Here is a 106,754-nt window from a genome sequence, read left to right on the forward strand (position 1 = left end):
GGCCCCGCTCCCTACAGGAAACAATGGCCTTAACCTGCTGAATTCGCAGTTTCGAACTCGTCCAGCTTGGCTATTGTGCCGGCAATGTTCTCGGTGAAGATGACGCCTACCCCACCCTCGGGCGTGTGCGCCAGGAGGTGGTCGATGGCGTCGGGCTCTTTTTCGATATAGGTAATTTTCAAGTCCGGCTTGTCGAGGCGCAGGCCGCGCTCCATGATTTCGCGCAGGAACTCGGCCGATTTGCCGCGCAGGTCGCGGTCCTGGCGCAGAATCACTTCGTCGAAGATGCGGCCGGCGATGCGGGCGAAGCCCAAGGTATCCTCGTCGCGGCGGTCGCCGAGGCCCGACACAATGCCGATTTTGTGGGTGGCCGTGGTGGCCTCCATGAACTCGGCGAATTTGGTGATGCCCGCCGTGTTATGGGCGTAATCCACAATTACCTCAAATTTCGGAAATTTGTAGATGTTCATCCGGCCCGGCGTTTTGGTAGCTGACGGCACGAAAGTGCGCAAAGCGGTTTTGATGTCGTCTTTATCAAAACCCGCCAGATAGCCGGCCAATGCCGCTGCCAAGCAGTTCTCAATATTGAAGCCGGCGCGGCCCTCAAACGTCACCGGAAACTCGGCGGCGCGGTCGATGCGCAGCTTGTAGCTGTTGCGGTAGATGGTCACATAGCCTTCCTCGTACACCGCCGCCACGCCGCCCGCTTCTACGTGTTCCTGAATGCGGGGGCTGTTTTCGTTCATGCTGAACAGCGCCACGCGGCAGTCAACGGTGCGGGCCATGGCGTACACCAGGTCGTCGTCGGCATTGAGCACGGCCCAGCCGTTTTTGCGCACAGTGCGGGGCAGTACGCCCTTCACGGCGGCCATTTCCTCCACGGTATAAATGTCACGCAGGCCTAAGTGGTCGGCCGCCACGTTGGTCACCACCGCAATGTCGCAATTGTGAAAGCCCAAGCCCGAGCGCAGCATGCCGCCGCGCGCAGTTTCCAACACGGCGTAGTTCACCGTCGGGTCCTTCAGCACAAACTCGGCGCTTTGGCCGCCGGTGCAGTCTCCTTTTTGCAGCTGCACACCTTGAATGTAGATGCCGTCCGTGGTAGTGAAGCCTACTTTGTAGCCCTTGCTAGCCACCAAATGGGCGATGAGGCGCGTCGTAGTGGTTTTGCCATTGGTACCGGTCACGGCAATAATCGGAATACGGGCCGTGCTGCCGGGCGGGAAAAGCATGTCGACTACGGGCGCAGCTACGTTGCGCGGCAAGCCATCGGCGGGCGAGATGTGCATGCGGAAACCGGGTGCGGCATTCACTTCAATCACGGCACCCCGGCTCTCGTTGAGGGGCACGGCAATATCGGTGGCCATCAGGTCGATGCCGCAGATATCCAGGCCCACAATGCCGGCCACGCGTTCGGCCAGCAGCACGTTATAGGGGTGCATCTGGTCGGTTACGTCGGTAGCGGTGCCACCGGTGCTGATGTTGGCGGTGCTTTTCAGGTAGATTTCCTCGCCGGCCGGCAGCACCGACTTCAGAGTCAGCTTCCGGGCTTTCAGAATGTCCAGCGTATGCTTGTCGGCCTTAATGCTGGTGAGCACCTTTTCGTGACCAATGCCCCGGCGTGGGTCCTTGTTCACCTCATCAATGAGCTGCTGAATGGTGCTCTTGCCGTCGCCTGTTACGGCGGCCGGGGTGCGTTTGGCAGCGGCAATGAGCTTGCCGTTTACCACCAGCAAGCGAAAATCGAAGCCTTCGATAAACTGCTCCACAATCACGGCCCGCGAGTAGACCTGTGCGGCCACCAAGCCTTCGGCGGCGTCCTTCCAGTTCATGATGCGGATGGTAGCGCCCTTGCCGTGGTTGCCGTCCAGCGGCTTGGTCACGATGGGGAAACCCAGCTCGTCAATCGCATCGCGCAGCCCTGCTTCCGAATACACGGTGGTGCCGCGCGGCACGGGCACGCCCGCATCGTTGAGCATGGCCTTGGTGCGGTTCTTATTGCCAGCCACTTCCACGCCCGCGTGCGAAGTCAGACTGGTGGTAGTGGCCCAGATGCGGCGCTGGTTCACGCCATAACCCAGCTGAATGATGTTGCTATTCTTGAGCTGGATATAAGGGATGTTACGCGAAGCCGCCTCAGCCACGATGCTGTAGGTGCTGGGCCCAAAGAATTCATCCTCCCGAATTTCATGTAGTTCGTCGATGATGGGCTTCAGGTCCACCTTTTCCTTCTTGCACAGGGCTTCCACAACTTCAACCGCTGCTTCGACGGCACGCCGGCCGGCGCGCTCCTCCTGGTAAGCAAATACCACGTACTCCACTCCTTCCTCGTGCGCCGGGTAGCTCTTGCCCCAGTACACCGACATCGCCGCCTGGCGCTGCAATTCCAGTGCTACGTGCTGAATGACGTAGCCCAGCGGCTCGCCGTCATTCAGCGCTTCCAGCGTTAGGGGCTGGTGCTTGGCGGCCTGCTTGCCGCTCATCCCCCCTGGCTGCACCTGGCCGATGTTCGGAAATAGCTTTATCAGCCGGGCCGGAAAGCCCGAAATCGCATTCGACCACTGGCCGGCATTTTCCTGCAAGTCAACTTTAGCAACAATGAGCTTGTGGTGCTTAACCGACCAATAGCTCGGCCCGCGCATGGTGCGGAGGTCAATAATTTTCATAAGGTGTTCAAGGTGGTTAGGGCGACAGGTTCGTAGCTAAGTACGGGCATGGCCCATCTTAGCTACGAAATGTAGGCACAATGCCGCCGAAAACCCGCAAATCAACTCGTCAGGCCTTAAAAAAACCATGAACGCTTCTAGCTAGGGGCTCCCTCGGCTGCAATGCAGGTTTCATCCCAGACATGCCAGCTTTTTAGCGCACTTCCATCTTGTCGAAACTGGCAATGCCATGGGCAATGGTCCCCTCACCTAGTTCTTTTGCGCCTTGGTCCCACGGATGAACCTTATCTGCACAGCGCACAGTATCATCTGGATAGCTCTCGGCATACATGGCGGGGGAATAGACTTCGTCCGCAACTTTCACCCCACTCAACGTATGAGCGCGGGCGTGCAATTCCTTATTCAGCCACAGGCGTGCTTCGTTGAATTGATAAACAATTGTTCCATCGGCATGGCGAGTGAATCCCCATTTATCTTTTCGGTTCATCACTGGAATTATCAGCACTTCGGCTACATGGGCTGTATCGCGAGCCCAATGGGCAACGCGCAGAATATTGGCTAGTACCTGCCGTGGCTCCGTCTGCGGCAAGTCATTTGTTCCGTAAGCTATTCCCAAAATCACCCGCTGCCCAGCCGGAATCGTCCGTAAAGAATCCAACAACTGTTTCTGACGCCTTTGCATGAACTGGATTGCGCTTTCGGCGGCCCAACCCAGCCGCATGTAGGTAGTGGGCGTAGCTAAAGCACGTACGGCAAAGTCGCCGGGAGAATTTCCACCATTATTCCGTGACCCGAACGTGATGGAATCCCCTATCTGAATATAAACGACGTTGCTTTTGGGCACCTTTTTATAATGATGGCAGCCAGCCAGCACAAGTATTGCAACTAAAAAAGCACAGTGCTTTACTTTCATGGCACATCTGTTCAACTCCTAACCAACTAGCTCAAAATGACAATCCCCTTGTAAGAAATCTTACAAGGGGATTGTCATTTTGAGAGGTGACGAGCGGATTCGAACCGCTGTAGGAGGTTTTGCAGACCTCTACCTAGCCACTCGGTCACGTCACCATTTGTGGTCTTTTGGGAGCGCAAAGGTAGGCAGCCCGTTTGGCGTAGGCAAGGTTTGGAACATAAAAAAAGCCCCGGCGTTACGGCCGGGGCTCTTTCTCAATCAAAGTCAAGCACTAAGCTTTGGCTTCGCCGTCCTTTTTGTCGGCGTCGTCGCCGGCAACCAGGCCTTTGGCTTTATCCACTAGGTCGCCGGCTACTTCCGAAGCCTTAGCGAAAGCTTCCGAGTGCGTCACAGCGTCTACAGCGTCGGCAGCAGCGTGCTTCACGGTATCAACAGCAGCAGCAGCGGCACCGCTGATGCTGGCTAGAATACCACCCTCTTCAGCAGCAGGAGCGGCTTCGGCTTTGGGAGCCTTAGCAGCGGCGGCGAGCTTCTGCTCACCCGCTTTGCGCTCGTTGCCCATCATCTGGTCGCGCAGGGCGCTCAACGCATCGAGGTCGCCGAGGGTCGACTTCTCTTCGGTCTTCTTCAGGTCGCTGATTTTACCTTCACCCTGAGGTTCACCGCCTTTGGCGTTGGTTTTCTTCTTGAACTTGGCGTTGCGGCTGTCGTCTTCAGCAGCGGCTTCCTTGTTGTAAACAGCCGTGTGCGAGAGCACAATGCGGCGGTCATCCTTCGAGAACTCCGTTACGCGGAAGTCGAGCGACTCACCGTTTTCGGCAGTCGTGCCGTCTTCCTTCACCAAAGACTTGGGGTAAGCAAAGCCCTCGATGCCATAAGGCAATTCGAGTACCGCGCCACGCTCCGACTTCTCAGTGATGGTAGCCTTGTGAACCGAACCGGGGGTGAACACCGTCTGGAAGGTATCCCAGGGGTTTTCTTCCAGCTGCTTGTGGCCCAGGGCCAGGCGACGGGCACCCAGGTCCAGCTCCAGAACAACTACGTCCAGCTTGTCGCCCACCTTCACCATTTCGGAGGGGTGTTTGATTTTCTTGGTCCAGCTCAGGTCTGACACGTGCACGAGCCCGTCTACACCCTCTTCCAGTTCTACAAACAGGCCGAAGTTGGTCAGGTTACGCACGGTGCCGCTATGCTTGGTGCCTACGGCGTAGGTACCAGCGAAGTCGCCACGGGTCCAAGGGTCTTCGGTCAGCTGCTTGATGCCGAGGCTCATCTTGCGGTCTTCGCGGTCGAGCGTCAGAATCTGCGCTTCTACCGTGTCGCCCTGCTTGATGAAGTCCTGCGGGTTGCGCAGGTGCTGGCTCCAGCTCATTTCCGAAACGTGGATGAGGCCTTCTACGCCCGGTACCACTTCCATGAATGCGCCGTAGTCGGCCACGTTCACGATGCGGCCCGACACTTTCGAACCCGGCTGCAGGTCGGCCGGCAGCGAATCCCACGGGTGGGGAGTCAGCTGCTTCAAGCCCAGTGAAATACGCTTCTTGGCTTCGTCGAAGTCCAGAACCACGATGTTCAGCTTCTGGTCCAGGGTCAGCACTTCGCTCGGGTGAGCGATACGGCCCCACGAGATGTCCGTGATGTGCAGCAGACCGTCGACACCGCCGAGGTCGATGAACACGCCGAAGTTGGTCATGTTCTTGATGTTGCCTTCCAGAATCTGACCTTTTTCGAGGTTGTTCAGGATGGCCTCACGCTGCTTCTCGAGGTCTTTCTCGATTAGTACTTTGTGCGAAACCACGACGTTGTCGAAAGCAGAGTTGATTTTCACAACTTTCACTTCCATGCGACGGCCAACATAAATGTCGAAGTCGCGGATGGGCTTCACGTCGATTTGCGAGCCGGGCAGGAAGGCTTCCACGCCGTCGAGCTCCATGATGAGGCCGCCTTTGGTGCGACGCTTCACCACACCTTCGAGGATGGTATCCAACTCGAGGGCATCGTAAATAGCCTTCCAGGCTTGCTTGATTTTAGCCTTCTTGCGGCTCAGGATGAGCTGGCCGTTGATATCTTCCTGGTCTTCGATGAATACCTCCACCTCGTCACCGATTTTCAGGTCGGGCAGGTCGCGGAATTCAGTAATCGACACGAGGCCGTCCGATTTGAAGCCGATGTTCAGGATTACGTCGCGGTCGGTGATGCCTACCACGGTGCCCTTCACAACTTCTTCTTCCTGTACGGTCGTCAGCGTGTCGCCGTACATTTTCTCCATCTCGGCACGCTGGTCCGAAGAGTAATTTCCACCAAAACCGGTGGCTCCGACGTTATCCCAGTCGAAATCGTCAACTAATTCTGCCATAATAGCTTGCGGGCTTCTGTTTTTAAACGCGGCGGCCGAAGCCCGGGCTTCCGCGCAGTTTGTTTGATGCACTTGCTGGTAATTAAGCAAGGCCCGCCACCCTGGCGGGGCCGCAAAGGTACGGGTTATCAAGCTCTTTTGCTAGTTGCATCCTAGACTAAAGCAGGAATTTCCTACCCTCGCCGGCATAGTAATTACATGCGAACCTGTTCCGTAGTCAGAGGATTATGTGAGACGGATGCGAAACATTTAGCAATGGGCTAGTAGAATCTAAACCTTATTCCGCTCCTTATACGTCAACATAAGCCCTAGCTCTTTGGAGAGGACAGAAATCAGCGAACCGCTACGCTGCTTGCGGGCAACGGCAAGTCCTCACGCAACAATGGCCGCAACTCCGCCAAGGGCACGAATAAGGTGACTGCTCCATAGTGCTCAGCAGCTACGGCGTTGGGCTCATACCCAAAAAGCACTCCACCTGGGGTGAGGCAGATGTTGGTGGAAACGGGCATTTTTCCAGCCATTAACCCACCTTCGAGCGGTTCGGTAGCGGAGAGGCCCAGCTCCTTGCGCAGATGCTGTTCGAGCACCGGAACCAGTTGGGCGCGGGTGCCCGGCAGGAAGACGTCGTCGAAGGATAAGACGCGCCCTGAGCGGAGGTCGTAGCTGCGGAATCGGGTAGTTAAGTGGCCCCGGTTACCTCCTTGATACTCATACAGGGGAAACGCCAAGCTAAGCAGCGGCGGCTGGTGCACCATAACGTTGGCGGTGCTTCGCTGCTGGTACGTGAGGGCGTAGCGAGGCATTTCCTCTTCCGAACTACCGGGCGCAGGCCGCAGGTCTGCCGCGTCGGCGCGATAGGTGCGGATATAGGCCTGCCGCTGGCTGCGCCACAGGGCTTCTAAAGAGGCCGGTGCGGGCATGCTGGCGCTGGTGTCGCCGCGTTCTGACCGCAGGATGTTGGCGGCCAACAGCTGGTTGGCTGGCGTGTTTGCGGCGGGGCCGGTAGGCACAAGTCCCTGCAGGTTCAATTCGGCGTAGGGAGAGTTCGGCTCGCTGGGGAAAGCCAGTATTTTCTCCACGTGCAGGACTACGGAAAACCCGAGTCCATCAGGAGCGGAACTCACCCGCTGGAGCTGCAGGGGCTGGCCAGCCCGGGTGCCAGTCCAACTGCCATTGGCTTCGCGGTGCAAGTGCCAGGTATAGTCTTTTTCAGGTTGGTCCGGTGAAGTGGGGCCGCTATCGCCCAGTAGCAGGCTATCCGGCGAAGGATTGGAACGTTCTCTCAACTCGTGAACCTGCCCGTCGGAGCCGTAGTAATAGGCCGCTAATCCTTCGGCTTCAAACTCCTCGGCTACGGGTACGCGCGTCAGGTGCAGGGTGAAGCTGTCGGCAGCTGCGGCGAAACGGCCGCGGTAGGTTTCGTAGGAAGTGGCAGGGGTGGTGGCCCCTGGCAATGCCACCGGCTTGCTGGCAGCAGCCTTGGTGACAGCGGTGTCGGGTTGTTTGGTCTTGGATTGGCAGCCGGCCAAGGCCAATAACAGGACGGCTGATAGGCGAGCAGAGGAACTCAAGGACATGAAGGCGCAGAAAGTAAATACAGGCGCTGCAAGGTACTGCCTGCTGGTGAGGCTGTGCCAGAAATCTGGACGGTATTTCCATCCCTCGGGCCGCATCGGCTCGTAACCACTTCATCCATCTTACACTTCAATTTCACAAATGGCTATTTTAAAAGCAGGAACCGATACGGCCGGGCATCCGGTCAATATTTTCTACGAAGACTGGGGCCAGGGTGCGCCAGTAGTGCTCATCCACGGCTGGCCGCTCGACCATACCATGTGGGAGCATCAGGCAGTAGCGTTGGCCCAGGCCGGGTACCGCGTTATTGCCTACGACCGCCGCGGTTTTGGCCGCTCTTCGCGTCCCTGGGGCGGCTACGACTACGATACGCTGGCGTCCGACCTCAACGCTCTGCTTACTGAGCTTAACCTGACCGGTGTGACGCTGGTGGGCTTTTCGATGGGCGGCGGCGAGATTGCCCGCTACATTGGCAACTACGGCCAAGACCGGCTGGCTCGCGTGGCCTTCGTGAGCGCCGTGACGCCCTATATGCTCCAGACCAGCGACAACCCCGACGGAGTGCCGCAAAAGGTGTTCGACCAGATGCACGACGGCATCAAAAAGGACCGGTTTGCTTTCCTCGAGGGCTTCGCAAAGGATTTCTACGGCCAGAGCCTCATCAGCCACCCAGTGAGCCAAGCCGTGCTGAACTGGAATCAGACCGTGACCACTCTGGCCGCACCTAACGCTACGGACGAGTGCGTCACCTCATTCTCAGGCACCGATTTCCGCGATGACTTGAAAAAAGTAACCGTGCCGACTTTGGTTATTCACGGCGACAAGGACCAGACGGTGCCTTATGAGGTGAGCGGCGCACGTACGGCCAAAATGGTAGCAGGGGCTGAACTCAAGGTGTACGAAGGTGCTCCCCACGGCCTGTTCTTTACCGATAAGGACCAGTTGACGAAAGACCTACTGGCTTTTGCAGGGAGTAAGTAAAGCATCACCAACAGATTTAAATAAAAAGCCCCAACGCAGCTACGTTGGGGCTTTTTATTTAAATCTGTTGGTGATGCTTAAGCAGCACGGCCCATTTGGCGCAGGAACAGAACGTGCGAAACCACTGCCGAGCGGGTACGGGCGTAGTTATTGTAGGTCACATCGAACTCAGCACACACTTGCTGCACAATTTTGCTGATGGCCGGGTAGTGTACGTGCGAGATTTTTGGAAACAAGTGGTGCTCAATTTGGAAGTTAAGACCACCAACCAGCCAGCTTACTACCTTATTATCGGTGGCAAAATTGGCCGTAGTGCGTACCTGATGAATAGCCCATTCATCTTCCAGCTTATGTGTGGTAGGGCAAGGCACAGGAAAAGCCGCGTCTTCAACCGTGTGGGCCAACTGAAACACCATGCTCAGCACGAGGCCGGCGACAGCCGTGCTCAGCATGAAGCCAGCAAACCACGGCAGGAAGCCCACCATGTAAATAGGCAGGGCCACATAGAGCACCAGATTCAGCGCTTTGAATCCCCAAAAGCTAACGTGCTCGCCGGTATTCATGGGCTTGAGGCCGATGGCACCGATTTGGCGGGAGAAGTATTTCTGGTAGTCCATGGCGAAAATCCAGGACGTGTAGAGCATGCAGTAGAGGGCCCAGAAGTAGAAATGCTGGTAGCGGTGCAGCGGGTGCTTGGGCTGGTCGGGCGTCATGCGCATCCAAGGCTGGATGTTGATGTCGTCGTCATGGCCCTCGATGTTGGTGTAGGTGTGGTGGATGAGGTTGTGCTTGGAGTTCCACATGTAGGGGCTGCCACCGAGCACACCCAGCGTATAAGCGGCCAGCTTGTTCACCCAGGCAAAGCGCGAGAAGCTACCGTGCGCCCCGTCGTGCATTACATTAAAGCCGATGGCCGCAATAACACAGCCCAGCAGGGCGCATTCGAGCAGAGCCCAGCCCCAGGCCGGCGTGAAAAACACCAGATGTACGTAGAGCACCGCCATCATGCTTACCAGCAGCACGCCCTTGAAAATAAGGCTTGCATCACCCGTCATCCGCTGGCCGGATTCCTCAAAGTATTGATTTATCCGGGTTTTGAGCTCGGTGTGAAACGAGCGGGTTGCAGCGAACTTAGGGAGGGCCATGGGCAAGACTTAATTGAGATGAAGGACAAATGTACTCTTTCCCAACCCCGTACCGCTGAACTTAATTCAGATACGCGTGCCAGTTTTGGTCAATAGTACCAGCCGAGAGCTTGAGGAAGCCCGCCAGCGTAGGCTTTTTGGGTTGCTGCCGGATGGTCAAACCCGCCTCATTGGGCGTGTGGTGGCCTTTAGCGTGGTTGCAGCGGGCGCAGGCCGTGAGCAGATTGGTCCACGAAGATTCTCCGCCGCGGGAGCGGGGCACAACGTGGTCCAAGGTTAAGTTTTTGGTCGAGCCGCAGTATTGACACTCGAAATGGTCGCGCTTGAAAATGTTATGCCGACTTAAAGCAATGCCTTTGTATGGCACGCGCACGTAGCGCTGCAAGCGAATGATGCTCGGCTTGGGGTAGACCTGCGAGATGGTTCGCAGCGTGCCATCAGACTTCGCTACCATCTCCGCTTTGTCGAGAAACAAAAGCACAAACGCCTTTTGCACGCTGCACAGGGTAATGGCGGTATAGTCGCCATTCAGCACTAACACTTTTTGGTCCATATACGCTTGTGGGGTCGGATAACCCGCCGAAAGCTAGCGGTTTCCGACCAGATAAACAAGCGTATGGGAGTTAAGTTCAGCGGAGAATCAGGGTGGCCCCGATTCGGACAGCCTCACCCTCAACCCTTCTCCTCAGGGAGAGAAAATCTAACGATTTCCATTCGCGCACAACAGGCATCGGACCTCTCCCCTACTCCGGCAGCAGGCGCTTGATAAGGCGGAGCTTGTGCGAATAGCGCTGCCGGTCGCGGTTGAAAATCCCGTTGTGGTCAAGCGGGTCGAGGCGGACTTCGCCGTGGGCGTGCAGGATTTGGCTTTCCTCCATCACCATGCCGACGTGCACGATGCGTCCTTCAGAATTATCGAAAAAGGCCAGGTCGCCGGGCTTGGTCTGGGTCACGAAGTCGACCGTGCGGCCGTGGTCAATCTGCTGGCGGGCATCGCGGGGGAGTTGGATGCCGACCAAGCCATAGAGCTGCTGACACAGGCCGGAGCAATCGAGGCCGAAGATGCTTTTGCCTCCCCATACATAAGGTGCCTTCAGGTACATGAGGGCAGTTTTACGCAGCAATGCGGCCTGGCGGGCGGTATCGGGGGCGGCGGCGGGGTTGGTGGCGGTGCCGTTGTAGAAGTAGTTACGGGCCCCGATACGGACGTTCATCCCATCGAAAAACGGCAGGCGACACCCAAGCGTAAGCGGAATTTTGGTGGTAGCGTCGCTCACGGCCTGTACGACGTCAAGGGCACGGGGATGGTCGTGAGCGCACCAATCGGTGTAGTACTCGGTGGAAACCGGGGTGTGCTGCTTGATGTCAATCCAGCCCACGTAGTTGTCGGCAGCAAGCTGCACCTGGAGCCAGCTTTCTTGGGTAACCAGAATCTGGTAGCACTCGCCAAACAGCAGTTGGGTAACGAGTTCGGCCCGGTCGTTGGGCTCGGCGCGGACGGGGACGGCGCTCAGGGCGCAGATGCCGGGATTCAAGATAATGTAAAAATGTGGGTGATGTGGAAACGCTGAGAATTAGATTAACTCATGCTTCCAACTGACTACAAAGATGCTAGTGTTGCTTTGAATGCGACTTTCTCCTAGTCACATTTTCACATCTACCGACACCTGTTACATCCTTTCCATGTCGCGCTTCTGGGCTTTTTCCTTGAGGTCGTTGCGCTTATCGTAGAGTTTTTTGCCCTGGGCAAGGGCGATTTCGATTTTAGCAAAGCCGCGGTCGGTTACAAATAGGCGCAGGGGGATGATGGTAAGGCCTTGGTCCACGCTCTTGCCGGCCAACTGCTTGAGCTCGCGCTTGTTGAGCAAGAGCTTACGGGTGCGCATGGCGTCGTGGTTGTTGTAAGTACCTAAGGAATAGGGGGCGATGCGAATGGAGTGAATCCAGAGGTCGCCACGCTGGTCGAAAGTGCAGTAGCCATCCGTGAGGTTTACGTTGCCTTCGCGGATGCTTTTTATTTCGGTGCCCTGTAGCATCACACCCGCGTCGTACTTAGCCAGGAAGGAATATTCGTGGCTGGCACGGCGGTTTTTGATGTTGATGATGACAGGTTTATCGTCTTTGGCCATTGGGCTAATTGTCAGGTGTTCGTTGCCAGTTGCCAAGCGACGGCGGCAGATGGGGCGGCAAAGGTAGACTTGTTCGAGCGCGGAGCGCTACAGAACATAACGCTCCTTACGTCAGCTTCAGGCGTGGGTTGGGGCTGGTGAGTTGGTCGGCGAACTCGCCGGCTTCGTACTGAAAGTGGGCCGTCATGGCCACCATAGCGGCGTTGTCGGTGCAAAAGGCAAAGTCAGGAATGAATACCTGCCAGCCTTGCACCACAGCTTCGGATTCCAGGGCAGTGCGCAGGCCAGAGTTGGCGGCCACGCCGCCAGCCAGCGCTACTTGAGTAAGGCCTGTATCGGCGGCGGCGCGGCGGAGCTGGCGGAGCAACGTGGCCACGATGGTGTGCTGGATACTAGCGCAGAGGTCGGCCAGGTTTTCAGCGATGAAATCTGAATTAGCAGCTACCTCCTTTTTCAGGAAGTACATCACCGAAGTTTTCAGGCCACTGAAGGAGAAATCATAGCCCGGCATGGTGCCTACCGGGAACGAAAAGCGCTGTGGGTTGCCCTGGCGAGCTAGCTTGTCGAGGTGAGGGCCGCCGGGGTATGGCAGGCCGAGCAGCTTGGCGGTTTTGTCGAAGGCCTCACCAGCGGCATCGTCGATGGTTTGGCCAATGACATCCATTTCCAACGCCGACTTCACCACCACCAGCTGCGTATGACCGCCGCTCACGGTGAGGCAGAGGAAAGGAAATTCCGGCTTAGGGTCGCGCAGGAAGTGGGCCAGGATGTGAGCGCGCATGTGGTTCACGGCCAGCAGTGGCTTATCCAGCGCCAGCGCCAGCGTCTTGGCAAACATGCCGCCTACCAATAAGGAACCAAGCAGGCCCGGTCCCTGCGTGACGGCTACCGCGTCGAGGTCGGCCTTGGTGATGCCAGCCTCTTTGAGGGCGGCCGTGACAACGGGCAGCAAGTGCTGCTGGTGGGCGCGGGAGGCCAGTTCGGGCACCACACCGCCATACTGCTCGTGTACTTTTTGGGTGGCGACGACGTTGCTCAGGAGTTGGCCGCCAGCCAGGACGGCTGCGCCGGTGTCATCACAGGAGGATTCGAGCGCGAGAATGATGGGATGAGCAGGCAAGGTGATAATGCGGAAAAAGTGGACAGGGCGGGCAGGCAGCAACTCAACTTTGGGCGGTATGAATTGTCGATAAATTCACGGGCTAAGTCGATTTTATGCCGGCGCCGCGCTGGTGCGGGGACACGAAATGCAAAGTTCGTGTTACGGGCTCAATTTGGCCCTAACGGGGCTAAACGGTGCTTCGTAAACAGCCGTTCCCTTGGCCTGATAATTGGTCGGGGCGGTCAAGGCTTGCCATTCACCACCAAAAAACCGCAACTTTGCGGATTAAACCGCGTTTTTCGCATTCAACTGTTCTGCTCCGGTGCGTCGTTTCTTCGCCATTCTGCTGAAAATACTGCTGGGCCTCGGGCTACTGATAGTATTGGCCGTGGGGGCAGCCTTGGTGGCACTGCGCATTCCGAGCGTGCAAACGCGGCTGGCTCATGAGGCGGCGGACGTACTCACAAACAAGTTCGGGCAGCAGGTCACGATTGGAGGAATTGACATTCGGCCGTTTTCCAGCGTGCTGCTCGAAGGGGTGAGCGTGAAGGACCGACGCGGCGGCGAATTGCTCAGCATTGGGCGGGCTGACGCAGATATTTCGCTGTTTTCGGTGTTCGACCCACGACACCTGCACATTGCTACCCTCACGCTGAATGAGCCGCGATTCGTGTTGAAAAATCTGGCTGGCCAACCTGATTCGACTACGTTCAGCCAGCTGATGGCGACGGTAAAACGCTTGATTGGCCCTTCAACGGACACGACCAAGTCAGCACCGTTTGACTTCAAAGTAGGCTCCGTAGCCCTGCGCAACGGCCATTTCGCCATTGAGAAGGCCGACGTGCCCCACTCCCCCACCTACGGCAAAAGCATCGACTACGACCACCTATTGGTGGACAGTATCTATGCCGACATTTCCAACATCCGCCTCGGCGACACGCTGGGACTGCGCATCAGCCATCTGCATGCCGTGGAAACCCCCTCGCAGTCGCAGCTCCGCGAAATCACGGCGGACATGACCTACGGGCCACATTTCTGGGAGTTCAAGAACCTGAGCTTGCGCGTGGGCCGCAGTCAAATCAAAGACTACGTGCGCTTTGAATTCCGGGTATTCACCAACTTCACCGATTATAATGACTCGATGAAGACCATTGCGCGGCTACACGGCTCGCAGGTTTTCACGGATGACATTGCCAAGTTTGCCCCGCAGCTGAGCGAGATGCACGAGTCTGTAGCCCTGTCGGGGGATGCATCGGGCTACGTGCGTGATTTTAAAGTGAATAACCTTGATGTGCGCTATGGCAAGGGTACGCACATTGTGGCCAAACGCGCCCACGCCGACGGCCTGCCTAATTACAAGGAAAGCCTGATTGACCTGCGCCTGCTCCCTTCGGTGGTGATGACCAGCGACTTGAAGAAGTGGCTGCCGGCTTCCGCTAATAAGTTTGTGCAGAAGCTGGGCACGGTAAAATTGCAGGGCCAGGTGCTGGGCTTTTACGATGACTTTGTGGCCAATGCGTCGTTCGATACGGCGCTGGGGTTTGTGGCAACGGACGTTAACCTCAAAACCAAAACAGACCTAACGCATGCTACCTATGAGGGGACGGTGCGCTCCAACGCCTTCCAGTTGGGGAAATTTCTGGGAGACGAAAGCATTATCCGCGACGTTACGCTAAATGGGCGCGTGGAAGGGACCGGCTTCCTGCCGGCCTCTGCTTTGGGCAAGGCCAAGCTCACGGTGCCCGCCATCTGGCTGAATGGCTACCGCTACCGCAACATTGCGCTGGATGGCAGCTTCCGGCCGCAACACTTCAGCGGGCATGCCAGCGTGAACGACCCGGCCGTGCGCCTGGTAGCCGATGGCAATATTGACCTGGAGCGCAAGCATGAGAACGTAGACGTCAAGACTAAAATTGACTATGCCAACCTGCGCACGCTGGGCCTGCTGAGCCAGCCACTGGTGGTATCTACCACGGCCAATGTCCATTTTAAAGGCGTACAACTCGACTCACTTATTGGCTACGCCTACCTGCGGCACTCGCACTTCAGCATGGGCACCCGCACGCTGAGCCTCGATACGCTTGATGTAGTGAGCACCCGCAACCGCCTGAACCAACGCAAAATAACGCTGCGTTCGGAAGCCGTGGATGGCCGCGTGGCCGGCACTTTCAACACTTCTGACGTGGTGCGCGATGTACAAACCCTCATCACCGAATACCGCCTCAACTTTGAGAGTAACCCTGCGGCCACAGCCGACTACTACCGCCGCAAGCAGCAACGCGTGCTGCCAGTGTATCAGGTCGATTTGCAGCTCAATCTGAAAAAGCCAACCCCGCTGCTGGCGCTATTCGTGCCCGACTTGCAGGTGGCCAATGGCAGCCGCATCGACGGTTCGTTCCGCAATGGCGAAACGTCGATATTCCAGCTCGGTGGGCACCTTGACAGCCTGAGTTATGGCCCGGTGCACACCATAAACAACGATTTTGACTTCCTGACGTCGAAGCTGCCCTACCAGTCCGATATTCTGGCGCAGGCCAGCGTGACGAGTGCGCGGCAGTTATTGCCGGGGCTGGGCCGCACCGAAAACTTCTTCGTGGAAGGCGTGTGGGACCAGCAGCACATCAACTTCTCGACCGCACTGGCCCAGACGGGCACCACTAACCGGGCCCGCATCAACGGCTCGCTGGGCTTTCTGGCACGAGCCGTGGAGCTGGTATTCCGGCAGTCGGACGTACATCTGCTGGAAAAGGACTGGACTATTGCAGCCGATAACTCGGTGCGGATTTCAGATTACGGCCGCGAGTTTGACATTAAGAACCTGACGTTTAGCAACGGGGTGCAGTTTGTGGGTGCGCAAGGCTTTATCTCGCCCGATGCCAGCAAGCCACCCTTGGAACTCCAGCTCAAGGACTTCGAACTGGCTACACTTAACCCACTTACCGGCCAGCGTCTGGGCGGGCGCGTTAATGCTCAGGGAACCGTGAGTGGCATCTACGGCCCGCTAGCCATCAACAGCACACTCGGCGTGGATTCGCTGACGTATGACGGCACACTGATTGGTCAGGTGGCTGGCCACGGCGACTGGGACAACGCTGCCAGCAAGCTGCGCGTGAACCTGGACGTGGCCCGCAATAATCAATTGGTGCTGAATGTACTTGGCGACATTTCCCCCAGAGACGCTACTAACCAGTTGAACCTAACAGGCAAGCTCAATGATGCGCCCATTGTGCTGGCCCAGCCTTTTTTGGGCTCGCTATTCAAAAACCTGGGCGGCACCGGGCAGGGCGAGCTACGGCTCACCGGGCGGTTCGACTCGCCTAACCTGCTGGGCTTGGTAGATGTGAGTAATGGCCGTCTTACGTTTGGCTATCTGGGGACTACGTACACATTTGCCGACCGCGTCAGCTTCACGAATACATCGATAGAATTCCACAGCATTAAGCTACGCGACGCGTTGGGCAATACTGGCACTGTGGATGGCATCGTGCATCACAAAGGCTTCAAAAATATGAGCCTGGATATTGCGGCTAATTTCCGTAAGCTTCAGGTGCTCAATACGACCCGCAAGGATAATGACCTGTATTTTGGTACGGCCTACGCAACTGGCACTGCCCGCGTAACCGGCCCCACCGACGACCTCAACGTGGTGGTGCGGGCCAGCAGCGAGGCCGGTACCCGCCTGTCGCTGCCCCTCGACAATGCGGCCAAAGCTGAGAAGGCCGGTTACATCAAGTTTGTGAACCACAACCCATTGGGTGATACTGTCATCACCAAAAAGGCAGTAGCAATAAGTGCGCAGGACAAGGTCGACCTATCGGGCATCACGCTGAACATGAACCTGACCGTGACACCGGAAGCCTACATCGAAATTTTGCTGGATGAAAGCACGGGCGATGTCATTCGCGGCTCAGCGGCGGGGCAGTTGCGCATGGCCATCGACACACGCGGCGAGTTCAACATGTACGGGCAGGTAGAAATTGTGCGCGGCGCGTACAACTTCACGCTGCAAGGCTTGATTAACAAGGAATTTGTGGTCCGGCCCGGCGGCATTATTTCCTGGAACGGCGACCCGCTGGCCGGCGAAATGAATGTGACGGCCACTTATACGCAGCGCACATCGCTGGCTCCCGTGCTGGGCACCAGCAGCGCCTCGGGCACCGGCGCGGGCAGCGTGGCCGTGGTGCCCGTCACGGCCGTGATGACGCTGACCGGCCCCCTGCTGCTGCCGGCTATCAAGCTCAACCTTGAATTTAACGATGCGCCGGGCACGCTCCAGGGTGATTTAGCGGCATTCACGGCCTCCCTGCGAAATGACGAGCAGGAGCTTAACCGTCAGGTTTTCAGTCTGCTGGTTTTTAAGCAGCTCTCGCCGCCTGGCTCTTTTGGCAACACCATTTCCATTCGTGGTCAGGACAATACGGTGCAGAATAGTCTGGGTCAGATTCTGAGTACCCAGCTGGGCCTGCTCACGTCACAGATTGACCAGAACCTTGAAATTGACTTCAACATCAACGGTCTGACCGCCGAGCAGCTGCAGGCGCTGCAGGTGCGCCTGAGCTACTCTTTCCTCAACGGCCGCCTACGTGTGACCCGGGAAGGCGGCTTCACCAACAACCCCAACCTGGTGAATAGTAGCACCGGTGGCAGCACGACTCCCACGAGTGGCAACACCGCCGGTCAGGCGTCTCTACTCGGCGACCTCAGCCTGGAGTATTACCTGCGGGCCGATGGCAAGTTCCGGGCAAAGCTGCGTTATGAAACCACCCCGCGCGACCTCGAAACCATCAACCAGCCCCGCGCCGGCCTCTCGTTGCTGCACACTGAGCAATTCAATTCCTTCGGGGAGCTTTTCCGCCGCAAGAATCCGAAGAAGAGCGTCCGCAACACCCAAAAAGCCCGCGAAGGCAAGGAGGTGATGACCGTGGACGAAGACCCAAAAACGAATTTGTAAAACCAGTTAGCAATTAGCGTGAGCGGTTACCACTTGCCTTTACGTGGCTCGGTTTACGCCATTTAGTAGACAACGGGCCTGGAATTGTTCCCTAATAACTGCCAACTGCTGACTGCCAAGATTACCTTTGCCTGAATATGGCCGCCCCCACCACCTCACATACGCGCAAGAAAAAGCTCGGCTCCTACCCTACTTTGCTCGTGGTGTTCAGCATTACGCTGGCGTTGGTGGTGATTGGTTTGTTTGGTTTGTTGCTGGTGCACGCCCAAAGGCTTTCTGAAGTAGTGCGCGAAAACCTGGAGGTGCAGGTATACCTCGACCGTGACCTGCCGGAGACGGAGCTGCTGCGCTTGCAGCAGGATTTGGGCCAGCAACCCTTCATAGCCGAACGCAACGGCAAGCCCCAAATTAAGTTTGTAAGCAAGGAAGAAGGCGCCCGCCAGCTATTGCAAAGCACCGGCGAGGACTTCCGACAGTTTCTGGGCGACAACCCGTTGCGCGATGCCTACGTGCTCAAAATCAAGCCCGAGTTTACCGATACCATGCACCTGCGCCAGCTCAACCGCAGCATTTCGGCACAGCGCGGCGTGTTTGAGGTACAGTACCCGCAGGACTTGTTTGCTAGCATCAACAACAACCTGACGCGGGTGAGCCTGGTGCTGCTGGGCTTTGCGGCGGTGCTGGTGCTGGTGGTGGTCATCCTGATTAATAATACCATCAAGCTGGCCCTGTTTTCGCAGCGTTTTCTTATCCGGTCCATGCAACTGGTGGGCGCGACACGGCTCTTTATCCAGCAGCCGTTTTTGCGGCGCGCCACTTGGCAAGGCCTGGCCAGCGGCCTGCTGGCAGCACTCATCCTCGTAGCCATGCTGCAATACGCTTACCTGGAAGTGAGTGAGTTGCGCCTGCTGCGCGATGACTTGCGCCTGGGCATCCTGCTACTGGCTGTAGTAGGGCTGGGTGTGGTTATCGGTTTTTTCAGCTCGGCCCGTGCCGTGCACAAGTACCTTAAAATGTCGCTCGACGACCTTTATTAATTCTTTAGTTGTCAGGCTCTTTAAGTCAGCAATCCGCTCCTAGCAACTGATAACCAACAACTGATACTAGTATATGCAACCTACTAAACACGCTTTCCGCTTCGCCTTTGGCCCCTACAACTACCGCCTGATGTGGGTGGGCCTAGCTCTGTTAGCCGCCGGCTTCATCACCATGATGTTTGGTGACAAGGCCAATTATGGCGAGGACTTCGTTGGCATCACGTTGGGGCCGCTGCTATTGCTGGCCGGTTTTGCCGTGGAATTTGCTGCCATCATGGTGCGCGATAAGTCGCTGGAGCCGGCACCGGTAGCTCCCATAACGGCTTCGGGCCTCACCACTGATGCCGCGCCCGCTGCTAATGTACCTACTACCCCTGCTCCTGCTGCGCCAGCCTACAAGCGCCTGTAATTAGTGGTTGCTGGTTAATGATTAGTGGTTACTTGACCATCCCAAAAATCACTAACCAGTCATCACTAATCATTAATTGTTAACCATTACCAATGACTTATTGGCACGCGCTGCTCCTCGCAATTGTGGAGGGCATCACCGAGTTTTTGCCCGTTTCCAGCACCGGGCATATGATTATTGCCTCGGCCCTGCTGGGCATTGCGCCTACTCCTTTTTTCAAGCTGTATTTGGTGGTCATTCAGCTGGGGGCCATTCTTTCGGTGTTTGTGGTGTACTACAAGCGCTTTTTTCAGACCATCGATTTTTATTTGAAGCTGATGGTGGCCTTCCTGCCCATTGTAGTGGTGGGGCTGCTCTTTAAAAAGCACATCGATGCGTTGCTTGAATCGGTGACGACGGTGGCGGTGATGCTAGTAATTGGCGGGGTAGTGCTACTGTTCATCGACCGCTGGTTTCCGCAGGAAGAGCCCAATCAGGGCGGCCATCCGGTCACCAACCCAAGCTTTAAGGAAGCACTGATTATTGGGCTGTTTCAATGCCTGGCCGTGGTGCCCGGCACCAGCCGCTCGGCGGCTACCATCATCGGCGGGCTCACACAGAAGCTCACGCGCAAGGCAGCCGCGGAATTTGCCTTCTTCCTGGCCATGCCAACCATGGCAGCCGCAGCGGTAAAGGATATTTACGACTACTACAAAGAGGCCAAAGCAAATGGTGTGGATATCAGCCACATGTTGTCGGGTACGGAGCTGAAGCAGCTGGTGCTGGGCAATGCGGTGGCATTTGTGGTGGCACTGCTGGCCATTCGGCTGTTTGTGGGCTTTGTGGCTAAGTATGGCTTCCGAGCTTTTGGCATCTACCGCATCATCGCCGGAGGTATCCTCTTGATTATGCTGGCCTTGAAACTCCCTTTAAACTTGGTGTAATGAAGAAAAGCCTGGCCGATTTCGACTTTGAAGCGGGTGAAGTCCTGCTCCTGGACAAGCCCCTGACGTGGACTTCCTTTGATGTGGTGCGCAAGGTGAAAAATGCGCTGCGCATTAAGAAAATTGGCCACGCTGGCACGCTCGACCCGCTCGCGACTGGCCTGCTCATTCTTTGCACCGGCAAAAAAACGAAGGAAATTGACCTCATCCAGGCGCAGGAAAAGGAGTACACCGGCACCTTTCGCCTGGGCGAAACCACCCCCAGCTTCGACCTGGAAACAGCCGTGGACATGGCCCGTCCTTACGCTCACCTTACCGAAGAGCAGATTCGGGCTGCTACTGCCCCATTCACCGGCACCATTGAGCAGACACCGCCCTTGTTCTCGGCCGTGAAAGTCGACGGGCAGCGTGCCTATACCATCGCCCGGCAGGGCGGAGCGGCCGAAATAAAGTCCAAAACCGTCGAAATCAAAGTATTTGAGCTGACGCGCATTGCGCTGCCTGAAGTTGATTTTCGAGTGGTGTGCTCCAAGGGTACCTATATCCGTAGCCTGGCCCGCGATTTTGGGCTGGCCCTGGGTTGCGGCGCCCACCTCACCCGTTTAGTACGCACGCGCATTGGCGAGTATCGGAACGAAGACGCTTTTACCCTGGAAGCCATCGAGGCCCTGCGGCCACCCCGGCCCGAAGGCGAAGGCCCTACCCGCCCACGCCGCGAACGGCCGGCCACGGCTCCCAATCGGGCTGGCCTGCAATACTTTGCTGCCCTGCAGGCCGATGCGCTAGCGGCAAAAGAACATCAGGCGGCCGAGGCAGCTTCGCTGACTGATACTCCTGCCAGCGGACCGCTTTCCGATGGCTCAGTGCCCTCGCAGCCACGCTAACGGGCATTTTCAGGTCTGTGCCCGTTACCTTCGCGGCGCTGATTTTCTCTTTTATTCGCTTCACCGGCGCCCTATGCACGTCATCCGCGACCCGGCTCAGTTTCCGTTTCTTGGCAATGCTGTCGTCACCAGCGGCACGTTTGATGGCGTCCACGTTGGGCACCAGCGCATTCTGGCGCGGCTGCGCGAGGTGGCGCGGGCCAGTGGCGGGCCATCGGTAGTGATTACCTACTGGCCGCACCCACGGCTGGTGCTGGGGCCGCCTCCCTCCCACCCCGAACTATTGGAACTACAGCTGCTCAACACCTTGGATGAGCGCATTGCCAAGCTAGCCGACTTGGGCGTGGATTATCTACTCATTGTACCTTTTACCCGGGATTTTGCGCAGTGGACTTCGGAGGAATATATTCAGAGTTTGTTGTTGAAAACGGTGGGTGCGAAGCAGTTGGTTATCGGCTACGACCACCGCTTTGGCAAAAACCGCGAAGGCGGCTTCGACTATTTAAGCCAAAACGCCGACCGCTATGGGCTGACGGTGGAAGAAATTCCGCGGGAAGATGTGGACGCGGTGGGCGTGAGCAGTACTCGCATCAGGCAGGCGCTGCGGCAGGGCGATGTAGCCACGGCCAACCGTTATTTGGGGTATCATTACCCACTAACCGGCGTGGTAGAGCATGGCCAGAAGCTAGGCCGCACCATCGGCTATCCCACAGCAAATCTGCGGGTTGATGAACCGCTGAAACTGGTGCCAGCGCAGGGCATTTATGCGGTGTGGGCCATTACGGCGGCGGGTACGCGGCATCGGGCCATGCTCAGCATTGGCGTGCGGCCCACAATTGGCAAGGATTTGGCCCAGACCATTGAGGTGAACCTGCTCGACTTTAGCGGTGACCTGTACGAACAACTGCTAACCCTGGAGTTTGTGACTTGGCTGCGAGGCGAAGAAAAATACGATGGCCTGGATGCGCTGACGGCCCAATTGGCGTTGGATGAGCAGGCGACGCGTCAGGCGCTGGCGTAAGCCGCCTTTCTGTTTAAACTATTTTATTCATGATGAACTACTTGCGATTATTGCTGATAAGCTGTGTTTTCTTGGGGACGCTGAGCGCGGCCCACGCGCAGGGCAAAATCACTGGCGTGGTAACGGATTCTATTACGCACGAGCCGCTGGCTTTTGCCAGTGTATTCCTGGCCAATACCACGCTGGGCGCTACCACCACTGAGCAGGGGAAATTTGAATTTCCAAAAGTGCCGGCCGGCACCTACGACATTGTGGGCTCGTACGTGGGTTATGGTCTGGCGAAGAAAAACATCACCGTGACTCGCGAGGCGCAGCAGGTGGATTTGCAGCTGGCCCCCACTGGCAACCAGTTGGGCGAAGTGGTGGTGAAGCCCGAGCCCAACAAGCCGGAAGAGTATAAGGAGTTCACCAACCTGTTTTTGGGCGGCACCACGTTTTCGGAGAAGTGCCACATCAGCAACCCTGAGAGCGTGCGGGTGATGTACGACGACTCGACCAAGGAGCTGACGGCCCGGGCCAAGGAATTTGTGCAGATTGACAACGACGCGCTGGGCTACCGCCTGAAATACTACGGCCTGCAATTCTCTTATAACAGGGAAGATGGCTCTATCTTCTACTACGGCCAGCCAGTATTCGAGGAAATGACGCCACGCGATGAGAAGCAGCGCAAGCTGTGGGCTGCCAACCGCATGATGGCTTACAAAGGCTCGTTCATGCACTTTTTGCGTAGCGTATACGCCAACCGGGTGCAGGCAGAAGGCTTCATGACCCAGCAGATTATCATCTCGCAAAACCCCAAGTTTGAGCGCGCCGATAAGCAGCGTCAGGCCTTGACGGCACAGCACCCCGACGGCAAATTCACCACAGCCGAGCAGGACTCTATTGAAACCTGGGAAAGCATCGCCCCGGTTATTGCATCGCTCAATCAAAACCCGTTGCCTATTGACAGCATCCGCCGCGCATCGCCCACTGGCAAGCGCGTTTACCTGCGCTTCACGGGCGAACTACAGGTGGCACACTTTGGCGAAGCGCCCGACCCGCAGTATAAGCGGCCGATGTCGCCACTGGGATACCCCAAAACGCCCATTCCGCCCGGCCCGCGGCAGGTTTCGCGCCTGAAGCTTCAGGGCAAAGAGGCAGCTATTCAAGCCAATGGAACGTTGCTGAATCCGCTGGACGTGTTCAACGGGGAGTACTGGGGCTTCGAGAAGATTGGGGAGTTTTTACCCATCGACTACACGCCTGGGGCAGCGGGTTTAGCGCCGGCCCGCCAGTAGCAGGTGGCAAGAATGAAAGCGGGCTTGGCTGACATCACGAATTTTCTGCGAGTTCGGACCGTCAGCTAAGCCCGCTTCTTTGTGTAATTTTCGGACTCCAACGGCGGAGTCCCGCCGCCCCATCCCACCCAAATGATAGACAAAACCGTTCCCAACGCCCAGGCTGCCCTCCAAGGCCTCGCCGATGGCATGACCTTGATGCTTGGCGGCTTCGGCCTGTGCGGCATCCCCGAAAACTCTATTCAGGAAATTCTGCGCCTTGGCGTGAAGAACCTTACCTGCATCTCGAACAACGCGGGCGTCGACGACTTCGGCATTGGGTTGCTGCTGCAAACCAAGCAAGTGAAGAAGATGATTTCCAGCTACGTGGGCGAGAATGCCGAGTTTGAGCGCCAGCTGCTGAGCGGCGAGCTGGAAGTGGAGCTGATTCCGCAGGGCACCCTGGCCGAGCGCTGCCGGGCGGGTGGCGCGGGCATCCCGGCCTTCTACACGCCCGCCGGCTACGGCACCGAAGTAGGTGAAGGCAAGGAAAGCCGCGAATTCAACGGCAAGATGTACCTGCTTGAAACGGCTCTACACGCCGATTTTGCCTTTGTAAAAGCCTGGAAGGGCGACACGGCTGGCAACCTTGTTTACAAAGGCACGGCCCGTAACTTCAACCCGATGATGGCCACGGCCGGCAAAATCACCGTGGCCGAGGTGGAGGAGCTGGTGCCCGCCGGGGAACTCGACCCCAACCAGATTCATACGCCGGGCATTTTCGTGCAGCGCATTTATCAGGGCGAGCAGTACGAGAAGCGCATCGAGCAGCGCACGGTACGGGCAGCCTCTTAAGACGAGTAATGGTCTGAGCCATGCGAGTTGCGCTGCATATCCGCCTGCTACTATTGGGATTGGTGCTGCTGTTGGCGCTGCTGCCGGTAGCTTTTGGGGTGTACATCAACGAAACTAGTCCGGCCCCAACCAGCCACTTGCTGGCAGGCCGCTGCTCACGCTATTGTGAGGCCCACGGCTGTCCGCATGCTACTCCTGCCAACAGTCCGGCATACTTCAAGCTCCGGTTGCTTTACGAAGCCACTGTGCAGGGCCTGGCAGCGGGTGGCAAGCAATACTATGCAATAGCTAACATTGCTTTCTATCTGGTGTTCATACCCTTACTGTTGTTGAGCCTGGCTTATGGGGCTTTGTATAATATGGTCCTTATTCGCCGTCTTAAAACATTGCGCCGTGGCTAATCTATGGCATTGGAGCGCCCGCTTCGTTCATTTTGCTTATTGGTACTGCACCGATTTTATGGTCAACCTGGGCACCCGCACCCGGACGTCCTATTCGGAAGCCAATACGTGGGTTCTGTTGCTGCTCATTCCCAGTCTAGTAGCGCTGCTGGTTGGGGTGCGCATTGTCCAATGGTTTCAACTACGCCGCCTTTCCAAGCATTCTGGCCTTTCCACTACTTTTCCGAGCCCTGACGCTAATTCCGTAATTTGACTGCTATGAAAAAGACTTCCCTCGTGCTGCTATTGCTGCTGAGCGGCTACGGTGCCACCGCCCAGGTTGCCGCACCGCCGCGCAAAGCAGCCCCGAAAGCTGCGACTGCTGCAAAAGCGACTACCGCATCGGTGGCCCCACCCGTAGTCGACCCCGCAGAGGCTCAGCGCATCGACAAGCTGCTGGAGGAGTACACGGCCGCCAACCGCGTGCCCGGCGCCATTGGGCTGGTGATGCGCGATGGCCAAGTCATTTACCGCAAGGCCGTGGGCCTAGATGACGTGGCCGCCCAAACGACGCTCAAGACCGATGCCATCGTGCGCATTGCCTCCCAAACCAAGGCCATTACCAGCGTGGGCGTGATGATGCTGTACGATGAAGGCAAGTTTCAGCTGGACGACCCGATTTCCAAATACTTGCCGGCTTTCTCCAAGACCTGGGTGCTGGGCTACCTCAACCCGAAGGACACCGTGTATACCATGGTGCCGGCGAAGAGTCCGGTCACCATCCGGCAACTGCTTTCGCACACCTCGGGCATCAGCTACCCGGCAATTGGAAGCAAAGATGCGGTGATGATGTATGCGAAGGCTAAGATTCCGAGCGGCATCGGTACGCCCAGCGGCACGCTGGCGAAATCGATGGACGACCTGGCGAAGCTGCCGCTTCTGCACGAGCCAGGCCAGCGCTTCACCTACGGGCTGAGCGTGGATGTACTCGGCCGGTTGATTGAGGTCCTCTCGGGCCAGCCGTTGGACCAATACCTGCGCCGCCGCATTTTTGAGCCGCTGGGCATGAAGGACACTTACTTCTACCTGCCCGCCGACAAGCAGGCCCGCTTGGCTAAGCTTTATACCGAAGACAACACCCAGAAAACAGTGCCGATGCAGCCCATCGGCAACATGAGCCCGGACTATCCGAAGGCGAAGGGCACGTACTTTTCGGGCGGCGCGGGCCTGTCATCGACCATTGACGACTACGCAGCCTTCCTGCAGATGTTACTGAACAATGGCAACCTCAACGGCCAGCGCATCCTCAAGCCCGCCACCGTGGCCCTGATGACGCAGAACCAGATTGGCACCATCAACCAGGGCGACCACAAGTTTGGCCTGGGCTTTAGCCTCACCTCGGCCGATAATGCCATCGTGCCCGGCCTGTCGCCCGGCTCCTACGAGTGGGGCGGCATCTTCGGCACCACGTATTGGGTCGACCCCAAGGAAAAGCTGGTGGCCCTGATTTATACTCAGAAATTCCCCAGCGGCACCAGCCACGACCTCGGCACTAAGTTCAAAGCAGCCGTGTACCAATCCTTCGTGCCCGACCAAAAAGCACCAAGTGGCGTAGCTGCACCAGCCACGACAGGCACCAAGTAACCACCGCAACGTCTCACCCAACCTCCCACCCACAAAATCCGCGAAATCCGACTAATCCGTCGAATCCGTGGTCCAGACAACCTTATGCTAGACAAACACGGCATCGCCCGGCGCATTGCGCAGGAAGTGAAAGACGGCTCCTACGTCAACCTCGGTATCGGCATTCCCACGCTGGTGGCCAACTACATCCCGGCCGGCATCAACGTGGAGCTGCAATCGGAAAACGGATTGCTTGGCATGGGCCCCTTCCCTACCGAAGACCAGGTCGACCCCGACCTCATCAACGCGGGCAAGCAGACCGTGACCACGCTGCCCGGCTCCAGCATCTTCTCCTCCGCCGACTCGTTTGGCATGATTCGGGGCGAGCATGTGGACCTGACTATTCTCGGCGCAATGGAGGTTTCGGAGCGCGGCGACATTGCTAACTGGAAGATTCCGGGCAAGATGGTGAAGGGCATGGGCGGCGCAATGGACTTGGTGGCTTCTGCCAAAAACATCATCGTGGCCATGCAGCACGTGGCCAAAGATGGCTCGTCCAAGCTACTGACGGACTGCACGCTGCCCATCACCGGCCTGCGCTGCGTGAAAAAAATTGTGACCGAGCTGGCGGTGCTGGAAGTAACCCCCGACGGCTTCGTACTGCGCGAACGGGCTCCCGGCGTGAGCGTGGAGCAGATTGTGGCCGCCACCGCCGGCAAGCTGGTGGTGCCGCAAGGCGAAGTACCCGAAATGACAGGCGTGTAAGCCTTCCCCACCCAGCACACCAACCATAAAAAAAGCCCTGGCAATCTGCCAGGGCTTTTTTGGTTTGCTTCAGATTCTAAAGCTATTGCTTCAGTAGCTTGACCTGGCGCACTTCGGTACCTACCCGCACACGGAGCACGTACACGCCGGCTGGCAGGCTGGCCAGCTCGGGTAGCTCGATGGCATTGCGGCCGGCCGTGAGGTGCAGCTTGTGGGTGAGCAGTGAGCGCCCCGTCATATCCAAGAGCTGGAGCACCGCATCAACCGCTTCGGGGGCGCTGATGGTAGCTTGCAGCTCAGCATGGAAGAAGGGGTTCGGGACGGCGCTCAGGCTGAGCGTGGCCTCTTCCTTGGCGAGTTGCACGGCCTGCACAGGGCTGTAGCTGATGGCCCCGTTGGTATCGGTCTGGCGCAGGCGGTAGTAGCGCACGCCACCGGTGGTGGGCACGTTGCGGTCGGAGAAGGAATAGCTGCGCGGGGCCGTGCTGTTGCCGGCCGCTGCTACCCGCCCTAGCTCCCGGAAGCCGTCGCCGCGAGGCGAGTCAGTGGCTTCGAGGGCAAAGTAGGCGCTGTTCTTCTCCGTAGCCGTGGTCCAGGTGGCCAGCACGTCAGCACCACGGCGCACCGCCGCAAAGCTCATGAGCTCCACGGGCAGCGGACGATTGCCGCCGTGCAGGTAGAACTCCGAGAAGTGGTCGGTGATGGTGGCTTGCGCAACGAAGCAGTCCTGGTCGAGGCGGGTCGTGGTTTGCGGCGTCAGGAGTCGGACCGTGGAAACGGCCGTGGCATTGTTGGCCAGGCTGCAATCCTCGTTGGGGCCGCTGTACTGCGTCAGGCGCAGGCTGTTGTAGGCCGTCACGTTGGCTAGGTCTGCGGCTTTGAGCTTGTCGAACTCAGCCGGCAGGCCGTAGAACCGTACTAGGACGGACTTCCCGGTAAAGCTGCTGTCGGCGATGAAGTGCCAGTTGCGGTCCAGGTACTTGGTGCCACGGGCATCCTGCCGGATGGTACCGCTCATCACCGAGAATTCTACCTTCACGTTGCCAAGGGCGTGGCCCTGGTCGTTGATGGCCGCCACGGTCTGCCCGTTCAGCAACAGGCGCTGCCAGGTACCCAGGCCGCTGCTTACTACCGTCTGGGAGGTCAGGCACTGGTTTTTCAGCAAGTTATACACCACCAGGGTCGTATCGGAAAGCACCGTGTAGGTATTGCCGACTGTTTTCAGGGCCTCGCGGTTGCTGGTGGTATCCTGGGCCAGCACGAAGAAATCGTAGCGGGCGCCCGGCTCACCGGCAAAGCTGTAGCTGGTTGTGGGCAGATTCTGCGCCACGGCCGCGAAAGCTCCGCCGTCCTTGCTGGCGTAGAGGTCGTAGGAAAGCAGGCCCGAGCCTCCAGTATCATCCTGGGCAGTCCAGTTGAGCACCACGGAGCTGGTGCTGGTGGTGGGCGGCAGCGCGGCCAGCTGCGAGGTAGGTGCCACGGCATCGAGCACGTTCTTCCAGCGGTTGGTGGCCAGTGGTGGGTTCGTATCGAACACGATGGTAGCCTGGGCCGCCAGCGTGTCGCCCGTCAGGGCGGCGGGACTGGCCTTGATGGTGTAGTTCACGAAGCCCTGACCGCGGCCGGTGGAGTCGTTCAGCGCCAGGAAGCCCTTGTTGGGGTCGAGCGGGGCCACGCCGGTAGCCGGGTCAATGGTTTCGAACTGCCACAGCAGGCGGCGGCCCACCACGTCCACGGTGCCCAGCACCCGCACATCGTAGCCGAGCGAGTCGGGCATGTCAAGCAGGGTGGAATACGAACTGGCGTTGGCCGGCACCGGGAAAGTATAGTCGGCCCAGCCATACGAGCCAAGGCGGAACTGCTGGGCGTCGAAGGCGGTGCTCAGGGGCACGGTCACGCGCACTACCTGCGCCGGAGCCGTGGCCTGCACCGGGTCGTTCTCGAACTGCACCTGGTAGCTGAGGCGCTGCTGCGCGCCCACCATCTTGCGGCGGCCCGAGCCGGCCGGGCCGGCAATCAGGTTGGGGTCGATGGAGCCCACTACCTGCGTGCAGCTCGCCCCGCGGCCCTTGTAAGTGAATACGATGGAGTCGGCACAGTTCACCAGCGCCGCCGGGTAGCTGTTGGCATCGAAGGGGTTGGGGCGGAAGGGCCGCACGCATTCGGTTACGCCCCAGGTGCCGCACACCCCGCCCGGAATGGCGATGGAAGCCGACGTGGCCGTGTAGCCGGTGCGCAGGCGGCCAGCGCGCAGGGCGGCCGTGTCCAGCAGCCCGGCATGCACGTAGTAGCGCCGCAGGCTGTCCTGCCAGGCCGGGGCGTTGGCGGCCAGCGAGGCCACGCCCGCCGGGTAGCTGGCCGGCGAAGCCAGCACCGCCGCCCGGTAGCGGCCAATGTGGTCGAGGGTCTGGCGGGTGTACCATTCCTCCGTGAGGGCCGCTTGGTTCCAAACCACGGGCAGGCCCCCCAGGCGGGTGGGCGTGAGGCGCAGGTTGACCTGGATGATTTCGCCGGGCCGCAGGTCGGTCGCCACGAAGGGCAGCACTTCCGTCAGACCGTCGTCGAGGCGGTTGCGGGGGGTGGCACTGGCCGCGCCGGTGTGGAAATCACTCTTCTTGCGCACGTTCGGGGTGTGGGTAATCACCGGGCTTTGGCCCGGCGGCAGCTCGTACTGGAACTCCCAGTACGGCACGTCCACGTTCGAATTATTCTGCAGGAAGTAGGTCCAGTTGGCGTTGGTCCCCACGCGCACCGTTTGCGGAATGATGGTGGCAAAGTCCACGTTGAGCGGACGCGCCGCCTCCACGGTCAGGCCGTTGGTGAGCTGCACGCGGGTGCCGTTGTTGTCGGCCACCACGTGGTACTGGCCCAGGCTCAGGGTATCGAGCCGCCAGCGGAGCGTTACCTCCGTGCTGTTGCGGAACGTGAGCACCTGAGCTTCGGCCCGAATGGCCGGGCTGTTGCCCTGGGTGAGGTAGAAGCGCGTGGCGGGGTAGCCATTGGCACCCGTGCGCAGGCGGTGGAAGCCGGCCCCGAGCACCTGGGTGGTAACCCGGCCGCGGCCCACCCGGTTGGCCGTAATGCTGCGCACCTGAAAGCCCAGGGTGTCGGCATACAGCGTGGCCGTTTGCAGGCTGGGGTACTGGTAGGGCGTTTTCACCAGCACGTAGTAGGGCAGCGGGCCGGTGGTGGGCACCAGAATTTCCTGGGCCGTGCTCACCTGGTTGAGGTAGATGAAGTCGTAGTCGGCGGCAGTGGGCACGCGGTTGTAGGCCACGTACATTTCATTCTGCCCCAACGACTTGTTGCTGGTCAACGTGAGCACCATGTCCTTATTGGCACCCGGCGTCACGCGGTAGTACACCACCGAGTCCTTCATCAGCGGGAAGCTGGTGGGGATGCGCAGGGGCAGGATATTCACGCCTAGGGCCAGCTGGTTGGCCGCGTCGGTCACGTTGTTGTTGGCCGCCGGGCTGCTCACTGCCCCTTCGTAGATGTCGTTGAAGAGGTTGGTGGCCATCAGGCCGTGGTAGGTGCCGGGCAGTAGGCCCTGCAGGCGCGAGCGCACCACGCCGCTCACCGTTTGGTTCGGGGCGATGGTGATGTTGCGGGTTTGCGAGGCGAAAAGCTGGTCTACAGCCCCATCCACGGTGGCATCCTGACTGAGGTAGAGGCCATCCTTGAGCTGGCCCACGGCGGGGTTCACGCCCTGGTTTTTCACCTGGTAATGCACCGTCATGGTTTCGCCCAGTTGGCGGGTGGCCGGCACCGTAACGCTGGTCACGATAAGGTCGGCCGGCTGCGGCACCCGGATGAGGATGCTGCCCTGCACGATGTTGTTGAGCTCCTGCTGGTGCTCGTACACGGTGCCGTACTGTACGGCCCCGCCCCACAGCTGACTGGGGCTGTAGCCGTTGGAACCGGAGATGTCCGTGACCAGGAACACGTAGTAGTTGCCCGACATGTAGGCCGGAATGGTGGCAGTAATCGTGGCCGCGTAGCTCTGGCCCGCGCCCAGCGTACCGGGGTGGCGGTAGGTGCCAATGCGCACCGAACCGTTCACCGAGGGCGAGGTATTCAGGTAGATGCCGTCGTCCCAGTTGCCTTCCAGCGTAGCCCCTACCCCCTGGTTCTGGATGGTGAAGGGGATGGTAACCTGCTGCCCGGCCACCACGTCGGTGGGCAGGGTGCTGGCCGTCGGAATCAGGTCGGCGGGCGGTGTGAGCAGGATGGGCAGCGCCATGGTACGCACGTTGTTGGCCGGGTCCATGTCGTTGAGCACGCTCGATGCCGTCCCACTACAGTAACCGCGCCCATCGGGCACGCCCGCCTTGCCAATCACGAAGTAGCTGCCCTGCAAGCCATGGGGCAGCCGCACGGTGGCGGTGCCGTTGTAGCTGCTCCCCACGGCCAGGTCACCGTCGTGGGTGACGGTGGTCAGGCGCAGGTCGGCGGCGTCCAGCGTCGCATCGGTCGAGAGGTAGAACTCTTCGCGCCACCCCGTGGCCAAGGTGCGGAAAGCGCCCTGGTTGTCCACGCCAAAGCTCAGGCCGATGGTCTGACCCGAGTAGGCCGTACCAGTCGTGCTTAGTGCCGTCAGGCGCAGGTCGTCGGAATAGTTATAGGTCAGGGCAAAGCGCTGCTCGTTGTTGTTCTCGAAGTTGTATTCGTACACCGCATTGCCGTCGTCGGTTTTCAGCAGCACCTCGTAGTTGCCGGGCGTCACGTAGCGCGGAATGCTGAGTAGCATCGAGCCCGAGTACGAAGCCCCCGGCGCCAGCGGGCCGGTATGGCTGACGCGACCCAGCAACTGGCAGCCGTTGGCGCTGCCGCCCGGCGATACCAGCCACACGGCGTCGCTCCAGGTGCCATTGGCGGGGCCTACGGCGGTGCTGCTGTTGCGCACCGTGTAGTTCACCGTGAAGGTCTGGAAGGCGTCGAGGGTAGCCGGGCCGGTGAAGGCGGTCGGCTGCAGGTCGGCGTAGGCGAGCGAGATGTTCACCAGGCCCGAGCGGAGCAGGTTGTTGTTTTCGTGGGTGTATTCGAACACGTTGCCACGAGTGGAGCCCTGCACGTAATCAGCCTGACCGAAGACATAATAAGCCCCCGACAAGCCGTTGGGGATGGCCAGGGCCACGCTGCGGCGGTAGTGGTGGTCCACAGCCAGCGTATCGCCGCCGAAGATGTTGGTGGTGCCCACCGCAATGGCCGTGGCCGGGTTGAAGGTAGCCGTGGGGCTGAGCCAGAACTTATCGGCCCAGTACCGCTCCTCGGCCACCGGGGCGTTGAGGCCGCTGTTGCGCACGTCCCAAACGATGTTGGCGCTGGTGCCGGCTATCAGGTTGGCCGGGGCCGTGAGCTGAATCGGCAGGAGGTCGGCCGGGGGACGCAGGATGACGTCGACGGGCACCGGGCGGTTCACGTTGTTGGTGCTGGCCGTCTCGAAAATGCTGTTGTCGGTATCGCTGTACACGTAGAAATAGCGGGTCCCGTACTCGGTGTGCGGAATGCGCACGCTCACGGTGCGGGCGTAGAAGCCGTTGGTGAGCAGCGTATCGGTCACCCGCTGGCGGCCGAGCGAAATGGCATTCGGTCCCAGTGCCCCGCGCCCGGTGTTCTGGCTGATGTTCTGAATGGTGTCGGGCGAGATGAAGAACTCATCGTAGCGCACCTGGGTGGCCGCCACCGAGCCGCGGTTGTACACGCGGTAGCGCATCGTCACATCGGTATAGCCCACCGACGGATTGGGAGGCGACACGAAGTTTTCCAGCGAGAAGTCCGGCGTGGTCGGCACTATCATCAGCGTGCGCTTAGGGGAGCGGAAGCGGTTGTTGGTATAGTTCGTTTCGAGCAAAGCGCCGGTATTGGCGCGCACAAACACGTAGTAGTAGCCGGCCTGCGAGTACGGCACCCGGAAAGTGGCGTTGGTGATATAGGTCGCGTTCGGCTGCAGGAAGCTGGTGTTGCCCCAGGTGCCCACCTGCACGGCGGTGCTGCTGTTGAACACCGAGTCCTGACTGAGCCACACCTGGTCCTGCCACTGCTGGGCCAGGGTGCTGCCCGCACCCGTGTTGGTCACGTTCCAGCTCATCTGCATGGTCTGGCCCGCATACACCGTGTCGGGATTCTGGATGAAGCTCACCCGCAGGTCGGGCAGGTCGCGCAGGCCAAAAGCCAGCACCGGCCCCGGCGTACTGAAGCAGGGGTTGCGGGCTACCACCCGCCAGCGGTACTGCGCCCCGTAGGGCAGCGCGCCGTTGTAGGTGTATTGCAGGGCATTGATGTTGGCCACGGTGGCCGTAGCCGACTGGCTGCCGGTGGCCGGCCACACGTACAGGTCGTAGGTAGTGGCGGCGCTGGCCGGGCTCCAAGAGAAGGTGATGGGCAGGCTCAGGCCGTTGGAGTTATCTACGGGCTGGAGCTGGCCCACCAGGCCGGGGGCGGTATTGTAAGGGTTGGTGCTGATGACCTGCCGCCGGGTGTAGGCGCAGCCGGCCGCGTTGGTCACCGTCACGGTGTAGGCCGTACGGACCAGGGGGTTCACCACAATGCTGGCCGTGGTGGCACCCGTGCTCCAAGCATAAGTAGCGCCCGCACCGGTGTTGCTTACCGTCAGAGTCACCGGCTGGCCGGCGCACACGAGGGTATCGGTGGCGGCCAGCGTCGGCGTGGGCAGCACCGTGATGCTGCGGAAAGCCGTGCTGGCGCAGCCGTTGCCATCGGTGTACGAGTAGCTCAAGCCGAAAGTACCGACCCCAGCCGTAGCCGCGCTAAACTGCCCACCGCTCACCCCGGTGCCGGCGTAGGTACCGCCGGCCGGCGAGCCGCCCGTCAGGGCAAAAGCAGCCGCGCCCTGGCACACCAGCGGGAAAGCCGCCTGGGTCACCGTGGGCAGGGCAAACACCTGCAGCGGCTGGGTGGCAGTGCCGGTCCAGCCGTTCAGGGTGTACGTGTAGGTGATGGTGTGGCTGCCGGCTCCGGCCGTGGCCGGGTTAAACTGCCCCCCGCTCACACCGGGCCCGGAGTACGTGCCCCCGGCCGGCGAGCCACCCGTCAGGGCGAAGCTTCCTACCGAGATGCACACGGGCGAAAACGCGCCCAGGGCAACCACCGGCGGGGCCAGCGTGGCGAAAGAAGTGGTTTGGGCCGCCGAGCTTTGGCCGCCGCAATTGGTGGTCAGGCTCACATTGTAGGTCACGCCGGGCGTCAGGCCGGCCAGGTTCACGGGCGAGCCCGCCACGGTCTGGTTTTGGGTGCTGCCGCCCTGGGGCGTGTAGCTCAGGGTGTAGCCGGTGGCACCGCTGGCAGCTGTAAAAGTCACTTGGGCGGCCGTCTGGGTGATATTGCCCACCAGCAAGTTGGTGGGAGCTGCACAAGGCGTGGTAGTTACGGTCACCGTTGTCTGACCCGAGCTAGTGCAGCCGGTAGCGGTGAGCGTGGCCACCACTGTGTACTGCGCCGAACCCACCACCGTAGGCAACGCCGATACGGTGGTGCCGGTCGTGCTTTGCAGGCCCGGGCCGCTCCAGGCGTAGGTGGTGCCGGGCTGCGGGTTGGCCACGTTGAGGGTGGTAACCTGGCCGGCCGCCACCGATGTGGGATTGGCCAGGGCCTGTGGGGCAGGTGTCACCGTCACCGTTACCTGCCCCGAACTGGTGCAGGTGCCGTTGGTGCTGGTCACGGTGTAGGTGGTGGTTTGGAGCGGGGTGGCCGTGACGCTCGCGCCCGTGGTGGCCGAGAGGTAGGTGGCCGGGCTCCAGGTGTAGGTATAGCCCGCCGTGGCTGGCGTGGCCAGCGTACTGCTCTGTCCAGCGCACTGGGTAGCCGCCGGGCCAGTCACGGTCAGGGTGCTGGGCACCACCGTCAAGGTCACCGAAGCCGAACAGCTGTACGAGCCCACGCGCACGGTGGCCGTGTAGGTAGTGGTGGCCGTGGGCGACGCCGTGATGCTGGCCGTGGTAGCGCCCGTGCTCCAACGAACGGTGCCGTTGATGGGTGTCGCCAAACTCAGCGTCCGGCTCTGGCCCGCGCAAATGGTCTGGCTGGTCTGCTGAATGGTGGCATTCGGCATGAGCACCTCGGTGCTGTCGGTGGCTGAGCAGCCGCCGGCGCCGGTGCCCACCGTCACGCGGTAGCGCCCCGGTGTATTCACCACGATGGTCTGGGTAGTGGCGCCCGTATTCCACAGGTAGGACGCAAAGCCGGCCCCCGCATTGAGCGTGGTGCTGTTGCCGCCGCAGGTCACGGCCGTGGTATCGGCCAGGGCCACCACGGGCGCGGGGTTGAACGTTACCCGCGAAGTATCCGAACCCACGCAGCCCGACCCGCTGGTTACGTTGATATAATATTTGCCGGGTGTGGTTACGGTAATGCTCTGAGTGGTAGCGCCCGTACTCCACAGGTAGGTGGCACCCGTGCCGGCCGCGGCCGAACTAAGTGTCACCGTCTGGCCGGTGCAGGCTGCCACGGTGGGCATCAGCATGGGCTGAAACTTGGTTGGCGTATTCACCGTGAACGAGCGGCTGTACTCGATGGCGGCGCGGCCCTGGGCATCTACTGCCGTCACGTTCATCACATAGGTGCCGGCGGCTGTCAGGCAGAGCTGGGGCGTGAAGGTCTGGTCGATATCGGCAGCGCGGCTGGCGGCGGGCAGCACGTACTCGTCCGGCCCTTGCACCACAGTGGTGCCCTGCGTCACGAGGTAGCGGATTTTGGTGATGAGCGGCCGCACGCCGGGCGCAGCCGTGGGGGCCAGTTTCAGGAAGGGCCGCGTGAAATTGTGGCTCCAGCGCCCGTTGGCGTCCCGCACCCGGGTGGTGAGGTTATGGATGCCGGCCGTCACGCCGGATAAGTCCAGCATATACGTTTGGTCTATGCTGCTACCGGGTGTCACGGCCAGAGCCGTACCCTGGCCCACACCAGGGTCGGCATCAATAAAATATTCGGCCCGCGTCAGGTTAGGCAGCACGTTACCGCCGGCAGGCGCGGGAGCCAGCTTCAGGAAGCTGCGCATGAACGTGTGGCTCCAACGCCCGTTGGCGTCGCGCACCCGCAAGTTGATGCTGTGCACACCCGTGCTCACCGCACTGAAATCCAACGGATACGTTTGGTCGATGCTAGCGCCGGGCGTTACGGCCAGGGCCGTGCCCCGGCCCACGCCCGGGTCTGAGTCAATAAAGTATTCCGCTGCCGTTAGGTTTGGGGCTGGCCCTCCAGTGGTGGTAGCCCCGAGCTTGAGGAAGCTGCGCACGAAAGTGTGGCTCCAGCGGCGGCTCTGGTCCTGCACGCGCACGTTGATGGAATGCACGCCGGCTGGTACGCTGGCCAGATTCAGCATATACGTCTGGTCCACGCTGGTGCCGGGCGTCACGGCCAGGGCTGTGCCCTGTCCTACACCCGGGTCGGCATCGATAAAATATTCCGCCCGAACCACGTTGGGCAGAACTCCGCCGCTGGCCGCGGGGCTCAGCCGCAGAAACGTGCGGGTGAACGTGTGGCTCCAGCGGCCGGTGGCCCCGCTCTGGCTGTGCACCCGCATATAAAGCGTGTGCACGCCCGCGGCCACGCCGGTCAGGTTGGGCGAGAAGGTGTGGTCCTGCACCGCGGCGGCGGTGGGAAACGTAACGCGGGTACCGAGCCCCACGCCGGGGTCGGTGTCCACGAAATACTCCGCGTAGTTAAGCGGCGCCTGGGCCCTGGCCAGCCGCCCCGTCAGCAACGCCGACAGCAACAGCAGGGCAATCAGCCACGGCCGAAGCCGGGCATAGGTCAATAATTCCATCGCTCAGTAGCAATACTGCCATCGTGCGCGCAGCATAGCCGCCGGCTTCGGGGGCTCGGGGCAGCGCTTTCCAGCCCTGTCCCCACCTCTCCGAACCAACGGCCGCGCCTGCCCGCAGCACGGCCAGCAATTAGTTGTGCGACGAAGCCTTCAAACGAACCTGCAACGCCCCCGAAGCCGGCACGACGCTGGGCTGGGAGAAGAACCAGATGGAGGGAATAGGTGGCATTCCGCTCAGCACGTAAGCATCGCTACCCCCAAACATGCCGCAGTCCTCGCCATTGATGCCCGCACCCAGGGCCGGGGAGCCGGTTTTCAGCATGTAGCGCCCGTCCGTCGAGCCCGTGGTGGTGCTCACAAACACGTTGGCCATGTTCACGTTCTGCTGGTTGCCATTGCCGGTGGCAAACTGGGTGGCATTGCAGATGTTGTTGTTGTAGGAATTGCCCGTACCGCTCACGCTGCCACCATTGAGCATGATGTTGTTGTAGATGTAGCTACTGGTAGTGTTGATGCCGGTCGCATTGATTACGTTTTGAGCTACTGTCACGCCAGCAGTACCGGTGCTGATGCCAGAACCAGAGACGTAATTATTGGTAAAGAATACGTTCGAAATAGTACCGCCTGACACACTGGTACTGAAGTACGACAGCCAGTTTTGGGAGACAAAGATTCCACTCACGTTAACTTCCGCAGTCGCGCCATAGCCTGTCCCGGCGTTTATATACACGTAAGCACCTAGATTACGCCGCACTGATATATTACTCACATAGATGTTAACCGAGCTTGTTACCTCCATGCCCTGCATCTCAGAGCCGGCCGAACCCACCCGAAAGTCAATCGAACTGACCTTAGCGGTACTAAAAGCAACCTGGGTATTGGGATTTTGGTCGAGGTAGTAGCCGACCCCAAATATCACCAGCCGCTTGTTGACGGTGAGATTAGAGTAGACCGTGGTGCTGCCGCTGAAATACAGGGTGTCACCGTTCACCACGCGGCTATCGGCAATGGCTGCGGCGCCTTGGGCGAAGTCGGCCGCCGCGCCGGTGTTATTGTCGATGCGCCAGACGCGGGCCTGGGCCGGAGTCACGTTGAAAGCAAGCAGAGCCAGCAAAGCCAGCGAGCATAAATTGAAGAGTAAGGTTTTTTTCATAAAAAGTGGCAACAAAGGGTTATTTTGAATGAATTAGGAATGGAGTTATCGGTAGACTTCACTTGAAGCAGACCGATAATAGTCTTATTAATAAGCAGAAAGGTGCTAGTTACGCGCAACTTAAAACGGTCACAAAGGAAGACTAGCCACAGAAGGCCTACAATACCTACTATTAGGTATATTTCGTCCTCCCACAGCCTTTTATGGCCTCCGGCATAAGCCGAATGCTATTTGTCAGGCCTTGGCATAGCGTTGCGCCTGATGGACATTTTCTAGCTCGAAGGCGCAGCCGTCTAATAAAGGCAGCCTATAGCCAGATAGCGCTCCGTTGCACAATAGCCGCGTCGCGGCTACTCCGCAACTGGCATCAGGCCCATCTACTCAACGGCAGCCAACTTCCAAACTACCCGGAACGCGGGGTACGGGCGTATCTTCGTAGCCACCCATACTTGCGATTATATGCGCCGACTCCTACCCTTTTTGCTCCTAACCGCCGCGCCGGCCCTGGCCCAGACCTCCCCCATCATCGACCGCACGGACATGCCATCCCTGACTGCCGGCGTCGACAGTCTGCGCCTGAGCGTGGCCAGCCCGGTGCTGCCCAGCACTGCCCCGCCCCTCAGCCGCCGGGGCGCCAACCAAACCTGGAACTACACCACGCTGGTCCCGGTATCGCAGCGCGTGGAGTCTTTTGTGCCGCTGGCTACCGCTACGGCTGTTTCCCCGGTATACGGCCTCACATTTGGGTCGCTGCTGAGCGGCGTGAACCGGGCCACGGTAGCGTCACCCCAGTCGCTGCCCCTGCTCCCCGTGACGCTGCCCATTCCCGTCACCGACTCCTACCAGTTCTATAATGTATCGGGGAGTACGGCGGCCCAGCAGGACTTCCGCTCGGTGGGCTTTGGAGCTTCGCTGGCGGGCTCGGCACTGCCCGTTACCTATGCCAGCCAAGCCCAGCAGGACGTTATCTACCGCTTTCCGCTGAGCTTTGCCAGTTCGCGAGATTCCAGCAACTCCTTCTTTTCCACGCCTTCAATCATTTCCTCTATCGGCTATATCAGCCAGAAGCGCAAGCGCGTGAACACTCCCGATGCTTGGGGCACGCTCATCACGCCCTTCGGCACCTTCCAGACGGTACGCGTCGTGGCCAAACTCATCGACCACGACAGTCTGGCCATTGGTGGCATGGCGGGCCAGGGCTTCGATTTGCCGCTGACCCGCGAGTATAAATGGCTGGCCAAAACCCAGCACGTGCCGGTGCTCACCATCACGACACGCGAAATCGGCGGGCAGGAAACCGTGACCAACGTGGAGTACCGCGACATTTACCGCCGCATCAGCTTGCTGGCCACCCGCGATGCGGCTACTGATGCCGCGCTAAGCACCTACCCCAATCCTTCGGCCATAGGCAGACCCCTGGCCCTCACGGTGCCGGCGGGCAGCGGGCCCCTCACCGTATCGGCCACCGATTTGGTGGGCCGGCTGTTGTTCCGCCGCGCATTCAACGGCGGCACGAGCCTGATTAACCTCGATGCAGATGCCTTCGGCACCTTCCGGGGAGTGGCGCTGCTCACGGTGCAAACGGCGCACGGCACGGCCACGCGGCGAGTGGTACGCGAGTAGTTTTTGGGCAAACCGCACCGTTTTGGGTGTTTTGCCGTTTGAAGACCCGTTGGTGCATGTCATCAACGGGTTTTTTCACGGATAAATTTGTTGGGCCTGATTCAAACGAACGCACACATAGGCTGCACTTCGCCTCGGTAGCAATTGTTTAACGCGGGCTGAAGCACGGCTTCGGGCTACATTCGCCCGGCTCTGACTATCGACTACTAACTACTGATTACCTCGTTCATTATGGCAACTTCTTCCAACGGCAAATCAGCCGCATCCAATGGCCATGCCACCCCCGGTGGCGCCCACGCTAAAAAAGTAGGCAAGCCCAGCCCAGCACTGGCAGCCGAACGCCTGACGCCTACCGCCGTACCGGCCCACAAACTGGTGCTGCGCACCCTGCGTCGCTCCGATTTCAAGGCCATCAAGGACATCATGGACCAAGTGTATTCCAACATGGAAGGCGCGTGGTCGTCCGAAGAATTCAGTAACCTGATTCGTAAGTTTCCCGAAGGCCAGATTGGCATCGAGGACAATGGCCGGCTGGTGGCGGCGGCCCTGGCCATTATCGTGGACTACGACAAGTTTGGCGACAAGCACACGTACGCCAAAATCACGGGCCACGGCAAGTTCGACACCCACGATGCCGACGGCGACACCCTGTATGGCGTGGATGTATTTGTGGACCCCGAATACCGCAGCCTGCGCCTGGGCCGCCGCCTCTACGACGCTCGCAAGGAGCTGTGTGAAAACCTGAACCTGCGCGCCATGGTGGCGGGCGGCCGCATTCCCGGCTACGCCAGCTATGCCAACGAGATGACGCCTGCCAAGTACGTGGAAAAGGTGCGCAATAAGGAGCTGACCGACCCCATTCTCACCTTTCAGCTCTCGAATGATTTCTATGTCCGGAAAATCATTCGGGGCTACCTGCCCTACGACTCCGAATCAAAGGCTTACGCCACACTGCTGGAGTGGATTAACGTATATTATGAGGAAACGGAAAAGCTCATCGGCAATCAGAAATCCAATGTGCGCATCGGCATTGTGCAGTGGCAGATGCGCGCCACCCGCAGCTTAGAAGACCTGTTGCAGCAAATTGAGTTTTTCGTGGATACAGTAAGCGGGTACAAGGCTGACTGCGTGATGTTCCCTGAGTTCTTCAATGCGCCGCTGATGGCCCTCACCAATGAGGACTCGCCGGCCGTGGCTATTCGGGCCATGGCGGCTTTCACCGAGCCCATTAAGGCCAAGATGATGGAACTGGCGGTAAGCTACAACATCAACATCGTAGCGGGCTCGATGCCGGTGTACGAAGACGAGAAGCTGCACAACGTGGCCTTCTTATGCCGCCGCGACGGCACCGTGGATGAGCAGTACAAGCTGCACGTGACGCCCGACGAAGCCAGCTATTGGGGGATGCGCGGCGGCGAAAAGCTGAAGTGCTTCGATACGGATTTTGGTAAAATCGGCATCCTGGTGTGCTACGATGTGGAATTTCCAGAGCTGGCCCGCATGCTGAGCGACGAGGGCATGAAAATCCTGTTCGTACCTTTCTGGACCGATACCAAGAACGCCTACCAGCGCGTGCGCCTCTGCGCCCAGGCCCGCGCCATTGAGAACGAGTGTTACGTGGCTATCACCGGCTCGGTGGGCAACCTGCCGCGCGTCGAGAACATGGACATTCAGTACTCGCAGTCGGCTGTGTTCAGCCCCTCCGATTTCGCCTTCCCGCACGATGCCATCGTAGCTGAGGCCACGCCAAATACGGAGATGACCCTAATCGCCGACCTCGACTTGGACTTACTCAAGGACTTGAATACCAGCGGCGCTGTACGCAACCTGCGCGACCGCCGTAAGGACTTGTACTCCGTGAGCTGGGTGAAGAAAACGGAGCGCGATGACGAACTGCTGGCCCAGGGCGAAGAACGCCTGCCCAAAACCAGCTCACGCCGCAAGGCTGTGGCTGCTGGGTAGTTTCCAAACGCCATTATTCCTAAAACAAAAGGAGCGGCCGTATCCACGGCCGCTCCTTTTGTTTTAGGAATAATTACGAGAAATTTGAAATCGACTGCGAAGTGTAAGACTGCTTTTTTATGTGTTGTCAATGGCAGTTAGCAGCACATAAAAAGGCAGTTAGCTTGTTTGAATCACCTTTCGCTGAACCACAGTTCACACGCTAGACTAAACTGGATGTGGAGCACCGACAGGAATTGACCACCTACTTTAGCGGTAAGCTTGGGCTTACCGCTAAAGTAGGTGCAAGTGAAACGCAAACCACCGTGCCATTCTTTTTCAGCAACAGCCCTAAGCTGTTCCGCTCAATGGGACTAGTTCCGTCCTACGCTTGTCGTCCTCCGACAATGACGAGTTCTTCGGAGATGATTGTCCCACCTTGGGTCATGTCGAGGAAGTTAGAATGGTCAGGGTCAACTTTGGTCTGAAAGTTTTCGGAAAAGAACAACGCGTTCAGGTCCTCTAGGCTGTCGAACCAAGCTTCCACCACCGCATCGTAGCTCGGCTCGCCAAACCCAGCGGCTGGAAGGGGATAAGAGACGACGAATCGACGCATGTACTATGCTTCGGGAATGGCGAGCAGCAGGGGCTCATGCACGTCCCGGCGATAGTCTTTAAACTCCTGCTGGCTCATGCCGACGCGGCGCTTCAGGGTAATAAGCATTTTTACCATGGCAAAAGTGGGGTCCCGCACAAAGCGGATGTTCGTGAATAAATAGAGTTAAACCGCTGCACCGGGAGTCGCACAAAGCCCCCCTTCCGGACAGCCTGCTGCCACTATGCTGCCTGTTTAACGACGGCAAAGTTCGGCCGATAGCTTAGCCGCTGGTTACCAAATTCACGGAGATACTTACGAAATTCAAAGACGCCGAAAAGCAGATGGCGTAAGTCCGGTTTGCTTTTTAAAGAAGTAATTGAAATGCGCGGGCTCGTCAAACCCTAGGCTGTAGCCTACTTCGGCAATGTTCCAGTCCGTGTGCCAGAGCAGGGCTTTGGCTTCGCTGCTTAAGCGGGCCGCAATGTGGGCGGTGGTGGTTTTGCCGGTCGTGGCCCGCACACAGTGGTTGAGGTGGTTGGGGTGCACGGCCAACTGCTGGGCAAAATCGCGAGCCAAGCGTAAGGCAACCCGCTGGGTGGGGGACTCAATGGGAAACTGCCGTTCGAGCAACGCTAAAAACACGGCTGTTAGGCGCGCTTTGGCATCGCACGGCTGGTAGTTGGTATCGGCCGGCCGCAGTTTGAGGGCGTAGTGCAACAACTCAGCGGCGTAGGTACGCAGCAGGTCGTACTTGAGCAGATAGTTGGAGGCGAGTTCGGTCAGCATTTTCTCGAACAAGGCACTCACCTCTACCGCTTGGGGAACCGTGAGGGGGTGGATGAGCACGCTCCCGGGCCGGAAGAAAGGTTGTTCGGTGAGGTTCATCCCCCCGCGTTCCTGAAAGAAGTCTTGGCGAAGAATGCAAAAAAAGCCGGTTATTTCCGCTGAGAGCAGTTGTCGGGTGTAGGGTAGTTGCGGAGTGAAAAACAATAACGCGGGGCCAATTGCCTCTACTCGTTGGTCGGCGTAGTGATATGTACTGTGACCGCAGCGCAGCAGCGCGATTTTATAAAAATCGCGCCGGCTGAACTGCACGGGCTCGGCGCCGAGGACGAGTGACTCTTCCAAGCGAAATACATTGACCTGCCCCAGGTCTGTAGGCCGGGTATCCGGGGTATTTTGGAAGTGGTGCTGATAAAATTCGGGGAGACCCTCGGGCTTTGACATGCGGCAAACTTACCAAATTCACCTTTCCTTAGGATGTGCGCTGGTTTGCCAGAATCGCTTGGCCCGCTAAAACCGTTTAAAGTAACGGTAGATAAGCTCGTGTTTCGGCGGCCACCCAGAACCTTGCTACGCAGTTTGAAGAGCTAACCCACACTGGGTGCATCTGCATCTTTCAGAAGAAGTATCCGGCACCCACACCCGTAGCCTCCCGCTCGACGAGTGGCTGGCTACCGTGCGCGAGGGCGACACGGTAGTAGTGAACAGGCTGGCGCGGCTCGGGCGCAATACGGTGTACACGATTCAGTTGGTGGAGGATTTCAACTGCCGCGGTTTGCATTTCCACGCCTTAGACCTAGGCATCGACTCGCGTACGCCCGCCAGCAAAATGATAATTGGGGTGTTCTCCTTGTCCAATCAGTACGAGCGCGAGAACAATTAACAGAAGACCTTGGTCAAGTAGCAGGACAAATACCTGGGCCGGCCAGCGGGGCGCAATGTTGAGAAGGTGGCCAAGCTGATAAAAGCGCTAGCAAAGGACTTGTCGGTGGCCGATATTGTAACCTTGACGGGTATCAGCTGCACTAGTTGTAAAGCGTTATCAAGAAAAAGTTGCCGGAAATCAGCAATTTATCTCTGTTAAAGAACACCTGTTATGCAAAGATAGGCCGGCTGCTCATTTACTCACTCATTGGTAGCAGCCAGCAGTTTGTAGTACACCGCCGTGGCGTGTGGCTGGCCGTCGTGGTTGATGAAATACTCCGGAATAGCGCCCACAAACTGGTAGCCCATGCTTTGGTAGAGCTGCTCGGCGTGGTCACCGTGCCGGGTGTCGAGGATGAGCGTGGTGCGGTTCAGGCGGCGGGCTTCTGCTTCCAACGCTTGCAGCAGCCGGCGGCCCACGCCTTGCCGACGCGCCCGGCGGTGCACCAGCAGCTTGGAGACTTCGGCCCGGAGCAGGGAGTTGGGCCGGGTGGCAAGGTCGAGCTGCACCGCGCCGAGCAAGTCGGTTTCGCTGGGTGCGCGGGCGACAAGCAGCAGGCGGTGTCCGGCTTCCATGGCTGCGAATACGCTTTGCCAGTATTCCTGCGCTTCGGCGGTAGCCAATGGCGGTAGAAAGCCCACCGAGGCCCCCGAATCGACGGCGTCGTGCAGTAATTCGTGTAGCTGCGGCAACAGGACACGGGCTTCGGCGGCAGAAAGACTGGTCATTGTAACGTCCATAACGAGCGGGGCTTTTGCAATTTTGAAGGCTGAAAAGAAGCGGTAAATTAGGGCTATTCGCAAAAAAGCTATGTGCAAACGTTGCCACTGGTCGGCCTTTTGTGCGTAAACTTCGGCCCCAATTCTTCAAGCTAATCCCCAAATCACCACATGCGCGTTTTCATCACCGGAGCCAACCGGGGCCTGGGCCTCGAACTTACCCGCCAGTACCTGGAGCGCGGCGACCAGGTGTTTGCCGCCAGCCGGCAGCCCGCCGACGCGGGCGACCTGCAGCGCCTGCGCCGTCAATACCCCGAACGCCTCACCCTGCTGCCCCTCGACGTAACCAGCGCCGAATCCATTACCGCTGCCGCCCAGGCCGTGCAAGCCGCCACCGATGGCTTGGATGTGCTCATCAATAATGCCGGTGTGTATCCGCACGCGGGCTCTGGCGACGCCCACCAGCGCCTCGGCCAGCTCACCCACGAAGACGCCATGGAAACCATGCAGGTTAATGCCATTGGGCCGCTGCTGGTGGCGCAGGCGCTGCTGCCGCTGCTGCGCAACGGGAGCAAAGGCCGCATTCTCAGCATATCCTCGGGCCAGGGCTCGCTGACCTGGAAAGCCACCGGCGACCCTTACCACTACAGCGCCAGCAAGGCCGCCATGAATATGTACATGCGCAGCCTGGCCGCCGAAATCGGCATATACGGCTTGATTTCAGTGATAGTAGACCCCGGCTGGATGCGGACCGACATGGGCGGCGACCATGCCACCCAAGACCCCGCCGACTCGGCCCGCGGCATCATTCGCCTAGCCGAGCAGCTGCACGCCGAAGAAAACGGCAGCTTCGTTACCTGGCAGAACCAGCCCGTGCCGTGGTAAGCTGCTAGCCAGTTCGGCTCTTGCTTTTTAGCCCTCACCCCTGCTCATCAGGTGGTGAGGGCTTTTTTGTGGTCTGCCACAACAGGGTTCAGCATGTAGAAAGCGGGGATAAGGCGCAGCAATTGCCTGAATTAAAAGCAGATTAATTTAAATCTCCTTTGGCCGGGCTCACGTAATTCCTGCCACAAACCCATTCATTCTTTCTCCATCCCGATATCATGAAACACCATTCTACTTCACTGCGGTTGGCTTCGCTGGCCGCCGGCCTGCTTTTGTTGAGTACCGCGCCAGCAGTGGCCCAAACGGCCTACGGGTTGATAAGCACTTCCGCGACTGCCTCCAGCCTCGTCACCTTCGACGTGACCGCGCCTAATACATTCACCAGCACCGTGCCCATCATAGGCCTGGCAGCTGGCCAGGTCCTGGTGGGTATGGACAGCCGCCCTAATACGGGGCAGCTATACGTGGCCGGCTACAGCGTGACGGCCATGCAGGTGCAGCTTTATGTACTCAACGTCACGACTGGAGTGCTTACCCAGACGGGCGGCACGGTGCCAGTGAACCTGGGCAGCAACCTGGGCCGCATCGGCTTCGATTTCAACCCCACCGTGGACCGTATTCGGCTGACGGGCAGCAACAATACCAACTACCGCCTGAACCCCGTTACCGGGGCCCTGGCAGCTACCGATGGCAATCTGGCCTATGCCACCACCGATGCCAATGCGGGCCAGTCGCCCGGCGTGGGCACGGTGGCCTATACCAATAGCTACATTGGTGCAACGGCCACTACGCTATACGATATTGATGAGGCAAACTCCCGCCTCACCCTGCAAAACCCACCCAACAACGGTACCCTCAATACTGTGGGCAGCCTGGGTATCCCTACTTCTGGCACCACTTTCAATGCCGACCTGGATATTCGCTACAACCCCAGCACCGGTACCAATCAGGCTTATTTATCCGTTTCGACGAGTGGCACGGTAGCCTTCACTAACCAGCTGTACACCGTGAACCTAACCACCGGTGCCACCACGCTGGTAGGTGGCCTGGGCAGTGCAGGCTCGGGAGGCAGCCAGACGGCTTTCACTGATATCGCGCTGCAAATCACACGCACGGTGCCGCCCACCGTAACCGGCAACCTGGCCTATGCCCTGGCCGGCACCAACCTGCTTTCTTTCGATACGGCCCTGCCAGGCACTATCCGGACCTCCGTTGGCCTCACTGGCATGGCGGCTACTCAAACCTTGGTGGGCCTGGATATTCGCCCGGCTACCAACACGCTGTATGCGTTGGGCTACGATGCCGCATTGGCGGCCCCCGGTACCAATGCGCAGGTGTATGCAGTGAATGCGGTGACCGGGGTAGCTACGGCCGTGGGGACCGCCGTGCGCCTGGAGCTGGGCACGGGCAAAGTGGGCTTCGATTTCAACCCGATGGTGGACCGCATTCGGGTGGTGGCTTCCAACCGCGCCAACTACCGCCTGAATCCGCTCGACGGCACCATTGCGGGCACCGACACGCAGCTGGCTTACGCCACCACCGATGCCAATGCTGCCGCTACGCCCAACATTGGCGCCGTGGCTTACACCAATAGCGTAGCTGGTGCTACTGCTGCCGCCACCACGCTCTACAACTACGACCTAAGTTTGAACATCCTCACCACTCAGAACCCGCCAAACAACGGCACCCTGAACACCGTGGGTACCACCGGAATCACGGCCAACGCCACGGCTTCGAGCCTGGACCTGGACATTTATTCCTCGGTGGCTGGCACTAACACCGCTTACCTGGTAGCCAACCCCGGCACGACCGCCAACACCAATTTCTACACCGTGAACCTGACCACCGGGGCCACTACGCTGGTCGGGGCCATTGGCAACGGCCTGGCCGCCCGCGACATTGCAGTAGCCGGCCCGGCCGGTGTGGTCACGGCCGTGCGCGAGCGCACCGATTTGGCCTCGGGTGTCAGCCTTTACCCCAACCCTGCCCACGGCAGCACCGCCCTCACTTTCACGCTGCCCCGTGCTGGCCGCGCCGAACTGAGCGTATTCGATAATACCGGCCGCCGCGTAGCCACCCAGACCGCAGAGCTATTGCCAGCCGGCCCACAAGCCCTGAACTGGAACACTGGCACGGTTAAGCCCGGCCTGTACTTCGTGCGCCTCATGGTTGACGGGCAGGCCACCGCCACGCGCCAACTGGCGGTGGAATAGGTTATTAGTTTATTTGGCTTCCACAAAAAGGCCCCGCTGACTATCAGTGGGGCCTTTTTGTGTATCCGGCACATGGTCCGACCGATGCCCCTGTTACCCGCCGACCACACTTTATGCCTGGGCCAGGTGCGCGTGGTCGCGCAGAATGGTTTTGAGGAAGGGCTCGTCCTGCAAGCTGGTTTGGATGCCGGTGATGGTTTTCACTTTGTTGGCTATTTCGTTCAGCAGCAGGTAGTCGTTGTGGCTGGCGGCGCGTTGCAGCAGCTGTCGTATCAGCGTCACGTCGTGGTCGGCGAGCAAGGCGGCCTGGGGGAAGACGGGTTGGTAGCCGGCTACGGCCGTTAGGTCGGCGGCGGTGGGCACGGCGTGCGGCGCCACCGGCCTGATTTTGATGACGGTAGTACCGGCAGCCAGGTCGCCAAGGCGTTGGCCCTTGCCATTGGCAGCAATGGTGATAACGGCCACCATGCCGCTAAACAGCCCCACGTCGATAATGCGCAGCAGCCAGCGCAGCAGGTAGTCGCCCAGCCGCGGGGCCGTGCCGTCGAGGCGCATCACCCGGATGTTGCGAGCCTTTTTTCCCAGGCTTTGGCCATTGAAATACACCTCACAGATGAGGTTGTAGAAGACGTAAGGAATACCCACCAGCAACCCCACCAGGATAACGCCCACTATGCTCCCGTTGCTGTTTCTGCCAAGGTCCATCAGACTGGAGAAAACCAGGAAGCAGGCGGCTATCCAGGCAACAAGGATGACATTGTCAATAATAGCCGCCGTGATACGGTCGCCCAGACTGGCGACTTCGTATTCCAGGGTAACATTTTGGGCAGTGTGGACGCGGATGGTGGCCATTACTTTAGAGTACGCGGGTGTGAGGGTAGGCGGGTATAGAAAACTTGGGAGCAAATGAAAATATAAACGCGCATAAAGCACCGCAAAGCTCAAATCTAGTTTCTTCGTCCTTAGCAACGAAAAAAATCGGGTTATTGCGCTGTCGTCCCCAGCCTCCTACCCGCAACCCACACCCCCACTCCCCATGCGTGAACCCGCTTTCCTGCAGCAAAACCAGCCGCGCTGGCAGCAATACGAGCAGCAGCCAGCGACCAATCCCGACGAGCTGGCTGCCCGCTTCGTAGCCCTGACCGACGACCTGGCCTACGCCCAAACCTTCTATCCCAACAGCCAAACCACGGCTTACCTCAACAACCTCACAACCAAGCTGCACCAGCGCCTCTACCGCAACAAGCCCGAAAATACGGGCCGCTTCGGGCAGTTCTGGGCCGAGGAACTGCCGCTACTGGTGGCCAAGCACCACCGCACGCTGCGGGTGGCGGCGCTGCTGTTTGTGGTGTTCACGGCCATCGGGGCACTGTCGGCGGCACTCGACGACCGGTTTGTGCGCGTGGTGCTGGGCGACGGCTACGTAAACATGACGCTGGAAAACATCCGGCGCGGTGACCCCATGGGCGTGTACAAGACTGAGAGCGAGGCGCCGATGTTTCTGTTTATCACGCTCAACAACATTTATGTTTCGCTGCGGGTGTTCGTCTTTGGCGTGGGCCTGGGGCTGGGTTCCATCGTCGAGCTATTTCGCACGGGCATGATGCTGGGCTCGTTTCAGTACTTCTTTTTTGACAAAGGCGTGGGGCTGCAATCCTTCCTCACCATCTGGATTCACGGCACGCTGGAAATTTCGGCCATTGTGCTGGCCGGTGGGGCCGGAATGGTGATGGGCGCCGGCTTTCTGTTCCCGGGCACCTACTCGCGGGCCGAGTCGTTTCGCCAGGCCGCCCGCGACGGGCTGAAGCTGGCCATCGGCCTGGTCCCGATTTTTGTGGTGGCCGGCTTTCTGGAAGGCTTCGTGACGCGCCACACGGAAATGCCCATTGCTGCCAGCCTCACCATTATTGGCACATCAGCGGCTTTCATTGGCTGGTATTTTGGCATCTACCCGGGTCAGGTGCGCCGGCGGTTGGCCCGCTTGGCGTAGCTTTGGCGATGGCCCTGCCTACCCGCCATGTTGAGCCTTAAAAACGCTTCCTTTCCATCCTCATGAAACTTCTTTTTACCCAGGAATCGGACTTTCGCCGCGAGCGGGACTTTGGCAGCAAAGTCAGCGCGACGTTCGACTTTGTCAGCTCCCAATTCAAGCCCTTGCTGAAATGCCTGGCATACTTCGCCTTGCCCGGCGCGTTGCTCATGGGCATCGGCTTGGGCATGTTTATGGGACCGGCCACCGGATTTTATGCCTCGCTGTTTCGGGGGGCGCAGCAGAGCGGGGCAAATGCGATGAGCAGCCTCGACCCGCTGGCTATGTACCGGGGCTGGGGCGGCGTGGGCCTGCTGCTTACCGTTCTGGGCAGCTTCACGGCCTTTCTTTTGCTGAGCAGCACCGTGTACACCTACCTGCGGGTACGCCTGAACCTGCCCGCTACCGAAACCGTGCAGCCCCGCCAGGTATGGGACTGGATGCGCCCCCGGTTGGGCCGCATGGTGCTGGCCTGCCTGCTGTTGTTCGGCTTGTCGTTCGTAGTAATGCTGGTGTTTGGGGTAGTGTTTGCCGGCATAGCGGCGCTGGGCGGGGTGGGCTGGGCCATTTTGCTCGTCTTTCTGCTGTATGCGGCTCTCATGTGGATTGCGGGCTGCCTGTCGCTCTACTTTCCGGTGCTCTGGCTCGAAGATGTGGGGCCCTTGCAAGCCCTCACACGCTGCTTTTACCTCATTAAGGGTAAATGGTGGTCGACGTTTGGGCTGTTGATGGTGATGGCCATTATCCAGAGCACCATGAGCTACATTTTCGCCATTCCCATGTACGGCCTGCTGATGATGGACATCCTTCAGCTGACCAGCAATGGGGCTCCGCACGACACTTCGCTGCTGATGCAGGCCGCTACGCTGCTTTACTCCGGCAGCGCCGTGCTGCTGCTGGCGTTGCCGCTGCTGGCCCTGGGCTTTCAGTACTTCAACCTGGCCGAGCGGCGCGATAGCATTGGGGCCCGGCAGCAGCTGGCCATGCTGGGCCAGACGGCCGCACCCGAAACCACCAGCCAGTTTTACCGCCCCGATGAGGAAGGCGAATACTAATCCTGCCGTGCTCCCAGTGTTCAGGCGCGGCGTGCGGGCACTGCCAGTAGCCTTGCTGCTGCTGGCCCAGGTGCCCCTGGCGGCCCAGCCGCAAGCGCCCGCACCACCCGCCGCCCCCGCCCCAACCGAAAAGCCCGCCGAGCCGCTGGCCAAAGCCAATGAGCAGATTCAGGCGTGGCCCCTGCCGCCCGACCGCACCACGCCCCTACCCGAGCGCCGCCCGGACGAAGCCCGCCTGCGCCGGCTCCGGGACGAGTTGAACTTCCGCTACGTGGAGCCTTCTGACGACGACTTAGGCCTCTGGGACCGGTTCTGGAGCTGGCTGGGCCGCTGGCTCAACCGGCTGCTGAGCACCAACGGCGGCCGGCTGACCTGGAAATATGGCTGGTACACAGCCATGGTGGCAGCCCTGGTGTTTGCCGTACTCAAGCTGTTGCAAGTGGACCTGACCGGCGCCTTCGGGCGCAGCCGTCGCCGCACCGGGCTCGACTATGATGTGCTGGAAGAAGACATTCACGGGGTAGACTTCCCAGCCCGCCTGGCCGAAGCCGAAGATGCCGGCAACTACCGCCTAGCCGTGCGCCTGGGCTACCTCGAAGCCCTGAAACACCTCAGCGACGAAGGCCGCATCCGGTGGGAGCCCAACAAAACCAACCACGCCTACTTGCACGAGCTGCCGGCCGGGCCATTGCGGGAAACCTTTCGGGTAGCCACACGCCAGTTTGAGTATGTCTGGTACGGCGAGCTGCCGCTCACGGCCGCGCAGTACGGGCCGGTGCGCGAGGCCCAACGCGCCGTACGCACCGCATCTTCCACCGCTTTCACCGCTGCCCGATGAAGCGCCACATCACCACTTTCCGGCTGTATGCGCTGGGGCTGGTCCTGCTTTTTGGAGCCTACGTGCTGGTAGAATCGCACCGCCCCAAACCCCTGGACTGGACGCCGACCTACATCAATACCGACAAGATTCCCTACGGCACCTACGCCCTGTTCGACCAGTTGCCGCGCCTGCTCGGCACCGATTCCGTTGAAGTAGTGCGCCTGCCCGCCTACAACCAGCTCACGGGAGCTTCCCCCGATGATGCGTCCGAGGAGTCACGCCAATATCGTTCGTCCGAAGAGCCCACGGAAGTTGATACCGCGTCCTTGCCTTTGCGGGAGGAACACGCCAACTACCTGTACATCAACAACGAGTTCGGCAACTCCCCACTCGATGTGCGGACCCTGCTGGCTTATGCCCGGCGTGGCAACAACGTATTTATTACCGCCGAAGACCTGTACGGGGCCTTTCTCGATTCGCTGGGCGTGCGCGTCGAACGCCTCGACCCGCCCATTCGGGAAGGCGTACGCCCGCTGCTTTTGCCCGATTCGGTGGAATTGCGCTTCGCCAATCCGGCACTGGCGGCAGTGCGTTGCCAGCTGCCGGGCAAGGAGGCTCGCCACCGCTTCGTACTGAGAACCGGCCACGCGGGCCACACCCTGGCCACCGACGAAAAAGGCCGGGCCGTATACGTCGAGGTTCCGCACGGCCGCGGGCATTTTTACCTGTGCTCGGTGCCGGCGGCGTTTAGCAATTTCTACTTTCTGCGGCCCGGCTCCCAGCAGTTTGCGGGTGCGGCGTTGCGCTACCTGCCAGCCCGCCGCACGTTCTGGGACGAGTATCAGAAGCAGGGCCCGGTGGGAGAGCAGTCGCTGCTACGGGTGCTGGTGGCTCACGAAGCGTTGCGGATAGCCTACTATGTGACCCTGGCCGGCGCGGTTTTGTTTATGTTCACGGGTGCCCGGCGGCGTCAGCGCATCATTCCCACCATCAACCCCTTGCCCAATACCACGCTGCTGTTTACACGCACAGTAGCCAGCCTCTACCGCCAGGGCAGCAGCCACGCGCTGATTGCTGAGAAAAAGGTTGGGCTCTTTATGGATTACCTGCGCACCCGCTTCCAGGAAACCAGCCCGGACTTTGGCGACGAGGAGTTCCGGGAGCGGCTGAGCCAGAAATCCGGTCTCACCCGGCCTCGCGTCGATGAGTTGTTGCGACTGGTAAACTTTGCCCGCACCGCGCCCCAGATGACCGACCAGCAGCTGCTCCAGCTTAGTAAGGCACTCAGTGATTTCAAACGCGAAGCCCGCTAACGCCTTATGCTGACCGTAGCCAAGCTCACCGTTCTCATCAAATACCACTGGGATTTGCGGCGCTTTCACAAGCAAGGCACGCTCCCGGAAAAAGAGCTTCTGGCCGGGGTTGACTGGCACGCCACAGCCGAGCTGCTTCAGGACCTCCGGCTCTATCATAAAAACCTCGTTTCTCCCGCCTACGCCGCACAAATTCACGCCAACCTGCTCGCCGCCTGCGCCGACGAAGCAACTGCTCAAACCTTACTTGGCTACGCCAGCACGCTTTAAATGGAACCCGAAAACCTCGACCTGACGCCCCAACTTCCGGCATCGGATACCACCAATTACGCCGCGGCTGAGCCCGCCTCGGCCGCGCCCACGCCCGAAGCGGCCCTGGCCTCGCGCACCGATTTTGCCCGCCTCACTGCCCAGGCCGAAGCTATCCGAACGGAAATCGGTAAAATCATTGTTGGCCAGACCGACTTACTTGAGCTGCTGCTCACCGCCGTGCTGGCCGATGGGCACGTTCTCCTCGAAGGCGTGCCTGGCGTGGCCAAAACTCTCATGGCCAAGCTTCTGGCCCGCACGCTGCAAGTCCCCTTCAGCCGTATCCAGTTCACGCCCGATTTGATGCCGAGCGACGTGCTGGGTACCTCGGTTTTTCGGCAGAACAAGGGCGATTTTGAGTTTCGACAGGGTCCCATTTTCGCCAGCGTGGTGCTGATTGATGAAATCAACCGCGCCCCGGCCAAAACCCAGTCGGCGCTGTTTGAGGTGATGGAGGAGCGTACCGTAACCCAGGACGGCACCACCTACGCCATGACGGAACCCTTCCTGGTGCTGGCGACCCAAAACCCTGTGGAGCAGGAAGGTACCTACCGCCTACCCGAAGCTCAGCTCGACCGCTTCCTGTTCAAACTGCAAGTGGGCTACCCCACCCTGGCCGAGGAAGTGCAGATTCTCAACGGCCACCACAGCGGCTTCGGCGGCACCAACCTGGAGGCCGTGCAGCCCATTCTGAGTGCTGCCGACTTGGCCGCGCTGCGCCAGCAAGTGCGCCAGCAGCGCGTAGAGGCCAATATTCTGGAATACATTGCCAAGCTGGTGGGTCAGACGCGGGCTCATAAGGCGCTGTACCTCGGCGCTTCGCCCCGTGCCTCCCTGGCCCTGCTGAACGGCGCCAAAGCCCTGGCTGCCCTGCGCGGCCGCGACTTCGTGACGCCGGAAGATGTGCAGTTCCTGGCGCCCAGCGTGCTACGCCACCGCATCATGCTTACGCCGGAGCGCGAAATGGAAGGCGGCACCCCGGATGAGGTGGTGAAGCAGATTATCCAGAGCGTGGAAGTGCCGCGCTAGGCCTTGCCTCATGTTGAGCACCGCCGAAGCATCTCGCACTCGCAATTAATGCTATTGCAACGAAGCGCTCAAGATGCTTCGGTGGCGCTTAGCAAGACAAACAACTTAAAATCAATCCCATGCCCTCCTACTCCACCGACTGGTTATTTGACCAACTCGCGCAGGATGCCCACGTCAAGTACTTGTTTTTCTGGGGGCACCAGCCCAGTAAGGATGGCGTCATCACCAAATCATGCCTCAGCCAGTGGTGGGTGGCCGATTTTGTGGTGGCGGGTATTACCTACCGTTCCACTGAGCATTGGATGATGGCGGAGAAGGCGCGGCTGTTTGGTGACGAAGTCACGCTGACCCGAATTCTGGCAGCAAAAAGTCCGGCTGAAGCCAAGAAGCTCGGGCGTGAGATTCAGAATTTTGAGCCAGCAGCATGGGAAGCAAATAAAGTGGACATCGTGACCACCGGCAATCTGCATAAATTCAGTACGCACCTGGACTTGCGGGAATTCCTGCTTTCGACCGGTGACCAGGTGCTCGTTGAAGCCAGCCCGGTGGATACCATCTGGGGCATCGGCTTGGCTGCCGACTCACCCGATGCCGCCAATCCGGCCCGCTGGCAAGGGCCAAATCTGCTGGGCTTCGCGCTGATGGAAGTTCGGTACCAATTGCGCAATTCATGACCTTATTCCTGACGCCCCGCTTTTTCCTGGCCCTCGTTGTGGTCGTTGTTGGTTTTGTGGTGGCCTTTTTCCTGCCTTGGCTACTGGGCCCGATGTACATCGCGCTGGGCCTGCTCGCGGCCCTGACCCTGCTTGATGCGCTGCTGCTCTATGCGCCGGCAAAGGGCGAGACGGCACCGGTTTTTGGGCGGCGCGTGCTGGGCGACAAGCTGGCCAACGGCTCGGACAACGACATCCAGATTTACCTGGAAAACCACTACCGCTTCGCCATCCAGACCGAGACAATTGATGAGATTCCGCACCAGTTTCAGCGGCGCGATGTGCTGTTCAAAGCCAGTATCCGGCCCGGCGAAACGCAGGTGATTCAATACCAGCTGCGCCCCCTGAAGCGCGGCGAGTACGAGTTTGGAGCGCTGAATATTTACGCCGCCTCGCCCCTGGCGCTGGTGCGGCGGCGGTTTCGCTACGACCAGAACAAGATGGTGCCGGTGTACCCGTCCTTCCTGCAAATGCGGCAGTACGAGCTGCTGGCCATTCACAACCGCCTCACGGAGGTGGGTGTGAAGCGCATTCGCCGGGTAGGCCACAGCATGGAGTTCGAGCAAATTCGGCCCTACGTGCCCGGCGACGACCCGCGCAGCATCAACTGGAAAGCTACGGCCCGCCGCGCTGGCACCGGGGCCGACGACGCGCTGGTGGTGAACCATTTCCAGGACGAGCGCGCGCAGCAGGTGTACTGCCTCATCGACAAAGGCCGCGTGATGCGCATGCCTTTCGACGGCCTCAGCCTGCTCGATTATGCCATCAACGCCACGCTGGTCGTCAGCAACATCGCCCTGCTCAAACACGACAAAGCCGGGCTCGTCACGTTTTCCAATAAACCCGGGGCGACGCTGGCTGCCGACCGCCGGCCCGGTCATATGCTGAAGCTGCTGGAGGTGCTGTACCGCCAGAAAACCCAGTACCTCGAAACCGATTTCGAGCTGCTTTACTCGATGGTGCGGGCCAAAATCAAGCAGCGCAGCCTGCTCATTTTGTTCACCAATTTTGAAACTCTGCACGGCATGCAACGCCAGCTGCCCTACCTGCGCCGGCTCTCGAAGGACCACCTGCTGCTGGTAGTGTTCTTCGAAAACACCGAGCTGCGCGAGTTTCTGGACGTGCCGGCTGACACCACCGAGGAAGTGTATAACCAGACCATTGCCGAGAAATTTGCCCAGGAAAAGCGGCAGATTGTGCTCGAACTGCAGCGGTACGGCATCTACTCGCTGCTCACCGCACCAAAAGATTTGACCGTAAACACGATTAATAAGTACCTGGAATTCAAAGCCCGCGGATTGATATGAGCAGGGTTTACTCGTCGAAAGCTACGAGTTGGGCGTTATCGAAGCGAACGGTGGCGGGGCCGTGGTGTAGAAACACCACCACCACGCGGTCAAAGTCCTCGCGCGGGGCCTTAACATAGAAATGTAATTCCTCAACCCGGTCGGGCTGCAAAGCCCGCTGAAACTGCACCGTACGCTCTCTCACTACCTGCGGGCCCTGGCAAAACCGCACTACAAACTGACTCATTCGCCCTTCCACCTGCTCACCCATCGTGCTGCTGGCCAAGGCACTGCCCCGCAGCCACTGAAATTGCCCCCGGGCAGCAGGGATACTGTATTCAGGGCTGGTAGGATGCGCGGCATCTACCAGCAGCGAGCATTGCCCTTGCAGCGCCGGCAAGCCACAAGCCTGGCCAAGGTGCGCGGCTTCGAAATTTTCCTGCCAGAGTACCCGCTCGTTGTGCGGCGTTCCGGTGAAATCATAATTGGTATCGAGTAGTAGCCGCGCCTCAGTTGGCACATCGTAGCGACCTAATATCCGCCACCAATAGGCCCTGTTCATCTGGCCGGCTACCAACAGGCCACCAAGGTGGGCCTGATAAGTCAGCCAGAGATTGTAGTAGCTGCCGAGCACTGCAAATCCCACGTACGCCCACAGCCAAGGCCGCCGCGTCAGCAGCCAGCGGTGGGCAGCGGCCCAGGGCCAGGCCAGCACCGCATAGGTCTGCACCATCGCGCGTTGGCCCAACGAGCCGCCGTACAGCCACTCGTCCCAGGCAAAGGCGACGTAGGTGAACAGCACGATGAATACCAGCATTGGCCAGAAGGCCGCTGGCTGCTGGCGACGCAGTGCCCCGAAGCCTGCCAGCGCCACCACCAGCAATGGCGAATACAGCAGCCAGCCGCTCTTGAAACTAAAAATGCCATCCCATAAATGCGGGCGCAACCAGCTAAAACCCTGCTCCTGATAACTGTATACCACCCAGTCGCCGCTCACATAATGCCAGTATAGCGGCTGAATGCTAACAATCAGTGTGCCTGCGAGCAGTGCCGCCAATAACAGGCCCACCCGCTGCTGCCAGAAAGCTAACCGCTCGCGCACGGCACTTCCCGCAGGGCGCAGCCCCCACAGCAACGGAATCAGAATGGCTAGGATTTCGGTAGGGCGCGTGAGAACCATCATGCCCAACACGGCCCCAATTGCCAGCGCCCGCCCCATGGTAGGCTGTCGGTAGAATGCCGGCGTGAGCAGCAGCAGGCCGGCATACCAGGTAAACAGCCAATTGTGCGTCATCGCTCCACCCATGGCACTATAGTCAAGGTAATTGGTAGCCAGCACAATGGCAGCCAGCGTGAGTGCAGTGGGCCACTCGCCAAAACGAGGCAGCAAAGCGCGCCGCACCAAGGCCAGCCCCAGGCTGGCCACCAGCAGGCTGGCAATGAGAAGAGCCAGCTGATAGGGCGGCGAAAAGCCATCGGCCGGATACCCCAGCGGACCGCTTAAGGCGTGCGCTACCAGAAAAAAGGGCAGGTACTGCACCGCCATGCCCGCCGAGTATTTCATGACGTAGTGCCCACTAGCGGGGTGCCGGAAAGCCTGCTGGAAATCGGGCGTAGGGGCATAATCGTGCAGCAGCTGTTCGTGAAAACGCAGCTCCTGCAGGTCGTGGTGAATAAAAATGGCCGGCAGGTAGAGGTAGTAGCCTGATACATCCCAAACAATAACCCGGGTGCTCCCTTGGTTCTTCGCTCCAGGCCAAAGCCCGTGCCCAATCAGCGCTACCGAAATGATAAACAAGCTACTGAATAGCCAAGCCAGCCAGGAAGGGGATTTCATATCAGTTGCACAGAACCTAAATCCCTGCAAATTCGGCAAAAACACGGTACCGAACTTCGGCACTTGCGTACTTTGGCTCAATGATGCGATTCCGAATTTTATTAAGCTGCCTGTGCATGCTACTGAGCATGATTTCGGAGGCGCAGCCTGGCTTAATGCCGCAGCCTGGCTTAATGCCGCTGCCCGCCGAAATGCGCTGGGGCCAGGGCCGCCTTACCAAGCCCCTGAAGCTGCAGCTTGATGCCAGCGCCGCTCCGGCCGTACGCGCCGCCGCCCGGCGCAGCCTTGCCCGCCTGCAAGGCCCGACGGAGCCGGCTACCGGCCCGCTGCTCCAAATCCGCTACGGCCGCGTGGGCCAGCCCGAAAAGTTTGACGAAGAGCGGTATAGCCTGCGCGTGACGCCCATGGGCGTGAGCATTGACGCCCCCACCAGCCTGGGCGTGCTGCGGGCGCTGGCCACCCTGGAACAGCTGCCGCGCACCGAAAAGAAGCAGCGCTATCTGCCCGAGGTCGATATTCAGGACCAGCCGCGCTTTGCCTGGCGGGGGCTGTCGTTGGATGCGGCGCGGCACTTCATGCCGGTGGCCGTGGTGAAGCGCAACATCGACGGCATGGCCGCCGTGAAGCTGAACGTGTTGCACTGGCACCTGACCGACGACCAGGGCTTTCGCATTGAGAGCAAAGTATTTCCGCGCCTGCATACCGTGGGCAGCACCGATGGCCTCTACTACACCCAGGCCGAGGTGCGCGAGGTGCTGGCTTACGCGGCGGCGCGGGGTATTCGGGTGGTGCCGGAGTTCGACGTGCCCAGCCACACCACCAGTTGGATTGTGGCTTACCCACGCCTGAAATCCACCGACTCCACCTATGCGCCCTACAAGCTGTGGCGCACCACCAACGTGGCCATCGACCCCACTCGCGAAACCACTTACACCTTCCTGGATTCGCTGTTTACGGAGATGACGACGCTGTTTCCGGACCCATATTTCCACGTGGGAGGCGATGAGAATGATGGACGCAATTGGCGCCGTACTCCGCGCATCGTGGCCTATATGCAGGACAATAAAATGGTGAAGGCCGACGGCAAAACAGTGGACAAGCACCAGTTGCAAACCTATTTCAACCGCCGCGTGCTGGCCATATTGCAAAAGCGCGGCAAAACCATGGTTGGCTGGGATGAGATTCTGGGGCCCGATTTGCCTAAGGAAGCCGTTATTCAAAGCTGGCGCGGCAAGAAAGGCTTGGTTGACGCGGCCAAGCAGGGCCACCCGGTGTTGCTGTCCAGCGGCTACTACCTCGACCTGAATCTCACGGCCGCCAGCTCCTACCTCACCGACCCGCTTCCACCCGATACGCCCCTCACGCCCGCCGAGCAAAAGCTGGTGCTGGGCGGCGAGGTCGCCATGTGGGGAGAATTTGCTGATTCCGTTGTCATGGAATCGCGCATCTGGCCCCGCGCCGCCGCCGTGGCCGAGCGGCTGTGGTCGCCGCAAGCTACTACTCAGAACGTGGCCGACATGTATCGCCGACTCAACCTTATTTCCGACGGTCTGGACAAGTTGGGCCTGCGCCACCAACGAGTGCCAGAGCTGCTGCTAAGGCAATTGGCTGGTTCTACTAACGTAGCGCCCCTGCGCACGCTAGCCCAAGTATTGGAACCCGTGAAGGAGTACAAGCGCCATTTCCAGGGCTATACCTACACCACCGAAACCAGCTACAACCGCTTGGTTGATGCCGCACCAGCGGAATCAGAAGTGGCCCGCCGCTTCAGCGTACTGGTGGATAGCATTGTTGCCTATAAGCCAGCATCGCCCAATTGGCTGCCGGCCTCCTTACGCCAGCTGGCCACTTTGCGCGCCCAAGCTATGCGCTGGCAGGCCAATGATGTACTACTGCAACCATTGCTAACCAGCAACCCCAGCCTGACCGAATACGCCCCTCTTTCTACGAAGCTGGCAGCCGTGGCGACCATAGTGCTGGAGCGCCTTACGCAGCTGCAAACCGGCCAAACGCCCACGCCCGCCTGGCTGGCCGCTACCCGCACCACCCTGGATGTCGCGCAAGCCCCTGCCGGTCAGGCCGAGTTGGCCGTGGTGAAGGCAGCACGTAAGCTGGCGGGGTTGTGAGTTATTTGTAGCCCCGTCAGCTTGCGCACTGCCTGACAGCCTGCCGCAATTCCAATCCTGCTCATAGTGCCCGTTCTATCCAAGCTGCGTTTGCCCCTACTCTGCCTGGCGTTGCTGCTGGCACTGGCGCCGTTTCTGCTGCTCACCGCATTCAATCAGCCATTTTTCGACGACTTCCGCAACGCGTACTGGCTGCGGGAGCACGGCACCTGGGGCGTGCAAATATGGCTGTTCCAAACCTGGACCGGACGCTTCACCACCACCTTCATCATGACCGTGCTAAACCCCGTGGCCTACGGCTGGCTGGGCGGCGTGAAGGTGGTGACGGCCGTGTTATTTGGGGCTCAATGGGCCAGTTTGACGCATTTGCTACGGGCCCTGCTCCATACGGCGCTGAAGGATGCCTGCACCTGGGGCCAGGCAATGTGGGCCGCCGCGCTGCTACTGGCGCTGTTTTGCAACGCGGCACCGGCCCCGTTTTCGTTCCTGTACTGGTTTTGCGGCGCAGTGGCCTACCAGATTCCGCTGATTGGATTGCTCAACTTCACGGCCTTTGCTTTGCGCACTGGCTGGGGTCCGGCAGCCACGCGCTGGCGCAACGCACTACTGGCTTGCTTCCCTTTACTGCTGGCCCTGACCGGCAACGAGCTCACGCTGGTGCAAGCGGTACCAGTGCTGGCGCTGCTGGCTTTTGCTCTGCCCAAAGCAGCTCGGCCACAGCTACTTTTGTGGCTACTCATTGGCGCGGCAGCTACGGCCGTCGCTATCGCCGCACCGGGCAACTGGGTACGTGCTATCGCCATGGCCCCACCCGCCGACCCGCTCCATGCTTACCGCTGGCTGGTACTAGGTCCCCGCGCCTTGTATTCGATGCTGTTGTTCCTGTGCAGGCCCATAATTGGATTCAGCCTGCTGGCAGCGGCAGCCGGGGGGGTATGGCTGGGCCAAGGTACAAGCGAGCCGCAAGCAGTAACAACACCCTGGGCTCGCCGCCATTGGGCAGTCATTTTTGTGACATATGGAGCGCTGAATTTCATCGGGTTTCTCCTTTTCCGCTACCTAGTGGTTGGGCCGCCGCTCCTGCGCGCTCAGAACGAAATACTGCTCGTGCTACTACTATCCACGGCCGTGCTGGGCTGGTTGCTGGGCCGACAAGTATCAGCACTCAGCTACTTTTTCCGTTTGCAATTGCGCTGGCCAGTGCTGCTAGTGTTTACGGCGCTGTTTGGGGTCGGCCATGTACCGGAAGCCTGGCACGAGCTCATAGTCAGCGCCGCACCGTTCAATGCCCAGATGCAGGCCCGCTTCGCCGCGTTACGCCTGGCCCATCAAGCTGCTAAGTCCCGGCTTACACTACCGCCACTTCGCCTTCCCTACGGCCGGGTACTCATTCCATTACGCCAATTTAGTACTGATATCGAATTCGATATTGACCTCACTTTTGGTTGCGAAGGCAATATTAACGGCGTGATGGAGCGCTACTTCGAGGTGCCCGACGTGTGCTGCGCGCCCGATGCGCCAGCCCCAGCAGCAACCAATATTGCTAACTGATTCCGCCGGGTTGGATTATCTTCCCGTTATGCAAGCAGAAATCACCCAGGCGCTAGCCAATCTTAACTTCACGGCTATCGACTTCGAAACGGCCAACGAGCGCCGCGAAAGTGCCTGCGCTGTGGGCGTGGTGCGGGTACAGGGCGGTCAGATTGTGGAGGAATTTTATACCCTGCTGCGCCCCCGTGTGCTGCGCGTCGACTGGCGCAACCAGCAAGTGCACGGCATTGCCGAGGCCGAGTTACACGATGCCCCGTCTATGGCTGATGCCTGGCCCATGCTGCTCCCTTACCTGCACCGCCAGCCCGTAGTGGCTCACAACTCATCCTTCGATGTAAGCGTGCTCGAGTATACCTGCCGCGATTTCGGTGTGCCTATTCCCACCTTTCATGCCCTGTGCACGGTAAAAATGGCCAAGGTGTGCTGGCCACACTTTGACCGTCACAAGCTTGACCACGTGGCTGGTCAGTTCGGCATTCCCCTCAACCACCACGACGCCCTCTCCGACGCCCGTGCCTGCGCCGAAATTGCCGTGCGGGCCTTCCGCTCCGGGACGGCGCTGCCGCTATGCTTCAAGCAACGGGAGTTGACGGCCGGACTGGCTGCGCGGGTGGCAAAGGCAGCCTCTATCGCCCGCCGGCAAATTCCCAGCAGCGCATTTTAGGTACTCCAGCAGCTAATTTGCTGGAATACTTAACGGTCGCTTGATTGGGCCGGGTCAGCAACTAGGCACGCTGCTATTGCCAACCCCATGGCCGCAACGCTAGCTACCGTGCGCACGTTATGCCAGCGGTTCCAGGATGCAGAAAAATCAGCACGGGCGGCTGCCGCTTGTGTGGCCAAGGCCTGTTGGATGGGAAATGCGGCCAGCTTCTCATTGAGGGGGATGTTGGCTACAACTGTGACTCCCAAGCTGCCAATCAAAAAAACAACAGCCGCTATTGCGAGCAGATAAAACCGGCCGCCACCAGCCCGCCAGTACAGACCGGCTGCTACCGGCAACAGCACTGGTGCTCCAAAAAAACAGAGCGCGAATAAGGGATTCACAATTGCGCTATTGATGCGCTGCATGGCTTCAATATAGGCGCGGTCGGAGAGCTGGGAAAACGCCGGATTGATGGCTACCGAAAAGCTGAAATACACCCCGGCTATCAGAGCGGTGGTGCTGGTGGCTAGCGCTAGGATGATTGTTTTGCCTTGCATGAGTGCGTCGAAACAGATTAGTAAGACAGGCTGACGGCTTGGCGCAGGTGTGCGGGGTCGTGCAGCTGGCCCAGCATAAAATCGGCCACGTCGGCCCGGGATATTTTCATGCGCAAGCCTTTGGCAGTGGCCGCAAAGCCCTGTTGGTAGCGCCCAGTGCGCGGGCCATCGGTGAGGGTCGCGGGGCGGGCGATGGTCCAGTCGGCCTGACTTTGCCGGATATAGTCCTCCTGAATTTCGGAATCGGCGAAGGCGTGGCGCAGAAACAACGGCACCAGGAAGTAGCTGTATACCCAAGGCAGCGCAGCCTTGCTGTCACCCATGCCCAGCGTGGTCAGACACACAAAGCGCCGAACGCCTGCCTCCTCCATTGCCTGCAAAATATGCCGGGTACCCAACGAGCGCACCGCATCCTTTTGATTGCCGGGGGCGCCCAACGCCGACAGCACCGCATCGTGTCCCGGCAAAACCTGCTGCACGGCTTGGTAATCGAGAACATTGCCCTGCACTATCCGCAGGCCCGCTTGTGCGGGGGGAAGCGTGCTTGGCTGGCGGGCAAAAGCCGTGACGGTATGGCCCTGAGCGAGCGCCTGGGTGAGCAGCTGGCGGCCGGTACCACCGGTAGCGCCGAAAATGAGGAGGTTCATAAGAAGTGTTTTTTTTACAAAGCACCTCTTCTGTCAACCCAGAAAATAGAACAAACCCGCCAGCGCCGATTAGCGTGGCTCAGTTAGATTTTCCATCAATTCGCGGGAGCGGTGCAGGTACTGTCGGGGCGAAAGCCCGGCAAACTCCTTAAAGCCCCGGATGTGGTGCGACTGGTCGGCGTATTCGTGGGTGAAAGCCAGGTCCGAAAGCTTGTCGTAGCTGGCTGTTCGTAGTTGCCGCAACGTGGCCTGGAACTGACAAATGCGGGCAAACAGCTTGGGCGGCACACCTACCCGGTGCTGAAACTTACGCTGCAGGCTGCGCTCCGAAAGCTGTGTTTCCTGCTGCAACTCGCGCAACGACACGCGGCCTTGAGTGGCTAGCAGCCGCGTCAGGGCGTGTTGCACGCTGGGGTCTGTGGGCTGCGCGGGGCGGGCGGTGGTATTCAGCAGAAACGCAGCTAGCAACTCCAGCTGCGCCGCAGTGGTTGGGCGGTGCTGCAATTGCTCGGTGAGGTGCTGGAATGGTGTCGGCAGCAAGGCCATATCCAGGCAGGAGTCGGTAAGCTCATCGGCGCGCACGTCAAAAACGGCGGGTACCGCGCTGGGGTGGAAGCAGGCCCCCACCATCTGAAACGCCCCCCCGACTTGCGCTTCGCTGGCTTTGGTGGCTTGGCCGTGTAGCAGCAAGGTTGGCCAGGGCTTGCCCGCCGGGTCGTGGATGCCGCCCACCGTCTGCTGAAAAACGAGGCCCGGGCAGCCGTCCGCAATTGTGCGGAAAGACGTAGGACTTGGCTCGGCGCATTCCAGCGCCCAGAAATACTGCACGTACTCCCGGAGTGGTTCGGGCGGAGCAAGCTGTTGAAAGTGCATGGGCGGTCTAGCTAGCTTAAGTCCGGCGCAAAGTACTTCAGCCTGAGCTATTTTACCAAAGCAGCTTAGAAATCCCGCTTGTTCTCAACTAATCGAACGGCGCAAGCAATCGAGCAAACCACATCAGCATTAGAATAGCACGGCCACCTGCATGCGGCCGGTATGCACGGTGTTGAGGCCGCTGGCCTTGCGGCCGTCGTACGCCAACGTAATATTCAGACCGTTGCTGAGGCGCTGCTCCACGTTCAGGTTCCAAGTGAAGTTACTGCCGGGGCGCAGGGCATTCAGGATTTCGATGGCGACCACGGAGTTTGGGTCGGTGCCTTCGAAGCCGACACGGGTGTAGTGGATGGCCGACGACACCGTACGCTTGCTCACTTGGCTCAAGCGGGTTTCGAGGCCCAAATCATCGAAGATGCCGGGGTGTGTTTCGGCCGGCGTGGGCGTGGGGAACGTTTCCAGCGGAGTATCCCGCATGTTCTGCTTGTAGGTGTGTACGTAGGTGCCGGTGAGGCGAAACGCAGGCGTGGGCTGGTAGCTGATTTCGGGCTGAATGGCATAAATCAGCAGGCGGTAGTTGCGCGGGGCAAGGTAAGTGCTGCTGGCCTCGCGGATGTCGCGGCTGCCCGTGATGCGGCCAGTAAAGGACGTGGCCAGCGTGCGGCGCAATAGTAGGCTTTGGGTGGTGAGGTTGCGCACGTCGAAGCCCTGAGCCAGCAGGGTTTTCTGCTGGGTCTGCTGGAAAGTCAGCTCCGCCCCAAATACAGGGTTCGACCGGTTAAAATACAGCGTATTGCGAAACAGCTGATTGAAGGCCAGCAGCTGGTCGTCTTCCTTATCAAAGCTCAGGGGGCTGAGACGCTTAAATACCGACGGGTCGGTAGTCCGGCGGTCGACGGTGATGCTGGTGAGCGTGGCAAAGCGCGAGGCCACGGCGCGCCAGCCGCCGGCTTCGCGCCAGCTGCGCGGGGCCGCCGTGGTGAGGCGGTAGGCCAGGCGGTTGGTGAAAGCCGTGATGTAATCGGTGGTAGGCAAATACACTTTGATGTAGGTGCGGTACTGCGCGTCCGGCGTCTGGGCCTCGAAGAACTCATCCTTGTCCTCCCGCTTATTATCGTTGAGGTCACCGGCGTAGTAGTGCGTGCCCTGGCCGGCCGGCACGGCCAGAAACGAGTAGTCGCGCTTCAGTTCGCGGCCGGTGGCAACGCTGTAATTCAGTTCGGAACGAATCTGGTTTTGCAGCAGGCTGGCGTTATAGAATACCTGGCCCAGCACCGTGCGGTTGCGCGCTAGGCCTAGCGAATCGAGGTCGCGGTACGTGGCCAGCACCCGGATATCCTGGGCTTTGCCGAGGCGCGAAGCCAGCGTGCCCTGCCAGGTTTGGGCGGTGCCGCGCCGCTGCAGGGCCGTCTGCTCGGCGTTGGGGGTTTGGTCGCGGCGGTAGGTGTAGTCGAGGCGGAACTGGGTACGGGCCGAGTCGCGGCTCTGGATAAACACGTCGTGCTCATCAAAGTAATTGGCTGAGCGAATGGTATCGGTAGTAGTGGAGCTCACGCGGTTTTTATCGAAGCGGTAAGCGTAGCCGGGCACGATGCGGCCGCCCACAAACCGCCCGGTGGCTTCGCCCCGCGCCCAATCGGAGTGAAAGCGCCCGGCATCCGAATTCAGCAAAAACAGTGAGCCCCGCATTTCCAGGTTGCCTACCTTCTGGGCTGCATCCAACCAGTGCTGTACGCCATTCACCTCGCCGGGCCGGAAGCGGCGGCTGAGCCGGTAATTGACGCTGTTGTTCAAATCCTTGCTGGCGCCCACACTGAAATTGAAGATGTTGTCTTCCCGTGCTACCGGCGTGGTGCCCGCAGTAGCCGTGGTGCTCACGTTGCTCCAATTGCGGTCAAACTCGATGTCGCGGTAGCGGTCAATCGGCGCGAAACGCTTGTCGGTGTACTCGTAGTCCAGTGTAGAGCGCAGGCGGTAGCCTTGCAGCACGCCATTGGCCAGTGCGGCGGGCAGGCGGCGGTCCTGCACTACGTAGCCGACGTGCATGGCCCCGCCCTGGTCGCTCTCGGACGAGAAGCGGTTGCGGTCGAGGCGCGAGCGGGCCACATCGACAAATACCGTCGTGCTGCTATCCAGCTGGTAGCTGACGCCGGCCGTGGCCATTTGCTTGAGAAGCGGCGTGGGAATAAGACGCACCGGCAGATAACGGCCCTGGCGCACACCTGCTACCGGAGCCACGTACTTATACACCCGTCCGTTGCTGGTCTGGTCGGCCGGGTCGGTCGAGAGGATGTAGTCGCCGTTGTTCTGGCCCACATCCGTAAAGCGCACCGAATACACGCCGCGCAATGTATCAGCCCCCACCGCCCGGCTAAACTGGCCGGTGGCGGCATCGCGCCGGTACAGCACCTGCGAGCGGGAGTAGCTGACCGAGTCGCCGCCGGTGGCCGTGGCCACGGCCACGTTGCCTGCCCGCCGGAGCTGGGCACGCAGGGTATCGTTCAGGTTAAGGTTTGGCGCATTGTCGGGGTTGTCGGCTTCCTGGTAGAAATTGCCGTGCACGCTCAAGCGGCCCAGCTGCTGGTAGTGGCTGGCTGCCACCAGCGAGCGGGAATAATTGAGGTCCGAATACTCAAAATCAATTTTAATACGCGAATTACGCGTGATGAGGTGGCGCGGCGTGAATGTAACCTCGGCCAGATTGTAGTCGATGGTGTAGTCGGCGTCGAAGCCCCGGGTTTGCAGGCGGCCGTCGAGGTAAACCTTCTCCGAGTTGGCCAGCACGATGATGTATTGCTCGCCATTCGGCCCACTAAGGCGGTAGGGCCCCTGCACGTTTTCGATGGGGGCCACGTCGGTGCTGGCAAACTTGCCCTTGGCCACGCCCCCCGCCACCGAAGTCGACGAGCGCCAAACCAGTCCCTTGCGCACGCCCGCACTGTTCACGGTGGTACCTGTCACACCAGCTTTGTCGCCAGCTGCCAGTGGGGCGCCAGCACCCGGCACCTGGCGGTTAGGGTCCGTTAGTTGAGGCTGGCTGATGGCCGGCGGGTTGAGCGTAGACGGCGACGGCCCCGTGACGCCGCCTGCCGGCACCTGGCCGGCCACGCCGTTCAGAAACACCGCATTGGCGACGCCCTGTGTCGCGCCGGTGCCCGCCAGCCCAATAATGGGTGGCCCAAAATTGGCCTCAGCTGCAGCACCCTGAATGTTTTTGTAGTAGCGCAAAAAGTAATCGGGCTTGTTGCGCAACACCACATCGCCAGCCGTCAAGTTCCAGTTGGGGTTGGTGAGGGTGATGTAGATTTTATCAAATTGCTGGAGTTGTTGGGTATTTCCTTCGGGTTGAAACGGCACGTTCTGGTCCGAGATAGCAGCTGTGAGGTGAATATTTTCGGCCAGCTGCCCTTCCAATTGAAGGTTAAGAGCTGAATTCACAAACACGTTTTGGGTATTGCCAAAGCTGAGCCCCCGCGACAGGTTTCCCGTTTTGCTGATGCCTGGCGTATTAAGAATCTGCTCCTTCACCGAGAAGTCCTCGAACCGCAGTATGGGTTGCCGGAAGCCCATGCTGTCCATCATGCTCCGGGGCCGCCGGTACCGTGCCAGGCTCAGTCGCAACGGCAACACCCGGTAGCACACCAGAATGGAATCGGCCAGCGGCGCGCCGCTGCTGTCGCGCGGGGCTGGCCGCACCCAGCGGAACCGTTCCGTACGCCCGTCGTAATCTACCCCGCGCCCACTAATGAGCACGGAGGACGGCACCACGGTCAGCGTGTCGTTCAGCACAAAGTCAGTGGTATCGCGCCCCAAGGCTAAGCGCACGTAGCGGCAGCGCCGGGTGCTGGGCGGTGGCGCTTCGCCGGATTTCGCCGAGTTCGCCTGCGCCCTAGCCTCCTGGTTTAGAAAAAACAGCGCCGCAGCGAGCAGGCCCACGAGGGGGAAGCACAGGCGTAAGCGGCGAATCATGCAGTAAAGGTCGGGTTTGGCGGGTAACGACAGAAGCAGGGTATTTCGTGCCGTGGCGCAGGTGGAGCAGCAGCTTTATCCGGCCAGCGGCAGCTCAATGAAGAAGTCGGTGCCCTCCCCCACCTTCGTTTCAAACCAGATTTTGCCGCCGGCGCTCTCAATCCCACGCTTGGCTACTGCCAGGCCAATGCCCGAGCCGCTGGCTTTGGTGGTGAAGTTGGGCACAAATACCTTCTCGCGCACTTCCTCGGGAATCCCGCTCCCATTGTCCCGAATAGCCACCCGCACGCCCTTCGCGCCAATGGCTTCCAACGATACATCAATGTGCGGGGCCCGGTCTTCGGGCACCGCTTGGCGGGCATTTATCAGCAGGTTGTTGAAGGTACGTACCAGTAGGTTTTCGTCGGCGAATACGATGTAGCGTCCGGTTTCAACGTCGGGAGGCATGTGCAATTCCAGCGCGCCGTCGTCGGTATCGGGCTGGTGCAGTCCGGCGCAGCGGCGCAGCACAGCAGCCACATCCAGCCGCTCGGGGCGCATGGTGGGCAGGTTGGTGAAGGTGCTGAAGCTGGTGGCAATGTCGCTCAGCACATCAATCTGGGTAATGAGCGTCTGGCTGATGCGGCCAATCAACTCTTCGGCATTGGGCCGGCGTTCGTTGATGGCTTTTTGCAGGAACTGCAGGCTCAGCTTCATGGGCGTGAGCGGATTCTTGATTTCGTGAGCCACCTGCCGGGCCATTTCGCGCCAAGCCGCCTCTTTTTCCTGCGCTGCCAACTCACGCTTACTGGCTTCCAGCTTGGTAAGCATAGCGTTGTACTCGCGCACCAGCAGGCCAATTTCGTCGTCGGAGCTGCGGTAGTCCAGCAGCTCGTTTTCACCGGTGAGGGTAGTCTGGGTGAGCTTTTCGGTGATGAGCTTGAGCGGGGCCGTGAGCTGCCGCGCTGCCAAAAATGCCAGCCCCAGAAACAACAGGAACATCAGCGTGAAAATGTTCAGGATGGTCGTGAACAGCTCGGTCAGTTTGGTATTCAATTCCTTTTCCGAGTCAAAAAATGGAATTCCCACGTAGCCCAAAATTGGCCCGGTCGGCATGGCCATGTCATCGGCAGCATTGGGCTGCCCATCATTAGGGGCTCTCGAAACAGGGTGCTGTAAGGTATGGCCCGCCAAGTCGGCGGCTACCGCTTCGCCCGCCCCAGCCCGCACCGGCAAATACAAAGCATTGAATGACAACGAACCAGCCCGCTCTGTAAGCAGGGCGCGCGGCCGGTTGCGCTCCCGCAACGCCACCATCGCCTGCGGATTCAGCAAGGGCCCCAGCAGCCCGGCATCGAAGATGAGTGGCTGGCTGCTGGCCAACAGCTCGCCGTGCGCGTCGTAGAGGTTAAGGTCGGTTTCGGTTAGGGCAGCCACGGTTTTAGCCAAAGCGGCTAACGTGGGCCGCGCTGTGCTGTCGGACAGCAAATGGCGCTGCCGACGCAAGCTTTCCAGCGCCAGCTGCCCACGCCGCTCGTAGGTGCGAGCCAGGTCGCGCTTGTAGGAGTCGATAAGCTGGCTGGCAGTTGCCACGCTCACCACCAGCAGTGGCACCACAATGCCCACATTTAGCAGCAGCTGAATGCGGGTACTAAAATTGAGCCTCGGCAGCGCCCGTCCCCGTACCAGCAGAAGCAGCCCAGCCAAAAGCAGCCAGAAAAATGCCGACAACAAAAACTGGAATGAGAAATTAGCCAGCCAGTCGCCCAGCGAATAGGTGGCCGTTGTCACCACCGCAATGCGGTCCATTGAGCCGTGTACGGCGAAATGATGAAAATTACGGCGCGTAATGCCGGTGGTATAGAGACGCGGCGTGGTCAGCAATTCGGCTGGCAGGCGGTTGGCGTAATCAAAATCGCCTTCGCTGTATACCAACCGGCCGTGGTTGTAGCCGGCGTAGCTTAACTCGGTAGCCAGGCCCGGCTGAAAAAACTTCTGGTCGACCAGCAACTCCGGCAGCACGCTGTAGGAAGTTAGCTTTTTGAGCGCCAGTTCCACCCTGATAGCGCCCAGCGACAACCCAAAACCGTTCACGCGCTGGCCCGGCACGTTGATATGCGCGACGTAGCGCCGCGAGCCAAACGGGTTGTCGGATTGCATCAGGTACACGCCCGCTTGGTCGGTGGGCGTAGCCAAGCGTTCGGTAACGGCACGGGCCTCATTCAGCCGCGGGGTGCCAGGCGGAGCCCCAATGGGGTCGCCCGCCGCATCATAGAGCATAATGGTGCTCTCGTACTTATCGAAATAGTCACTTAAATACTGCCGGGCAATGCGCTCACGCACCGCCTCAGGCCGCCCGAATGCCGCCGACAACGACCGTCGTACGAAGGGGTCAGCGGCAATGTCCCGCATCCGCTCGCCCAGCAGGAACTCGCCCTGCAGGTCGTTATCAATAAGCAGGTTGCCCGCTAAACGCTGCTTGTCAATCAGCAGCTGCTTCTCGAACTGCCCATAAAGCGCCAGTGCTCCGGTAGCCGAGGTCAGGGCTAGCAGCAACACCACCAGCACCGATGCTTGGTAATTCCCCGTTGCGGGGCTAGGCTTCAGGTTCACCACCCGAACCAATGCCGCAAATAGCAGCAGCACCGCCAGCAGCAGCACCCACGGCTCGCCCAGCGCAAGTCCGCCGGCCAGCACCGGCAGTGCTATCAGCACCGGCGCCAGTAGCAGCATGCGCCGCGGCACAGCTTGCAGCAAGGCTCCCGCCAGCTGCGTTAGGGCAAAGAATCCGGCCAGCCAGGCCGCCGTGTGCAGCAGCACTGCTAGGGCCAGCGTGGCCCATGTCCCGGTTATCTGTAGGTTCCGGGTGATGTCCAGACTAATCTGTGAGCTGCCAAACGCAATGGTGTAGTAAGCGAACAACAGCGCCAGCCAGCCGCAAAATGCGGCACCTATACCAGCCACTGCCAACGCCTGCCCACTCGGCGTACGGGGTGCGCGTACCCGCCCCAGCACATCGAAATGCCGCCACAGCGCTACGCCGCCCGAGGCTAGTAACAACATCAGAAATGCATCCAGTAGCAGGTCGCCCAAGGAAGGGGCCCACCACGCCGCCGCGTACACCTTGGGGTCGAACAATGGCAACTCAATAAACGAGTACGGCAGTCCCAAGTAAAGAAGCACCGCCCGCAGCAGCACCAGCGGTAGCACCAGCGCGCCCACTGCCACGCCTACCCGGCCAGCCCGCCACCACCGCCAAGCCAGCAACAGCCAGCCGGCAGCATAAAGCAAGCTACCCAATCCCAACAGCGCCAACGGCACATATTGCCCCGTAAGCGGGTTGGGCTGAAGCCGCTTTATGGAAAACAGGAAATGCCCATCGGGAGCCTCAAAGCGGGCAGGACCTTTGGTGGCGCTATCGCCTATCACCTCCAGCTCCATTCCTCGGAACAGTGCCTGTTCGCCACCCTCACTCAGGTATCGGTTTTTGATGTCGTAGTGCCGTTCTAGGGGCAAATACGTCAGAATCAAATAGCGGCCCGCCATTCGGCGTAGCTGGATAAACTTTCCTACCGATGTCTCAATCAGGCGCTCCGGGGCCGCTCCAGCTACTTCCGATTCAGGCCGCAGCGTAGCATCGGACCAATAGCGGAGCGTCCCGTTTTCGAGTACACAGGTTGGATAAGTGGTTTGGTCCAGCAGCTTTCGGAAGCTGAAATTGCCGCGCGGCAGTTGGGCGGCTACCGTATCGGCTTCGCGGCGAGCTGTGGCTTCGGCGGTACGTATCAGCTGTTGCAGGCGTCCTATATCGGTGCGTTGCACTACGCCCGGCGCTTGGGCATAGCGGCTGGCTAAGTAACCGCCCACAAAACACAGCACTGCGCCCAGTAACAATAGCCAAGGCAGGCGCCGCCAAGCAGGCGTTTCAATCACCGAAGAAATGGGGTAGCGCTGATGATGCAAACAGCAGGAAATTAAAGTCAGTAATCAGCCGAAGTCGGGTATTTGGCGCACTATAGAAACGGGCCTGGCTTTCGGCGTCCCCGCAAAATCCACGCCTAATAAAAAATGCCGCCCGTAGGCAGCATTTTCAACATTTACAAAGCATTAATAACTAACGATATAAATAGCGCTGGTCGAATCTGGCTCCACCAAAACCATAGAGCATTACGGCGCGCGAGTAGCGAAACAGCAGCGGCGTCACCACCATCACAGCAGCCGCAACGGTGGTTATGTACACCCACATCGGCGGGTCATTCGCAAAGTAATAGAGCAGAAACCCTATCAGCAGCAGAATCCCCGTTGAAAAGCCCGAACTGATATACATGGCTCCATAGTAGAAACCCGGCTCCGGCTCATACGTCTGCCTGCAGATGGGGCATTGAGGTGGCATTTCCACGAAGCTGGTACTCAGCGCCGGGTGCGCAAAGAGCTTGCCCATATGGCAGCGCGGACACCGCAAGTCCAGCAGCGCCAGCCCCGTCGAGGCAATTGCCTTGGTAGGCTGCTCCATTACGCCTTAGCAGCCTTCACTTTGGGGTGCGTACGACGATACCAGAAATAGCCGACTGCACCCATCAGGATGTACGGCACTGTCATCATATATACAATTCCTTTGTTGAGGCCAGCCACATCGTAGTCGTCGCGCTCCTGCCGGGCCGCCTCTACCTGCGACTTACACATCGTGCATTGGGCCCGGGCCGTCAGCGGCGCCAAGCTCAGCATTACACCTAAAAACAGAGTAAAAGCAGCGGCAAAAAGGGTCTTTTTCATAACTAAGGCAACAAGCAAATCTGAGCAAAGTTTCCTACTAGGCAGCGTAGTACGGCGAAATCATGAAATATACGATAACGCCCGTCACCGATACATAAAGCCACACCGGGAAGGTCCATCGGGCAATGGCTTTGTGCTTGGTATACTGCCCCGTGAGGGCAAAGTAAAGGGTAAATAATACCAGTGCCACCGTCACTACAGCCAAGCTGATGTGGGTTAGGAGCAAGAAGAAGTAGATGGCTCGTATCGTTCCTACACCACCAAACTTGGTGCTGTCCACCTGAGAATGATATGCTACATACGACAACAGGAAAAGCCCTCCCAGTGCAAAAGCAGTAGCCATAGCCGTACGGTGCGCCAGCACATTCTTCTGCCTGATAAAGTAGAAGCCAGTCAGCAAGGCTACCGCAGTCAAGGAGTTGAGCACAGCATTAACGGCTGGCAAAGCGTGCAGATAAGGTCCCGCTCCCTGAATTTTGAAAAGGCCTTTATAATAAAACAACACAGCAACCAGTAAGGGAACTACTGTTCCCATCGTAACCATGATGATTTTATACCGGGTATAATCACCGGGTGCCATTACCGGTGGGTGCAATTGTTCAGTGGGGGTGCTCATAATCGTAAAGCTGCACGGTAATTTCCGTGAGTAATCGGTCTATTTCCCGACCATCGGTACCATCATAGATACCGCGCACGCGGCGCTGGTTGTCAATTAATAACAGGCGGCCGGCGGGGATGTTGGCGGCATACTTCGCCTCAGGCAAACGCTTAGGGTCGGCAGTAAGGCGAAACTCGCGCTGGGTGAGCTGCTGAAGAGTATCGGCTGGTCCAGTTAGAAAAAACCACTTGCCAGCGATGGTACCGTACTGCTCCGCCAATCGGGTCAGCGCAATAGGTTGTTCCGGTTGACTATTCAGAACGAAAGTTGCCAGGCGCACTTGCGGCACATGTCGGAACTTCTCCTGCACCCGGAGCAGTTGGCGCGCTACTCTGACGCTGGCTTCATCAGCGCCATAAAACTGGGCGATGTAGAGGCCCTGCCCCAACTCTTTGCTGCTCACCTTTCGGCCAGAAGATGACGAAAGAATGAATGGTGTGATTTGGTGGAAAACAGTATCGCGCTGCCATTTACCAGCGACCTGCGTAGAATCTACGCGGTCGGGCAGGTAAGTTGGCAGCGCGTAACGGTTGGAACCGAAGCGGTAAAGGAATAAAAAGGCCAGTACCGGCACCAATAGCAGCAGCCCCAGCAAAAGGGTTTGGCGGGGCCGCATCCGCTATTTAAACATGCTTTGCAAGACTTCGCCGATGAACGAGCCTTCAGTAATCAGTGCGACCAGCAGCCAAATCAGCAGAGCCACTGGCACCAGAATGGTCCAGATAAGGCCTTTGGTCTCATGTTTCAAGTGCATAAACTCAGCCACGATGAAGAAGGCTTTGAGAATGGTAAGCACAATGAAAATGCTGTTGCGCAGCGTGCTCGGGTGCATCAGGAATACGAATACGAACTCGATGGCCGTAATGGCGACCAGCACGCCAAAAGTTTTCCAAATCCAGCCGGTGTTCGGCTTAGCAATTTCGCCGGGAGCCAGCGTATGTTCAGTGGTTGCGTGAGAAGCCATTTTTTCAGTTTTGAATGTTGAGTGTTAAGGGCTGAATGTTGGCCGAGTCAATAACTCAGCACGAAACATTCGTCATTCAACACCCTTTTAAACAAGGTAGAAGAAGGTGAATACGAACACCCATACCAAGTCTACAAAGTGCCAGTATAGACCGATTTTCTCAATCATCTCATAGTGGCCGCGCTTTTCGAAGGTGCCGTTGGTAGTGGCGATGAAGCACCACACCAGCAGGCAGACACCCGAGAATACGTGCGTGCCATGGAAACCGGTAATGAAGAAGAACAGGTCGGCAAAAAGCACCGGGCCGTATTGGTTCATGGACAGGTTGGCTCCGAAGAACTTAGTGCCGTCAGCCATGATGGTGGGCTCAGCATGGCCATGGATAAAATGCGACCATTCCCAAGCCTGGCTGCACAGGAACGTGGCACCGAAAAGGATGGTCCATAACAGCCACTTCTGCACATCTGCTTTGTCCATGCGGTGGCCAGCTTCAACAGCCAGCACCATTGTTACCGAGCTCAAAATCAGAATCATGGTCATCAGAGCCACGAAACCTAGGGGAACGTTAGCCTCGCCCATACCGGGGAAGGCATTGAATACGTGGTCAGGAATGGGCCACCACCGGGTGCTGAAGAAAAAGTCCTTGGCTTCGCCGGTAAATACCTCGTGCTTATGGCGAATCATGCCATAGGTAGTGAGGAAGGCGGCAAAGGTGAATGCATCAGACAGCAGGAAAAACCACATCATCAGCTTGCCGTAGCTCGCTTTGAAAGGTTCGTTGCCGCCATCCCAGTTGCCGGTGCGCGGGGCGTCGTGGGTAGCGGAAGCAGCGGGATGCTGCAAAGTGGTCGATTGGGCCATAGCGGACAGCGTAACGTCGTTTTAGTGGTTCAAAAGTAAGAACAAATACAGGTACAGCCAAAGCCCGCCCAGGAAGTGCCAGTATAAGGTAGCATTGCCAATAGAGAGCATAGCACGCGAATGCACCTGATAATTAAGGGTCCGCTTGAGCACTACGGCCAGAAAAATAAGCCCCGTAATAAGGTGAAAAGCGTGCACGCCCATAAGAACGTATACGAACGAACCAGAAGGATTGGCGTCAGCACCTCCAAAATAGGTATTGCCCGCCACCAAATCACCAAAGCTGTGGTATTGCCCGACCAAAAAGGCGAAGCCCAACACCAAGGTGATTATTAGGCCCGTTTTCACACGACTGATTTCGTTCTTACGTGCTGAGAAATAAGCCCACTGCATGCTGGCACTGCTCAGCGCAATAAGAATAGAGTTTATCAACAGGGAAACCGGCAGGTCAAATTCACGCCAGTTGCCCTCATCACGCCGCACAATGTAGCCGCTGGTGAAAGCTGCAAACATCATCACAATGCTGAAAATGAGCAGAATGAGCAGCACGCGCTTAGGGTGCCAACCCAATCCTACTTCCTTTTCGGACAGGAGCTCTGAAGGATTCATAAAGCTAGTGGTTAAGTATTAGGAGAAACGGTTAGGATATGGTCAAAGCGTATCAGCACTGCCTCCAGCACTAATCCTTGTCCACTAATACCCAACCATTATTAATCAGATTTTGTCCAGTACCAGCGCAATTTGTACAATGGGCAAGTAAAGGAAAGAAGCAAACATGATGCGCAGGGCTGCCTTGCGCGACTGCGTACGCATAAGCTGTACCGTGAGCAGTAGAAATAACACTCCACATACTACTGCTACCAGTGCCGAAATGCGGCCGGCAATATTGAATTCCAGCGGCAACAGACTAAGGGGAATCAGCAGCAGTGTGTAAGTCATTATCTGGAAGGCCGTGCGCAGGTCGCGGTTGCCAGGTGTCGGCAGCATCTTAAAGCCCGCCCGTTTATAGTCATCATCTGCTACCCAGGCAATGGCCCAGAAGTGCGGGAACTGCCACATAAACTGGATGCCAAACAGCACCCAGGCTTCGACCCCGATATAGCCCGTAGCTGCGACCCAACCAATGAGTGGTGGCAGCCCGCCCGGGATAGCTCCCACAGCGACACAGATGGGCGAAATCGTTTTGAGTGGTGTATAAATGAAGCCGTATAGAATCAGCGATAGCAATGATAGGCCAGCTGTGAGTGGATTGAAGCAATACCACAATAACCCCAAGCCTGCTACTCCTAGTAATACACAAAATACCCAGGCCTCGGCCGTTGAGATAATACCAAGCGGCAGTGGCCGTTTGGCGGTGCGTGTCATCAGCTTATCTAGCTCACGCTCGTGTACCTGGTTTACAATGTTAGCCGAACCTGTCACCAGCAAGCCCCCTAGTAGCACGAGCAACGCACGGCTCCAGCTTAATTCGTGTGCCCCCAGCATGTAGCCAATCGCGCTGGAAAACGCCACCGTGAACGAAAGCCGGAACTTGAGCAGCTGAAAATAGGCGCGGGCCTTCACCATCAATACTTCGTATAGTGTCGTCGTTTGGCTCAACTTAAACAGCCTATTTCAAACGAGGCTGCAAAGTTACGCAACAACCCGCCGGGCGGCATCCGCAGGTGCAATAGTTTCCGGGCTTTTTCTCGCACGTGCCACCGCCAATAGTGTTAGAAACTGGATTCCAAACAAAACAGTGGCTAGCGTGAGATGCACTGGTTGCACAGTGGGCGGCAATGCAAATGAGGCTAAAATGATACCAGCCAGTATTTCCAATCCAATAACGACCATTGTAGCCGTCACTAACCGCTGCAAACGTACCCGTGCGAACTGCCAGAGCTCGTAACTCACGTACACATTCAATAGTAGCACGGCTGCTGACATTGTGCGGTGAATACTGAACACGCTGCCCAATTTGGCAATCCAGGTTTCACGGCTTACATAGCCAGCCGCTGCCGAAACAATATCGACCTGCTCACGCACCTGCGTGCCAAGTATAATCTGCCAGAAGGTAAGCAACAAGGCAGCCCAAAGCCACAATTGCAGACTTACGGCAGGCCGAGGCTGTTCGATAGGATTTACATCGGTTTTTAATGCGAGGTCACTTACTAGGTCAGAAGTATTAGCCCTCCCCCATCGTGTCCGGTCTACTGCGTAGAGTAGCAATGCCACAATCACAAGCGCCAACGCCATATGCACAGTCACCATCACAGGCAGTAGATTGGTTGACACTACAAGCGAACCTAGGTACCCCTGAACCCCAGTAAGTAGAAATGAAGCCAACGCCAGCCAAAAAATAGTGCGGTCGCGACGCCAGTACGGCAGCGCGAAAACAACTGTCAGGAAAACGAATACCCCAATTAATGCGCCCAGCAATCGGTTAACGTATTCAATCCAGGTTTTCACTGGGTTGAAATCTGTTTCGATGTATTGCGTTGGATGAGCAAAAATGCTGCCTGCAACCTGCGCAAAACCCATGCGCTGAAGCGTCCGCGCCAGCTTCTGATTCTTAGCTACACGTTGGGCAGTGTAAATCTCCTTATAGTTAGGTGGTAATTGACTGGCTTGCGTTGGTGGTACCCAACTGCCGAAACACTTGGGCCAGTCAGGACACCCCATTCCACTTCCTGTGCTACGCACTACGCCACCTACCAAAATCAGCAAGTAAACAGCAATTACCGTTAGTATGCCAAATGAACGGAATCGACGCAAAGCAGGATTAATCTGCAAACTTTCCATAGGTTATCTATTCTCATTATTTAATTGAATACCGTATCCTCGTTTCACGTGATATTCAATTAGTCAGTCTGAAATCGTGATAAAAAAGGCGGGCCGCCGATTAGGCGGCCCGCTTCGGGACTCTTCTGACTTCTATTTAGTCAGCTAGTTCCTGCTCATAAGGCAGATTTGACGACTGCGTTTGCGAGTATGGTACGTTCTGAGGAATAAAATCCGTTTCTGCACCAGGCTTGCTATAATCATAGGGCCAACGGTAGACAGCGGGAATTTCACCAGGCCAGTTGCCGTGGCCAGGGATAACCGGCGTCGTCCATTCCAATGTAGTCGAGTTCCAGGGGTTCTGGGTAGCACGGCGACCACGGAAGATGCTGTAGAAGAAGTTAAAGATGAATATGAACTGGCCCAAGAAAGCAAGGATAGCTGCAATCGAAATGAACTTGTTCATATCGGCGAACTGCGAGAAAGCATCAAAGCCAGTCCAAGCATAGTAACGGCGGGGGAAACCGGCGATACCTACATAGTGCATCGGCATAAACACCAAGTACACGCCTGCAAACGTCAACCAGAAGTGGATGTAGCCAAGCTTTTCATCCATCATACGGCCAAACATCTTCGGGAACCAGTGGTAAACGCCGCAGAATAGGCCGAAGAATGCTGAGCTACCCATTACTAAGTGGAAGTGAGCTACCACGAAGTAGGTGTTGTGCATCTGGATATCGAGAGTGGCATTACCCAAGATAATACCCGTTAGACCACCCGAGATAAACAACGATACGAAGCCTATAGCGAATAACATAGCTGCGGTGAAACGGATGTTACCGCGCCACAGAGTTGCCAGCCAGTTAAACACCTTCACACCCGAAGGCACAGCAATAATCAGTGTCAGGAACATGAAGACTGAACCAAGGAATGGGTTCATACCTGTCACGAACATATGGTGAGCCCATACGACGAACGACAGTAGCGAGATACCAATCAGTGAACCAATCATAGCGCGGTAGCCGAAGATGGGCTTACGAGCATTCGTAGCCAGTACTTCTGATACCATACCCATAGCCGGCATGATTACAATGTACACTTCGGGGTGACCCAAGAACCAGAACAAGTGTTGGAACAGAACGGGAGAACCGCCCTGGTTGCTTAAGGCCTGACCAGCAATGTAGATATCCGAGAGGAAGAATGAGGTGCCAAACGAACGGTCAAAGACCAGCAGCAAAGCAGCCGAGAATAGAACCGGGAACGACAGAATACCAAGGATAGCAGTCAGAAAGAAAGCCCAGATGGTGAGCGGCAGTTTGCTCATGCTCATGCCACGGGTACGCAGGTTGATGACCGTCGTTACGTAGTTAACACCACCCAAGAGCTGCGACACGATGAAGAATACCATGCTCACCAACCAGAGGGTCATGCCCGCACCTGAACCAGGGATAGCCTGCGGCAAGGCGCTCAAAGGAGGGTAGATTGTCCAGCCAGCAGCAGCAGGGCCGGTTTCGATGAACAACGACGAGAACATGATGAGACCCGACAGGAAGAAAAACCAGTACGAGAGCATGTTCATAAAGCCTGAAGCCATGTCGCGGGCACCTACCTGCAAAGGAATCAGGAAGTTTGAAAACGTACCTGACAAACCAGCCGTTAGCACGAAGAATACCATGATGGTGCCGTGCATCGTAACCAGTGCCAGATAGAATTCGGGGTTAAGCTTACCAGCCTGAATCCAACCGCCGAGGAAAGGCTTCAGCCATTCCAATGAGCTTTCGGGCCAGCCGAGTTGTAAACGGAACAAGCTGGAGAGCGTGCCACCTAGAATAGCCCAGAAGATACCTGTAATCAGGAATTGCTTGGCAATTACTTTATGGTCTTGGCTGAACACGTACTTCCACAGCCAATGTTGGTCATGGTGGTCATGTTCGTGGTCGTCGTGATGCAGGTGGTCACCGTGTTCGGTGGCCGGCACCGGGGCGGTACCAATACCGCCCTGCGCTTGCACGTCGGGCGAAAGATTGGGCTTGGGTGTCATATCTGACATAGCGGGATACCGTTAGATGTTATTAGTTAGAAGCTGCCAAAGGCATGGGGGCTGCCTCTTTCTCTTCGGCAGCAGCCGCTACGGGTACAACCATCGTTTTAGCTTTCTGTTTGAAGGCAGCTAAAACGTCAGGATTCTTCTGCGAGAAAGATTGTTGCGACGCGTACCAGTTCTGGTAATCGTCTGGTTCATCTACAATAACAGTTGCCTTCATGGCGAAGTGGCTACCACCACACAACTGATTGCAGGCTAGCTCGTAGTTAAACTTGGGATTACCCAGCTTAGCACGCATTTCATCAGTAGAAATGGTTGGCGTAAACCAGAAGCGGGTTGGCATACCTGGCACAGCATACATCTGCACGCGGAAATGCGGCATATAGACAGCGTGTAATACGTCGCGCGAACGAATCTTAATCAAGACCGGTACACCCTTAGGAATGTGAATTTCATTGGTAGTGAAGTCATCCAGAGCTGATTTATCGCTGAGGTCGAAACCAAACTCGTTGACAGCATCAATCATGCGGTAATTCACTACACCAAGCTTCATATCGCGGCCAGGGTAGCGAACCAACCAGTTAAACTGCTTGCCCATTACTTCCAACACTACCGATTCTTTAGGAGCCGGGCCGGTGATGCGAGTCCATGCCTTCCAGCCAGCAAAAATCAGCGAAGCCATCACGATAGCAGGAATAATCGTCCAAACAACCTCAATTGTATTGTTGTGCGAGAAGAAGTAAGCGCGACGGCCTTCCTTGTGCTGATACTTGTAGGCGTATATAAAAAGCAATGCTTGAGTGATGACGAATGCAACACCAATTACTGCCATGGTAGTCCAGAACATGGTTTCCATCTTGTGGCCGTGTACGGACGCAATTGGAGGATTCATCTTGTTGAAATTTTCAACAAACGAATAGGCAAACCAAGCACCACCACCAATCAGAAACACCAGCATCAGTACAGCATTCACGCTGTTGCTCATGCCAATGTCGCGGGTGAAAGTGCCCGAAAAAATAGAAGTAAAAATTTGTAGGCGGAACAGCAGGCCGAACACGACCAACAGCAACACCAACACCAGCAAAATGGTCAGAGCAGTCATTTGTTAGATATTAGAGTCGAGAGCTTAGAGCTTAGAACCCGGTAAAGACCTCAGACCAAAGCAGCCAGAGTTCTGAGTTCTAAAGTCTCAGTTCTAAATAAATTAAGTAGTGTGATGAATGCTTTCGTCCAGGAAGGGGTGGTTAACCGGAACGAGCGAAGCCGAGGCCAGACGGCGCGTGAATAGAATCAGGAAAGCGCCAAGGAAAATGGCTGCGATGCCAATCTCAATCAAGAACCCATTTTCACCACGCAAAGTTGCTGGCATGAGCATCAAATAGAAGTCGGACCAGTGACCGCACAGAATGGCAATGGCCACAATCTTCATAATAATCATCTGGCGTTTCGCATCGCGTGTCATCAGGCCCAAGAAAGGGAACACGAAGTTGATTGCAATGTTGAAATAGAACAACCCAGTGTAACGCCCTTCAAAGCCCCCCAAACGCTGGTTGTAGTATACCGCTTCTTCGGGAAGGTTTGCATACCAAATGAGCATGAACTGAGCAAACCATACATAAGTCCAGAAGATGCTGAAACCAAACATCAGCTTACCTAAATCGTGAAGATGGTTAGAGCTTAAGCCCTTTAGGTAGCCCGCTTGCTTCAAGAAAATGGCTGTGAGTGCAATTGCAGCAATGCCAGACACCCACCACGAAGCGAATACATACCAGCCAAACATGGTGCTGAACCAGTGCGTGTCAACCGACATCACCCAATCCCAAGCAGCCATAGAAGAGGTTACGGCATACAGAACGAGGAACAGTGCCGAAGCTGTGATGCTCTTGTGAAACCAGTAAGTGCCACCGTTCAAATCTTCCTGCAACGAAAGTTGACGCAGCTTCCAGCTGAAAGCGCCCCAAATAACCAAGTAGCTCACCATGCGGATAACGTAGAAAGGCAGGTTCAGGAAGCCACTCTTGCCAGCGATAATTTCATCATAATGCGGGTTGGGCTTGCCGTTCACCAGTTTATCCATGATGCCATCATGTGTCCAATGAAAAATATCGTGACGGCCAATGAAGAAGACGAGAAGCATTATCACACCGCCAGGAATTACCCAAGCGCTAAGTGCTTCAGAAATCCGCTTTACCATTACCGACCAGCCAGCGTAAGCCACGTAGTTAATAGCCATGAACACTGTACCGATAGTAGATACCCCAAGGAAGAACAAGTTGCTATGCCACAAGCTCACCAAAATGCGCTTTATGAGTACAGAGCTACCCTCTTCATGAGCAGCACCATGGGCTGCGGCAGCATGACCAGCTGCTTCGTGGTGTTCAGCACCCCAGCCTAACACCTGAGCTAGGATACCAAGAACGAGAACTACTACCCCGGCGACGATGATAGTAATGAAAGTTTTACGGGCGCCATCCGTAACAACGAGCTGTTCAGCCGTGGCGCTTTCGTGATGCGTCAGAGTTGCCATAGGTTATTTGTTGCCAGGAATGTGGGTCACGCCAGAACCATTGGGAGAAACGGCACCACCTTGGCCCGGGGTTTCGGATGCTTTATCCGCTTGTGCCTGCTCTACTGGGCCTTGGTTGCTGCGGTCAGTCATTTCGGTAGAGTCGTTGGCCGTAGTAGTCGGTCCCTTAGCTACCAGTTTGCTCAGTGCATCGGGGCCTTCGCCACGTTGCAGCACACGCACGTACATGGCGATTTTCCAACGCTCTTCGGGGTTTACCTGCGAGCCATGCGGCATCATACGGTTCCGTCCCCATTCGATGACGTGATAGATGTGTCCATCATTCATCGTCTTGTATGCACCTGCTGAATAGTTAGGTACACCTTTGAATTTCAAACCAACAGGGCCTTGACCATCCCCAGCTTCGCCATGGCAATGCGAGCAAATACGGGTGTAAAGCACTTTGCCTTCCTCCAAATTTGCCTTAGTATAGGCATAAGGATTATGCAGAAGACGCTCAGCCATCCGAACACTGTCTTTCGGAATATGGTCATAATAGTTCAGTTTGCCACGGGGCACTGTACCATTAGCAGGAGTGCGTTGGTTAATACCGAATGAGTTTACGGTATTAAACGAGGTTTGGCGCAGGGGCTCATATGGAATCGACTCGTACATCTCCGGGGCATATTCCACACCGGGGTCGTTTCCGTCGTGGGTACAAGCCGTGGTAGCCAGCCCGAGGGACAGTAGCAGCGCCGAAACGCGCAGGCTCAAGTTCAGCGGATGCGTCATTAGTTCTTGGTCATTTCTTTTTGGTTGACTTCTGATGCACCATTTTCACGGAGCAACTGGGTCAGCCGAGGCAATTGCGAGCTGGTCTCATCCAGTTCAATGGCCATTACAAACTTGTCATCAGTAGCTCGCACATCCATTACCGGCACCTTAAAGCGAGGGTACAAGCCCGTGATGGTGAAGAATGTGATGGCCATACCATGACAGGTAAAAAATACCGTCAATTCGAAGGCAACCGGCACGAAAGCGGGCAGCGCGATATGCGGCTTACCACCAATAATCATCGGCCAGTCGAAGCCCAGCATGTAAATCTGCATCCACAGCGCGAAGGACAAACCCGTAAGGCCGAAAAAGAAGGCCGCGATAGGGAGCCGCGAGCGTTCAATCCCAAGGGCGTCGTCGATGCCGTGTACCGGATAAGGGGAAAACACGTCGTATACCTTCACACCCGCTGCGCGAATGTTATCAATGGCGTGCAGCAGCACGTCTTCGTCATCAAAGATGCCGAGGGCAAAGCGCTTAGTCATGCTTATTATAAGTTACGGGTGCCGAAGCAGGGGCTCCGTGGGTGGCAGGGTGATGAGCGTGAGCGGCGTGAGCCTTCTCGGGATTATAAGTCGGACCGTTATCAACGGTGTACTTCAGGATGGTTTTCACTTCGGCCATGTTAATCACAGGGAAGAACTTGGCGAAGAGCAGGAACAAAGTGAAGAACAGACCGAGGGTACCAACATAGATGCCGATATCGATGATTGAAGGCGAGAACATGGCCCAGCTCGATGGCAGGTAGTCGCGGTGCAGTGAGGTAACAATGATTACAAAGCGCTCAAACCACATCCCGATGTTCACAATAATGGACAAGATGAAAGTCAGCGGAATGCTGTAACGCACGCGACGGAACCACACCAGCTGTGGCGTAATCACGTTGCAGGTCATCATGGAAGCGTAAGCCCACCAGTAAGGACCAGTTGCGCGGTTGATAAACGCGTAGCCCTCAAACTCAACCTGTGAGTACCAAGCAATAAAGAACTCCGTGATATAAGCTACACCCACGATGGAGCCGGTTACCATCATGATTTTGTTCATCAGTGCAATGTGCTCCAGTGTGATGTAATCTTCGAGGCGGAACACCACGCGGGTAATCAGCATCAGGGTAAGCACCATAGCGAAACCTGAGAAGATAGCACCGGCCACGAAGTAGGGCGGGAAGATGGTAGTGTGCCAACCCGGAACTACTGAGGTTGCAAAGTCCATCGATACAATAGTGTGTACCGAGAGTACCAGCGGAGTCGAAACACCGGCCAGAATCAGCGAAACAGTTTCGTAGCGCGACCATGCTTTAGCCGAACCTTTCCAGCCGAAGCTCAGCATGGAATAGCTGAAACGAGCAATAGGCCCCTTGGCACGGTCACGAATCGAAGCAAAGTCCGGAATCAGACCGATATACCAGAATACCAGTGATACCGTGAAGTAAGTTGAGATAGCGAATACGTCCCAGAGCAGTGGTGAATTGAAGTTAGCCCACAGCGAGCCCAGCGTATTTTGCAAGGGAAAAACGTAGAATGCCAACCACGGACGGCCCATGTGCAATACTGGGAACATAGCTGCACAGATTACGGCGAAGATGGTCATTGCCTCGGCGGCGCGGTTGATGGAGCTCCGCCATTTCTGACGGAACAACAACAGTACAGCCGAAATCAGAGTGCCGGCGTGGCCGATACCTACCCACCATACGAAGTTGGTGATATCCCAAGCCCAGTTTACGGTTTTATTCAAACCCCACTCCCCGATGCCGTACCAGAGAGTACGGTACACAGAGTAGAAGAATATCCCCAGGAAAAACAGGGCCACACTCAGGGCCGCCATCCAACGCAGGTTGGGTTTGGCTTCGACCTGATAGCAGATGTCTTGCGTGACGTCGTGTAACGTCTTACCGCCGGTTACGAGCGGCTCGCGTAATGCTGATACGTGCTGCATAGGAGGATAATTAAGCTTTTTCTTCTACTTCGGGGGCAAAGAACTCCGACTCGGAATTACGAATCTTCGTCAGATAGGTCACGTTCGGCTGCACGTTGATGGAGGCGAGCGAGTGGAAAGCACGCTCACCATCCTCACGACGTAGGAGCTTGCTGATGCGGCTATTGGGGTCCTTCATGTCACCGAACACGATGGCTTCGGTGGGGCACGACTGGGCGCAGGCGGTTACAATCTCACCATCCATCGGACGGCGCTTCTGCTTCTTGGCTTCAAGTTTACCGAGCTGGATGCGCTGCACGCAGAACGAACACTTCTCCATTACGCCGCGGGCACGAACAGTTACGTCTGGGTTCAGCACCATGCGACCTAAGTCGGTAAACATGTGGCCGTTCACGATTTCGAACTTATCGTTCGAGTAGTACGAGAACCAGTTGAAGCGACGAACCTTATATGGGCAGTTGTTAGCGCAATAGCGGGTACCGATGCAACGGTTGTAGGTCATCTGGTTCAGACCTTCCGTGCTATGCGTGGTTGCCAGTACCGGACACACCGTTTCGCAAGGCGCGTGGTTGCAGTGCTGGCACATCATTGGCTGGTGAATCACCTGCGGATTTTCCGAAGGGTCCTCCATGGCAGCATAAGTCGAGAGCTTGCCTTTCGTTTCGAAAGAATCCTTGTGCGTATCTGAGCTATAGTAGCGGTCGATACGCATCCAATGCATCTCGCGGCGGTTAATTACCTGCTGCTTGCCCACTACGGCGATATTATTCTCAGTCTGGCAACCTACTACGCACGAGCCACAGCCAATGCAGGAGTTGAGGTCCACCGCCATACCCCAGTGGTGGTTGTTATACTGATAATCCTGCCAAAGCGACACCTTTTCGGGAGCCTCTAGACCATCAGGCGTAGAAATCTTCTCGTATTCAGTTACCTTCTTCGGGTCCTTCTTGTAATTGGCCAGCGAATTCTCCTGTACTACTGGACGACGGTCCATCAGCGTCTGGTGCGTTTGAGTCTGCGCGATGGGCGACGTCGAACTGGTCTTTTCGAGGGTCACGGTATTCATGTACTGAATACCGTTTGTCGTCATGGCCAGCGGAGCAGCATTCTCTCCTACTTTGTCGCCAGCCTTACCAGCTAGGGTACGGCCATAGCCAAGAGCAATACCTACCGTACCATTGGCTTGGCCAGGTTGAATCAGCACAGGCAGTTCGATGCTGTAACCGTTAGCAGTTACTTTAACAACATCATTCTGCTCCCACTTCTTGGCAACAGCCATTGCGTGGGGCACAGCAATATAGTTACCCCAGGTTGCTTTCGAAATTGGGTCGGGCAACTCTTGGAGGAAGGGGTTATTGGCTCCGCAACCATCAGCACTCAATCCTACCTTCTCGTAGAGAGCCAGTTCGATAGTATCGGACGGCTTAGCAGCACCGCTGAGTTGTGAGGCAGCAGCGGCAGCGCTCATCGGTGTCATCGCCGTAGCAGTGGGGAGGGCAGTGCCGGTGGCCACGCCATCATGCACCACTTTGTCCCAGGCGGCATCAGTCGGAGTGATGCCGCGCCAGTTGGCACGCAGGTATTTGTAGTAGGTTGTGTTGTTTCCAGCCCATTTCAGCAAACTCTCCTGAGCTTGGCGGGTGGTAAACAGCGGCGTGATTACCGGTTGTGAAAGGCTGAGATAGCCAGCTTTAGGCTCGAAATCGTTCCACGACTCTAGCCAATGGTTGTCGGGAGCGGCGTATTGGCAGAGGCTACCGGTCTCGTCCAGACGGTCGTTGAGCGAGATGGTTAGGGGCACCTTGGCAATGCCCGACTTCACTTTGCTACCCAGTGGGTGGTTGAACACCGGGTTGGCATTGTAGAAAATCACAGCGCCCACGCTGCCGTTGTTCATGTCATTTACCAAAGCCGCCATGCGGGCGTCGTCACCTTGGCGTACGTTGCTTTGAGCAGCGCTGATAGTAGTACCAGCATTGCCCAGTGCTTGGTTGATAGCCGTTACCAAAGCTTGCACAGCGGGGTCGTTCGAACCCGACACCACAAGACCAGTGCTCCCACTGTTTTTCAGTTCCTGCGCAGCCGTCTGCAGCTTGGCATTACGGGGGTCTGATTTACCACCAGCTTCTTTGGCGGAAAAAACCTCTCCTATAGCCGTGCCATTCACAACAAAGTTGTAGATAGCTAACGTAGTAGCAGCTAGCTCTGAGGGCTTAATCGGGACGCGCACATCGGCATTAGTGCCGGTGAGTGACATTGCCGTTTCGAACTGGAAGTGGCGCGACATGGTGCGCTTATCCGTGCTCACCTTACGATTCACCACATACTGTCTAGCGTATTCAACCGGCGAAATCCAGGTACCGAGGAAATCAGCGCCGAGGCTTACAATTACGTTCGCTTTGCTGAAATCATACCCAGGGACCACGCCGCTGTTAGCTTGCAACAGGCCGGTAGCCGATTGCGCATCGTACATAACGTGCGTGGTGCTGGGGTAGCGAGCAGCAAATTCGGCAATAGCCTTTTTCGTGCTGGGGCTAATGATTGTTGGCGATACGATGGCAATGCGACCGGTAGTAGCCGCCAGCTTAGAGCGGATTTCCTGGTCTACCTGCTTCACATCAGCCTTCTGGCCTTTTATAGCGAAGTTTTGCAAACGACCACCATCATACAGGCTCAGCACTGCAGCCTGCGCGCGGGCCGACAGGCCGCCTCTGGTAATTGGCGACTCCGGGTTGCCTTCCAGCTTAATCGGCCGACCATCGCGGGCTTTCACCAGCACGGCGTTGTAGTCGGAACCCGTGAAATAAGTAGAAGCGTAGAAGTTGGAGATAGATGGGTCAACCTCCTCCGGCTTATTGAGGTAAGGAATCGCCTTCCTCACTGGCGTTTCGCACGACGCCAGCACGGCGGCACCTACGCCGAAACCCATTAGTTTGAGGAAATCGCGACGGGGAGCCGAAGTAGCATCATTGCTCTCGTGGCTTTCCTTGACCGGCATGAACTCAGCGAAGGCTGATTGCATGAACTCTGGAGCGCTTTCCAGTTCCTCAATTCCTTTCCAGTACTTCATTTGAAATGGTAATCAGTAATCAGTATTGGGTAGTCAGTAGTCAATAACCAGTAGTCGCAATACTGACTACCCAGTACTGACTACTACAATCAATTTTAGCTTAGTAGTGGCACTTCGAGCACTCGGTACCGCCGTTCGACGATACAGTGAAAGGGGCACCAGCATTTTTGGTATCGTGCAGCTTCACGAGGTTGTCGTAGTACTTGTTATCCTTAGTGTTGAGGGGCATCTCGCGGTGGCAGTTGATGCACCAGCCCATCGTTAGGGCCGAATACTGGTATACCACTTCCATGTTCTGGATGGGGCCGTGGCAGGTCTGGCATTGGAGGCCAGCTACCTGCGTGTGCTGCGAGTGGTTGAAGTAAGCCAGGTCGGGCAGGTTGTGGATACGCACCCACTGAATGGGCTGCTTGCGCTCGATAGCGCGGTAGATTTTCTTGATTTCGGGCGACTCCGTCTTAATCTGCGAGTGGCAGTTCATACAGATGTTGGCCGAAGGAATGTTGGCCGACTTGCTCTTATAAACCGAGGTGTGGCAGTAGGCGCAGTTAATCTGGTGTTCGCCGGCGTGCAGCTTATGCGAGAAGGCAATGGGCTGCGTTGGCTGATAACCCTGTGTCAGGCCCACTGCCATTACACTTTGCACGCCTTCATAAAGTAAAACAAGGGCGAAAACCGTCCCTACAATACCGCGCATCACGGGCGAGCGGTAGAACTTGCTCCAATCGAAGCGCTGCTCCAAGATTTCAACGTCGCGGCCGTCGAGGTCTTTGCGGCCACGTAGTACGTCTTTCATCAGATTACCAATGATAACCAGCGTTACCACCAGCACAATCAGCACAACGACGAGGACGATGAGGAGGATGTCAACGTATTTACCAGCACCTTCTTCAGCGCCACTAGTACCAGCATTTGCATCTTTTCCGTCTGTTCCAGCAGCATTCTTTGCTGTTACACCACCACCAACTGGCCCACCTTCTTGCGAAGTCACATAAGCTATAATGGAAGTGATTTCCTTGTCCGACAGGGCGAAGGAAGGCATCTGCTGCTTATTAAACTTATTGAACAGCGCCACAGCATAATCGTCGCCGCTGGCCACCACTTTGCTGGAGTTCTTTACCCATGGAATAAGCCAAGAAATAGGACGGCGCTTGGAGATACCAGCCAGAGCCGGTCCAACAACTTGCTCGTTCACGGCGTGGCACTGGGCACAGTTGCCTTTGAAGAGCGCATCTCCAGCAGCAATAGCGGCGGCATCACCGCCACCAGCGGCAGGAGCAGCAGCAGTTGCCGGGGTGGCAGCTGCAGTAGCACCAGGGGCTACCCCTTCTTTTTTGGCATCGGCGGTTGCTTGCGCGGCGGTTTGCTGGATACCGGCAAACGTGAGCACAAGCGCCAGCAACAGATGAGGTAACGAACGTAGTCGAATGCTATTCATACGAAAATAGACGGTAAAACGAAACGCTAGGGGCATTTCAAGGCCACAAATGTAGGTCAGGAATCGTAGGCGGCAAAAAGCAGGAAGGCATTTTTGGCCGTTGTAAAGGCTTCCTAAGCTTATTTAGAATCATCCTAAATAGCAACTCCCTGCATCTTCCTGAACCGCTTGATGATAATTAAATCAGGGTTGCGCTATGCTTGCTATGTTATATCCGCTACGCCCGGCTAATAGTTTTCCAACCGTCCACTTGCCATTAAGTAAGGAGAAACATCGCCTTTCCTTTCTGACAGAATTACCGTCAACTCCTCCCCAGCAAGGTGCTCCCTGTCTTGGGCTCCGTAGCTAGCCGCATAGCTAGAGCTATTAGATAGTCTTTGAAGCAAAATAGTCTTTGAAGCAAATAGGTAGGCAGCGCTTGTAATGTATCCGAAAGTCAGTACCTTTGCACCCCAATTAATTTTTTCACCCCACATTCACCCCCATCGTAATGGAAGTTAGAAATTACGAGACGGTCTTCATCGTAACTCCCGTGTTGAACGAGAGCCAGGTGCAAGAAACGGTCGAGAAGTTCACCCAGGTGCTTAAGGAAAATAGCGCCGCCATTGTATCCACCGAAGCCTGGGGCCTGCGCAAGCTGGCTTACCCGATTCAAAAGAAGAGCACAGGCTACTATTTCTGCCTGACGTTCACTGGCGAAGGCAATTTGGTAGACGTGCTTGAGCTGGCGTTCCGCCGCGACGAGCGCATCATCCGCTTCCTCACGACGGTGCTCGATAAGCACGCCGTGGAGTACAACAACCGCCGCCGCAACGGCGAAATGAATCAGCAGAAGGCTGCCAAAGAAACCGAAGCCGTAGCCCAATAATCTAGCAACGACATGGCATCTCCCGCATTCAACCGCAACAACGACCGCGGCGCTACGAACAAGCCCCAGGACAACCGCAAAAAATACTGCCGCTTCAAGAAGAACGGCATTAAGTATGTGGACTACAAAGACCCGAACTTCCTGCTGAAGTTTGTGAACGAACAGGGCCGCGTGCTGCCCCGTCGCCTCACCGGCACCAGCCTGAAATTCCAGCGCAAAGTGACCCAAGCCATTTCCAAGGCCCGTCACCTCGCCCTGATGCCGTACGTAGCCGACGCCCTGAAATAGACTTTAGACATGAGGCGTTAGACATCAGAACGTGAGTAAATAGAACTTCTGTTTTCTCATATGCTGTGTCTTGTGTCTCACTTCTCAAAAAGACCATGGAAATCATCCTCAAAGACGACGTTAAGGGCCTCGGGTATAAGAACGACATCGTTACCGTGAAATCGGGCTACGGTCGCAACTTCCTGCTGCCGCAGGGTCTGGCCATGCTGGCCGACAAGACCAACAAAAAAATTACGGCCGAGAACGTGCGCCAAGCCGCTCACAAAGCCGACAAAATCAAAGGTGACGCCCAAGCCATTGCTGACCAGATTGGTGACGTGGTGCTCGACATTCCCGCTAAGGTGGGTGAGAGCGGCAAAATCTTCGGTCGCGTAACCACCTTGCAATTGGCCGAAGCGCTGAAAGCTAAAGGCGTGGACGTAGACCGTAAGCGTTTGTCGTTCGACCAAGAGCCGGCTTCGGCTGGTGAATACACCGCTACGGCGAACCTGCACAAAGAAGTTAAGCACACGGTGAAATTCCGCGTGGTAGCCGAATAGTATCGGTTTCTTTGCCAGACTGAAAAAGCCCTGCCTGCTGGTAGGGCTTTTTTTATTCCACTTTTCGGGCTGTAGTCCGGCGGTGGGCTATTTTTGCTTTAATGTTTAGAACTGAATTGACAATTGCTCCGGCCGCCGGCCAGCTGGCGCGCACCGCGCAGGTGCTGACGATGGGCTCGTGCTTCGCCGATAGCATCGGCGCACGGCTGGTGGCCAACAAAGTAGAAACGCGAGTGAATCCGTTTGGCACGGTGTTCCAGCCGCTGGCGCTGGCTAGGTTGCTGCGGTCGGCTGCGGGCGAGGATGTGGATTGGCAGCGGCACTTGGTACAAGCGCGGGGCCGCTGGCAGAGCTATGACCTGCACGGTAGTGTGGGCGCTGAATCACCGGTGGAGCTGCTTCAGTACATTCAGGAAGTGGTGCGGCAAACTGGTGATTTCTTGCGCACTGCCGATGTGGTGATGCTGACGCTGGGTACAGCATGGGCCTACCGCCTACGCGAAACCGGGGAGTTGGTGAGCAATTGCCACAAGCAGCCAGCCGACCTGTTTGTGCGCGAACTGCTGACACCCGATGAAATCATCAATGCATTGGCCGAGACCCACGCGTATCTGCGGCGTATTAACCCGAGTCTACGCTTTGTGCTAACGGTGAGCCCGGTGCGGCATTTGAAAGAAACGCTGCAGTTGAATGCGGTAAGCAAATCGGTATTGCGTCTGGCTACGCACATCGTAAGCGACTTGCTGCCGGGTGTGGCCTACTTTCCAGCATACGAGCTGCTGGTGGATGACCTGCGTGACTACCGCTTTTATGCTTCGGATATGCTACACCCGTCGGAGGTGGCAGAAGACTATATCTGGGAGAAATTTGCCCGGGCATATTTCGATGCAGATTTTGGCCGGTTCCGCAAGGAATGGGCAGCAGTGAGGCAGTCGCTGAGCCACCGCCCATTGCACGATGGCGCGCCGGAGCATCGGCAATTTCTGGAAAGCACCCGCGAAAAACTGGAACAACTGAGCCTGCGCAAGGTGAACGTAGCCGATGAGCTACGAACTGTGCGAGCACGGCTGGCCTCCCTGCCGGTGCCCCGTGAACCAGAGCCGGTCGTTGAACTGGAGGACGACGAGGAGCGGATTGATATTGGAGAAGGCTCGGAGGTTTCGGTGATTGTGCGAGTAAATCCGCAGGACTCGAAAGTGGCCGATGCAGCGGAGGAAACGCTCTCGGCGGAATTAGGTCAATTTGGGGATGCGGCACGGGCGCCACGCTTGTCGCCGGAAGAGTTCCGGGCACAGCGGGCAGCGCGCTCTGGTCGACCGGAACGCGGGCGGCGCGACGGGCGCAACAAAGGCCAATTGGCAACGCCTAATGAGAATGAGCAGTTTCAGGCTACGACTCCCGTAGATGAATCTCCTACTCCAACCTTAGCACCAACGGCTGCTGAAGTAAATCTGATAGAGCAAATCGAGGTGGGTGGTGTGCTGGCTACGGATGCAACTGCAGCGCAGGAGCCTGTTAAGCGGAAGAAACGCCGCTCGCGAGGTGGGGCTAAGCGCACGGCTCGCAAGCACGCGCTGCGCTTAGCGGCCGAAATGGACTCGAGTGAAGAGCAGCAAGCTGTTTCGGGAGAAGGGCTAGCCGCGCCAGCAGGTCTGGAAGCAGAGGCACCGGTTCTTCGCCCGGAAGGGCAAAAGTCTAGTGTTATTGTTAAGTCGCAGCCCGTGAAGCGTGGTGGGCGGCGCAACGAGGCTGGCCGGATGCCGCGCGTGGCGCTTTTTGCCGCCTCGCTAGCGGAGGAACCGATGGAAGCGCAACCGGTAGATGCAGAAATGCCGACGCCAGTAGTAGCTACCTTGGAAGCAACGTTGACGAAGACCAGAAGTACCGCTGCTGATGAACCAGCTGTTAGTCCGTCTCGCAACAGCCGTAACCGGAAGAAGAAAAAAGCAGCAAGAGCGCTGGAGGCTGGTGTAACGAACGAAACTGTTCCGCCCATTCTGCTAGTAGCAGAAGTGGCTTCCGACCTACCGATTGCAAGCGCTGAGCAGCTTTCCGGAACGGATGCGAATGGGCCAGCAACAACAATAGAAACTCAGGCTGATGACACTCGTCGGGCATCGTTGCCGGTGGCAGCCCTGCCAGTGAGTGGGCAGGCATCGGCAGCGACTACCGTTGGTGAGGCGGTTGTTGGGCAATCTGTTTCATCGGGAGGTAAGTCATCGCGGCGTGCGAAAAGCCGCACTGTTAGTGGGGCGCGTACCGAAAAACCGGCGGTTGACACGCCTATTATTCCGGTATCTGATTCACCGGCGGTGCGTACGCAAGTAGCAGGCGGGCGGCTCACTGGCTCATCGGCAACGTTGGTCGAACCAAGCGCACCGGCGCCTGAGGCCGCACCTAAAGTGGTAACGGCAAAGGCTGTACCATCAAAAGCCAAGGTAAAAGCGAAAAGCGATGTGGCAATTGAACCTGTTGTAGCAACTGCTCCGGATGCAGCAGCGGTTACTGCAGCCACCAAAGGCCCACCCAAAGCCCAGCCTAAGGCAACCAAACCCAAAGCAGGGCCAAATAAGCCCACTGTACCTGAAGTAACGGATACATCTGCTGCTATACCTGATTCAGACAAGCCGGTGGTAGCAAAAAAGGCTGCCAACCGAAGTGCTAAGACACCAGCTAAAGAAGCTACGGTTACTCCGGTCCCGGCTGAGAAGCCTAAGCCAGCAGCTAAAACGCCAGCTAAAAAGACGGTAGCTAAACCTGATGCAGAGCCGGAAGAGAAAAAGGCACTATCAAAAGCAAAAGCACCTAAGGCTGCAGCTGCAGAACCAACGACTGCCAAGCCTAAAACGCCTAAGAAGTCGGCTTCGTAGAATCAAATCAATCTGAAGGAATAAGTTCTTTAAACTCAGGATAACAAAGAGCCTGCGTCGTTTTTAATTTGTTGTGGTAAATCAATCCAAACCCGGCCCTTTTCGCCGGGTTTGGTGTTTTAGTCCCTCTCCTACCCTACTCGTTATGGCCCACGCAACGCCTCACGCCAACCGCCTCGCTGAAGAAACCAGCCCTTATCTGCAACAGCACGCCCACAACCCGGTGGACTGGTACCCGTGGGGACCAGAGGCGCTAGGCCGCGCCAAAGCCGAGCAAAAGCCGATTTTGGTGAGTATTGGCTATGCTGCTTGCCATTGGTGCCACGTGATGGAGCGCGAGTCGTTTGAAAATGCGGCGGTGGCGGCGGTGATGAACACACATTTCGTGTGCATCAAGGTGGACCGCGAGGAACGGCCCGATGTAGACCAGATTTATATGGATGCCCTGCACGCCATGGGCTTGCAGGGGGGCTGGCCGCTGAATGTGTTCTTGACGGCCGATGCCAAGCCTTTTTATGGGGGCACGTATTTTCCGAAAGGCAGCTGGGTGAAGCTGCTGACGAACATTGGCGAAGCCTACGCGGGCGAGCACCGGGCCGAACTGGAGCAGTCGGCGGAGCGGTTTATGGAGGTGATTGGGACCAGTGAGCTGGCCAAGTGCGGCGCGCACAATCGCAACACGGCGCAGGAAGCCGACTATTCGGCCTTGCAGGCTATTGGCGTGGCACCGGAAACTGGTCCGGCTGGGGTTTCGGCAGAGGAGTTCAAGCTACTGGTATATAACCTGGGGGTGCAGTTTGACCGGGAGCATGGCGGCATGAACCGGGCTCCAAAGTTTCCGATGCCCAGCATCTGGCGGTTTTTGCTGCGGGCATACGCCATCAGTGGCAGCCAGACGGTGCTGGACCAGGCCGTACTCACCTTGCGCGAAATGGCCTGGGGCGGCATTTATGACCAGGCGCACGGCGGCTTTGCGCGCTATTCGGTGGACGGTGAGTGGCTGGCCCCGCATTTCGAGAAGATGCTGTACGATAACGGGCAGCTGGTGAGCTTATACAGCGAAGCCTTCCAAATCACGCAGGACGAGCTGTTTCGGGAAACCGTTTACGATACCATCGAATTTATACGGCTGGAGTTGACTAATGCTGAGGGCGGGTTTTATTCGTCGCTTGATGCAGATAGTGAGGGCGAGGAAGGACGGTTTTACGTTTTCACAAAGGAAGAATTGCGCACCATTCTGGGCGATGAAGAGCCGTTGTTTTCGGACTATTACAACTGCACGGCCCTCGGCAACTGGGAGCATGGCCGAAACATCCTGCACCGCCGCGCAACGGATGAGGAATTTGCTGCAGCTCACCAACTGGCGCCCGGCGTGGTACCAGAGCTGGTGGCGGGCTGGAAGCAGAAAATAATGGCGGTGCGCGCCACCCGCGTGCGCCCCGGCCTCGATGACAAGGTGCTGACTGGCTGGAATGCGCTGATGCTGCAAGGCCTGACGGACGCCTACCGCGCATTCGGCGAACTCGAATTTCTGGTGATGGCGGAGCACAATGCCCGCTTTATTGAGGCGAACCTGCGCGATGGGAAGCGTCTGTACCGGACCTGCAAGAATGGCCGGGCCAGTATCAGCGGCTTTCTGGAGGATTACGCGTTGGTCATTCAGGCCTACATCAGCCTGTATGAGGTGAGCTTTGCTGAAAAATGGCTGCGTGAGGCCGAGAGGCTAACGGAATACGTTCTAAGCAACTTCTTCGACTCAACCGAAAACCAGTTTTTCTATACCGACAGCAGTGCTGAACCGCTTATTGTTCGCAAAAAAGAGTTGTTCGACAACGTCATTCCCGCCTCAAACTCCGTGATGGCGCACAACCTGCGCCGCCTGGGCCGTCACCTCGAAAAGGCCGAATATGTGGACCTGGCCGCCGCCATGCTCGCCCAGATTCGGCACTTAGTAGTGAAGGAGCCGCAACACCTTACCAACTGGGCCTCTTTGTACGCGGCGCTGCTGCGGCCGGGCGCGGAAGTGGCCATCGTCGGGCCGGATGCAGAAACGTTTCGGGAAGAACTGAACCGACAGTTCCTATTCGACGCTGTGCTGACGGGGACGGAGGAAGCTTCCAAACTGCCGCTACTGGCCCTGCACACGCCCACACAGGATGGGCGCACTGCCGTACACATCTGCCGCAATCAGGCGTGCCTGCCACCGGTATTTAGTGTAACAGAAGCTTTAGGGGAGCTTTAAGCAACATTACTGCATACTCCATATCCCGGCCCAGGCAGTCATTCCCAAAACATAAAAGCCCTTCCGGCCAAGTGGCCAGAAGGGCTTTTAGATATCGAAATCAGGCCCAGAACAGTAGCCAGAGCCTGATTTCGACTGGTGAGGCCGGTTTATTCCAGTGTCACCTTCCGCGTGAATACCGCACTACCGCTCACCACGCGCACCGTGTAGAGGCCGGTGGCCAGGTCATGGGTGTTCAGAACGTGCTCGGTGGTGCCGCCGGCCAAGGTTGCGGTGCGCACTACCTGCCCAAGCACATTAACCAGACTAATGGTAGAAGGGCGGGCAGTGGCGTTGCCTAGCTTGAGGGTAAGCTGGCCGGTGTTGCTGGGGTTGGGGTACACCAGCAGGGCATTGGTATCAGCCTGCACCCGGGCGGCCGTCGGTATTGCGCCGCTGATGGTGAAGGCACCTGGCGTATCGGCGGCACCGTAGCCGCTCACGGCCAAGTAGTAGCGCGCCCCCGGTGTGAGGCCCGTGAGGGTGATGGTACCCAAGCTGGTATTGTTGACGCCGCTGCTGCGGCAACTAACCAGCGTGAACGGACCGGTGGTGCAGTTGGGAGCACTGAACACCCGCACCATGCCCGCCGGCGCGCCCGTCAGGGTGAGCGTAACGGAGGTGACGCCGGTGGCGGGCGTCATGGCAAACCACACGTCACGCTGCGTGGTAGCGGGCGAGCAGGTTGGTGCCCCAATGCCCGGCTGGGCGCTGGTAGTAGCCCCCACGTTGGTGCTCGAAATGGGCTGCAAGGGGCTGCCAGTGGGGGTGAGCGCCAGAGTGACGGCGCCACAGGGGTCATCATTTGCCGGGCCACCACCAGTTGCTAGCGTCTGGAAGCAGATGGGGCCCACGAATGCGCTGCTGCCAGCGGCACCGGGGCAGTCCTGCCGCACATAGAAGCAGTAGCTGGTGGCTGCCGCTAGCCCCGTAAGCAGCACGTTGGCGCTGACAATACCACTTACTGTAATGCCCGTGCCCAGCACAAAGCCTTGCAAGCCATACTGCACGGTGTAGGTAGTACCGGTAGCGGGCGTACCACCTGGCTGCCAGGCAAGCTGCACAGTGGAAACCGTAGGCGTAGCCGTGGGATTGGTCGGGCTGGCGCAGTTGCCCGATGCGGCGGTAGTGGTGAAGCAGGCAGGTCCGGCATAAGCACCATTGCCCGTTGAGCCCGGGCAATCCTGACGGACATAGAAGCAATACGCCGTGCCCGCCTGCAAGCCCGTTAGCTGGAAGCTGGGTGAAGTAATGCCGGAAATGACCGTACCGGTACCCAAAACGAAATTTTGCAAGCCATATTCCACCGTGTAGGTAGTGCCGCTGGGCGGAGTTCCGGCAGTTTGCCAACCCAGCTGAGCGCTGGAATTTGTGATGGCAGTAGCCGTTGGACTGGTGGGCACAGCGCAGGGCGTAGTGAAGCAGATGGGGCCGGCATAGGCACTGCTGCCATTGCCACCGGGGCAATCCTGCCGTACATAAAAGCAGTAGGCCGTGCCCGGCTGCAGGCTGGTGAGCTGCGTACTGGCCGTGGTGAGGCCGGTAACTACCGTGCCAGCACCCAGCGCAAAGCCCTGCAAGCCATACTCCACGGTGTAGGTGGTGCCGGTGGCAGGCGTGCCGCCGGGCTGCCAGTTCAGCTGGGCGGTAGTAGCCGTGACGCTGGCAGCGACTGGCGCGGTAGGCGTGGTGCAGTTGGTGGGTGAGGTGGCGCACACAGCCAGCGTCCCCAGGCGGGTTCCATTGTAGCCCCACACCCGCACATACAGCACTTCGCCGGGCGTCCGGCCAGTAATGGTCAGCAATGATTTCAGGTTACCCGCGCCGTCGTCATCGCAATCAAGCTGGGTGAGCGTGGTGCAGGCACCCGAATAAATGCTCATGCCGGTGTCGCCTACATCGGTGCCAATGGTGGGCACCACAGTGCGCACCGTTACGATACCGGAGGCCGGTACGGTAACCGAAAACCACAGGTCGCGGCCCTGGTAACTAGCGCAGGTGGGGACAGGAGCGCCGGTACTGCCGGTGGCATCGGTGTTGTCGGCGGTGGTCTGGCTCACGCAGGTGGTGCCAAACTGCACAGGTATGTTGATAGCCCCGGCGCAGTCGTCATTTATGGGAGGTGGCGGCGGGGTAGTTACGCACAGAGTGAAAGTCGCATTGGCCGATGTGGGCGCGGTACCATTGGCATAAATGCGCAGGTAATACGTTTGGCCGCTGGTCAGGCCACCAATGCTGGTACCGGTGGTGCTGCCAGGCTGCACCGTGAGGCAGGTCAGGCTGGTCGAGCTGGCACAAGTACCGGTGCGCACATCAACCACCGCACCGAAACGCGAGTTCAGGGTAATGAGCTGCGCCACTCCACTAGCTGTGAAACTGTACCATACATCATTGGCCATTGCAGCAAAGCCACAGTTGGCAGCGGGCGGCAGCGACTGCGAGGCGGCCTCAACCGTCCCACTGACCGGGGCTGTGCAAGTCGTGCCGACGGTCAGGGCCACAGCAGCTGTGCACTCGTCGTTAACCGGCGGCGCGGGAGCCGGGCTCACGCACAAGGTAAACGTGGCATTGGCCGGAACGGGCTGCACCGTACCATTGGCATAGATGCGAATAAAATAGGTTTGGCCGCTCGTCAGGCCTCCCACGATGGTACCAGTGGTGTTGCCAGCAAAAACCGTGGTGCAGAAAATGCTGGTCGAGTTGGTGCAAGTACCCGAAAGCACATCCAGCACGGCCCCAAAGCGGGGATTCAGGGTGATTTGCTGGGTAATACCACCGGCCACGAAGCTGTACCATACATCGGCTGCTGTGGTGGCGGTGCCGCAGCTACCGCTCGGTGGCAGCGACTGCGAAGCGCCCACCACAGTGCCATTGGTGGAGTTGGCGCAGTTCTGCACCACGGCAATTGCTACGGCGGCGCTGCAATCGTCGTTGGCCGCTGCCGCGGCTCCGGGCGTGAGGCAGATGGTGAAGGCGGCGTTAGCCGGCAACGGCTGCACGTTGGCATTCGCAAAAATCCGCAGGAAATAGGTCTGGCCGCTAACCAGAGCCGTCAGCGTGAGCGGTTGGTTCGTGAAAGTGGTGCCGCAGAAAACAATGGCTGAACTGGCGCAGGTGCCCGAACGCACGTCCACCACCGCCCCAAAGCTTCCGGTGAAAGTCAGCGTTTGGGTGGTGCCACCGGCCGTGAAGCTGTACCACACATCATTCGCATTGGTGGCGAAGCCGCAGCCAGTAGTAGGCGCCAACGACTGCGATGCGCCCGCTACCGTGCCACTCACCGGGATGCAGGCGGTGTTCACGGTCAGGGCCACAGCGCCAGTGCACTCGTCGTTGGCTGGCGGCGTGGGCCCGGGCGTGAGACAAAGCGTGAAAGCAGCATTGCCCGGCAAAGGCAGCCCCGTAGCATTGGGGTAGAGGCGCAGAAAGTAAGATTGGCCGCTGGTCAGGCCACTAAGGATGAGCGGTTGGTTCGTGAAAGTAGTGCCGCAAAACACGCTGGCCGAACTGGCGCAGGTGCCCGAACGGACCTCGACCACGGCTTGGAAACCGCCTGTAAAAGTCAGGGTTTGAGTAGCGCCACCGGCCGTGAAGCTGTACCACACATCGTTCGCGTTGGTGGTAAAACCGCAGGCAGCAGCGGGCAGCGACTGCGAGGCGCCGTTCACCGTGCCGGCCACCGGCGTAGTGCAAGCCGTGGTTACAGGCAGGGCTACGGCGGTGGCGCACTCGTCGTTGGCCGCCGGCGTAGGTCCGGGCGTCAGGCACAGCGTGAACTGCGCGTTGACGGGCGGCGCGATGTTATTATTAGGGTACAGCCGCAAGAAATAGGGCTGGCCGATGGTCAGGCCAGTCAGTGTGAGTGGCTGGTTTGTGAAGGTGGTGCCGCAGAACACGCTGGTTGAGCTGGCGCAGGTACCGGAGCGCACATCAACCACCGCCTGAAAGTTGCCGTTGAAGGCCAGCGTCTGGGTAGTTCCACCGGCCGTGAAGCTGTACCACACGTCATTGGCCGTTGCAGCAATGCCACAGTTGGCAGTAGACGGCAGCGACTGGGTAGCGCCGCTCACCGTGCCGGCCACTGGTGTGGTGCAGGCCGTGGTTACGGGCAGGGCGACGGCACCCGCACAGTCGTCGTTGGTGAGGGGGGTGGGGGTGGTGGCGCACACAGCAATGTTGCCGCTGATACGGTCGCCGAATGACCAAACCCGGACGAAAAGCACCTCCCCTGGGGTGCGGCCCGTGAAGGAAAGCAAGGACTTGAGGTTGCCCGCGCCATCGTCGTTGCAGCCAATATCCGTCAGGGCACCGCACGTACCCGAGTACATGCTCATGCCCGTGTCGCCCACATCGCTGCCGGTCGCGGACACTACCGTCTGCACGGTGACGCTGCCGCTGGCGGGCACCGTCACCGAAAACCACAGGTCGCGGCCCAGGTAGTTGCCACAAGTGGGGGCTGCAACGCTTGCGCTGGCTGTAGCCAGTGTATTGTCGGCGCTCACGGTGTTGGTGCAGGCACCCGTGGTGTTCACCGGCACGGCAATGGCCCCGGCGCAGTCGTCGTTGGTTGGCCCCGTGGCGCCCTGCCCAATACACAGCGCAAACGTGCTGCTGATGCCGGTAGGCGGCGTGTTGGTGGCCGGATATATCCGAATAAAATAGCTCTGCCCGCTCACCAGCCCGCCCACTGGCACAGCAGCCGTGTTGTTGTTGGCAATGGTAGCACAGAAAACACTGGTCGAAGCCGTGCATGAGCCACTGCGCACATCCAGAATAGCGGCAAAGCGCGGAGCCAACGTCACGAGGTGGTTGGTGCTGGTAGCCGTGAAGCTATACCACACGTCCAGAGCCGAGGTAAGTCCAAACCCGCAGGCGGTGGTGGGCGCCAGGCTCTGCGTGGCGGTGGCCACCGTACCGTTTACGGGCACTGTACAGACGCTGGAAGTCGTTAGGGCGACGGCCGTGGTGCAGTCGTCGTTGACCACCTGAGCGTGGGCTATGCTACTGAATAGCAGCAGCAATGCCCACGCAAAAGAGGTGCATTGAATGAACAAGCGTATTTTTTGCTTCATAAAACAGGGGAAAGAAGGGGTGAAAGAAAGAGCGGTAGTGAGAGGAAAGAAAGCCTGACACGCAGGTTGCCGAAGCTATAAATTTTCCCGCAAAAATCCAGCCATTAACTAGATATTCAGGAATAACTAATTTAAACAACGGGCCATTGTGTAGGATGCTGGCTACGTGGTTATCGGGCCGGGCCGGGCTGGCGGGCAGCACTGGTGGGCAGCCACCCGTCCGGGGCAGTGGGCAACTTATGCTTGTGCTTAGGGGTTGGGCAACGGGAGGTGGCGGCTTTATCTTTACTATTCGCCCCTGCCCTACTTGCCGCTTTGAGTCTTACGCTTGATTTTATTTCCCCCGTCGCCGCACCTGCGCCTGACCGGGTTACCCTGTTTGCCGACGTCATTCTGCCCCTGCCCTTGCCCCGGCTCTACACCTACCGGGTGCCGTATGAGCTGAACGACAACGTGGTAATCGGAGGGCGCGTCATCGTGCAGTTTGGAGCCAAAAAGACGCTCAGTTGCATTGTAGCGGCTGTGCACGAGACCGCACCCAAGGAATACCAGGCCAAATACATCCTCGAATTCATCGACGATGCCCCGGTGGTCACGCAGCCGCAGCTCAAGCTGTTCCGCTGGATGGCCGACTACTACATGTGCACCATTGGGGAGGTCATCAATGCGGCGCTGCCCTCGGCGCTCAAGCTCAGCTCGGAGTCGCGCATTCAGTTGCACCCTGGCTTTTCACGGGAGGAGAACGAGTACCCACTTTCCACCCAGGAAGAGCTGATTGTGGATGCGCTGGGCACCGTGGAAGAGGGCAAGGCCCTCACCTTCACCGAAGTCGGCGACCTGCTCGGCATCACCTCCTTCCATAAGGTGATAAAGTCGCTGATGCACAAGGACGTCATCTTCCTCTTCGAGCACACCGCCGACAAGTACGCGCCCAAAGTGGTGAAGAAAGTACGGCTGGCCCATCATTTCGTGTCCGAAGCCTCGCTGGAACAACTCTTTACCCAGCTCACCAGCAAGCCCAAGCAGCTCGACGTGCTGATGAAGTACATGCAGCGCGTGCCTGTGTACCAGAACGAGCACGCCAACCAGGCCGGCATCGAGAAAGCCTACCTGGCCAGCAGCCCGCACCTCTCGGCCTCGGCCGTAAACACACTCATCAAGAATGGCGTGCTGGAGCAGTTCGACCAGATTGTGTCCCGTTTCCCGCTCGAAAACGAGCCCGCCCTGCAGCTGAACTTCTCGCTTAGCGAGGCCCAGACCACGGCGCGGGACGAGATAATGTCCCACTTCGGCAACCAGGAAATCGTGCTGCTGCACGGCGTGACTGGCGCGGGCAAAACCGAGATTTACATCGACCTCATCCGCAAGGCCATGGACGGCGGCGGGCAGGTGCTCTACCTGCTGCCCGAAATCGCCCTCACCGCCCAGATTGTGACCCGCCTGATGCGCGTGTTCGGCTCGCGACTGGGTGTGTACCACTCCAAATTCTCCGACAACGAGCGGGTTGAAGTCTGGAACGGCGTACTCTCGGGCCGCTTTCAGGTGGTGATTGGCGTGCGTTCGGCAGTTTTTCTGCCCTTCGATAACCTCGCCCTCATCATCGTGGACGAGGAGCACGAATCCAGCTATAAGCAGTACGACCCTGCCCCGCGCTACAACGCCCGCGAAGTTGCCCTGATGATGGCCAACTTCCAGGGTGCCAAAACCCTGCTGGGCTCGGCCACACCCGCCGTCGAAACTTACTACCAGGCCAAGCAGGGACGCTACGGGCTGGTGAGCCTCACCAAGCGCTTTGGCGAGGCCGGCATGCCGGATATTGAGTTGGTGGATACCCGCAAAGCCCGCGAGCACAAGACCATGCACAACCACTTTACCGCCGACCTGCTGGGCGAAGTGGAGCGCACATTGGGACGAGAGGAACAGGTAATTCTGTTCCAGAACCGCCGCGGCTACGCGCCCGTGGTGGCGTGCCAGGACTGCGGCTGGATTCCCAAGTGCACCAACTGCGCCGTGAGCCTGAGCTATCATAAGCACAGCCACGAGCTGCGCTGCCACTACTGCGGCTACCACGACCCGATGGTGAGCAAGTGCCCCGCCTGTGGTTCCCGCGCCGTAAAAACCCAGGGGTTCGGCACCGAGAAGATTGAGGACGACCTCAAAATCATGCTACCCCAGGCCAACATCCAGCGCATGGACTTGGATACCACCCGCGCCAAAAACAGCTACCAGCAAATCATTGCCGACTTTGAAAAGCAAGCCACCAATGTGCTCGTCGGTACCCAGATGGTGACTAAGGGGCTCGACTTCGCCAATGTAAGCTTAGTAGGCATTATTAACGCCGACAGCATTATTCATTACCCGGATTTCCGGGCGCATGAGCGGGCCTACCAGATGTTTGTGCAAGTGAGTGGCCGGGCCGGGCGGAAGGGCAAAAAAGGCAAGGTCATCATCCAGACGGCCGACCCGACGCAGGTGATTTTCGATAAAGTCATCCGCAACGACTACGTCGAGTTCTACAACTACGAAATCGTGCAGCGGCACGAGCACGGCTACCCGCCGTTTATGCGCGTCATCAAGATGACGGTAAAGCACATCGACCAAAGCGTGGGCGAGGCCGCGGCCATTTTGCTGACCCAGGAGTTGGTGGAACGGTTGGGCCGGGCCGCCGTGCTGGGTCCCGAAGCGCCTTACATCTTCCGCATCCGCAACTTTTACCTGCAGGAAATCACCATCAAGCTCGACCGCGCCCACACCGTACTCAAGCAGGCCAAGCAACTGATTTGCGAAGCCATGGACGTGGTGCGCGACCAAAAGGAATTCAAGCAAGCCCGGCTGGTAGCCGACGTGGACCCGATGTAGCACCAAGCGTTTTCAGGCAATAAAAAGGCCCGCTCAATAACTGGGCGGGCCTTTTTGCTGAAGGAAACCGGGCAGGACCTACAATTGGTCGAGCAGCCAGAGGACGATGAAAATCAAGCCAATAATGGCGACGATGGTACCAATCAGGCCATTGATAAGGCCCAAGAGCAAACCGACCAGCAGCAAGATAATGCCGATGCGCAGGTTGCCATCGATGCCGCCGCGCGCGGTAGAAGCCGTGTTGTCTTGCTGACGAGCGGTGGCTTTGTGCATTGCCTTGTCAAGCTTGCGGGCCACTTTGTTCAGTGCCAGGCGCTGCACCGCATTGAGCTTGGGTGTGGGGGCGGTGCTGGTAGTAGCAGTGGCTGAGGGAGTGCTGAGCGACTTAGCAGCTACTGCTTCGGCTGGTTTGGCAGCGGTGGTTTTGGATTGGGCTTTTGCCGGGGCCGGAGCGGCGCTGGCCACTGCGGCGGGGGCTGCTACGGGCTCTGAAACCACCGTTGCGGGCGCTTCGGCGGCAGGGGTTTCGGTGGCGGCTGCACTGGGAGCAGCGGGCACTGGGGTGGATACGCGGGTTACGCCGTGGTACGAAGCGCCTTTCGGCAGCATGGCGTATTCGGCACGGTTGCAGCTACCGAGAGAGAGCCCGCAGACCGCGACGGCAACAAGCTTGGCAAGAACAGAGAAGTGGTTTTTCATTGGTAAGCGGGTAAATGGAAACAAGCGAGAATGCCCGTTCTACGGCCAAAACTACAAATAGGCGATTGTTTCGATGTTTTTTCTTTCAATGGGAGAAGAGCCGACAGTTATTCAGCACATTGGCAAAATACTTGCGCCGGTACCGGCATGCAGGCATTGGGGCCGGCTGAACGCACCTTTGGAAATTGCTGTTAATACCCCAAATGTGCTTACTTGCGATTCGTATGAATTATTATGTTTCAACCTGGCAACGGGTAGCAGGAATTGTAGGATTGGGGAGTAGCGCCGGATTATTGGTCATGAGTTGCACGCAGCTTCCGGCCGAAACCCGTCCCTCGGCGCTTTCCGAGAGCCGCATGCAAGCCATTGCCTTGCCCGATACCAGCGGCTATGAAACCCGCTCTCCACGCGACCCGAATGGCATTGGTACCTACTACTTAGGCCGGCAGATTGCGCACGTAATGGGCCACGAAGGCGCAAGCTGGCTGGAGCGCAACGGCCGCAAGCAGGAAGAAGGCACCGACCTGCTGCTGAAAGAACTTAACCTGAAGCCCACCGACGTGGTGGCTGATATCGGGGCCGGCACAGGCTTTTTCTCATTTCAGCTGGCCAAGCGAGTGCCCGAGGGCCAGGTGCTGGCCGTAGATATTCAGCCCGAGATGATGACGGCGCTCCAAGCCAACAAGCGCAAGCTCAAAATCAGCAACGTGCGCCCCGTGTTGGGCACCACCACCAACCCCGCCCTGCCCAAGGACAGTGTAGACCTGGTCCTCATCGTGGATGCTTACCATGAGTTTGACCACCCGCGCGAAATGGGCCGCGCCATCCGGCGGGCACTACGCCCCGGCACCGGCCGCCTCGCACTGGTAGAATACCGCGCCGAAGACCCCAACGTGCCCATCAAGCGCATTCACAAAATGAGTGTGGCGCAGGCCCGCAAGGAAATGGCCGCCATCGGCCTCACGCTGGCCGACTCCATCGAAACGCTGCCGCAACAGCACCTGCTGCTGTTTAAGAAGTAATAGAACGAGTACCCCGAATTGGCAATGCGGCCCATGTGAACGTCAATGTTTACACGGGCCGCATTGCCAATTCGGGGTACTC

The 106,754-nt window shown here is 58.2% G+C and carries 76 protein-coding genes and 1 tRNA gene; 35 read left to right on the forward strand and 42 right to left on the reverse strand.

The genetic code is table 11. The annotated features are described in order from the left end of the window. Positions 1-29 precede the first annotated feature (29 nt). The 5 genes from cphA to J4E00_RS26905 form a co-directional block, all read right to left on the reverse strand. Positions 30-2,666: a cyanophycin synthetase gene (gene cphA, locus J4E00_RS26885; RefSeq protein WP_208178446.1), complete on the reverse strand. Its 2,637-nt coding sequence runs from the start codon at positions 2,664-2,666 to the stop codon at positions 30-32. Positions 2,667-2,859: 193 nt separating this feature from the next. Next, positions 2,860-3,579, reverse strand: coding sequence for an SGNH/GDSL hydrolase family protein (locus J4E00_RS26890; RefSeq protein WP_208178447.1), 720 nt, complete (start codon positions 3,577-3,579; stop codon positions 2,860-2,862). 84 nt (positions 3,580-3,663) lie between these two features. Next, positions 3,664-3,734 (reverse strand) — tRNA-Cys (locus J4E00_RS26895). Between the two features lie 116 nt (positions 3,735-3,850). Then, the gene (rpsA, locus tag J4E00_RS26900) at positions 3,851-5,935 is read right to left on the reverse strand and encodes a 30S ribosomal protein S1 (RefSeq protein WP_208178448.1); all 2,085 of its coding nucleotides are present in this window, start codon (positions 5,933-5,935) and stop codon (positions 3,851-3,853) included. Between the two features lie 332 nt (positions 5,936-6,267). After that, on the reverse strand, positions 6,268-7,512 hold the full coding sequence (locus J4E00_RS26905) for a DUF3298 domain-containing protein (protein WP_208178449.1): 1,245 nt from the start codon (positions 7,510-7,512) through the stop codon (positions 6,268-6,270). A gap of 139 nt (positions 7,513-7,651) precedes the next feature. On the opposite strand from J4E00_RS26905, the gene J4E00_RS26910 reads away from it, so the two are divergent. Beyond that, entirely contained in the window at positions 7,652-8,491 is an 840-nt protein-coding gene (locus J4E00_RS26910) for an alpha/beta fold hydrolase (RefSeq protein ID WP_208178450.1), read from the forward strand. Positions 8,492-8,568: 77 nt separating this feature from the next. Here the strand turns inward: J4E00_RS26910 and J4E00_RS26915 are convergent, their stop codons facing one another. The 5 genes from J4E00_RS26915 to tsaD form a co-directional block, all read right to left on the reverse strand. Then, positions 8,569-9,636 (reverse strand): fatty acid desaturase family protein, encoded by a 1,068-nt coding sequence (locus tag J4E00_RS26915; protein ID WP_208178451.1) that lies wholly within the window; start codon positions 9,634-9,636, stop codon positions 8,569-8,571. 61 nt (positions 9,637-9,697) lie between these two features. Beyond that, the gene (locus J4E00_RS26920; protein ID WP_208178452.1) at positions 9,698-10,189 is read right to left on the reverse strand and encodes an HNH endonuclease; all 492 of its coding nucleotides are present in this window, start codon (positions 10,187-10,189) and stop codon (positions 9,698-9,700) included. A 190-nt stretch (positions 10,190-10,379) separates the two neighbouring features. After that, complete coding sequence (locus J4E00_RS26925) at positions 10,380-11,171, reverse strand: C40 family peptidase (protein ID WP_236050221.1); 792 nt, start codon at positions 11,169-11,171, stop codon at positions 10,380-10,382. Between the two features lie 135 nt (positions 11,172-11,306). Continuing rightward, entirely contained in the window at positions 11,307-11,765 is a 459-nt protein-coding gene (gene smpB, locus J4E00_RS26930) for an SsrA-binding protein SmpB (RefSeq protein WP_208178453.1), read from the reverse strand. Positions 11,766-11,871: 106 nt separating this feature from the next. Continuing rightward, the gene (gene tsaD, locus J4E00_RS26935) at positions 11,872-12,885 is read right to left on the reverse strand and encodes a tRNA (adenosine(37)-N6)-threonylcarbamoyltransferase complex transferase subunit TsaD (RefSeq protein WP_213017994.1); all 1,014 of its coding nucleotides are present in this window, start codon (positions 12,883-12,885) and stop codon (positions 11,872-11,874) included. A gap of 304 nt (positions 12,886-13,189) precedes the next feature. Here tsaD and J4E00_RS30135 point away from each other — a divergent pair, with 304 nt between their 5' ends. From J4E00_RS30135 to J4E00_RS26990, 11 genes are all read left to right on the forward strand, one after another. Beyond that, a complete protein-coding gene (locus tag J4E00_RS30135) occupies positions 13,190-17,818 on the forward strand; it encodes a translocation/assembly module TamB domain-containing protein (protein WP_208178454.1) in 4,629 nt (1,542 codons plus the stop codon). 137 nt (positions 17,819-17,955) lie between these two features. Further along, complete coding sequence (locus J4E00_RS26945; protein ID WP_208178455.1) at positions 17,956-18,855, forward strand: cell division protein FtsX; 900 nt, start codon at positions 17,956-17,958, stop codon at positions 18,853-18,855. A 73-nt stretch (positions 18,856-18,928) separates the two neighbouring features. Beyond that, a complete protein-coding gene (locus J4E00_RS26950; RefSeq protein WP_208178456.1) occupies positions 18,929-19,264 on the forward strand; it encodes a DUF3098 domain-containing protein in 336 nt (111 codons plus the stop codon). A 92-nt stretch (positions 19,265-19,356) separates the two neighbouring features. Continuing rightward, complete coding sequence (locus tag J4E00_RS26955; RefSeq protein ID WP_208178457.1) at positions 19,357-20,187, forward strand: undecaprenyl-diphosphate phosphatase; 831 nt, start codon at positions 19,357-19,359, stop codon at positions 20,185-20,187. Further along, complete coding sequence (gene truB, locus J4E00_RS26960) at positions 20,187-21,071, forward strand: tRNA pseudouridine(55) synthase TruB (protein WP_208178458.1); 885 nt, start codon at positions 20,187-20,189, stop codon at positions 21,069-21,071. The genes J4E00_RS26955 and truB overlap by 1 nt, the downstream gene beginning before the upstream one ends. 73 nt (positions 21,072-21,144) lie before the next feature. Further along, entirely contained in the window at positions 21,145-22,092 is a 948-nt protein-coding gene (locus J4E00_RS26965) for a bifunctional riboflavin kinase/FAD synthetase (RefSeq protein WP_208178459.1), read from the forward strand. A 29-nt stretch (positions 22,093-22,121) separates the two neighbouring features. Further along, on the forward strand, positions 22,122-23,369 hold the full coding sequence (locus J4E00_RS26970; protein ID WP_208178460.1) for a carboxypeptidase-like regulatory domain-containing protein: 1,248 nt from the start codon (positions 22,122-22,124) through the stop codon (positions 23,367-23,369). Positions 23,370-23,501: 132 nt separating this feature from the next. Next, positions 23,502-24,203, forward strand: coding sequence for a CoA transferase subunit A (locus tag J4E00_RS26975; protein WP_208178461.1), 702 nt, complete (start codon positions 23,502-23,504; stop codon positions 24,201-24,203). Positions 24,204-24,223: 20 nt separating this feature from the next. After that, the gene (locus J4E00_RS26980) at positions 24,224-24,604 is read left to right on the forward strand and encodes a hypothetical protein (RefSeq protein ID WP_208178462.1); all 381 of its coding nucleotides are present in this window, start codon (positions 24,224-24,226) and stop codon (positions 24,602-24,604) included. A gap of 258 nt (positions 24,605-24,862) precedes the next feature. Next, positions 24,863-26,227, forward strand: coding sequence for a serine hydrolase domain-containing protein (locus J4E00_RS26985; RefSeq protein ID WP_208178463.1), 1,365 nt, complete (start codon positions 24,863-24,865; stop codon positions 26,225-26,227). A gap of 84 nt (positions 26,228-26,311) precedes the next feature. Further along, complete coding sequence (locus tag J4E00_RS26990; RefSeq protein WP_208178464.1) at positions 26,312-26,971, forward strand: 3-oxoacid CoA-transferase subunit B; 660 nt, start codon at positions 26,312-26,314, stop codon at positions 26,969-26,971. Positions 26,972-27,053: 82 nt separating this feature from the next. On the opposite strand, the gene J4E00_RS26995 is transcribed toward J4E00_RS26990, so the two are convergent. Both J4E00_RS26995 and J4E00_RS27000 read right to left on the reverse strand, forming a co-directional pair. Beyond that, entirely contained in the window at positions 27,054-36,752 is a 9,699-nt protein-coding gene (locus tag J4E00_RS26995) for a CARDB domain-containing protein (protein ID WP_208178465.1), read from the reverse strand. Positions 36,753-36,882: 130 nt separating this feature from the next. Further along, positions 36,883-37,905 (reverse strand): hypothetical protein, encoded by a 1,023-nt coding sequence (locus J4E00_RS27000; RefSeq protein WP_208178466.1) that lies wholly within the window; start codon positions 37,903-37,905, stop codon positions 36,883-36,885. Between the two features lie 459 nt (positions 37,906-38,364). On the opposite strand from J4E00_RS27000, the gene J4E00_RS27005 reads away from it, so the two are divergent. Both J4E00_RS27005 and J4E00_RS27010 read left to right on the forward strand, forming a co-directional pair. After that, complete coding sequence (locus J4E00_RS27005; protein ID WP_208178467.1) at positions 38,365-39,528, forward strand: T9SS type A sorting domain-containing protein; 1,164 nt, start codon at positions 38,365-38,367, stop codon at positions 39,526-39,528. 423 nt (positions 39,529-39,951) lie between these two features. Continuing rightward, positions 39,952-41,490 carry a GNAT family N-acetyltransferase gene (locus J4E00_RS27010; protein ID WP_410779768.1) on the forward strand — a complete coding sequence of 513 codons (1,539 nt, stop codon included), beginning with the start codon at positions 39,952-39,954 and terminating at the stop codon, positions 41,488-41,490. Between the two features lie 364 nt (positions 41,491-41,854). Here J4E00_RS27010 and J4E00_RS27015 read toward each other — a convergent pair whose 3' ends face one another. The 3 genes from J4E00_RS27015 to J4E00_RS27020 form a co-directional block, all read right to left on the reverse strand. Next, positions 41,855-42,085 (reverse strand): EthD domain-containing protein, encoded by a 231-nt coding sequence (locus tag J4E00_RS27015; protein WP_208178469.1) that lies wholly within the window; start codon positions 42,083-42,085, stop codon positions 41,855-41,857. Between the two features lie 3 nt (positions 42,086-42,088). After that, entirely contained in the window at positions 42,089-42,193 is a 105-nt protein-coding gene (locus tag J4E00_RS29725; protein WP_236050234.1) for an EthD domain-containing protein, read from the reverse strand. A 195-nt stretch (positions 42,194-42,388) separates the two neighbouring features. Next, on the reverse strand, positions 42,389-43,294 hold the full coding sequence (locus tag J4E00_RS27020; protein WP_208178470.1) for a helix-turn-helix domain-containing protein: 906 nt from the start codon (positions 43,292-43,294) through the stop codon (positions 42,389-42,391). A gap of 157 nt (positions 43,295-43,451) precedes the next feature. Between J4E00_RS27020 and J4E00_RS27025 the strand changes: the two genes are divergently transcribed. After that, positions 43,452-43,733 carry a recombinase family protein gene (locus J4E00_RS27025; protein ID WP_208178471.1) on the forward strand — a complete coding sequence of 94 codons (282 nt, stop codon included), beginning with the start codon at positions 43,452-43,454 and terminating at the stop codon, positions 43,731-43,733. 242 nt (positions 43,734-43,975) lie between these two features. On the opposite strand, the gene J4E00_RS27030 is transcribed toward J4E00_RS27025, so the two are convergent. Next, positions 43,976-44,503 carry a GNAT family N-acetyltransferase gene (locus tag J4E00_RS27030; protein WP_208178472.1) on the reverse strand — a complete coding sequence of 176 codons (528 nt, stop codon included), beginning with the start codon at positions 44,501-44,503 and terminating at the stop codon, positions 43,976-43,978. Between the two features lie 162 nt (positions 44,504-44,665). Between J4E00_RS27030 and J4E00_RS27035 the strand changes: the two genes are divergently transcribed. Next, positions 44,666-45,379 carry an SDR family oxidoreductase gene (locus tag J4E00_RS27035; RefSeq protein WP_208178473.1) on the forward strand — a complete coding sequence of 238 codons (714 nt, stop codon included), beginning with the start codon at positions 44,666-44,668 and terminating at the stop codon, positions 45,377-45,379. Between the two features lie 218 nt (positions 45,380-45,597). Then, positions 45,598-47,592 (forward strand): DUF4394 domain-containing protein, encoded by a 1,995-nt coding sequence (locus J4E00_RS27040; RefSeq protein ID WP_208178474.1) that lies wholly within the window; start codon positions 45,598-45,600, stop codon positions 47,590-47,592. A gap of 111 nt (positions 47,593-47,703) precedes the next feature. On the opposite strand, the gene J4E00_RS27045 is transcribed toward J4E00_RS27040, so the two are convergent. Beyond that, positions 47,704-48,444, reverse strand: a complete 741-nt coding sequence (locus J4E00_RS27045; RefSeq protein ID WP_208178475.1) for an RDD family protein — start codon at positions 48,442-48,444, stop codon at positions 47,704-47,706. 184 nt (positions 48,445-48,628) lie between these two features. Between J4E00_RS27045 and J4E00_RS27050 the strand changes: the two genes are divergently transcribed. From J4E00_RS27050 to J4E00_RS27085, 8 genes are all read left to right on the forward strand, one after another. Continuing rightward, positions 48,629-49,582 carry a stage II sporulation protein M gene (locus J4E00_RS27050; protein WP_208178476.1) on the forward strand — a complete coding sequence of 318 codons (954 nt, stop codon included), beginning with the start codon at positions 48,629-48,631 and terminating at the stop codon, positions 49,580-49,582. A 62-nt stretch (positions 49,583-49,644) separates the two neighbouring features. Next, positions 49,645-50,676, forward strand: coding sequence for a hypothetical protein (locus J4E00_RS27055; RefSeq protein ID WP_208178477.1), 1,032 nt, complete (start codon positions 49,645-49,647; stop codon positions 50,674-50,676). A gap of 7 nt (positions 50,677-50,683) precedes the next feature. Beyond that, positions 50,684-51,514, forward strand: coding sequence for a DUF4129 domain-containing protein (locus tag J4E00_RS30140; protein ID WP_208178478.1), 831 nt, complete (start codon positions 50,684-50,686; stop codon positions 51,512-51,514). After that, entirely contained in the window at positions 51,511-52,809 is a 1,299-nt protein-coding gene (locus tag J4E00_RS27065) for a DUF4350 domain-containing protein (RefSeq protein ID WP_208178479.1), read from the forward strand. The genes J4E00_RS30140 and J4E00_RS27065 overlap by 4 nt, the downstream gene beginning before the upstream one ends. 6 nt (positions 52,810-52,815) lie before the next feature. After that, entirely contained in the window at positions 52,816-53,079 is a 264-nt protein-coding gene (locus tag J4E00_RS27070) for a hypothetical protein (protein ID WP_208178480.1), read from the forward strand. Beyond that, entirely contained in the window at positions 53,080-54,147 is a 1,068-nt protein-coding gene (locus tag J4E00_RS27075) for an AAA family ATPase (RefSeq protein WP_208178481.1), read from the forward strand. It begins immediately after the preceding gene. A 119-nt stretch (positions 54,148-54,266) separates the two neighbouring features. After that, positions 54,267-54,821, forward strand: a complete 555-nt coding sequence (locus J4E00_RS27080) for an NADAR family protein (protein WP_208178482.1) — start codon at positions 54,267-54,269, stop codon at positions 54,819-54,821. Beyond that, positions 54,818-56,167, forward strand: coding sequence for a DUF58 domain-containing protein (locus tag J4E00_RS27085; RefSeq protein WP_208178483.1), 1,350 nt, complete (start codon positions 54,818-54,820; stop codon positions 56,165-56,167). The genes J4E00_RS27080 and J4E00_RS27085 overlap by 4 nt, the downstream gene beginning before the upstream one ends. Positions 56,168-56,174: 7 nt before the next feature. On the opposite strand, the gene J4E00_RS27090 is transcribed toward J4E00_RS27085, so the two are convergent. After that, the gene (locus tag J4E00_RS27090; RefSeq protein ID WP_208178484.1) at positions 56,175-57,983 is read right to left on the reverse strand and encodes a hypothetical protein; all 1,809 of its coding nucleotides are present in this window, start codon (positions 57,981-57,983) and stop codon (positions 56,175-56,177) included. An 80-nt stretch (positions 57,984-58,063) separates the two neighbouring features. Between J4E00_RS27090 and J4E00_RS27095 the strand changes: the two genes are divergently transcribed. The 3 genes from J4E00_RS27095 to J4E00_RS27105 all read left to right on the forward strand — a co-directional run bounded on the left by J4E00_RS27095 (position 58,064) and on the right by J4E00_RS27105 (position 62,324). Then, a complete protein-coding gene (locus J4E00_RS27095) occupies positions 58,064-60,109 on the forward strand; it encodes a beta-N-acetylhexosaminidase (RefSeq protein ID WP_208178485.1) in 2,046 nt (681 codons plus the stop codon). Between the two features lie 66 nt (positions 60,110-60,175). Then, the gene (locus J4E00_RS27100; RefSeq protein ID WP_208178486.1) at positions 60,176-61,660 is read left to right on the forward strand and encodes a hypothetical protein; all 1,485 of its coding nucleotides are present in this window, start codon (positions 60,176-60,178) and stop codon (positions 61,658-61,660) included. A gap of 28 nt (positions 61,661-61,688) precedes the next feature. Continuing rightward, on the forward strand, positions 61,689-62,324 hold the full coding sequence (locus J4E00_RS27105) for a 3'-5' exonuclease (RefSeq protein ID WP_208178487.1): 636 nt from the start codon (positions 61,689-61,691) through the stop codon (positions 62,322-62,324). Between the two features lie 29 nt (positions 62,325-62,353). Here J4E00_RS27105 and J4E00_RS27110 read toward each other — a convergent pair whose 3' ends face one another. From J4E00_RS27110 to J4E00_RS27215, 22 genes are all read right to left on the reverse strand, one after another. Next, on the reverse strand, positions 62,354-62,863 hold the full coding sequence (locus J4E00_RS27110) for a DUF1772 domain-containing protein (RefSeq protein ID WP_208178488.1): 510 nt from the start codon (positions 62,861-62,863) through the stop codon (positions 62,354-62,356). A gap of 17 nt (positions 62,864-62,880) precedes the next feature. After that, positions 62,881-63,510: an NAD(P)-dependent oxidoreductase gene (locus tag J4E00_RS27115; protein WP_208178489.1), complete on the reverse strand. Its 630-nt coding sequence runs from the start codon at positions 63,508-63,510 to the stop codon at positions 62,881-62,883. A 69-nt stretch (positions 63,511-63,579) separates the two neighbouring features. Beyond that, positions 63,580-64,383 carry a helix-turn-helix domain-containing protein gene (locus J4E00_RS27120; RefSeq protein WP_208178490.1) on the reverse strand — a complete coding sequence of 268 codons (804 nt, stop codon included), beginning with the start codon at positions 64,381-64,383 and terminating at the stop codon, positions 63,580-63,582. 129 nt (positions 64,384-64,512) lie between these two features. Beyond that, a complete protein-coding gene (locus J4E00_RS27125) occupies positions 64,513-68,352 on the reverse strand; it encodes a hypothetical protein (protein ID WP_208178491.1) in 3,840 nt (1,279 codons plus the stop codon). A gap of 75 nt (positions 68,353-68,427) precedes the next feature. Beyond that, a complete protein-coding gene (locus J4E00_RS27130; RefSeq protein ID WP_236050235.1) occupies positions 68,428-72,294 on the reverse strand; it encodes a sensor histidine kinase in 3,867 nt (1,288 codons plus the stop codon). 151 nt (positions 72,295-72,445) lie between these two features. Beyond that, positions 72,446-72,844: a DUF983 domain-containing protein gene (locus J4E00_RS27135; protein WP_236050238.1), complete on the reverse strand. Its 399-nt coding sequence runs from the start codon at positions 72,842-72,844 to the stop codon at positions 72,446-72,448. Next, positions 72,844-73,104 carry a hypothetical protein gene (locus J4E00_RS27140; RefSeq protein WP_208178492.1) on the reverse strand — a complete coding sequence of 87 codons (261 nt, stop codon included), beginning with the start codon at positions 73,102-73,104 and terminating at the stop codon, positions 72,844-72,846. Before J4E00_RS27140 ends, J4E00_RS27135 begins: the two co-directional genes overlap by 1 nt. A gap of 37 nt (positions 73,105-73,141) precedes the next feature. Further along, positions 73,142-73,720 carry a DUF420 domain-containing protein gene (locus tag J4E00_RS27145; protein WP_208178493.1) on the reverse strand — a complete coding sequence of 193 codons (579 nt, stop codon included), beginning with the start codon at positions 73,718-73,720 and terminating at the stop codon, positions 73,142-73,144. Continuing rightward, the gene (locus tag J4E00_RS27150) at positions 73,704-74,378 is read right to left on the reverse strand and encodes a hypothetical protein (protein ID WP_208178494.1); all 675 of its coding nucleotides are present in this window, start codon (positions 74,376-74,378) and stop codon (positions 73,704-73,706) included. The genes J4E00_RS27145 and J4E00_RS27150 overlap by 17 nt, the downstream gene beginning before the upstream one ends. A 3-nt stretch (positions 74,379-74,381) precedes the next feature. Next, the gene (locus J4E00_RS27155) at positions 74,382-74,726 is read right to left on the reverse strand and encodes a cytochrome C oxidase subunit IV family protein (protein ID WP_208178495.1); all 345 of its coding nucleotides are present in this window, start codon (positions 74,724-74,726) and stop codon (positions 74,382-74,384) included. Between the two features lie 87 nt (positions 74,727-74,813). After that, complete coding sequence (locus J4E00_RS27160) at positions 74,814-75,587, reverse strand: cytochrome c oxidase subunit 3 (protein WP_236050239.1); 774 nt, start codon at positions 75,585-75,587, stop codon at positions 74,814-74,816. 21 nt (positions 75,588-75,608) lie between these two features. Then, a complete protein-coding gene (locus tag J4E00_RS27165) occupies positions 75,609-76,196 on the reverse strand; it encodes a heme-copper oxidase subunit III (protein ID WP_208178496.1) in 588 nt (195 codons plus the stop codon). A 105-nt stretch (positions 76,197-76,301) separates the two neighbouring features. Beyond that, entirely contained in the window at positions 76,302-77,153 is an 852-nt protein-coding gene (gene cyoE / locus J4E00_RS27170) for a heme o synthase (protein ID WP_208178517.1), read from the reverse strand. Positions 77,154-77,219: 66 nt separating this feature from the next. Further along, entirely contained in the window at positions 77,220-78,368 is a 1,149-nt protein-coding gene (locus tag J4E00_RS27175; protein ID WP_208178497.1) for a COX15/CtaA family protein, read from the reverse strand. 136 nt (positions 78,369-78,504) lie between these two features. Next, positions 78,505-80,388, reverse strand: a complete 1,884-nt coding sequence (locus J4E00_RS27180) for a cbb3-type cytochrome c oxidase subunit I (RefSeq protein ID WP_208178498.1) — start codon at positions 80,386-80,388, stop codon at positions 78,505-78,507. A 31-nt stretch (positions 80,389-80,419) separates the two neighbouring features. Continuing rightward, a complete protein-coding gene (locus J4E00_RS27185) occupies positions 80,420-81,493 on the reverse strand; it encodes a cytochrome c oxidase subunit II (RefSeq protein ID WP_208178499.1) in 1,074 nt (357 codons plus the stop codon). Between the two features lie 102 nt (positions 81,494-81,595). Continuing rightward, positions 81,596-82,918: a quinol:cytochrome C oxidoreductase gene (locus J4E00_RS27190; protein ID WP_213017995.1), complete on the reverse strand. Its 1,323-nt coding sequence runs from the start codon at positions 82,916-82,918 to the stop codon at positions 81,596-81,598. A gap of 3 nt (positions 82,919-82,921) precedes the next feature. After that, positions 82,922-83,689: a c-type cytochrome gene (locus J4E00_RS27195; RefSeq protein WP_208178500.1), complete on the reverse strand. Its 768-nt coding sequence runs from the start codon at positions 83,687-83,689 to the stop codon at positions 82,922-82,924. Continuing rightward, positions 83,689-84,216 carry a DUF3341 domain-containing protein gene (locus J4E00_RS27200; protein WP_208178501.1) on the reverse strand — a complete coding sequence of 176 codons (528 nt, stop codon included), beginning with the start codon at positions 84,214-84,216 and terminating at the stop codon, positions 83,689-83,691. Before J4E00_RS27200 ends, J4E00_RS27195 begins: the two co-directional genes overlap by 1 nt. Next, positions 84,209-85,666 (reverse strand): NrfD/PsrC family molybdoenzyme membrane anchor subunit, encoded by a 1,458-nt coding sequence (gene nrfD, locus J4E00_RS27205; protein WP_236050241.1) that lies wholly within the window; start codon positions 85,664-85,666, stop codon positions 84,209-84,211. Before nrfD ends, J4E00_RS27200 begins: the two co-directional genes overlap by 8 nt. 10 nt (positions 85,667-85,676) lie before the next feature. Then, positions 85,677-88,736, reverse strand: coding sequence for a TAT-variant-translocated molybdopterin oxidoreductase (locus J4E00_RS27210; RefSeq protein WP_208178502.1), 3,060 nt, complete (start codon positions 88,734-88,736; stop codon positions 85,677-85,679). 100 nt (positions 88,737-88,836) lie between these two features. After that, the gene (locus J4E00_RS27215) at positions 88,837-90,174 is read right to left on the reverse strand and encodes a cytochrome c3 family protein (protein ID WP_208178503.1); all 1,338 of its coding nucleotides are present in this window, start codon (positions 90,172-90,174) and stop codon (positions 88,837-88,839) included. A 490-nt stretch (positions 90,175-90,664) separates the two neighbouring features. Between J4E00_RS27215 and rpsF the strand changes: the two genes are divergently transcribed. The 5 genes from rpsF (at position 90,665) to J4E00_RS27240 (ending at position 96,981) form a co-directional block, all read left to right on the forward strand. Beyond that, positions 90,665-91,042, forward strand: coding sequence for a 30S ribosomal protein S6 (gene rpsF / locus J4E00_RS27220; protein ID WP_208178504.1), 378 nt, complete (start codon positions 90,665-90,667; stop codon positions 91,040-91,042). A 12-nt stretch (positions 91,043-91,054) separates the two neighbouring features. Continuing rightward, positions 91,055-91,330 carry a 30S ribosomal protein S18 gene (gene rpsR, locus J4E00_RS27225; protein ID WP_208178505.1) on the forward strand — a complete coding sequence of 92 codons (276 nt, stop codon included), beginning with the start codon at positions 91,055-91,057 and terminating at the stop codon, positions 91,328-91,330. Between the two features lie 95 nt (positions 91,331-91,425). Next, a complete protein-coding gene (gene rplI, locus J4E00_RS27230) occupies positions 91,426-91,869 on the forward strand; it encodes a 50S ribosomal protein L9 (RefSeq protein WP_208178506.1) in 444 nt (147 codons plus the stop codon). A 101-nt stretch (positions 91,870-91,970) separates the two neighbouring features. Next, the gene (locus J4E00_RS27235; RefSeq protein WP_208178507.1) at positions 91,971-94,739 is read left to right on the forward strand and encodes a GSCFA domain-containing protein; all 2,769 of its coding nucleotides are present in this window, start codon (positions 91,971-91,973) and stop codon (positions 94,737-94,739) included. Between the two features lie 145 nt (positions 94,740-94,884). After that, positions 94,885-96,981, forward strand: coding sequence for a thioredoxin domain-containing protein (locus tag J4E00_RS27240; RefSeq protein ID WP_208178508.1), 2,097 nt, complete (start codon positions 94,885-94,887; stop codon positions 96,979-96,981). Between the two features lie 149 nt (positions 96,982-97,130). On the opposite strand, the gene J4E00_RS27245 is transcribed toward J4E00_RS27240, so the two are convergent. Further along, positions 97,131-102,092 carry a fibronectin type III domain-containing protein gene (locus J4E00_RS27245; RefSeq protein WP_208178509.1) on the reverse strand — a complete coding sequence of 1,654 codons (4,962 nt, stop codon included), beginning with the start codon at positions 102,090-102,092 and terminating at the stop codon, positions 97,131-97,133. 315 nt (positions 102,093-102,407) lie between these two features. Between J4E00_RS27245 and priA the strand changes: the two genes are divergently transcribed. Beyond that, entirely contained in the window at positions 102,408-104,951 is a 2,544-nt protein-coding gene (gene priA, locus J4E00_RS27250; RefSeq protein WP_208178510.1) for a primosomal protein N', read from the forward strand. A 78-nt stretch (positions 104,952-105,029) separates the two neighbouring features. Here priA and J4E00_RS27255 read toward each other — a convergent pair whose 3' ends face one another. After that, on the reverse strand, positions 105,030-105,650 hold the full coding sequence (locus tag J4E00_RS27255) for a hypothetical protein (RefSeq protein ID WP_208178511.1): 621 nt from the start codon (positions 105,648-105,650) through the stop codon (positions 105,030-105,032). A gap of 224 nt (positions 105,651-105,874) precedes the next feature. On the opposite strand from J4E00_RS27255, the gene J4E00_RS27260 reads away from it, so the two are divergent. Beyond that, positions 105,875-106,672 (forward strand): class I SAM-dependent methyltransferase, encoded by a 798-nt coding sequence (locus tag J4E00_RS27260; protein ID WP_317196682.1) that lies wholly within the window; start codon positions 105,875-105,877, stop codon positions 106,670-106,672. Positions 106,673-106,754 lie beyond the last annotated feature (82 nt).

It is taken from the genome of Hymenobacter negativus (assembly GCF_017571495.1).
Classification (GTDB): domain Bacteria; phylum Bacteroidota; class Bacteroidia; order Cytophagales; family Hymenobacteraceae; genus Hymenobacter; species Hymenobacter negativus.

What these genes read in the sequence shown, in the direction of transcription:
- J4E00_RS27045 (WP_208178475.1), bottom strand. Translation starts at nt 48,444, where the DNA reads ATGGCCACCATCCGCGTCCACACTGCCCAAAATGTTACCCTGGAATAC.
- J4E00_RS27215 (WP_208178503.1), bottom strand. Translation starts at nt 90,174, where the DNA reads ATGAATAGCATTCGACTACGTTCGTTACCTCATCTGTTGCTGGCGCTT.
- J4E00_RS26970 (WP_208178460.1), top strand. Translation starts at nt 22,122, where the DNA reads ATGATGAACTACTTGCGATTATTGCTGATAAGCTGTGTTTTCTTGGGG.
- J4E00_RS26995 (WP_208178465.1), bottom strand. Translation starts at nt 36,752, where the DNA reads ATGGAATTATTGACCTATGCCCGGCTTCGGCCGTGGCTGATTGCCCTG.
- J4E00_RS26915 (WP_208178451.1), bottom strand. Translation starts at nt 9,636, where the DNA reads ATGGCCCTCCCTAAGTTCGCTGCAACCCGCTCGTTTCACACCGAGCTC.
- J4E00_RS27090 (WP_208178484.1), bottom strand. Translation starts at nt 57,983, where the DNA reads ATGAAATCCCCTTCCTGGCTGGCTTGGCTATTCAGTAGCTTGTTTATC.
- J4E00_RS27255 (WP_208178511.1), bottom strand. Translation starts at nt 105,650, where the DNA reads ATGAAAAACCACTTCTCTGTTCTTGCCAAGCTTGTTGCCGTCGCGGTC.
- J4E00_RS27105 (WP_208178487.1), top strand. Translation starts at nt 61,689, where the DNA reads ATGCAAGCAGAAATCACCCAGGCGCTAGCCAATCTTAACTTCACGGCT.
- J4E00_RS29725 (WP_236050234.1), bottom strand. Translation starts at nt 42,193, where the DNA reads ATGCTTATTACCCTGAAGCGCCGCGTCGGCATGAGCCAGCAGGAGTTT.
- J4E00_RS26955 (WP_208178457.1), top strand. Translation starts at nt 19,357, where the DNA reads ATGACTTATTGGCACGCGCTGCTCCTCGCAATTGTGGAGGGCATCACC.
- J4E00_RS26905 (WP_208178449.1), bottom strand. Translation starts at nt 7,512, where the DNA reads ATGTCCTTGAGTTCCTCTGCTCGCCTATCAGCCGTCCTGTTATTGGCC.
- J4E00_RS27145 (WP_208178493.1), bottom strand. Translation starts at nt 73,720, where the DNA reads ATGAGCACCCCCACTGAACAATTGCACCCACCGGTAATGGCACCCGGT.
- J4E00_RS27080 (WP_208178482.1), top strand. Translation starts at nt 54,267, where the DNA reads ATGCCCTCCTACTCCACCGACTGGTTATTTGACCAACTCGCGCAGGAT.
- rplI (WP_208178506.1), top strand. Translation starts at nt 91,426, where the DNA reads ATGGAAATCATCCTCAAAGACGACGTTAAGGGCCTCGGGTATAAGAAC.
- J4E00_RS27005 (WP_208178467.1), top strand. Translation starts at nt 38,365, where the DNA reads ATGCGCCGACTCCTACCCTTTTTGCTCCTAACCGCCGCGCCGGCCCTG.
- J4E00_RS27020 (WP_208178470.1), bottom strand. Translation starts at nt 43,294, where the DNA reads ATGTCAAAGCCCGAGGGTCTCCCCGAATTTTATCAGCACCACTTCCAA.
- J4E00_RS27160 (WP_236050239.1), bottom strand. Translation starts at nt 75,587, where the DNA reads ATGGCCCAATCGACCACTTTGCAGCATCCCGCTGCTTCCGCTACCCAC.
- J4E00_RS27155 (WP_208178495.1), bottom strand. Translation starts at nt 74,726, where the DNA reads ATGGCTTCTCACGCAACCACTGAACATACGCTGGCTCCCGGCGAAATT.
- J4E00_RS26990 (WP_208178464.1), top strand. Translation starts at nt 26,312, where the DNA reads ATGCTAGACAAACACGGCATCGCCCGGCGCATTGCGCAGGAAGTGAAA.
- J4E00_RS27030 (WP_208178472.1), bottom strand. Translation starts at nt 44,503, where the DNA reads ATGACCAGTCTTTCTGCCGCCGAAGCCCGTGTCCTGTTGCCGCAGCTA.
- J4E00_RS27075 (WP_208178481.1), top strand. Translation starts at nt 53,080, where the DNA reads ATGGAACCCGAAAACCTCGACCTGACGCCCCAACTTCCGGCATCGGAT.
- J4E00_RS27110 (WP_208178488.1), bottom strand. Translation starts at nt 62,863, where the DNA reads ATGCAAGGCAAAACAATCATCCTAGCGCTAGCCACCAGCACCACCGCT.
- J4E00_RS27050 (WP_208178476.1), top strand. Translation starts at nt 48,629, where the DNA reads ATGCGTGAACCCGCTTTCCTGCAGCAAAACCAGCCGCGCTGGCAGCAA.
- J4E00_RS27015 (WP_208178469.1), bottom strand. Translation starts at nt 42,085, where the DNA reads ATGCGTCGATTCGTCGTCTCTTATCCCCTTCCAGCCGCTGGGTTTGGC.
- J4E00_RS27180 (WP_208178498.1), bottom strand. Translation starts at nt 80,388, where the DNA reads ATGACACCCAAGCCCAATCTTTCGCCCGACGTGCAAGCGCAGGGCGGT.
- rpsA (WP_208178448.1), bottom strand. Translation starts at nt 5,935, where the DNA reads ATGGCAGAATTAGTTGACGATTTCGACTGGGATAACGTCGGAGCCACC.
- J4E00_RS27245 (WP_208178509.1), bottom strand. Translation starts at nt 102,092, where the DNA reads ATGAAGCAAAAAATACGCTTGTTCATTCAATGCACCTCTTTTGCGTGG.
- cphA (WP_208178446.1), bottom strand. Translation starts at nt 2,666, where the DNA reads ATGAAAATTATTGACCTCCGCACCATGCGCGGGCCGAGCTATTGGTCG.
- J4E00_RS27190 (WP_213017995.1), bottom strand. Translation starts at nt 82,918, where the DNA reads ATGGCAACTCTGACGCATCACGAAAGCGCCACGGCTGAACAGCTCGTT.
- J4E00_RS27010 (WP_410779768.1), top strand. Translation starts at nt 39,952, where the DNA reads ATGGACCAAGTGTATTCCAACATGGAAGGCGCGTGGTCGTCCGAAGAA.
- J4E00_RS27150 (WP_208178494.1), bottom strand. Translation starts at nt 74,378, where the DNA reads ATGCGGCCCCGCCAAACCCTTTTGCTGGGGCTGCTGCTATTGGTGCCG.
- truB (WP_208178458.1), top strand. Translation starts at nt 20,187, where the DNA reads ATGAAGAAAAGCCTGGCCGATTTCGACTTTGAAGCGGGTGAAGTCCTG.
- J4E00_RS27260 (WP_317196682.1), top strand. Translation starts at nt 105,875, where the DNA reads ATGAATTATTATGTTTCAACCTGGCAACGGGTAGCAGGAATTGTAGGA.
- J4E00_RS27095 (WP_208178485.1), top strand. Translation starts at nt 58,064, where the DNA reads ATGATGCGATTCCGAATTTTATTAAGCTGCCTGTGCATGCTACTGAGC.
- J4E00_RS27065 (WP_208178479.1), top strand. Translation starts at nt 51,511, where the DNA reads ATGAAGCGCCACATCACCACTTTCCGGCTGTATGCGCTGGGGCTGGTC.
- J4E00_RS27125 (WP_208178491.1), bottom strand. Translation starts at nt 68,352, where the DNA reads ATGATTCGCCGCTTACGCCTGTGCTTCCCCCTCGTGGGCCTGCTCGCT.
- J4E00_RS26985 (WP_208178463.1), top strand. Translation starts at nt 24,863, where the DNA reads ATGAAAAAGACTTCCCTCGTGCTGCTATTGCTGCTGAGCGGCTACGGT.
- J4E00_RS27120 (WP_208178490.1), bottom strand. Translation starts at nt 64,383, where the DNA reads ATGCACTTTCAACAGCTTGCTCCGCCCGAACCACTCCGGGAGTACGTG.
- nrfD (WP_236050241.1), bottom strand. Translation starts at nt 85,666, where the DNA reads ATGCAGCACGTATCAGCATTACGCGAGCCGCTCGTAACCGGCGGTAAG.
- J4E00_RS26920 (WP_208178452.1), bottom strand. Translation starts at nt 10,189, where the DNA reads ATGGACCAAAAAGTGTTAGTGCTGAATGGCGACTATACCGCCATTACC.
- J4E00_RS27200 (WP_208178501.1), bottom strand. Translation starts at nt 84,216, where the DNA reads ATGACTAAGCGCTTTGCCCTCGGCATCTTTGATGACGAAGACGTGCTG.
- J4E00_RS27240 (WP_208178508.1), top strand. Translation starts at nt 94,885, where the DNA reads ATGGCCCACGCAACGCCTCACGCCAACCGCCTCGCTGAAGAAACCAGC.
- smpB (WP_208178453.1), bottom strand. Translation starts at nt 11,765, where the DNA reads ATGGCCAAAGACGATAAACCTGTCATCATCAACATCAAAAACCGCCGT.
- J4E00_RS26890 (WP_208178447.1), bottom strand. Translation starts at nt 3,579, where the DNA reads ATGAAAGTAAAGCACTGTGCTTTTTTAGTTGCAATACTTGTGCTGGCT.
- J4E00_RS27000 (WP_208178466.1), bottom strand. Translation starts at nt 37,905, where the DNA reads ATGAAAAAAACCTTACTCTTCAATTTATGCTCGCTGGCTTTGCTGGCT.
- J4E00_RS27210 (WP_208178502.1), bottom strand. Translation starts at nt 88,736, where the DNA reads ATGAAGTACTGGAAAGGAATTGAGGAACTGGAAAGCGCTCCAGAGTTC.
- J4E00_RS26945 (WP_208178455.1), top strand. Translation starts at nt 17,956, where the DNA reads ATGGCCGCCCCCACCACCTCACATACGCGCAAGAAAAAGCTCGGCTCC.
- J4E00_RS27235 (WP_208178507.1), top strand. Translation starts at nt 91,971, where the DNA reads ATGTTTAGAACTGAATTGACAATTGCTCCGGCCGCCGGCCAGCTGGCG.
- J4E00_RS27165 (WP_208178496.1), bottom strand. Translation starts at nt 76,196, where the DNA reads ATGAATCCTTCAGAGCTCCTGTCCGAAAAGGAAGTAGGATTGGGTTGG.
- rpsR (WP_208178505.1), top strand. Translation starts at nt 91,055, where the DNA reads ATGGCATCTCCCGCATTCAACCGCAACAACGACCGCGGCGCTACGAAC.
- J4E00_RS26975 (WP_208178461.1), top strand. Translation starts at nt 23,502, where the DNA reads ATGATAGACAAAACCGTTCCCAACGCCCAGGCTGCCCTCCAAGGCCTC.
- J4E00_RS26950 (WP_208178456.1), top strand. Translation starts at nt 18,929, where the DNA reads ATGCAACCTACTAAACACGCTTTCCGCTTCGCCTTTGGCCCCTACAAC.
- J4E00_RS27135 (WP_236050238.1), bottom strand. Translation starts at nt 72,844, where the DNA reads ATGGAGCAGCCTACCAAGGCAATTGCCTCGACGGGGCTGGCGCTGCTG.
- J4E00_RS27085 (WP_208178483.1), top strand. Translation starts at nt 54,818, where the DNA reads ATGACCTTATTCCTGACGCCCCGCTTTTTCCTGGCCCTCGTTGTGGTC.
- rpsF (WP_208178504.1), top strand. Translation starts at nt 90,665, where the DNA reads ATGGAAGTTAGAAATTACGAGACGGTCTTCATCGTAACTCCCGTGTTG.
- J4E00_RS27140 (WP_208178492.1), bottom strand. Translation starts at nt 73,104, where the DNA reads ATGAAAAAGACCCTTTTTGCCGCTGCTTTTACTCTGTTTTTAGGTGTA.
- J4E00_RS27195 (WP_208178500.1), bottom strand. Translation starts at nt 83,689, where the DNA reads ATGACGCATCCGCTGAACTTGAGCCTGCGCGTTTCGGCGCTGCTACTG.
- J4E00_RS27040 (WP_208178474.1), top strand. Translation starts at nt 45,598, where the DNA reads ATGAAACACCATTCTACTTCACTGCGGTTGGCTTCGCTGGCCGCCGGC.
- J4E00_RS27055 (WP_208178477.1), top strand. Translation starts at nt 49,645, where the DNA reads ATGAAACTTCTTTTTACCCAGGAATCGGACTTTCGCCGCGAGCGGGAC.
- J4E00_RS27070 (WP_208178480.1), top strand. Translation starts at nt 52,816, where the DNA reads ATGCTGACCGTAGCCAAGCTCACCGTTCTCATCAAATACCACTGGGAT.
- J4E00_RS26910 (WP_208178450.1), top strand. Translation starts at nt 7,652, where the DNA reads ATGGCTATTTTAAAAGCAGGAACCGATACGGCCGGGCATCCGGTCAAT.
- J4E00_RS26965 (WP_208178459.1), top strand. Translation starts at nt 21,145, where the DNA reads ATGCACGTCATCCGCGACCCGGCTCAGTTTCCGTTTCTTGGCAATGCT.
- J4E00_RS27175 (WP_208178497.1), bottom strand. Translation starts at nt 78,368, where the DNA reads ATGGAAAGTTTGCAGATTAATCCTGCTTTGCGTCGATTCCGTTCATTT.
- J4E00_RS26980 (WP_208178462.1), top strand. Translation starts at nt 24,224, where the DNA reads ATGCGAGTTGCGCTGCATATCCGCCTGCTACTATTGGGATTGGTGCTG.
- J4E00_RS27115 (WP_208178489.1), bottom strand. Translation starts at nt 63,510, where the DNA reads ATGAACCTCCTCATTTTCGGCGCTACCGGTGGTACCGGCCGCCAGCTG.
- J4E00_RS27035 (WP_208178473.1), top strand. Translation starts at nt 44,666, where the DNA reads ATGCGCGTTTTCATCACCGGAGCCAACCGGGGCCTGGGCCTCGAACTT.
- J4E00_RS27185 (WP_208178499.1), bottom strand. Translation starts at nt 81,493, where the DNA reads ATGACTGCTCTGACCATTTTGCTGGTGTTGGTGTTGCTGTTGGTCGTG.
- cyoE (WP_208178517.1), bottom strand. Translation starts at nt 77,153, where the DNA reads ATGGTGAAGGCCCGCGCCTATTTTCAGCTGCTCAAGTTCCGGCTTTCG.